The sequence below is a fragment of the Streptomyces sp. NPDC058671 genome (genome assembly GCF_042716475.1).
Taxonomy (GTDB): Bacteria; Actinomycetota; Actinomycetes; order Streptomycetales; family Streptomycetaceae; genus Streptomyces.
The window spans coordinates 1-115,343 of sequence record NZ_JBHXSA010000016.1 but is presented as its reverse complement, the minus strand read 5'-3'; the positions used below and the strand labels follow the sequence as shown (position 1 = coordinate 115,343).

The following is a 115,343-nucleotide window of genomic DNA, read 5'->3' as shown; positions in this document are numbered from 1 at the left end:
CGGCGACGTGGACATGGCAGCCGCACGTCAGCTGTTCCTTGGTGGTGAGGGCGAACTGCTCGGCCATCCACCGGTATCGGACGCCGAGGTGGCGGGAGGGCTCCACGGGGAGGGGGGAGGTCGCGAGGGCGGCGACGACCGCACCGGACTGCCGGGCGTACCGCAGCGCCTCCCCGCGCAGGCGGACGATCTCGTCCCGAAGTTCGTCCATGTCCTTCATGGGCCGGGTGGCGAACTCCAGCTGCTCCTGGTGCAGCTCCTTCTCGAAGCTCTCCCCCGCCTCGTCCCCGGTCCGGGCCACTGACGCGAGTACCGCCGACGAGACGGCGAAGGGCTCGCCCGTCTTCGCGTTGACGAGCATCAGCTCCTCCTCGACACCTACTGTGCGCATGAACGCTCCTGTACGAAAAAACGGGGACGTCCCGCCCCGCCGGCCGCCCCGGGTGGGGCCGGCAGCGGTTGCGAGACCGGGATGTCACGCGTATGCCCACTTCGGCGAGGGCGAAGCGTCCTGAGCGAAGAGGGCTCGGACCGGCCTCCCCGGCCGGGCCGAGTGGGTGCCACGGCCCGCTCGTGCTTCCCCGTGGTGTGGGGCGCCGACGGATATTCCCTGGTCCGGCGGCCGGCGGGCGGGCAGACTCGCCCCATGGCGGACATGGGGGCGTTTAGGGACGCGGTGGATCAGTGGGCGGCGGACGGGCCCGGCGAGCCCGCGCGTGATCTGGCGGTGCGGCTGGGGTTGCGGACGGCGGTGCTGGTCGAGGGGCCGAGTGATCTGGCGGCCGTCGAGGCGCTGGCCGCGCGGCGGGGCAGGGACCTCGCGGCCGAGGGGGTGGCCGTGGTGTCGATGGGCGGGGCGATGAGCGTGGGGCGTTATGCCGACCTGCTCGGGGCGTCCGGACTCGGTCTGCGCCTCACCGGACTGTGCGACGAGGCCGAGCAGCCCTACTACGACCGTGCCCTGCGGCGGGCCGGGGCGCTGTCCGCGGGGTTCCTCGTGTGCGCGGCGGACCTGGAGGACGAGCTGATCCGCTCACTGGGGACGGCGAGGGTCGAGGAGATCATCGAGGCGGAGGGCGACCTGCGCGCCTGGCAGACCTTCCTGCACCAGCCCGCGCAGCACGGCCGGCCCCGGCACCGGCAGCTGCGTCGTTTCCTCGGCACGAAGAAGGGCCGCAAGATCCGTTACGGCCTGCTCCTGGTGGAGTCCCTCACCCCCTCGCAGGTGCCGGCGCCGCTCGACGCGCTCTTCGCGCGTCTGTGATGCATGCCCGAGGGGTCCGTCCCGCACTCCCTTCCCTCCGATCCGACCAGTCGGTATGTTGCTCGCGACCGTCGCGCATCCCCGGAGGACGACATGCCCGAACCCGAGCCGGCCAGCATCCCCGCTCCCGTAACCCCGCCCCCGCCCCCGCCGGCGGTCGCGCCCCCGGTCGAGGGGCACTGCGACCCTCGCTTCAGCGCCGTGCGGGAGGCCTTCGAGGCGAACTTCCGCACCCGGGAGGAGCTCGGGGCCGCCGTGACCGTCCAGGTCCACGGCGAGACCGTGGTCGACCTGTGGGGAGGCTGGGCGGACTCCGCCCGTACGCGCCGCTGGGAACGCGACACCCTGGTCAACGTCTGGTCCACGACCAAGGGCGTGACCGCCCTCTGCGCCCACCTCCTCGCCGATCGCGGGCTGCTCGACCTGGACGCGCCGGTCGCCTCGTACTGGCCGGAGTTCGCCGCCGCGGGCAAGGAGAAGCTGCCCGTGCGCCATCTGCTCTCCCACCGCGCGGGCCTCGCGGGCCTGCGTGAGCCGCTCTCGCTCGCCGAGTTCTACGACTGGGAGCTGACGACCGCCCGGCTCGCGGCGACGGCGCCGTGGTGGGAGCCCGGCACCCGCTCCGGCTATCACGCCATGACGTACGGGTTCCTGGTGGGCGAGGTGATCAGGCGCGTCACGGGACGGCTTCCCGGCGCCTTCCTCCGTGACGAGATCACCGGGCCCCTCGGCATCGACTTCACCATCGGCCTCCCGGAGCGGGAGGCGGCCCGGGCGGCCGAGCTCGTGCACCCCCGCACCTCATCCTCGGGCGAGCAGGCCGCGGTCTTCCTGCAGCTGGAGCCCGCCGCGCGGGCCGCACTGGCCAACCCGCTCGTGGGCGCCGCTCAGGCCAACAGCCCCGAGTGGCGCGCCGCCGAGGTTCCGGCGGCCAACGGGCACGGAACGGCCCGCGCGGTCGCCCAGCTGTACGGGATCTTCGCCGGGCGCGGCCGGTACGGCGAGCACCGGATCCTGTCCGAGGCGGCGGCCGAACGGGCCCGCGAGGGGCAGGGGGCGGGACGGGACCTGGTCCTCGGCGCGGGCTTCGCCCACGACACGGAGTGCGCCCTCGGCCTCTGGCTCAGCGGCCCCAACGCCTCCTACGGCCCCAATCCGCGAGCTTTCGGCCATGACGGCTTCGGGGGCTCCTGCGGCCTCGCGGATCCGGAGTCGGGTGTCTCCCTGGGCTACGTGATGAACCGCATGGGGCCCCGGATCGCGGACGATCCCCGCAAGATGGCCCTCGTCGAGGCCGTCTACGCGGCACTCTGAGCCCGGCCGCGACGGAATCCGGACACTCGTTCGCCCGGACGGAGGGAACGATCGCGACATTCGCGGGCGGCCGCGCGCACCCTACGGGGCCCCATGGACGGCCCCTCGTCCGCGCGGCCGGACGCTCCGTGCGCCCTTCGGGCCGAGCGGAGGAGACGGCCGGAACTGTGCACCCGCTACGTCCGCCGCTCCCCCGACGGCCGGGCGGGTGACCCGGTCCGTCGGGTCCGGCCACAGCCGCCGGGCCGGACCCGACGGGGACCCTGCCCGGGGCCTGATCTGGCCAAACGGTACGACCTCCTCCGTTTCACCGATGCCGATCCGACGTCAAACCCGCCACAGAAAACGCTTACTGACATGTCGTCAGCAAATTTCGGCAAGCGTTTGCACCACCCCGCCCCCCCGCCGCATCCTCGGCCGCCGTTTCCGACGCGTCCGCCCGCGCCGGGGGCCCCGGCCGTGCGAACGCGCGTAGATCGGCCGAAAGGCGTTCTTGCCGCCAGAGCCGTCTGCTTCGAGGATTCCCCGTGTCGAGATTGACAGGTTCATGGCGGACAACGCCGTGGGCCGCCCTCTCGGCACCACGGGGTCGCCCACCCAGCGATTCCCCCCATCCCCCACCGGAGGATCCAGTGAACCTCAAGCGTCTGTCCCCCCTCGGCGCCGCCAAGGGCGCACGGCTGATCGCCGTGGCCTCCGCGCTGCTCGCCGCCTCGGCGCTTGCCGTCCCCAGCTCGTCCGCGGCCACGGCCGCGGACGGCCGGGCCACCGCCACCCAGCTCGCCGCCGCCGACCAGGCCGTGCGGGGAGCCGACGTCCCCGGCACCGCGTGGTACACCGACCAGGCGACCGGGAAGATCGTCGTCACCGCCGACTCGACCGTCTCCGCCGCCGAGATCGCCAAGATCAAGCAGGCGGCGGGCGACCGTGCCTCCTCCCTGGAGATCAAGCGGACGCCCGGCACGTTCACCAAGCTCATCGCGGGCGGCCAGGCCATCTACGCGGGCGGCGGGCGCTGCTCGCTCGGCTTCAACGTCCGCAGCGGCTCGACCTACTACGCCCTGACGGCAGGTCACTGCACCAACATCGGCAGCACCTGGTACACCAACTCCTCCAACACCACCGTGCTGGGCACCCGCGCCGGTTCCAGCTTCCCGAACAACGACTACGGCCTCATCCGCCACTCCAACGCCTCGGCGGCGGACGGCCGGGTCTACCTCTACAACGGGAGCTACCGCGACATCACGGGCGCGGGCAACGCCTCGGTGGGCCAGTCGGTGCAGCGCAGCGGCAGCACCACCGGTCTGCGCGGCGGGACCGTCACCGGTCTCAACGCGACCGTCAACTACGGCGGCGGCGACGTCGTCTACGGCATGATCCAGACCAACGTCTGCGCCGAGCCGGGTGACAGCGGCGGCGCGCTCTTCTCCGGCACCACCGCCCTCGGCCTCACCTCCGGCGGCAGCGGCAACTGCTCCAGCGGCGGCACCACGTTCTTCCAGCCGGTGACGGAGGCGCTCAGCGCGTACGGCGTGAGCGTCTTCTAGCCCGGACAGGAGCCGCGGAAGCACGAAGCTCCACGGACAGGCCGGCGGTCCCCTCGGGGTCCGCCGGCCCTGTCGTTCGCCCGGACGGGGCACGCGGAGTCATTCGACCGGCCAGGTGTGCGCCGGCACGTTCAGATGCATGTACTCGATGTACTGCCGGGTCATCCGCCGCAAGGCCTGGTGCCGGCCCACGTGGACGACGTCGTGCAGGTGGTGGAACATCTCGGACTGCCACACCGCGCCGTTGCGCCCGCTCACACACCGCTGCTCGATGATCCCCAGCAGCGGCTCGCGCCGGGCCGCGTCCATGCCCAGCCGTTCGAGGCCGCGGTCCGCCAGCGGCAGCAGGCGCCGCAGCACCAGCTCGGTGACCGGCACCTCGCCCATGCCGGGCCAGTACAGCTGCGCGTCGATGCCGTGCCGCGCCGCGGTGTGCAGGTTCTCCTCCGCCGCCGCGAACGACATCCGCGACCACACGGGCCGGTCCTCGTCGACCAGGGCGCGGACGAGGCCGTAGTAGAAGGCCCCGTTCGCCACCACGTCGGCCACGGTGGGGCCCGCGGGCAGCACCCTGTTCTCCACGCGCAGATGCGGTACGCCGTCCACGACGGCGTAGACCGGGCGGTTCCAGCGGTAGACCGTGCCGTTGTGGAGGGTGAGCTCGGCGAGGCCGGGGGTTCCGCCTCGGTCGAGGGTCTCTTCGGGGTCCTCGTCGTCGCACAGGGGAAGGAGCGCCGGGAAGTACCGCGCGTTCTCCTCGAAGAGGTCGAAGACGGAGGTGATCCACCGCTCCCCGAACCAGACGCGCGGTCGCACACCCTGCACCTTGATCTCGTCCGGCCGGGTGTCGGTGGCCTGTTCGAACAGCGGAATGCGCGTCTCGCGCCACAGCTCCCTGGCGAACAGGAACGGCGAGTTCGCGGCCAGGGCCACCTGCACCCCCGCGACGGCCTGTGCCGCGTTCCAGTGGTCGGCGAACTCGTCGGGCGCGACCTGCAGATGGAACTGGGTGCTGGTGCAGGCCGCCTCCGGCGTGATGGTCCGCGCGTAGGTCCGCAGCCGCTCCACCCCGTCCACCGCGATCAGGAGGTCCTCGCCCCGCGCGGCGAAGACCTGCTCGTTCAGCAGGTGGTAGCGCGGGTTCTCGGAGAGGGACTCCGGACCCACGTCCGCCAGTTCGAGCGTCGGCAGGATCCCGATCATGACGAGGTGCGCGCCGATCGCCGCGGCCTTCGCCTCGGCGTGGTTGAGAGCCTCGCGGATCTCCCGCTCCCAGGAGTCGGGGTCGCCGGCCGTGAGCCGCCGCGGCGCGATGTTGATCTCCAGGTTGAACCGCCCCAGTTCGGTCGCCCAGGACGGATCCGCGATCGCCGCCAACACGTCCGTGCTGCGCATGGCGGGCTCGGCGTCGGCGTCCACGAGGTTCAGTTCGATCTCCAGACCGACCTGGGGGCGCTCGACGTCGAACCGCGACTCCCGCAGCATCCGCGCGAACACGTCGAGGCAGGAACGCACCTTGTTCCGGAAGCGGCGGCGGTCGTCACGAGTGAACTCCGCCGCCGGGACGTCACGTCCCATCGGTCCCTCCCGAGTCTCGTCGGCGCGGACCCCCGCTCTCAGCGTCCCACTCCGAGGGCGGCCCAACCACCGAAGCCGGCGGCGCCGGGCCCGTATCTCCCCCCGTGGACGGCGTGACCTGCGGGTTCACCCGCGCGGTGGGTCGGCCCCCGTGTCCGCCCCGGCCCGTCCTCCGGCCCCCGCCGACACGGGGGCCGCTCCGGCGTAGGCTTCGCCCAGCACGAACACGACGGGGGTGGGCGTATGACGGCTGAGACGGCACCGAGGTGGGGATCGACCCTCGATTCGGTCATGGTGTACGCGCAGGGCGCGCTCTGCCACCGGCTGGCCCGGGGCAGCGTGCCACCGGACGGCCGGGTACGGGTCACGGGGCTTCCCCGCTCACTGGACCCCGGCTCGCTGCGCGCCCGGGTCCTGGGCTCGCCGGGGGTGCGGGTCACCGAGGCCCGGGTGGAGGTCCAGGCACTCGCCCACGACGAAGCCGCGCCCGACGGGCTGCGGCGCGAGGTCGAGCGGCTTCGTGAGGCGTACGCGGCGGCGGCGGGGCGCCGGGACCGGCAGCTCGGTCTGATCGCCGAGGTCGGAGGGCTGCGTCCGGTCCCGCCGGGCCGCAAGCGCGAGGATCCGCACCGCCGCACCCCGGTCGACGCGTGGCTGGAGCTCGCCGACTTCGTCGACGAGCGGCTGGCCGGACTGCACGCGCGTCTCGCCGAGCTCGAACAGGCGCTGCTCGACGCGGAGCACGAGCTCGACATCGCCGCCGACAGATACGAGCGCGCCTCCACGGACGCCCCGTCGGCGCACCTGGACACCACGGTCTCCGCGCTGCTGACCCTCGCGGGCCCCGCCGACGCCGAGGTGGAACTCGACCTCGAGTACGGCGTGCCGGGCGCCGTCTGGGTCCCGGCCTACCGTCTCACCCACCGTCAGGGCGACGACACCGGACGACTGGTGCTGCGTGCCTCGGTCGCCCAGCGCACGGGCGAGGACTGGACCGGAGTACGGGTCGCCCTGGCCACCGCCGACCTGCGCCGCCGCACCGACCTGCCGAGACTCCGCTCGGTCCGGATCGGACGACGCCAGTCCGCCCCCGCGCCCTCCGGCTGGCGCGAGCCCCCGGCGGGGCTCTCCGACCTCTTCTCCGGGTACGCCGCCGCCGGCCCGCGCCCCGAGTCGGGCGCCGCGGGCAGGGCTGTCGGGGGTGCCGCCGGCGCGCCCGTCGCCGGGGGCGTACCGGAGAGCGCCCGGTACGACGAGGTGCCGCCCCCGCCCTCGGTGGGATACGGCGAGCCCGTTCCGCCGCCCCCGCCGTCGGTGGGCTACGGCGGGCCGCCCCCGCCGGCACCCCAGGCGTTCGGCGCCCCGCCGCCCGCGCCGGGAGGCGCATACCACTCCGGTCCCACACGACCGGCCGGCCGCCCCCGTGCCGGTGGCCCGGCCTTCGCAGGAACGCCGGCCCCCGCCCTGGCCCCCGCGGCTCCGGGCGCTCCCGGCGCTGCGGCACCGCCTCCGCCGCCGGTGGCCGGACCGCCGCAGCCAAGCGGCACCGAACTCGACTACGCCGCCCTGGTCCTCAGCGGCCCCGACGAGCCGGGCGGCCGCCGGGGCCGGCTGTTCCCCGCGTCGCCCTTCGACGCCGTGACGGCCGAGTACCGTCGCCGCGCTGAGGCGGTGGCCGCGCTGCCGCTGCCCGGACACGCCGTGCGGCCCCGGGAGTCGGCGGGCTCGTTCGACCACCGCTTCGACGCAGCCGCCCGCGCCGACGTCCCCTCCGACGGGACCTGGCACACCGTCACCGTCGCCGAGATCCCGGTCGGGCTGCGCACCGAGTACCTGTGCGTGCCCTCCGTGGAGCCGACCGTGTACGCGACGCTCGTGCTCTCCAACGCCACCGACCAGGCGCTGCTCGCCGGGCCGGTGGAGGTCACCGTCGATGACGACTTCCTGCTGACCGCCGCGCTGCCCACGCTCGCCCCCGGTGGCGTCCGCCGGGTGGGGCTCGGACCCGCCGAGGGTGTGCGGGTCACCCGCCGTACGAACCTGCGCGAGTCGACCTCGGGGCTGCGGAACAACATCACCGTGCTCGACCACCACGTCCATGTCGAGCTGGCCAACCGGCTCGCGCGACCCGTCACCGTCGAGGTACGGGAGCGGGTGCCCGTCACCTCCGAACCGGACGTCCGCATCGAGGAGCGGGCCGGCTGGACGGCGCCCGCGGAGGGCGGGCCCGAGCATCACGCCCCCGGCACCCGCCTCTGGCGCGTGGACCTTCCCGCAGGTGGCACCACCGCCCTCGACGGCGGTTACGAGATCCGTATCCCGGCCGGCAAAGCCCTGGTCGGCGGCAACCGCAGGAGCTGAGACGCCCCCATGTCCACGGTCTCGAAGACGATCGCCGTCCCCGTCACCGCCGTCACCCTCCTGGAGGACCGGGCCCACGTCGAACGCGCCCTCGCACTCGACCTGGAGCCCGGGGTGCAGCGGCTGCGCCTCGGCCCGGTCAGCGCGCTGGCCGTCGACCGTACCCTCCATGCGGAGTTGCTCGCCGCCGACCCGGCCACCGTGCTCGACGTCCGCGTCGTCCGGGACTGGACGCCCCGGGGTCCCCGGCCGCCGGCCGACGACGAGTCCGCGCTGCGCCACCGCGCCCACGCCCTGGACGAGGAGCGGCTCGACCTCGAGCGGCGGCGCGAGCGGCTGCAGGCACGCCTGGACCTCCTCGGCCGCCTCGCCGCCGATGTGCTGCGGGAGATCGGCGAGGGCGCCGGTTCCGGGGAGACCGAGAGCCCTCGCTGGGCCCGCGAACTGGACCGGGTGGACGCCGAGCGTGACACCTGCGGCGAGCGGCTGCGTGCAGTGGCCGCCCGGCTGTCCGCGCTCGCCGCCGAACTCCGTGAGGTCCGACAGGCCGTGGAGATGACGGAGGAGGAGCCCGCGGAACTGGTCGCCCACATCGAGCTGACCGTGGACGCCCCGGTCGCCGGGCCGGTCGAACTGCGTCTGAGCCATCTCACGCCGTGCGCGCTGTGGCGGCCCGCCTACCGGGCCGTGCTCGACGGGGACGCGCTGACGCTCGAGACCGAGGCGGTGGTCTGGCAGCACACCGGCGAGGACTGGTCCGACGCCCGGCTGACGCTGTCGACGGCCCGTTCGGCGCTGGCGACCGATCCGCCCCGTCTTACGGAGGACCGGCTGGCGCTCAAGGACCGCACGGCCGCGGAGCGCCGCACGGTCGACGTCGAGCTGCGCGAGGAGGAGATCGGGGACCTGGGACCGGCTCCGGTGCTCGGCCTGCCGGGGGTCGACGACGGGGGCGAGGCGCGCGTGCTGCACTCCCCCGCGCCGGTGTCGGTGCCCTCGGACGGCCGTGCCCACCGGGTGCCGCTGTCCGCCTTCACCACGGCCGCGCGCCGCGAGTACTCCTGCTCGCCCGAGCTGTCGCCGCTGGTCACCGAGGTGGTGCGGTTCGACAACCTGTCCGGGCACGTGCTGCTCGCCGGGCCTGTGGACCTCGTCCGCGGCAGTGGCTTCAGCGGTCGCGGCGCGTTGGAGTTCACCACCCCCGGTGCCCCGGTCGAGCTGGCCTTCGGCAGCCGCGACGACCACCGGGTGGTGCGCGAGACCGAGGAGTCGCGCGACACCGCCGGAATCACCCAGCGGACCGTGGTGACCCGCACGGTCCGGCTGCACCTGTCGCGGTTCTCCGCGCCCGGGGAGCGCGGTGAGCGGGTGGTCGTCCTGCGGGAGCGCGTCCCGGTGTCCGAGGTCTCGGCCGTGGAGGTGCGCCTGCGCGAGGAGGCGTGCTCGCCCGCGCCCGACGCGGTCGACGCCGAGGGCATCGCCCGCTGGGACGTCGCCCTTCCGCCGGGCGGCCGCCGGACGGTCACCCTGGTCTACGAGCTGTCGGCGAGCGCCAAGGTCGCCGGGCTCTGAGCCCGCCCGGTCCCCCGCCCCGGGTGCGGGGCGGGGGACCGGGCGGGCGGGCGGGCGGTCCAGCGGTCTCACGGCCTCGGCGCGTGCCGGTTCTCCCCGGCCTCCGGAATTCGGCCGTCTGTTACGCGGTGGTGCCCTGCGTGTTCTCTCCGCGGGGCGGTGTGCGGTGCGCGACCATACGAACGCCACGTCGCAGTCTTGACCCGACGAAGCGGACGACGTCAAGCAGGCGGCCGGCAGACGGAAACACCGCGACAGGAAGAAGGACGGACGTGTCCGGCAGCGAAAGCGAGAACCCGGCAATCCCCTCCCCGGCCCCCGCGCCGACCCGCCCCAGGACGAATCGTGACTGGTGGCCGAATCAGCTGGACCTCCAGGTACTCCATCAGAATTCGCCCCAGTCCGATCCCATGGACGAGGACTTCGACTACGCGAGGGAATTCGCGACTCTGGACGTCGACGCCCTGAAGCGGGACGTGTTCGAGGTGATGACGGCCTCGCAGGACTGGTGGCCCGCCGACTACGGTCACTACGGGCCGCTCTTCATCCGGATGAGCTGGCACGCGGCGGGGACGTACCGCATCGAGGACGGCCGGGGCGGCGGCGGTGACGGCGCCCAGCGTTTCGCTCCGCTGAACAGCTGGCCGGACAACGCGAGCCTCGACAAGGCCCGCCGACTGCTCTGGCCCGTCAAGCAGAAATACGGCCGGAAGATCTCCTGGGCCGATCTGCTGGTCTTCGCCGGTAACTGCGCCATGGAATCCATGGGGTTCAAGACGTTCGGTTTCGGATTCGGCCGGGAGGACATCTGGGAGCCCGAGGAGGTTTTCTGGGGGCCGGAGGACACCTGGCTGGGAGATGAGCGGTACAGCGGTGACCGGGAACTCACCGGTCCTTTCGGCTCCGTGCAGATGGGGCTGATCTACGTCAATCCGGAAGGCCCCAACGGCAATCCGGATCCGATCGCGGCCGCCCGGGACATTCGCGAGACGTTCGGGCGCATGGCGATGAACGACGAGGAGACGGCCGCTCTCATCATCGGCGGCCACACGTTCGGCAAGTGCCACGGAGCGGTCGATCCGGAGTGCATCGGTCCGGAGCCGGAGGCCGCCCCCATCGAGCAGCAGGGCATCGGCTGGCGGAACACGTGCGGCAGCGGCATCGGCGGCGACGCGCTCACCAGCGGCCTCGAGGGCGCGTGGACCTCCGAGCCGACGAAGTGGGACAACGGCTACCTGGACAACCTGTTCCGCTACGACTGGGAGCTGACGAGGAGTCCGGCGGGCGCGAAGCAGTGGACGCCCACCGATCCCTCCGCCCGGAACACGGTGCCCGACGCCCATGATCCGGCGAAGCGGCACGCGCCCATGATGCTGACGACGGACCTCGCGCTGAAGCTGGATCCGGTCTACGGTCCGATCGCCAAGGGTTTCCACGAGAACCCGGACCGGCTGGCGGAGGCCTTCGCCAAGGCCTGGTACAAGCTGCTGCACCGCGACATGGGGCCCGTCTCGCGCTATCTCGGCCCGTGGGTCCCCGAGCCGCAGCTGTGGCAGGACCCGGTGCCCGCGGTCGACCACGCGCTCGTCACGGACGCGGACGTCGCCGACCTCAAGGGCAGGATCCTCACGTCGGTACCGACGCTCTCCCACCTGGTCACCACCGCGTGGGCGTCGGCGGCGAGCTTCCGCGGCACCGACAAGCGCGGCGGTGCCAACGGGGCACGGATCCGGCTCGCGCCGCAGCGGGACTGGGAGGTGAACGACCTCCCCGAGGTGGCCGGGACGGTGCAGGCCCTCGATCAGATCCGGCAGGAGTTCGACGCCTCCCGGTCGGACGGCGTACGGGTGTCGCTCGCCGATCTGATCGTGCTCGGCGGCTGCGCGGCCGTCGAGCAGGCCGCGCGGAACGCCGGGTACGACATCACCGTCCCCTTCTCCCCCGGGCGTACGGACGCCTCGCAGGAGCAGACCGACACCGAGACGTTCGCCGTGCTCGAACCGAAGGCGGACGGGTTCCGCAACTACCTCCCGGCGGGGGAGAAGCTGTCGCCGGAGACCCTGCTGCTCGACCGGGCCAACCTGCTCACCCTGACCGCTCCCGAGATGACGGTGCTGATCGGCGGCATGCGGGCCATGGACGCCGGGTTCCGGGGAGTCCGGCACGGGGTGTTCACCGACCGGCCCGGCGCGTTGACCACCGACTTCTTCGTGAACCTGCTGGACATGGGCACGGAGTGGAAGGCGTCGACCGAGACCGAGAACGTCTTCGAAGGCCGGGACCGTGCGACGGGTGCGGTCCGGTGGACCGCCACCGCCGTCGACCTCGTCTTCGGCTCGCACTCCCAGCTCCGGGCGATCGCGGAGGTCTACGCGTCCCAGGACGCGGGCGAGAAGTTCGTACGGGACTTCGTGGCGGCGTGGAACAAGGTGATGAACCTCGACCGGTTCGACCTGTCCTGACCCCGGCGCCGGGGCCGAGGAGCGGGTCCAGGGGTACGGGGGTGCCTGCGGGCGCTCCCGTACCGGCGCCCCGCCCTCCCCCTCAGGACGGCATGTCCGCCAGTGCCTCGTCCGTGTCCCCGTACACGCGGAAGACGGTCCGCGCTCCCGTGATCTCGAGCATGCGGGCCACGGGAGCGCGCAGGGCCGCGAGGTCCAGGCGCCCCCCGCCGCGCTGCATCCTCAACCGTGCCTTGAGCAGCAGGTTGAGCCCGGTCGAGTCGCAGAACCGCAGTCCTGAGCAGTCGACGACGAGGCGGTCGGGGCCGGTGTACTCCTCCAGGGCGGCGCGCAGGGGCGCGGCCGTCTCGTAGTCGAGCTCCCCGCGGACGGCGAGTACCACCGTCCCGGAGGGGCCGCGGGGCCGGACGAGGACGGCGACGGGCTCCACCCGCTCGTCGTCGGCGGCGCTGTGGGGCTTTCCGACGCGTTCCGTTCCGACCTCTGTCTCCGCACGGTTGTCACCCTGCATGGGATCGCCGGCCTCCTTCCCGTCGCTGGTGTCCCCTCGGTGCCGCGGGCCTCCCCGCCGGGGGCGGCGGCTGCGCGGCTACCCGGCCCGGATGCCTCGTACTCATGGAAGCGTGGTGCGCCTCACCTCTCCGGTGCTCCGGGGGTCGACGTCCTGCGCCTGGACCAACGGACCACCAGGCGCATCAGAGTGACCAGGGTCAGGACCCAGGCGGCGGCGAAGGCCCAGATCAGGAGGGGGGCCTCGGTGGCGACGGCCAGGACCAGCAGGGCCAGGGTCAGGGCGCCGAGGGCTCCGAGGGCGAGGACCGCCGGTCGTCCGCGCCCGGCGCCGACGGCGCGCGGGGGCCCCCGACGCTTGGTGTGCAGCCTGCGGGCGAGCGGCCGGTCCTGTTCTAGCTGCTGCTCGATCTCCGCCAGGATGCGTCGCTCCCGTTCCGAGAGCCGGGCCTCGTCCATCACAGGCACCTCCCGCCGTACGACCGGCGTCCTGATCTGCCGCTGCCCAGACGGGCCCGGCTCAACCCCGTGGGGTGGGATCCCGCCGAGGTACGTCCGTCACCGCCTGCCGGGGCCGGGCGGCAGCAGTTCCCGGTTGCTGATCCGGTTCAGGTCACCGTGGTCCCGGACGGCCACGAGCCGACGACCCGCGGCTCTTCGCGGACTGGCGGGGAGAGCGCGTGGTCGAGCCGGTTCGCCGAGGGGTCGCGGCGGCCGCCGTGGTCGAACGTCTCGGTGAGCACGGAGTGTTCGGCCGTCCGGTGACGCGGGGCGCCGTCGAGCGGGCGGTGCTGGGCTCCGGAGGAGCCGGACCGTGCCCGGACGCGTTCTCCCCGGCGTTCGGGGTAGCCGCATGTTCTCGCCCCGCGACGAGCAGCGGCGGCGCCAGTGAGGAGGAAGCTCCATGAACCTTGCCGAAGGCCGCACCGCGGACTCCCGCGTGGCCCCGGGTGATCCGATTCCCGCGCGGATCGCGGGCGTCGCGGCACGCGCCACGGGCGGTCCGCCGGAACAGGACCTTCCGCTGGACCACACGCAGGCCATCCTCGAAGTCACCAAGGAGATCGCCGGCGTCCTCAAGGCGTCGGACTGTCCGTTCGCCCTGGTCGGGAGCGTCGCGGCCTACGCCTACGGGATTCCGGTGCGGTTGCAGCACGACACGGACTTCGCCGTGCGGCGCGAGGACGCCGACACCGTCACCGCCCTGCTGCGCGAGCACGGCATCGAGATCGTCGACCCGCCGGAGGACTGGCTCGTCAAGGCCCGCAGGGGCGGGGAGCACATCGACCTGATCTTCTCCCTCGCGGGCCGTCCGGTGACGACCGAGCTGCTCGAACGGGCGTGGACGCTTCCCGTGGACTCGGTGCACATGCCGGTCATCGACCCGACCGACCTCATGGTGGGGCGCCTGGCCGCCCTGTCCGAGCACCACTGCGACTACGGCAAGCTCCTACCGGTCGCGCGGGGCGTGCGCGAGCGGGTCGACTGGGACCGCGTACGCGAGGAGACCGGGGACAGGCCGATGGCGGCCGCCTTCCTCTACCTCCTCGAGCTCCTCGACGTGATCCGGCCGAGCGCCGAAGCGGAGGGGACCGGGCCGGGCGAGTGAGCCCCCGGTCTGCGGGCAGTCGCCCAGCGCGTGGAAAGGAGGAGCCGTCATGCTTCTCATCGGCCTTCTGCTGCTCGTCGCCGCAGGCGTCTTCACCGGGCTGCTCATCGCGGACAACACCTCCGGGGGTCCGGAGTACGAGGCCACGGTCCTCGACCGTACCGTCGGCACGGTCGACACCCTGGGCGCCTTCCTCGCCGGCGTCGGTGTGACGCTGGTCTTCTGCCTCGCCCTGGCCATGATCTTCGCGGGCATGGCACGGCGACGGCGTGCGCGGGCCCGCGAGTCGCGTGCGGAATACCGCCGGGCGGGGGCCCCGCCCCGAGCGGACCGGGGTGCGCATGACCCGGACACGGACTACCGCAGGGCGCAGGCGCCGCGCGAGGACCGCGGTACGTACGACCCGGACTCCGACTACCGCCGGTCGGCTGCGCCCCCGCGCGACGACCACGGTACGTACGACCCGGACACGGACCACCGCCAGGCGGAGGCGCCGCCGCGCGAGGACCGTGGGGAGCCTTCGCCCCAGGCCCATGGCACCCGCCCGGGGCTGTGGGAGCGGATGACCGGCAAGGAGGACGAGAGGCCCCGGTGACGTCCACGCGGCCCTCGGGCCCGCGCCCCGGTCGGTGGTCGCGTGTTCTCGACCACCGACCGGGGCAAGCGGGGCTACCGCGTGGGGGTCAGGCCGTGTGGAGCGTCAGGCCGTAGCGGCCGAGGATCTCGTTGACGGGCTGGAACCAGGTCTCGCCGCCGGTGGAGCAGTTGCCCCAGCCTCCGGAGGTGACACCCTGGGCCTGGTCCCCGCTGATGAACGCACCGCCGGAGTCACCGCCCTCGGCGCACACGCTGGTCTTCGTCATCTGGTGCACCGCACCCTGGCTGTAGTTGACCGTCTGGTTCTTGGCCAGGACGGTGCCGCAGTGCCAGCGGGTCGTGGAGCCCGAGCGGCACACGGACGCCCCCACGGGCGCCTCGGCCGAGCCGCGGACGAGCCGGTCCGGGACCGTCCCCCAGCCGAGCACCACCGGGACCGTCCACCAGCCGCTGTGGATGCTCACGTACGCGTAGTCGTCGCCGGGGAACGAGGAGCCCTGGAACGTGCCCATCGCGGAGCCGTCCCAGCCGCGGACGGCCGCCCCGGCCCGGCCGCAGTGCCCGGCGGTGACGAAGCCGCCGTGCACGGAGAACCCGATGGAACAGCGGACGTTGCCGGTGTAGTAGGGGTCGCCGCCGACGGTTCCCGCGGCGTACGTACGGGGTGCGGCCGCCGTCTCGGCGACGGTGACCGGGCCGGTGGCGCGGGCCCCCTCGACGAAGGCGCGCACGGCGGGCAGGTCCCGGTCGGCGCGGACGACGGTGACGACGACACTGTTGGACCGCGGGTCGACGTGCCAGCCGGCGACCCCGGCCGGGGCGGCGCGGGTGTCGAGCCGGGCCTTGACCCGGTCGAGTGCGCCGGCGCTGTGCCGGACCAGCCGGGTGTCGGCGCCGAGCGCCCGGACCTGCGCCTCCTCGCCACGGTCGGTGAGGCCGACGACGAGCCGTCCGCTGCGTGCGTCGAACCAGGCGCCGCCGAACGATTCACCCGCCGCCCGTCGCGCTTCGGCCTCCACGCGCGCGGCGTCCCGTTCGGCCTTCAGCCGTTCGGCGGCCTGCTGGTCCGTGAGTCCGAGGTCGCGGCGCATGGCGTCGAGGAGTCCGGCCGAGGCGGTGGGCGTGGCGCCGGGGGGTTCCGCGCTCGCGGGGACGGTGTGGGCGGCGCCGAGTCCGACGGTGAGCATGAGGGCGGCGACGGTGGCGCGCAGGGTGGATGTACGTCTCACAGGAGCCTCCTGGTGGGGGAAAGAGGACGTTGAGAGCGCTCTCAGGCGGATACGGCGAGTACGTTAGCGGCCCACACTTGTCAGGTCCATACCATGGACAGATCCAGGGGACGGGAGGGCGATCCGCTGCGGCCCCCACGATGACCGTCCCGTACGACGTCCTCGTTCCCGGAGGGTCGGGCGGGGCGTCCGGGTGGCAGGCGACCATGTAGCGCCCGACGGAGAACCCGTCGAACTCGCCCTCCCAGTCGTCGGGGAAGAGCTGCACCTCGCCCTGGGCCCAGGCCTTGATCCGGCGGCTGACCTCGTCCACGCGTACCGGGTCCGGTTCCGCCACGGGGTGGAAGTAGAGCCCCGGGACGGGACGGCCCTCTGCCGGTGCCCGGGTGGCCGCGGGCTCCGGGGCCGCCGCGCGCGGGGCGAGCGACAGACCCGTCGTGCCGAGCCCGGTGGGGCCGTGCGGGATCCATGCCGGGCCGGGCCTGGGCGGGGCGGCGGCCCCGATGGGCGTGGCCGCCCGGCCGAGGACGTGCGCCCCGAAGTGGGCGGCGGCGGCGGCCAGACTCGACTGCAGAGGGGAAGACCCGGGTTCGGGCATCCGTGGCTCCTTGGTGAGGGTTGAGGTGTCCGGTCCCCGGGCACGGTCCGTCGCGGCCCGGGGGCCCGGGCCGCGACGAAGCGTGGGTGGGGGGCGTTCTAGTCGCGCCTACGGGCGATCTGGACGTTCTCCAGGACGCCGAGCGCGTTGGGCACGAGGATGGCGGCGGAGTAGTACGTGGTGACGAGGTACGACATGATCGCCTGCTCGCCGATGCCCATGAAGCGCACCGAGAGGCCCGGCTCGTACTCCTCCGGCAGTCCGGTCTGGCGCAGTCCGATGACACCCTGGTTGTCCTCGCCGAGGCGCATGGCGAGGATCGAGCTGGTGTTCTCCTTGCTGACGGGGATCTTGTCGCAGGGCAGGATCGGGACCCCGCGCCAGCCCAGGACCCGGTGCCCGTCGAGTTCGACGGTGTCCGGGTAGAGCCCGTGGGCGTTCCACTCGCGGCCGATCGCGGCGATGGTCCTCGGATGGGCGAGGAAGAGCCTGGTGCCGCGACGGCGGCAGAGGAGCTCGTCGAGGTCGTCCGGGGTGGGCGGGCCGGAGTGGGTCTGGATCCGCTGCTTGAAGTCGGCGTTGTGGAGCAGGCCGAACTCCCGGTTGTTGATCAGCTCGTGCTCTTGGCGCTCGCGCAACGCCTCGATGGTGAGCCTGAGCTGCTCCTCGGTCTGGTTCATCGGCCCGTTGTAGAGGTCGGCGACCCTCGTGTGGACCCGCAGCACGGTCTGCGCGACGGAGAGTTCGTACTCGCGCGGGTTGAGCTCGTAGTCGACGAAGGCGCCCGGCAGTTCGACCTCGCCGGTGTGACCGGACGACATGGCGATCTCGGCCTCGCCGTGACGGTTCTGCCGCTGGAGGGGCAGCGAGCTGAACTCCTCGATGTGGGCCTGGAGGGCCGGTGCGGAGGACAGTACGGAGGCGAACTCGGCACGGGAGAGGGTGAGGAGCGTGCCGGAGGTCTCGGCGGTGGCGGTGCAGTCCCAGCGGGCGTCGGCGTCCAGGAGGGCGCTCTCACCGAAGTGGTCGCCGTCGGCGAGGACGGCAACGGCCACTTCGTCACCGTACTTGCCGACGGAGGTCTGGTTGATCCGGCCGTGAGCGATCAGGTGGATCTGCTCGGCGGGGGCACCGCGCACGACCAGTACCTCGCCGGCGTCGAAGTCGCGCTGCTCGCACCGGCGGGCGAGCACGCTCAGCACCTCCTCGTCCTCGAAGCCGCGCAGCAGGGCGAGTTCGCCGAGTTCACGGGGGATCACCCGGACGTGGGCACCGTCCTGGACGAACTCGATGCGACCGTCGCCGACCGTGTAGCTCAGCCGACGGTTGACCCGGTAGGCGCCGCCCTTGGTCTCCACCCACGGAAGCATCCGCAGCAGCCAGCGGGAGCTGATCTCCTGCATCTGCGGGGCGGACTTGGTCGTGGTGGCGAGGTTCCGGGCGGCTGCGGTGCTGAGGCTGGACCGCTCGGGCGGGTCGAGCTGGGCATCCGGGCTGGTGTCGACGGTCATGGGGGCGGGCTCTCCTTCGGAGGGGGGTGACGGCCGGCGCACGCGCACGTCGGCCGGGAAGAGGAGAAAGGGGGAGGAAGAGGACGGGCTGGGGTGAACCTCCGGGAACCCGTCCAGATCCCGGGGAACAGTAACGGCCGGTGATCCCGGCACGCCCGGTCGGACGGAGGGCATTACCCCGAAACGGCGATCTTGCTCCGTGCGAGGTTTAAGCGGGCGAACGACCGTTTTCGCACGGGTCGGCCGAGAGCCCCTGGTGCGCGTGGCGGGGGGCGTCGAACTTTTCGCGCCGGGGCGCCTGTTCAGCCGGACCCAGGAGAGGCACGCAGGACACAATTGCGACAAATTACTCTTATCGAGCTTGTGGATCGAGAGGCAGGTCATGTCGAACCCCGATACGAGTACGGGCGCCCACACCGGTTCCCCGCCGACCGCCAAGCTGACGCTCGTCACGCTCACCGCGATGGTCGTCGGGTCCATGGTGGGAGCCGGCGTGTTCTCGCTGCCGCGGAGGTTCGCGCAGGAGACCGGTGTCGCGGGCGCGCTGATCGCCTGGGCCGTCGCCGGCTGCGGCATGCTGATGCTCGCGTTCGTCTTCCAGACGCTGGCCGTGCGCCGCCCGGACCTCGACGCCGGTGTCTACGCGTACGCGAAGGCCGGCTTCGGCGAGTACCTGGGCTTCTTCTCGGCCTTCGGCTACTGGGCGAGCGCCTGTGTCGGCAACGTGACGTACTGGGTGCTCATCATGTCGACGATCGGTGCGATCGCGCCGGCGCTCGGGGACGGTGACACCACCCTCGCCATCGTCCTGTCCTCGGCCGGACTGTGGGCGTTCTTCCTGCTCATCCGGCGAGGGGTGAAGGAAGCCGCGGCGATCAACCGGATCGTGACCGTGGCCAAGGTCGTGCCGATCATCGTCTTCGTCATCCTGGCCCTGTTCTTCTTCGAGCCGTCCGTCTTCGCCGACAACTTCGGCGGCGAGGACTACGCGGGCTCGCTGTTCAACCAGGTCCGCGGCACCATGCTCGCCACCGTCTTCGTCTTCCTCGGCGTCGAGGGCGCCAGCGTGTACTCACGGCACGCCAAGCGCCGCGAGGACGTGGGCCGTGCCACGATCCTGGGCTTCCTCAGCGTCTTCGCCGTCTTCGCCTCGGTGACCATCGTGTCGTACGGCATCCTGCCGATGAGCGAGATCGCCGAGCTGCGCCAGCCCTCCATGGCGGGCGTCCTGGAAGCCGCGGTCGGCACCTGGGGCCAGGTCTTCGTCAGTGTCGGCCTCATCGTCTCCGTCCTCGGCGCCTACCTCGCCTGGACCCTCATGGCCGCCGAGGTGCTGTTCGTGGCCGCCAAGGACGAGGACATGCCGCGCTTCCTGGGACGCTCCAGCGGCGACGACGTCCCCGTCCCCGCCCTGCTGATGACCACGGCCCTGAGCCAGGTCGTCCTGGTCGTCACCGCCTTCTCCGACGACGCCTTCAACTTCGCCCTCGACCTGACGAGCTCGCTCAGCCTGATTCCGTTCCTGCTGGCCGCCGCCTTCGCGGTGAAGATCGCCCTGCGGCCCGCCCAGGAGCAGGTGGCCGGCCGGAGCACCCGACGGGAGCTGGTCGTGGGCGTCCTCGCCACGGTGTACACGGCGTTCCTGCTGTACGCGGCCGGGCCCAAGTTCGTCCTGGTGTCCTTCATCATCTACGCGCCCGCGACCCTCCTGTTCGTCAAGGCCAGGCGCGAGCAGGGCAGACAGCTCTTCTCCGGGCGGGAGCCGGTGATCCTGGCCGTCTCCGTCGCCGGCGCCGTCCTGGGGGTCCTGGCCCTCGCGACCGGCTGGATCAGCCTCTGAGCCCACCGCCTCCTCCGACACGTCACCCGTCCCCCGTATCGAAAGGTCCCGCATGACCAGCAACGACGCTTCCTCCGGGCCCGCGCTCGGCGTGCACTCCGAGGTCGGACGGCTCCGCAAGGTCCTCGTCTGCTCGCCGGGGCTCCCCCACCGCCGGCTGACCCCGACCAACTCGGACGACCTGCTCTTCGACGACGTGATGTGGGTGGAGAACGCGCAGCGCGACCACGCCGACTTCGTCAACAAGCTGACCCAGCGGGGCGTGGAGGTCGTCGAGCTGCACAACCTGCTCACCGAGACCATGGCGATCCCCGAGGCGCGGACCTGGCTCCTCGACCGGAAGATCACCGCCAACGAGGTCGGACTCGGCCTCATCGACGACACCCGCGCCTTCCTCGACTCCCTCGCACCGCGCGATCTGGCCGAGTACCTCATCGGCGGCCTGTCGACGGCCGACCTTCCCGACGCGTTCCGGTCCGGGTACGTCTCCCTGGCCCGGGAGGCCACCGGGGCGCGCGAGTACCTGATGCCGCCGCTGCCGAACACGCTCTACACCCGGGACACCACCTGCTGGCTGTACGGCGGGGTGACGCTGAACCCGCTGTACTGGCCCGCACGGCACGGCGAGACCCTCCTCATGAAGGCGGTCTACTCCTTCCACCCCGACTACAGGGACGCCACCGTCTGGTGGGGCGACCCCGAGGAGGACTGGGGCCAGGCCACCTTCGAGGGCGGCGACATCATGCCCGTCGGCAACGGCGTCGTCCTCATGGGCATGAGCGAGCGCACCTCGCGCCAGGCCATCACCCAGGTCGCGGCCTCCCTGTTCAGGAACGGCGCCGCCGAGCACGTCATCGTCGCCGGGATGCCGAAGCTGCGCTCCGCGATGCATCTGGACACCGTCTTCACCTTCGCGGACCGCGACATCGTCACCCTCTACCCGAAGATCATGGACGCGGTCCACACCTTCTCGCTGCGCCCCGGCGACAAGGCACCCGGGGTCGACATCACCGACGAGGGCAGCACCCCCTTCGTGGACGTGGTCGCCAAGGGCCTCGGCCTGTCCGGGCTCCGGGTGATCGAGACCGGCGGCGACGTGTACGCCTCCGAGCGGCAGCAGTGGGACAGCGGCAACAACGCGGTCGCCCTCGAACCCGGCGTCGTCTTCACGTACGACCGGAACACCCAGACCAACACGCTGCTGCGGAAGGCGGGCGTCGAGGTCATCACCATCGTCGGCGCCGAGCTCGGCCGGGGGCGCGGCGGCGGTCACTGCATGACCTGCCCGCTCGTCCGCGACGCGGTCGCGTTCTGACGGTCGTCCCGTCCGGGGACACGGAGAACCGGCCGCCCCAGGGGGGTGGCCGGTTCTCCGGGTCGGCGCCGGGGGGCCGGGTCAGCCGTCGCTCGCGTCCGGTCCGGCCAGTTGTGCGGCGAGTTCCCGTTCGCTCTGTTCCGGCAGCGAGGTCTTGAGGACGGTTCCGCCGAACTCCTCCATGGCGGCGGCGAACGCGTCCTCGGTGATCCTCGACGCCATGATCACGACGGCGGCCGACCCGGGTTCGAGCAGCGACCTGACCTTCTCGCGGAACGCGTTGTCGACGCCCATCTGGTTCAGCTTGCCGATGATCCCTCCGACGGCGGCGCCCACGACGCCGATCCCCGGGGTGAGGATCAGCATGCCGAGGACCATGCCCCACAGGGCGCCGGCGGTGGCCGAGAGGGCTGTCCTGCCCTCTCTCTTGGCCGGGGTGTCCACATGGGTCTCGCCGTCCGCGTCCACGGAGACGACCGCGAGGCCCTTCAGCTCGACGACATCGCTGTCCTCGAGCTCCTGGACCGCGGCGAAGGCCCGGTTCGCGACGGCGCGATCGTCGTAACCGAGGACGATCAGTTCGGACATGGGACTCTCCTCCTGTGTCGGTACCGCTTCTGTCAGTACCGCTGTGCCTTGACGAGCTTCGGGGTCAGGACCGGCTCGGCGGGCTGCCGGCTGATGACCACCGGTTGCTCGCGGCCGCCGGGTTCGAGGTCCTCGACGCCGACGAACTGCGTCTCGACGACCTTGCCCGACGGGTCGAGGAAGTCGACCTGGACGGCGTAGGAGGCTTCCTCGTCCGTCTTGTTGGTGATGTTCAGGACGACGGCGAGACGACCACCGGTCTCGGACCGCGGCTTGCCCGTCATGCCGACGTCGCCCACGGCGTTGCCCCGGCCCTGCACGTCTTCGAGGGCGTCCTCGGCCTCCTGGCGCGAACGCTCGATCTCGGTCCCGATGGACGCCTTGCGCGACGCCTCACGCTCGGACGCCGAGGCCGCCGCGGAGGAGGCGGACGCGCGCGCCGACTCGACCGCCTCCGCCGCCTCCGAGGCGCCGGCGGACGGCGCCTCCCCCGAGAACCGGGCCGTGTCGGGGGCCGAGGGACGTTCGCTGAACGTGGGAGTGCCGGTGTCGTCGTTCCCGGTGTCGCAGGCGACCAGGCCGGTCGCGCCGAGGCCGGCGACGACGACGGCGACGGCCGCGCTCGCCGCGCGGGCGCGCACCGACCGGTCCGCCCGCGCCGTTGAGGGGTTCACAGGATGCGTCCTCTTCTCTGGTGGGGTCGTGCTCTGGAGGTGGGCCGGGGGCCGTGGGTCGCGGTCGTGCCGGTGGTCAGTAGCGGAGGACGCCGGCGATGCGGTCCATGTCGAGCAGGGTGTCGTCGCGTACGAACTGGACCTCGGCCCCGGTGTCGAGGGCCCGCTCGACGATCTCGTCGACCATGTCGTCCCGGGCCCCCTCCTCGGAGGGCTCGGCGGGCTCCAGATGGCCGCCGTCGTCCCGTACGACGGTCCGGTAGTGGTCCTCGACGGCGAGCAGGCGGACCCGGCCCTCCTTCACGGCCTGCCACACCTCGTCGATCCCGCCGGCGAACTCCCGCCGTCCCCGGGCGGCGTCGAGTTCGGCGACGACCGTGGCCGACGCGGCGGCCTCGCGGGCCGCGCGGGCGGGCTCGACGGCCTCCCGCACCGCCGTCGCGGGTCCCCGCGCCAGACCGCCGTGCTGGACGGGCGCGGTGCCCGGCTGGAGCGGTCCTGTCTCCTCGAAGAGCGCGAGGGCGGCGGGGTCACCGAGCACGTACAGCGGGCGCGGGCGGGAGGCGAGGACCGCGCGCAACGCCTGGTGCGCCTCGCGGAGGAACTGCCGGGTGGCCTCGTCGCGGAAGGTGCTGGGCACGTCACCGACCCGCTGCTCGCGTTCCACGTCCTGGACGTCGAGGTCGCGGGAGAACGGGAAGCCGTCTCCGGTGTGCTCGGTGACCCGCTCGGGGTCGCCGCTCCACAGCGAGACCCGGTCGGCCGCCACCGCGACCGTCCAGGAGGGCTGTTCGGCGGCCCGGGCCGCGACGAGGTTCCGGGTGAGGAAGGTGTCGGCGAGGACGACGCGCTCCGGGACCGTCCGGGCCACCGTCCACACGTGGTGCTCCCCCGGCGCGACGAAGATCACCAGTCCGTCCTCGGCGTGCGCGAGGTCGACCTCGGCCACCGCCCGCCGCAGCTGGTCCAGGACATCGGCACGCCGCTCCCGGGTCACCGCCGGATCGTCGTGGATGGCCTTCTCCGCCGTGGCCACGAGGTTGCGGAGGCGCACGGGGTCCTGGGCGTTCTCCGGTTCGCGGCGGTGGGTCGGCATCGCGAGGGACACGGCGGGGTACGGGCGGGGCTGTCGCAGTTTCGCGAGCAGGTCGCTGCTGAGCGCGGGGTCCATGGGGAAGCCTTCCTGGCGAATCCGGCGGTTCTGCGGGGACGGCCGGGCGGATACGACGGGGCGGATGCGGTCGTGGGGTGGTGGGGGGGGAGGGCGTGGGCTCTGCGGGCGGGGCGTGGGGGTGAGGGCGTGGGCTGCGGGCGGGACGTAGGGGTGAGGCGCGGGCTCTCCGGGCGGGGCGGGTGGGACGCGCGGGCGCTTCGGACGGGGTGTGCGGGCGGGGGCGGCTACTGCGGGCCGGCCAGCTGGTCGGCCAGTTCCTTCTCGTCCTGGTCGCTGAGCGAGGTCTTGAGGACGGTGCCGCCGTGCGGCTGCATGGCCACCGTGAACTTGTCGTCGGTGACCTTCGACGCCATGATCACGAGGGCGGCCGCACCGGGTGTGAGGAGGTCCCCGACCTGCCGGCGGAACCGGTCGTCGACTCCGGACTTGCTGAGCTTTCCGACGAGGCCGCCGAGGGCCGCTCCGGTGAGGAGTCCGAGCCCGGGCAGCAGGAAGAGAATGCCGAAGATCGCTCCCCACAGGGCGCCGGACGCGGCGGAGGCCCCCACGAGTCGGCTGGTGGTGTCGACGTGGGTCCTGCCGTCCGCGTCCACGGAGACCACCGCGAGACCGTTCAGGTGGACCACGTAGTCCCGTTGCAGGTCCTGCACCGTGGCGAACGCCCGCTCGGCCACTTGCGGGTCGTCGTATCCGATGACGATGAGCTCAGACATTCCCGCCTCCTGCCGCGGCGCTGTGCGCCGGACGTCCGCGTCGCCCTGCGGTGGAGAGGCCGGAGCGACCTCTCCAGGGGCCACAAGACGTCATTTTGTCCCGACATGTACCGCATCGCGACTCGTGCCCCACCTGGGCGGGTGACACCCGCGCGTCCAGGGGCTCACACGGCGCCCCGGCGCACTGTGTGACCGGTGTTACGGACCATGATCGACCCGGTTGACACGGGTGTAACGGGCATTGCGTACGGTCGGGGCTCGAACGGTTCCACAGAGAGGCGCCCCGGTGACCCCACAGGACTCGGCGGACCCCCGGGGCGGTACGGCCGAACAGGTGCGGACCGTCTGCTCGTACTGCGGTGTCGGGTGCGGCCTGCTCCTCGACATCGGCCGGGGACCCGACGGGCGCCGTACGGTCCTCAGGGCGACGGGCGACAAGGACCACCCGGCCAACCGGGGGCGGCTCTGCACCAAGGGCGCCACCACCGCCGACCTGCTCGCCGCACCGGGCCGTCTGACCACCGCGCTCGTGCGCGAGGAGCGGGGCGCCGCCCCCGTGCCCGCGGACACCGACCGCACCGTCACCGAGACCGCACGCCGGCTGCGCGCGATCGTCGACGAGCACGGTCCCGACGCGGTCGCGCTCTACGTCTCGGGGCAGATGAGCCTGGAGGCCCAGTACCTCGCCAACAAGCTGGCCAAGGGCTTCATCGGCACCAACCAGATCGAGTCCAACTCCCGGCTCTGCATGGCGAGCGCCGGTACCGGCTACAAGCTCTCCCTCGGCGCCGACGGCCCGCCCGGTTCCTACGACGACCTCGACAAGGCCGACGTCTTCCTCGTCATCGGCTCCAACATGGCCGACTGCCACCCCATCCTGTTCCTCCGCATGATGGAGCGGGTCAAGGCCGGGGCGAAGCTGATCGTCGTCGATCCCCGGCGCACCGCCACCGCCGACAAGGCCGACCTCTTCCTGCGGATCAGGCCGGGCACGGACCTCGCGCTCCTCAACGGCCTGCTGCACCTGCTGCACGAGAACGGGTACACCGACCCCGCCTTCGTCGCCGCGCACACCGAGGGCTGGGAGGCGATGCCGGCGTTCCTCGCCGACTACCCGCCGGCCGTGGTCGCCCGCATCACCGGCATACCCGAGGACGACATCCGTACCGCCGCCGAGTGGATCGGCACGGCGGGCGAATGGACCAGCTGCTGGACCATGGGCCTCAACCAGTCCACCCACGGCACCTGGAACACCAACGCCCTGGTCAACCTGCACCTGGCGACCGGCGCGATCTGCCGCCCCGGTTCGGGACCCTTCTCCCTGACCGGCCAGCCCAACGCCATGGGCGGGCGCGAGATGGGCTACATGGGCCCCGGCCTGCCGGGGCAGCGCTCGGTCCTGGTCGACGAGGACCGGGCGTTCACCGAGGAACTCTGGGACCTGCCGCCCGACACGATCCGCGCGGACGGCTCGGGGCGGGGCACCGTCGACCTCTTCCGGCGCATGGCCGACGGGGAGATCAAGGCGTGCTGGATCATCTGCACCAACCCGGTCGCCTCCGTCGGCAACCGGGCCACCGTCGTCGAGGGCCTGCGGACGGCCGAGCTCGTCATCACCCAGGACGCCTTCGCTGAGACCGAGACCAACGCGTACGCGGACGTCGTCCTGCCCGCCGCCCTCTGGACCGAGACCGAGGGCGTCCTCATCAACAGCGAGCGCGGTCTCACCCACACCAGACCGGCCGTCGACCCGCCGGGCGAGGCCCTCGCCGACTGGCGGATCATCGCCCGCGTCGCCTGCGAGATGGGGTACGAGAAGGCGTTCTCGTACGACAGCGCCGAGGAGATCTTCGAGGAGATCGCACGGGCGGGGAACCCGAAGACCGGGTACGACCTGAGCGGGGTCTCGTACGAGCGGCTGCGCGCCACCCCCGTCCAGTGGCCGGCCGCGCCCGGGGGGCCCGCCCGGAACCCCATCCGGTACGTGACCGGGGACGGCGCGGGACCCGTCTTCCCGACGGCGAGCGGCCGGGCCGTCTTCCACGCCCGGCCGCACATCGACCCGGCCGAGATGCCCGACGACGCGTATCCGTTCGTCCTGAACACCGGCCGTCTCCAGCACCAGTGGCACACCCTCACCAAGACCGGGAAGGTCGCCAGGCTCAACCGGCTCAACCCGGCGCCGTTCGTCGAGCTGCATCCCGAGGACGCCCTGCGGCTCGGCATCGCGGAGGGCGACCCCGTGGAGATCGCCTCGCGGCGCGGCAGGGCCGTGCTCCCGGCGGCGGTCACCGACCGGGTCGGTCCGGGCACCTGCTTCGCCCCCTTCCACTGGAACGACCTCTTCGGCGAGGACCTGTGCGTCAACGCCGTCACCCACGACGCCGTCGACCCCCTCTCCTTCCAGCCCGAGCTGAAGGTGTGCGCGGTGTCGCTGACGAAGGCGGCGGCTCCGGCGGCCCTGGTCCCGGCGGTCGCCTCGGACCCCGCGCGGTCGGCTCCGGTCGGGGTCACGGCCGTGGCCGGGCAGACCCTGATCCCGAGCGGCGGCCTGCCGGCCGGGCCGGCGGCCGCCTTCGGCCTCCAGCCGAGCCCGCCGCCCGCCCTGACCGCAGAGGAGCGGCAGTACCTCGTCGGCTTCCTGGCCGGGCTGGAGACGGGAGCGCCCGGGGTGCCCGTGCTGCCGGCCGGCGCTCCCTTCCGCGCGGATCACGCCCGCTGGGTGAACGGGGTCCTGGCGGGGCTCTACTCCCGCACTCCGCAGCCACCGGCCGCGGGCGGCGAGGACACGGCAGGCCGCGAGGTGCTCGTGCTGTGGGCCTCCCAGACCGGGAACGCCGAGGACTTCGCCGCCGCCACCACCGAGCGGCTGGTGTCCGCCGGCCATCGGGCGGCGCTCGCGGGCATGGACGAGACCGACCTCGGTGCGCTGCCGCCCGCCGCCGATCTCCTTCTGATCACCAGCACGTTCGGGGACGGGGACGCTCCGGACAACGGCGCCGGGTTCTGGGACGCGCTCGCCGCGCCCGACACCCCGCGCCTGGACGGGCGCCGCTATGCCGTGCTCGCGTTCGGGGACTCCTCGTACGGCGACTTCTGCGGGCACGGGCGGCGCCTCGACCTGCGGCTCGACGAGCTCGGGGGCGTACGCCTCGCGCCCCGTACCGACTGCGAACCCGACTACGAGCCGTCCGCCCTCGCGTGGCTCGACCAGGTCCTCGCGGGACTGTCCGAGGCGACGCCGGATCCTCAGGCCGTGGCGGCCTCCCCGGCTCCCGCTCCCGCCCCGGCACGCCGGTCCGGGCCGGCGACCACGAACGCCCGGCTCGTGGGGAACCGGCTCCTCAGCCTGCCGGGGGCCGGCAAGGAGGTCCGCAGGTTCACCTTCGACACGAGCGAGGCCGGGACGCCGCTCGGCTACGAGAGCGGCGACGCCCTCGGCGTGCAGCCCGTGAACTGTCCGGCGCTCGTGGCCGAATGGCTGGCCGCCACCGGGCTCGACGCCGACGTCCCCGTGGAGCTTCCCGGCGCGGGCCGCGTGCCCTTCGGTGAGGCACTGCACCGTCATCTCGACATCACCGGCGTCTCCCCCGCCCTCCTCGGCTTCGTCACCGAACGGACCGGCGACCGGGACCTGAAGAGGCTGCTGCGGCCCGACAACAAGGACGGGCTGGCCCAGTGGACCTGGGGCCGTCAGGCCGTGGACGTCCTGGCCGAGCACGCGGTCCGCGCCACCGCGCAGGAGTGGGCCGACGTCCTCGGCCGCCTCAGGCCCCGGCTGTACTCGATCTCCTCCAGTCCGCTCACCGACCCCCACCAGGTGTCGCTGACCGTCTCCGTCGTCCGTTACGAGAACCGTCACGGCCGTCCCCGCAAGGGCGTCTGCTCGCCGTTCCTCGCCGACGCCGAACCCGGCGCGGAGGTCCCGGTCTTCGTCCAGCGCGCTCCGCGTTTCCGGCCCCCGGCCGACCCCGCGACCCCGATGGTGATGGTGGGTCCCGGCACCGGCGTGGCGCCCTTCCTCGGCTTCCTCGACGAGCGCCGGTCGCTCGGCCACCGGGCTCCGAACTGGCTCTTCTTCGGCGAGCAGCACCGTGCCACCGACTTCTACTACGAGGAGGAGCTCACGGCCCTCCTCGCCGACGGCACCCTGGACCGGCTCGACACCGCCTTCTCCCGCGACCAGCGCGCCAAGGTCTACGTGCAGGACCGGATGCGGGAGCACGGACCGCAGCTGTGGTCCTGGCTCCAGTCCGGCGCGCACTTCTACGTGTGCGGTGACGCCGCCCGGATGGCGAAGGACGTCGACCGCGCCCTTCGCGACATCGCCGTCACCCATGGCGGGCTCGACGAGGAATCGGCGGGCGTGTACGTCAAACAGCTGGCCGCCGACAAGCGGTACGTCCGGGACGTGTACTGACTCGGGTGTGCGGGCGCCCGGGCGGAGCGGGTCACCCGCTTGCCGGTCACCGGGTTGACGCTAATGTCGATATATGGCCACATGCGTACCTTCGTCCCCCCGCTCCCGCGGCGGCGGTACGGGGGCGTACGGAAGGAGCCTGCCATGACCCGTACATTGCGTGGCGCGATAGCCCTGGCCGGAGCGACGGCCCTCTGCGCGGGGGCGGTCGCGACCAGCGGGGCGTCCCAGCCGGAGTCCGCGGCCCAGGGCGAGGTGAAGATCGGCCTGCTGCTGCCGGAGAGCAAGACCACGCGGTACGAGAAGTTCGACCGGCCGTACATCGAGGCCAAGATCAAGGAGCTGGCGCCCGACGCCCAGATCGACTACTACAACGCCGCCGAGAACGCCACCACCCAGCAGCAGCAGGTGAACACGGCACTCGCCAAGGGCGACAAGGTCCTCATCCTGGACGCGGTGGACGCGAAGTCGATCCAGTCCTCCGTGCAGAAGGCCCGTGACGCGGGCGTGAAGGTCATCGCGTACGACCGCCTCGCACAGGGCCCGGTCGACGCGTACGTCTCGTACGACAACCGCAAGGTGGGCGAACTCCAGGGCAAGGCGCTCCTCGACGCGCTCGGCGACAAGGCCGGGAGCGGCGAGATCGTGATGCACAACGGCTCGCCGACCGACCCGAACGCGGCGGAGTTCAAGGCCGGGGCGCACTCGGTCCTGGACGGCAAGGTGAAGATCGGCAAGGAGTACGACACGCCGAACTGGGACCCGAACAACGCCAACCAGCAGATGTCCGGCGCGATCAGCGCCCTGGGGAAGGACAAGATCGTCGGTGTCTACTCGGCCAACGACGGACTGGCCGCCGGCATCGCCACCGCCCTGAAGGCGGCGGGCATGAACGTGCCGCTGACCGGCCAGGACGCGCAGCTCGACGCGATCCAGCGGATCCTGCTCGGCACCCAGACGATCACGGTCGAGAAGCCGTACAAGCCGGAGGCCGACATCGCGGCCACCATGGCGGTCAACCTCGCCGAGGGCAAGCCGCTCCCGGCCGATCTGACGCCCACCACCGTCACGAGCGGCAGCGGTCAGAAGGTCCCGGCCAACCTGCTGACGCCGGTCGTGGTCGACAAGACCAACATCAAGGACACCGTCGTGAAGGACGGCCTGTACACGGTCCAGGAGATCTGCACCCCGACGTACGCCGCGGCCTGCAAGGAGGCCGGTCTCCAGTAGCCGCGTGGCCTTCCATCCCGATGGGGCGGAGCGGCCCGTGCGAGCGGGCGAGCGGAGGAGGCGGTTCCGTTGCCGGAGTCACCCGTGCTCACACTGCGAGGGGTCTCGAAACGGTTCGGCGCGGTGCAGGCGCTGAAGGATTTCGACCTGGACGTGCACCCCGGTGAGGTGGTCGCGCTCGTCGGCGACAACGGCGCCGGCAAGTCCACCGCCGTCAAGGCGATCGCCGGGGTGAACCCGCCCGACGAGGGCGTCATCACCTGGGAGGGCCGCCCGGTCTCCATCGGCCGGCCGCACGACGCCCAGAACCTGGGGATCGCCACCGTCTACCAGGACCTGGCGCTGTGCGACAACCTCGACGTGGTCGCCAATCTGTTCCTGGGCCGGGAGCTGCGCCGCTTCGGCATCCTCGACGAGGTCCGCATGGACCAGCGTGCGCGCGAACTGCTCGACACCCTGTCGATCCGCATCCCGAGCGTACGCATCCCCGTCGCGTCCCTGTCCGGTGGTCAGCGTCAGACGGTCGCGATCGCGCGCTCGCTGATCGGCGCGCCGAAGGTCGTCATCCTGGACGAGCCCACCGCCGCCCTGGGCGTGGAGCAGACCGCCGAGGTCCTCGACCTGGTCGAGCGGCTGCGCGAGCAGGGCCTCGGGACCATTCTGATCAGCCACAACATGGTGGACGTGATGGCGGTCGCCGACCGGATCGCCGTGATGCGCCTCGGCCGGAACAACGGCTTCTTCGACAAGCGCTCCACGTCCACCGAGGAGATCATCTCCGCGATCACGGGGGCCACCGACAGCGCCGTCACCCGCCGCCGGGCCCGTAAGCAGGAGGAGGAGCGATGAGCCGCGACCGAGGCCGCGCCGACCCTCCGGGCGGAGGTCCCGGTGCGGGCGACACCCAGGAACCGGCGCCCGGCGCCGTGCCGGCCGTCGACACGCGTCTCCTCGTCCGGGAGGAGGGCCTCAAGGGGTACGTGGGCGAGTTCCGGCGCAAGGTGCGCAGCGGTGAGCTGGGCTCGCTTCCCGTCGTCCTCGCCGTGATCATCATCTGGACGGTCTTCGGCAGCCTGAACAGCACGTTCCTCTCGGCCCAGAACCTTTCGGACCTCAGCCAGCAGATCGTCGGCACCGGCATGATCGCCGTCGGCATCGTCTTCGTCCTGCTGCTCGGCGAGATCGACCTCTCGGTCGGCTCGGTCAGCGGTCTGTGTGCCGCGATCTTCGCCGTGCTCAACGTCCTGAACGGCATGAACCAGTGGCTGGCGCTTCTGATCGCCGTGGCGGGCGGAGCGGTCGTCGGTCTCCTCCAGGGGTTCTTCTTCGCGAAGGTCGGCGTGCCGGCCTTCGTGGTCACCCTCGCGGGCAACCTCGCCTGGAACGGGCTGATGCTCCAGGTGCTCGGCACCAGCGGCACCGTCAACATCCCGAGCGAGAGCGTCGTCTCCCGGCTGTACTCGACGGTCTACCACAGCCCGGCCGCCGCGTACGTGACGGCCGCCGTCGGGGTCGGGCTGTTCCTGGCGGCCTCGCTCCTGGACGCCAGGCGCCGCCGGGCGGCCCGGGTGCCGTTCCGGCCGGTCGCCGAGATCGTGCTGCGTACGGCCGTCATCGCCGCGCTCGCCTTCACCACCGCGTACATCCTCAACCGCTACCAGGGCCTGCCCCTGGCGCTGCTGATCTTCCTGATCGTGCTGGTGCTCCTGGACTTCGTGCTGCGGCGCACCACCTACGGCCGGCGGATCTTCGCAGTGGGCGGCAACATCGAGGGCGCGCGCCGGGCCGGTATCAGCGTGCCGTTCGTGCGGATGTCCGTCTTCTCCATCGCCGGGACCATGGCGGCGATCGGCGGCATCTTCCTCGCGGGCCAGATCCAGTCCGCGAGCCAGACCTCCGGCGGCGGCAACCTCCTGATGAACGTCATCGCCGCCGCCGTCATCGGCGGCACGAGCCTCTTCGGCGGCCGCGGCTCGGTCTGGTCCGCCCTGCTCGGCGCGCTGGTGATCGGCTCCATCCAGTCCGGTATGAACATCATGGGCGTCAGCAACGCCGTCCAGTTCATGATCACGGGCTCGGTCCTGCTGGCGGCCGTGGTCGTCGACTCCCTGTCCCGCCGAAGCCAGAAGGCGGCGGGCCGGGCGTGACCCGGGGGGCCCTGGTCCGGCCCGCTCCGAACGAAAGGGCCTAGTCGGACGGGCCCGAGGTGCCGGGGCCGATGCGTAGTTCGAAGTCGCCGTCGTACTGCTCGTGGCCCGCGATCACGGCGAGTTCGACGACTTCGAGGCCCACCTCGCCCCGGACGATGAGCGGGTCCTCGCGCAGGTCCCGCATCAGCGCCAGGCACATGCCGATCATGACCAGGACGAACGGCGCCGCCACCAGGATCGTCAGGTTCTGCAGGCCTGCCAGCGCGTCGCCCTGGCCGTCGCCGATGAGGAGCATGATGGCCGCGACCGCTCCGGTCACCACGCCCCAGAACACGACGACGAGGCGGGCCGGCTCGAAGGCGCCGCGCTGGGAGAGCGTGCCCATGACGATCGAGGCGGCGTCCGCCCCCGAGACGAAGAAGATCCCGACGAGGATCATGACGAGGAGACTCATCGCGCCGGCGATCGGGAACTCCTGGAGCACGCCGAAGAGTTGCCCCTCGGGGGTGGTCTCCCCCGCGAGTTCGCCCTGCTCGCTGAGCTTCATCGCCGTGCCGCCGAAGACCGCGAACCACACCAGGCTGACGGTGCTCGGCACCAGGATGACCCCGCCGACGAACTGGCGGATGGTCCGGCCCCGGCTGATCCGCGCGATGAACATGCCGACGAACGGCGTCCAGGAGATCCACCAGGCCCAGTAGAAGACGGTCCAGCTGCCGAGCCAGTCGTGGATGTTCGCACCGCTGGTCGCCTCGGTGCGGCCCGCCAGCTGCGGCAGGTCGCCCACGTAGGCGGCGAGCGAGGTGGGCAGCAGGTCGAGCACGATGATGGTGGGGCCGGCCACGAACACGAACAGGGCGAGCACGGCGGCCAGCACCATGTTGGTGTTGGAGAGCCACTGGATGCCCTTCTCCACACCGGACACGGCGGACAGGACGAAGGCCGCGGTGAGCACCGCGATGATGGCGACGAGCAGTCCGGTGCCGGTCTTCTCCATCCAGCCCAGTTCCTGGAAGCCGCTGCCGATCTGGAGCGCGCCCAGGCCCAGCGAGGCCGCGGAGCCGAACAGGGTGGCGAAGATGGCCAGGATGTCGATGACCCGGCCGGGCCCGCCGTACGCCCGCCGCTCGCCCATCAGGGGGACGAAGACGGCGCTGATGGTCTGACGGCGGCGGCGCCGGAACGTGGAGTACGCGATGGCGAGTCCCACGACCGCGTAGATCGCCCACGGGTGGAGCGTCCAGTGGAAGAGCGTGGTGGCCATCGCGGTCTGCATCCGCTCGGCCGAGTCGGCGGGGTGGGTGCCGGGCGGCGGGGTGCCGTAGTGGGCGAGCGGCTCGCTCACGCCGTAGAACATGAGGCCGATACCCATACCCGCGCTGAACATCATGGCGATCCATGACACCGTGCGGAACTCCGGGCCCTCCCCCTCCTGGCCCAGCGTGATCCGCCCGTAGCGGCTGATGGCCAGCCAGAGCGCGAAGACGACGAAACCGGACGCGGCCAGCATGAACGCCCAGCCGCCGTTGGTGATCAACCCTTCGAGGAGGGAGCTCGACGTGCTCTGCAGACTGTCCGTGGCCGTGGCGCCCCAGACGACGAAGGCCACCGTGAGGACGGCGCTGACCCCGAACACGATCCAGTCGGTACGGGCGCGATGGTGGTGGTCGGGGCGGTGGGGCAGATTGGCCCTCACCGAAAGGCCGCTTCTTCCGCCCCGCTCGCCGTCGGCTCTGCGGCCGTCGGGCCTCTTCTCCTGCAAGGGATGACACCTTTCACGGCTCTACGACGGTTCGGAACTACGCGATCAAGACATGACATGACAGATATGCGGATGTCCTGCTAAGGCAGTACCACAGTCGAGGCCGGACTCCCGGGACCAACAGACCCCCACGGCGTCCCCGGTGACCGCTCGTCCTGCAGCGGATCGTCGACCGGCGGTACGCCCCGGGGGGCCCTGCCCGCGGAGCAGGGGACGCGCGAGGTGGCCGCCCACACGGCGTTCCCCGTGTGCGTCGTAGCCCTGCACCACGACGACGCGCACCCAGGGCCGTGCCCGCGTGGGCTTCCGTCTTCGCGGCCGCGGGCGCCCCGGCCCACTTCGTCCCCGTCCGCGGCGAGTGCCTGCCCCAGATCGTCGTGGACGTGCCTCGCCGGGACATGGTGGCGCACGGCGGTGTCGTCGTGGCCCGGGGGACGGGCAGTTCGTCGACTGGACGCCCGCCGAGCCGACGGCCGGTCGGACACCCGTGGAGGGTGCCCGACCGGCCGCCTTCACGGGCGCCCGACCGGGCCGTCTTCGCGTACGGGGCCTACAGGTACGGTCGCGTGATCAGCTCGAAGGCGTGACCGGCGGGATCCTTGAAGTAGACGCCCCGGCCGCCGTGTTCGGTGTTGGTCTCGCCGGGACGCTGCATCTGCGGGTCGGCCCAGTGCTCGATCCCCTGGTCGCGGAGCCGCCCGTACGCGCGGTCGAACAGCTCGTCGTCGACGAGGAACGCGTAGTGCTGCATCTGGATGTCGAACGGGGGCTCGGCGAACTGGATGAGCACGCCGTCGGCGAGCTGGACGTTGAGGAAGGGGCCCCAGGACGGCGCTTCGGGGAGTTCCAGCAACTCCCGGAAGAACGTCGCCGATTCGTGGCGGTCCTTGGCGGCGATGATGGTGTGGTTGAACGTGACTGCCATGTGGATGACCTCGCTGTTGATTCGACACGGAAACGGACTCGTCGCGCTCGCGCGCTGAGGAGGTCCACGTGCCGAACCGAGGGGGTGCTTGCGGCGCACCCTCCGAGCGGTCAGTCGTCCACCGGATGGCCCGTCTGTGTGTGGCGTCGAGTCGCCGGTCCGGTGTTCACGTCGGGCGACGCTACTTGATCACGACCGGGGTGGCAAGGCGTCAGGTACTCCCCGCTCCGCCTTCCGACGCTTGGACGCCGACCCTGCGCGAAGCCTTGCCACGCCTCAGAGGGCACCCTATTGTCCCGGGCAGAAAGCGCTTTCCATGCGTTCATGGGCGCCTCCCCCAAGGCTGCCGTGAACGGTTTCCCCCCGGGCCGAACGGCGTCCCACCCCCCAACGTTGACAGACCAGAAGGACGGCGAGCATGAGACGACCAGTCGCATTTCGACTTCACGCGGCAGCGGCAGCGATGGCCTTGGCGGCCGCCACCGGCGTGGTGCTGTCGATGCCTCAGGCGGCGGCCGCGACCGGCGGCGCCACCGGCTACGCGACGCAGAACGGCGGAACCACCGGCGGCGCGGGCGGACAGACGGTGCGGGCCACCACCGGCACCCAGATCCACGCGGCCCTGTGCGGCCGGGCCAGCAGCAGCACCCCGATCACCATCCAGGTCGAGGGAACCGTCAACCACGCCAACACGGCCAAGGTGTCGGGCACCAGCTGCAGCACGGCGGCCGGTGTCATCGAACTCAAGCAGATCAGCAACGTCACCATCGTCGGGGTCGGCGCGGGCGCCGTCTTCGACCAACTCGGCATCCACATACGCGAGTCCCGCAACATCATCATCCAGAACGTGACCGTCAGGAACGTGAAGAAGTCCGGCTCACCCATCTCCAACGGTGGTGACGCCATCGGCATGGAGAGCAACGTCCGCAACGTCTGGGTCGATCACGTCACCCTGGAGGCGTCGGGCGGTGAGTCCGAGGGCTACGACGGCCTCTTCGACATGAAGGACAACACCCAGTACGTGACCCTGTCGTACAGCGTCCTGCGCAACTCCGGTCGCGGCGGCCTCGTCGGATCCAGCGAGACGGAGCTCTCGAACGGCTTCATCACGTACCACCACAACCTGTACGAGAACATCGACTCGCGCGCGCCCCTGCTCCGCGGCGGCATCGCGCACATGTACGACAACCACTACCTGCGGATCAACGAGTCCGGCATCAACTCCCGGGCAGGCGCCCGCGCCAAGGTGGACAACAACTACTTCGAGGACTCCAAGGACGTCCTCGGCACCTTCTACACGGACGCCGCCGGATACTGGCAGGTCGGCGGCAACGTCTTCGACAACGTGACCTGGTCCGCCCGCGGCACCGACAACAACCCGGCCGGGCCGAACCCGCAGTCGAACACCACCGTCACCATCCCGTACGCCTTCACCCTCGACCCCGCCACCTGCGTGCCGGACGTCGTCAGCCGGACGGCGGGCGCCGGCAAGGGACTTCAGGTGTCTAACGGCAGCTGCTCGCCGCAGACGCCCACGCCCACCCCGACGGCGACGTCCACGACACCCACGCCCACGCCGACCGCCACCACTCCCGCTCCCACCACGCCCACCCCCGGGCCGACCCAGCCGGGCGGGACGAACCTCAGCATCGGCGCCGGCTCCGACGGTTCGAGCAAGGCGGACGGTACGAGCTACGGCAACGTGCGGGACGCCAACCTGAGTACGTACTGGTCGCCGGCCGGCACGACCGGCTCCGTGTCGATCAAGTGGGGCTCCGCCACCACCGTCTCCTCCCTCGCCATCCGTGAGGCGGCGGGCGCAACGGGCGCCGTCGGGTCCTGGCGGGTCCTGAACGGCGACACCGGAGCCGTTCTCAAGTCCGGCAGCGGGGCGGGCGTCATCACCATCCCCCGGACGGCGTTGACGAAGCTCACCTTCGAGATCGTCAGCTCGACCGGGACCCCCCGGATCGCCGAGTTCGAGACGTACGCCGGCTAGCCCCCACGCGTAGAGGTCCGGGTCCGGAGGCGTCCGGGCCCGGACCGGTCACTCCTGGGCGATGGGGAGTCGACACCTCCGTGACGACTTGTCGCCAACGGCACGGCCCGCCGCGTACGGGCCGTTCCCGATGGGCAGCATCCTCCGCATGCCGGGCCATACCCCCGCGAAAGGAGCGTGCCGTGCTGTCCGACTTCTTCGACCGGCTGTTGAGGCGTGGTGGCGCCGGTCCGGGCGGGCCCGCCCGGACACCGGGGACCCTCGTGCTCGACGCGGACTTCTCCTCCGCCGAGCAGTGGGTCGCCGGCCGGTCCTGGGCCTATCCCGGCGGCGGACCGACCAACCCGGGCGACAACAAGCTCGACCACCTCGTGGAGGACCCCTCGTACAGCAGGACGGGGGTCTTCCGGGCGACCCGGCGGTCCGACGGCAACTGGGACGCGGGGCTGCTCACGACCGAGGGCAGCTCCGAGGGTTTCCTGGTGCGGGCGGGCGACGTCCTGGAGGCGCGGGTGCGACTGCCGGTGGAGACCGGTGCCTGGCCGGCGATCTGGACCTGGCTCGACGGCGGGCAGGAGATCGACGTCTTCGAGTACCACCCCGACAACCCGGACCTGCTGGAGCTGTCGAACCGGATCCGGGGCCGCCACCTCTACTACCGGGACTCGGCCGTCCAGCCGGGGGCCTGGGTGGACCTCCGGGTCGAGCTGGGCGCGCGCAACGTGGTGTGGTGGGTCAACGGCGCGCGGGTGTTCGACGACCGGCGCGGGGTGGGGCGCTCCTGGCGGGCCCATCTGATCGTGAACCTGTCGGTGTGCGCGGGGCGGTACCACCCGGCGCCGGACGCCGGCACGTCGGAGATGTCGTACGAGGTGGCGGAGCTGCGCGTGTACCGGGGCTGATCCCTCGACGGGGGTCGGCGGCACTCGCCCTCCTTCGGGAACGCGTCGGCGGCCCCGCCTTCGATCAGGAACACGAGGGGGAGGCGGACCCCCGGGGAACGGACGTTGCGTAGGCTCCGACGGAGCGTTCCGCGCGCCCGCACCGGGCCGTCCGTACGACGAGGAGGACTCCCCCATGAACACCGCCGACGAGGGACGGCAGCAGCTCGACGTGGCCAGTGTGCTCAACGCGAAGAGCACACTGCTCCAGCTTCTCGCCCGCGCGGGGGTCTACACAGGCGACGCCGAGGAGCTGATCGGGCTCGTCGAGGCCGGTGCGCTCGCCCTGGCGCACTCCGAGCTCGGCGGCGACCGGTGGAGCGCGCCGGAGGAGAAGGGCGAGCTGTACGCGTCCGGCTGGGCCGACGGAGTCCGGGCGGTGACCGACGGGCTCGCGGCCGTCGCCGAGCAGGCCCTCGTCCGCGCCGTCACCTCCGGTCCCACGGCCTCGTCCGCCGACGAGCGCTCCCCCGTCGGGCGGGCGGAGATGGAGCGGGCGAAGGTGGCGGTCACACCGCTGTACCTGTCGTTCGCAGAGGTCTCCGACCTCGATCCCGAGGTGACCGAGCAGGTGCTCGGCGCGGTCCTCCGGACGATGAGCCCCCGGCAGCGGGCGGGGTATCCGGGGCGGCTGTCGGAGTTCGCCTCGGCGCACCACGGTCACCTGGAGCGGCTGTACGCGGAGTTCGGTCCCGGCAGCCCGATCGCGATCCACGGCCGCTACTCCCTCGTGCACTCCCCCACCAGTGTCGCCGTGCTTGAGCGTCTCGCCGTGACGCCGTCGGCCCTGCACGAGGAGTGGGACGCGGCCGAGCTTCCGCCCGCGTGGCTCGACGGCCTGACGACGGCGTGGGGATCTCCGGGCTGAGCGCACGGGAGCGCAACTCGCGTGGCGAACGAGGTGGTCACGCACTCTTCACTCCAAGGAAGCGCTGCGGCAACGCAGTTCAACCTCCGAGTCGCTTAGGTTAGGCTAAGTTAACTTCATGTACGCCGACTTGGGGTGCGCAGCGGAGGGGGAACGGCGATGAGGACGCTCGACGGACAGCGCGCTGCCGGTGCCGTGGAGGCCGTGGCAGCGGCGGGCGCCGCGACGGCCGCGGAACAGCCCTCGCGGGACGCCCCGTGGTCGGAGGAGGCGCGGGGCCGTACCGTCGTCGTCAAGTGCGGCGGCAGCACCCTGGCGGACGCCGCGCTCCGGCGCTCGTTCGCGCAGGACGTCGTCGAACTGTGGCAGGCGGGACTGCACCCGGTCGTGGTGCACGGGGGCGGCCCCCAGATCAGCGCGATGCTCGGCCGGCTCGCCCTCGAGGTCCGGTTCGAGGCGGGACTGCGGGTGACCACGCCCGAGGCCATGGACGTGGTCCGCATGGTGTTGACCGGGCAGGTGCAGCGGGAGCTCGTCGGCGCCATCAACGCCCATGGGCCGTTCGCCGTCGGCATGTCCGGCGAGGACGCGCACACGCTGACCGCCGTGCGCCGCCCGGCCTGGGTGGACGGCCGGCCCGTCGACATCGGTCTCGTCGGCGACATCGTGAGCGTGGCCCCGGACACGGTGCGGAACCTCGTCGCGGGGGGCCGAATCCCGGTCGTCTCCCCCGTCGCCCGAGGCACGGACGGGCAGGTCTACAACGTGAACGCCGATCTCGCGGCCTCGGCCATCGCCGTCGCCCTCGGCGCCGACCGGCTCGTGATGCTCACGGACGTCCCCGGGCTCTACGCGGACTGGCCGCGGAGCACCGAGGTGATCCCCCGTCTGCACGCCGGCGAACTGGCCGCCCTGCTCCCCGGCCTCGCGGGCGGGATGCTGCCCAAGATGGAGGGCTGCCTGCGGGCGGTCCGGTCAGGGGTCGGCCGGGTCCATGTCCTCGACGGGCGTACGTCCCACGCCGTCCTCCGAGGCGTCCTGACCGAGGAGAACCCCGGCACCACGGTGCTGCCCGACGAGGCGCCGGAGGACGAGCAGTCCCGCGGGTGACGTCCTCCCGGGCGGCCGGCCCGTGCTCCGTCCCCGCCCGGTCCGCAGGGCGTGGGCGACGGGTGGACGGGGCCCCCGCAGGGCGTCCGGCCGCAGCGGCCCCCATGGCGAGAAGGCGCGCGTTCGTCGGCCTGGTACGGAGCGCGGGTCGTCCGTTCCCGGTCTCCGTCGTCAGGGGGTCCTGGCCATCACCGTGGCAGCGGTGTCCTCCGCGTGGGGGGCCGTCACCGGGTCGAGGTCGGTCGGCGCGTAGCGCCGGGGGGCCGCAGGGACCATCAGCGGGGTCCCCGTCTCCGGGTCGTCGATGATGCGGCAGGGCAGGCCGAACACGTCCTCGACCAGCTCGGCGGTCATGACGGTCGACGGGTCGCCCTCGGCCGCGATCACTCCGCCGGGGCGCATCACGATCAGGTGCGTGGCGTAGCGACAGGCCTGGTTGAGGTCGTGCAGGACCGCCACGATCGTGTGACCCCGGCGGGCGTGGAGTTCGGCGCACAGGTCGAGGACCTCGACCTGGTGCGCGATGTCGAGGAACGTCGTCGGCTCGTCGAGCAGCAGGATCGAGGTCTGCTGGGCGAGGACCATGGACAGCCAGACGCGCTGGCGCTGGCCGCCTGACAGGTCGTCGACGGGCCGGTCGGCGAGTTCGAGGACGCCGGTCTGCCGCATCGCCTCGACCACGGCCGTCTCGTCGTCGGCCGACCACTGCTTCAGCAGGCCCTGGTGCGGATACCGGCCGCGGGCGACGAGGTCGCCGACGGTGATGCCGCCGGGGGCGGTCGAGGACTGCGGGAGCAGACCGAGCCGGCGGGCGACCTCGCGTGAGCGGTACGAGGCGATGGCCGCGCCGTCCAGGTAGACCTGCCCTGCCCTCGGCTTGAGCATCCGGGCGAGGGCGGTCAGCAGGGTGGACTTGCCGCAGGCGTTCGGTCCGATGATGACCGTGAAGGAGCGGTCGGGGATCTCGACGGCGAGGCCGGTCGCCACGGTCCGCTGGTCGTGGCAGAGGGTCAGGTTCTCGGCGCGCAGGCGGGAGACGGGACCGTTCGTTGCTGTCATGCGCGGCTCTTTCGCGACTCGGAGACCAGTAGCCAGATGAGGTAGAGCCCGCCGACGCAGCCGGTGGCCGTGCCGACCGGGAGGAGCGCGGGGGCGAAGAGGCGCTGCACCGCGAGGTCGCTCACGGCGAGCATGACCGCGCCCATGAGGGCGGAGGGCAGCAGGGCGGGCCCGGACGAGCGGACGAGTCCGCGGGCCACCTGGGGTGCGGCCAGGGCGATGAACCAGATGGGGCCGGTGACGGCGGTGGCGAACGCGGCCAGGGCGACGCTGATCACGAGCAGGACGGTGCGGGTGCGCGTCACGTCGACGCCGAGGGCCATGGCGGTGGTGTCGCCCATCTCGACCATGGAGAGGCGGCGGGAGAGGAAGAAGGCGAGGGGCAGCAGCACGGCGACGGCCAGGCCGATGGCGTGGGCGTGCGTCCAGAGCCGGTTCCCCAGGCTGCCGATCATCCAGGCCTGTGCCTCCAGTGCCTCCTGGAAGGTCGCGCGGGTGATCAGGTACGAGTTGACGGCGAGGAGCAGGGCGCTGACGCCGATGCCGACGACGACGAGCCGGAAGCCCTGGATGCCCCGGCCGAGCATGAGGAGGTGGACGGCGAGGGCCGTGGCGAGGCCGCCGATCAGCGCGCCGAGCGCGATCTGCGCCATGCTGCCGTGCACCACGACGATGACGAAGAGGGCGCCGACGGCGGATCCGTTGGTGAAGCCGACGATGTCGGGGCTGCCCAGCGGGTTGCCCGTGATGCTCTGCAGGATGGCCCCGCTCACCGCGAGGGCGGCGCCGACGCAGAGGGCGGTGACGAGGCGCGGCATACGCAGGGTGTTGACGACGAAGTCGGCGGCCCCCGATCCGTCTCCGGTCAGTGCCCGCACGACCTCCCCGACGGTCAGGTCGAAGTCGCCGGTGGCCAGGGTGACACCCGCGACGGCGACGAGCACGACGAGGAGGGCCGCGGTGACGGCGACGGTACGGCCCCGGACGAGCACGGAGACCCCGCCGCCCCGGGTGCGGACGACCCGGCCGCTGACGACACGGGGCCGGCCGACGGCGGATGCGGGCGTGGGTGCGGGTGCGAGCGCCGTTTCGGGCGGGGAGGCCTTCGCCTTCCGTACGGCAGTCACAGCATGACCAGCTTTCGGCGACGGCACAGGGCGATGAACAGGGGGGCGCCGACGAACGCGGTGACGATGCCGACCTGCACCTCGCCGGGCGCGCCGAGGACCCGGCCGACGATGTCGGAGCCGATGAGGAGGACGGGGGCGATCAGCATCGAGTACGCGAAGACCCAGCGCTGGTCGGGGCCGACGACGAACCGGGCGATGTGCGGTACGGCGAGGCCCACGAAGCCGATCGGTCCGGCGGCGGCGGTCGCGGCCCCGCACAGGAGCATCACGGCGACGGCGCCGAGGACGCGGGTCCGGCCGACGTCGACGCCGAGGGCCCGGCCCATCTGGTCGCCCATGGCCAGGGCGTTGAGCGACGGGGCGAGGACGAGGGCGATGACGAGGCCCACGCCGATGAACGGCAGGGACATCAGGACGATGTCCTGGTAGCGGCCCGCGAGGGAGCCGACGGTCCAGAAGCGGAACTGGTCGAAGGCCCTCGGATCGAGCAGCAGGACCGCCCAGTTGAAGGCGTACAGCACGGCGGTCACGGCGGCGCCCGCGACGACGAGCCGCTCGGGGGAGGCGAGCTTCCGGCCGGAGGAGCCGAGGAGGAAGACGCCGACGGACGCGGCGGCGGCGCCCGCCAGGGCGAACCAGACGTATCCGAGCGGGGCCGCGACGCCGAAGAAGGCGATGGCGACCACCACGCCGGCGGAGGCGCCCAGGTTGACGCCGAGCATGCCGGGGTCGGCGAGCGGGTTGCGCGTCAGGGCCTGCATCAGGGCACCGCCGAGGCCGAGGGCCGTGCCGACGAGGAGGCCGAGGATCGTCCGGGGGACGCGGTAGTCGTGGATGATCACCGAGGTCTCCGAACCGTCCGGGTTCCACAGGACGTTCCAGGTGGCGGTGAAGGGGATGCCCCGGGTGCCCACCCAGACGCTGAGGAGTCCCACCAGGACCAGGGCGGCGACGCCGAGGACCAGCCCCAAGCCCCGGAACGCCACACCGGCGCGGCCCGTGCGCGACGGCGCGGCCGGATCGGGGGCCTTCGCCGCGGGGTGCTCCTCGGCCGGTTGTCCCGACACCACCCGGGATTCGACGGACAACGACAACTCCCCCTGGCGGCGGTTCAGATGTACGACGAGAGACCCGCGGCGCGCGGGCCGACGGCTCGCGACTTAGGTGAGCCTAACCGAACCGTATTCCGTGGTCAACGTGCCGGACGGGACCCGGCCGACGCCCCCGCGAAGACACCGGCCGGTCCCCTGCGGACCGCACCCCCCGGCCCGCCGGTCAGAGTAGGCTTACCTAACCATTCGCTCACCTCCGTGAAGGAGTCACATGCCAACGGGCGGACCGACGGGGGGACTTGTCCTCCGCCAAGCGATCAGAGGACAACGCCGCCGGATCATCGCGGCATCTCTGCTCGGCATGACCCACCAGGGCTGTGAGGCCCTGGTGCCGGTGGTCATCGGCGCCACCATCGACACGGCGGTGGCGACCGGGTCCTCCGACGCGCTCCTGCGCCTGCTGCTGCTCCTCGCCGTGCTCTTCCTGGTCCTGTCGACCTGCTACCGCACCAGCGCCCGGATCACCGAGGGCAGCGGCGAACTCGCCGCGCACCGGCTCCGGCTCGACCTCGCCGCACGGGTGCTGCACCCCCGGGGCGGAGCCGACGCGAACCGGCTCCCCGGCGCGCTGACCAGCATCGCCACCAACGACGCCCGGCGCGTGGGCTCGGTGGCCACCGTCATCTCGTACGGCGTGTCCGCCGTCGCCGCCCTCGTGATCAGCGCCGTCGCCCTCCTCAGGATCTCCGTCCCGCTCGGCCTGCTCGTCCTGCTCGGCATCCCGCCGCTCCTCTGGCTCGGGCACCGCATCAGCCGGCCGCTCGAACGGCGCAGCGAGACCGAGCAGGAGCGCGCCGCCCACGCCTCGGGCGTCGCCGCCGACCTCGTCTCGGGACTGCGGGTCCTCAAGGGCATGGGCGCGGAGTCGGCGGCCGTCGCCCGCTACCGCACCACGAGCCAGGACTCGCTGTCCGCCGCGCTGCGGGCGGCCCGCAGCCGGGCCGGCCACGAGGGCGCGATCCTCGCCCTGACCGGTGTCTTCATCGCCGTGATCGCCGTGGTCGGCGCGTACCTCGCGATGGACGGCACCATCAGCGTCGGCGACCTGGTGGCCGCCGTGGGCCTCGCGCAGTTCCTCCTCGGCCCGTTCCAACTGCTCACCTACGTCAACGCCGAGCTCGCCCAGGGCCGGGCGTCGGCCCGACGGATCGCCGAGGTGCTCGCCTCGCCCGTGAGCGTCGAGGACGGCCACGACGTGCCCGATAACCCCGCCGCCGGACACCTCGCCCTGCGCGGGGTGACCCTCGGCGCGCTCCGGGGCGTGGACCTCGAACTCCCGGCCGGCAGTCTGACCGGAGTCGTCGCCCGTGACCCGGCCGCCGCCCACGACCTCCTCGTCTGTCTGGCCCGGGAGGCCGACCCCGCAGAGGGAGCGGTGGAACTCGACGGCACGCCCCTGACCTCGCTCGACCCCGACGCCCTGCGCCGGGTGGTCCTCGTCGCCCACCACGACGCCGATCTGTTCGAGAGCACCCTCCTCGACAACGTCCGGGCCGGGGCCGACGACGGCTCCCCGGCGGTCGAGCGTGCCCTCGGGGCCTCGGCCGCCGACGACGTCGCCCGGCTCCTCCCCGACGGCGGGGACACCCTCCTCGCCGAACGCGGACGGTCCCTCTCGGGCGGCCAACGCCAGCGCGTGGCGCTCGCGCGGGCGCTCGCCGCCGACCGGCCCGTACTCGTCCTGCACGATCCGACGACCGCCGTGGACACCGTGACCGAGTCACGGATCGCCGCGCGGCTGCGCGAGGTCCGCCGGGACCGCACCACGGTCCTGGTCACCACGAGCCCCGCGCTCCTGGCCGTCACCGACCGGGTGGTCGTCCTGGAGGACGGCGCCGTACGGGCCGCCGGCCACCACACCGAACTCCTCGCCGCCGACGCGACGTACCGAGCGGCGGTGCTGGCATGACACCCGCCGAAGAGACGAAGGCCGCGAGCCCCGCCCAGGTCGCCGAAGGACGTACGAGAGAGACGGAAGAGACCATGGGCGGAAGCCGCCGGGACCGTGTCCTCCTGCCGACCGCCACCGGCGCCGAGTCCCTCGCGGCGCTCCGCGCCATGCTGCGCGGCCACCGGCTCCTCGCGGCGGGCGCGATCACCGTCCTGGTCGTCGGAACGGCCGTCGGACTCCTGACCGCTCCCCTGCTCGGCCACATCGTCGACCTCGTGGTGGACCGGAAGGGCGCCCCCGCCCTGACACTTCCGCTGGTACTGCTCGTCGTCGTCGCGGTCGCGCGGGGCGCGGCCGCCGCCGTCGGCAGCACCCTCGTGGCCCGGCTCGGTGAGACCGTCCTCGCGTCCCTGCGCGAGCAGTTCATCGAGCGGGCGCTCAGACTGCCGCTCGACCGCGTCGAGGCGGCCGGCTCGGGCGACCTCGTCTCCCGGGTCACCAGCGACGTGTCCATGATCGGGAAGTCGGTGCGGCAGGCCCTGCCCGAGTTCAGCCGTTCCGCCCTGACGATCCTGCTGACGTTCGTCGGACTCGCCGTCCTCGACTGGCGGTTCCTGCTCGCGGCGCTGCTCGCGGCGCCGGTCCAGGCGCTGTCGGTGCGCTGGTACCTGCGCCGCGCCGCCCCCGTGTACGGCGAGCACCGGATCGCGACCGGCGCGTTGCAGCACCAGCTGCTCGACAGCGTCGGCGGGGTCCGCACCGTACGCGCGTTCCGGCTGAACGGCACCCACGCGGAGCTGCTGGAACGGCGGTCCGAGGCGGCGCGCGACCTGGGGCTGCGGGGCATCCACATCGTCACCGGGTTCTTCTCGCGGCTCAACCTCGCCGAGTTCATCGGGCTCGCCGCGATGCTCGCCACCGGGTTCGTCCTGGTCGACCGCGGCTCGGTCAGCATCGGTACGGCGACGGCCGCCGCACTGTACTTCCACAGCCTCTTCAACCCGATCAACGCGACCCTGTTCCTCCTGGACGACGCCCAGTCGGCGGGGGCGAGCTTCGCCCGGCTGGTCGGTGTGTCGGACCTCCCCGCGGAGCGGGCGCCCAGCGGGCACCACACCCTCGCGGACGGCTCGGTCGAGGTGTCCGCGCTCAGCCACGCGTACGGCTCGGGGGCGCCGGTGCTCCACGAGGTCGGCCTGCGGGTGCGCAGCGGGGAGCGGGTGGCGCTGGTGGGGGCGAGCGGGGCCGGCAAGACCACCCTGGCCAAGCTCGTGGCGGGTGTCCACACGCCCACCGGGGGCTCGATCAGGCTCGGTGGGGTCGACGCCGGGGAGCTGGGACCGGCCGGGGTCCGCCGGGCGGTGGCGCTCATCAGCCAGGAGGTGCACGTCTTCGCCGGCTCCCTCGCGGACGACCTGCGGCTCGCCCGGCCGGACGCCGACGACGAGGCGCTGCACGCGGCGCTCGACCGGGTCGGGGCCCTGGAGTGGGCACGGGCGCTGCCCGAGGGACTCGACACGGTCGTCGGGGAGGGCGGGCACCGGCTGACGGTGACCCAGGCGCAGCACCTCGCGCTCGCCCGGCTCGTCCTCGCGGACCCGCCCATCGCGATCCTGGACGAGGCCACCGCCGACGCGGGGAGCGCCGGCGCCCGGATCCTGGAGGAGGCGGCCGCGCGCGCCCTCGAAGGCCGTACGGGACTGCTCGTCGCTCACCGGCTGCCGCAGGCGGCGGCCGCCGACCGGGTGGTCGTCCTGGATCAGGGCCGTGTGGTGGAGACCGGCACCCACGAGGAGCTGGTGGCGGCGGGCGGCCGGTACGCCGACCTGTGGGCGGCCTGGTCCGACAGCCGCCGGGACCCCGGGGAGAAGGTGCCCCGCCCGGCTGCGGACGCGGACGTCCCGGTCTCGCCGGCCCGCTGAGGGAAGTCCCCCGCGTACGGGAAGGGGGCGGCACGACGTCAGGTCGTGCCGCCCCCTTCCGCTGTCCCGTGGACGGTGGGCGGGCCGGGCAGGTCAGTCCTGCAGGGCGATGAGGCTCGCCGGGCGCAGGTCGGTCCAGTGGGCCTCCACGTACGCGAGGCAGCCCTCGCGGGTGTCCTCGCCGAACACGGTCCGCCACCCGGCGGGGATCTCGGCGAAGGAGGGCCACAGCGAGTGCTGGTTCTCGTCGTTGACCAGAACCACGAAGCGGCCCTGGGGGTCCTCGAACGGGTTGGTGCTCATGCGTTCTCACTCCTCTTGTGTGTCGTGCCGAACAGCTGGGACAGGGGCCGTTCGGGGTCGGTCGTCACGGTACGCAGCAGGGTCCGGAGTTCCTCGGCGAGCCGACGGGCCTTCGCCGGGCCGAGCCGGTCCGTCGCGTGGACCAGCGCGCAGTGCACGGGTCCCTCACCACGGGGTTCGTGGAATCCGAGGGTCAGTTCCGCCCGTGTCGAACCGGTGGGTACGGCGTGGAGCGCGCCCATGCCGCCCTCCAGTCGGTCCAGGTCCGCCTGCTCGTGGTGGATCACCATGACCTGCGGGCCCTCGGGTGGCAACCCGGCCGCCAGGAGCACCTCGTCGAAGGGCACGTCCTGCCGGTCGAGGGCGCTGAGGGCGGTCTCCCGTACCCGGGTCAGAAGTTCCGCGAAGGTCGGATCGCCGGCGGTGTCGGTGCGCAGCAGGACCGTGTTGAGGAAGCAGCCGACGAGCTCGGTGAGCTGGTCGTCGTCGCGGCCGGCGACCATCGTGCCGATGGGCAGGTCGGTGCCTGCGCCGTGGGTGGTGAGCAGCGCCGCGAGGGCGGCGTGCAGCACCATGAACATGCTGGTGCCGGTGGTCCGCGCCAGCCGGTCGACGTCCGCGTGCAGCCGCTCGTCGAGGACGAACTCGACGACCCCGGCGGCGCGGCGGCCGTCCCGGGCGGCGGGGGTGGCCTCCGCCTCGCTCGGCAGGGCCAGTTCGCGCGGCGCGTCCTTCAGTGCGCTGCGCCAGTAGGCGAGTTGGCGGCCGCCCCGGCTCTCGGGGTCGGTGAGGTCGCCGAGGACCTCACGCGCCCAGCGGGCGTAGTCGGTGTACGTGACGGGGAGCGGTCGCCAGTCGGGCGCCCGGCCGTCCGCGCGTGCGCCGTACGCCGTGGTGAGGTCGCGGAACAGGGGGACCACCGACCACTCGTCGACCGCCAGGTAGTGCAGGGTGAGCAGGACCGCCTGGGCGCCGTCGGGGCCGGTGAGCAGCCGGGCCCTGAGGGGGGCCTCCGCCTCCAGGTCCGGGGCCTGGGCGGCGAGTTCGGCGAGGCGGGCGTCCAGGTCCGCGCAGTCCTCCACGGCCAGGGCCGGGGCCTCGACGGGCCTGCGGACCAGGTTTCCGTCCTGTGTGGCGAAGGCGGTTCGGAGCGGTTCGTGACGGGTGGTCACGTCGTCGAGGGCGGCGGCGAGCGCGTCCGCGTCGAGGCCGCCGGGCGAGCGCAGGACCAGGGCGTGGTCGAAGCCGGGGCTGCGCCGGTACGCCTGCCACTGCCGGCGCTGGACGGGGGCCGCGGGCAGGTCGGCGCCCTCGGCGGCCGGGCCGTCGGCGGCCCGCAGCGCCGGGCGTGCGGCGGCGGCTGTGTCCAGCTTGCCGGCGATGCCGGCGACGGTCAGCGCGTCGAAGACGTCGCGGATGCTCAGTTCGACGCCGAACTCGGCGCGGATCCGGCCGAGGAGCCGCATGGAGGCCATGGAGTGACCGCCGAGGGCGAAGAAGCTGTCGTGCGCGCCGACGCCGTCGAGCTTGAGGATCTCGCAGAACAGGGCGGCGATCCGCGCCTGGGTCTCCGTCGCGGGACGGGCGTCGCCGGTCATGGCGGACCAGTCGGGCGCGGGGAGCGCCTTGTGGTCGAGCTTGCCGTTCGGGGTGAGCGGCAGGGGGCCGTCGAGCGGGACGACGAGGGCGGGGACCATGTACTCGGGGAGCAGCGCGGCGACGTGGGCGCGCAGTTCCTGCGGGTCGAGCCCAGGATGCCCATCGGCACCCGCACCCGTTCCCGTGCCCGGCTCGGGGACGGCGTAGCCGACGAGGCGGACGATGTCGCCGTCCCGGTCCGGCAGGACGGCGGCCTGGGCGACCGACGGGTGCCCCGCGAGGGCCGCCTCGATCTCGCCCAGTTCGATGCGGAAGCCGCGGATCTTCACCTGGGTGTCGACCCGCCCGAGGAAGTCGAGGTTGCCGTCGGCGCGCCAGCGGGTGCGGTCGCCGGTGCGGTACATGCGGCTGCCGGGGGTGCCGTACGGGTCGGCGACGAACCGTTCCGCGCTGAGCCCGGCCTGCCCGAGGTAGCCGCGGGCGAGGCCGCGCCCGGCCACGTACAGCTCGCCGACGACACCGGGCGGGACGGGGCGCAGGTGTTCGTCGAGGACGTAGCAGCGGGTGTTGGGGTCGGGCCGGCCGATCGGCACCCGGCCGGTGGCGCGGCCGCCGTGTTCGCGGGCCGGCCAGAGGGTGGAGTTGACGGTCGCCTCGGTGAGTCCGTACGCGCAGATCAGGTTCGCCGTGGCGCCGAAGCGTTCGAAGAGGTCCGGCGGCACGGTCTCGGTGCCGACCAGGACGGTCGACCCCTCGGGCAGGCGGCAGTCGGCGGGCAGCGCCGACACCAGGGACGGCGGCAGGATCATGTGGGTGATCCGCTGGTCGGCCAGGAAGTCGGTGAGGGCGGGTCCCGCGACGCGGGCCTCGTCGGTGATGAGGACGAGCCGTCCGCCGTGGCAGAGGGCCATGGCGAGTTCGAACACGAAGACGTCGAAGCCGATGGACGCGAACTGGAGGACGCGGCTGTCGTGTTCCAGGCCCATCCGGTCGACGGCGGTCGCGACGAGGCTGGCGATGCCCTCGTGCGGCACGACGACGCCCTTGGGGCGGCCGGTCGAGCCGGAGGTGTAGATGACGTACGCGGCCTGGTCGAGCCCCGCGGGGCCGCCCGGCGGGGGCGTCCCCGGCAGGGCGTCGAGTGCGGCGGCGGTGTCGGGGGCGTCGAGGAGCAGCACCGGGACGCCGGGCACGTCCGGGATCTTGCCGGCGACGGGCTCGGTCCCGACGACGACGGCCGCGCCGGAGTTCCGGATCATGTAACTGAGGCGGTCGCCCGGATGGACGAGGTCGAGCGGCAGGAACGCGGCGCCCAGCTTCAGGGCGGCGAGGACCGTGGCGACCATGTCCACCGAGCGGGGTACGGCCACGCCCACGACGCTCTCGGCGCCGACGCCGTGCGCGGCGAGCAGCCGGGCGAGGCGGTCGGCGCGGTCGTCGAGCTGCGCGTACGTCACCGAGCGGGAGCGTTCGACGACGGCGACCGCGTCGGGGCGCTCGGCGACCCGGCGGGCGAAGAGCGCCGGCAGGGTCTCCTCGTCGACGTCACGGGGCGGCCCGTTGAAGCCTTCGAGGACGAGACGGTGCTCGTCGTCGGTGAGGATGCCCGCCCGGGACAGTGGCTGGTCGGGGGCGGCGACGAGGGCTTCGACGAGCCTGCGCAGACGGTCGCCGACGCGCTGGGCGGTCTCCCGGTCGAAGAGTTCGGTGGAGAACTCGATACGGCAGCCGAGCGAGTCGCCGGATCCGTCGGCCGTGGTGTGCTCGGTGAAGCTGAACACGAGGTCGAACTTGGCGGTGCCGATCCGGTGCGGCAGGAAGTCGGCCCGGAGTCCGGGAAGCCGCAGTGTGTCGTCCGTACGGGCGTGGTGGCCGACCATCACCTGGAAGAGCGGGTTCCGGGAGAGGGAGCGGGTCGGGTTGAGCTTCTCCACGACCGCCTCGAACGGCACGTCGGCGTGGGAGAAGGCGGCGAGGTCGGTCTCGCGGACCCGGGCGAGGAGGTCGGTGAAGCTGGGGTCGCCGCCGAGGTCGGTGCGGAGCACCAGGGTGTTGACGAAGAAGCCGACGAGGTCGTCGAGTGCCTCGTCGCCGCGTCCGGCGATGGGCGCGCCGAGGGGGATGTCGGTGCCCGCGCCGAGCCGGTGGAGGAGCGCCGCCACGGCCGCGTGCACCACCATGAACATACTGGCGCCGGTGTCCCGTGCGAGCCGCCTGAGGCCTTCGTGCAGCGGAGGGTCGAAGGTGATGTCGATCTCGGCGCCGGTGAACGCCGGGCGGGCGGGCCGGGGCCGGTCGGTGGGCAGGTCGAGTTCCTCGGGGGCGCCGGCCAGGGCCGTCCGCCAGTGCTCCAGCTGCCGGGCGGCGAGGCTGTCCGGGTCGGCGGGGTCGCCGAGGAGGCGCTGCTGCCAGAGGGCGTAGTCGGCGTACTGGACGGGCAGCGGCTCCCATGCGGGTGCGGCGCCGCCGAGGCGGGCCGTGTAGGCGGTGGTGAGGTCGCGCAGGAAGGGGCGGTCGGACCACTCGTCGGTGGTGATGTGGTGGAGCAGCAGCACGACGACGTGCTCGTCGGGCGCCACCTCCACGACGGTGGCGCGGATCGGGAGTTCGGCGGCGAGGTCGAAGGGCCGTCGGACGGCGGCGTCCACGATGCCGGGGACCTCGTCCTCGGTGGCGCGCAGGTGCTCCACGACGGGGGCGGCCGAGCCGGCGGGCAGGATCCGCTGGTAGGCCTGCCCGTCGCGTTCGGTGAACAGCGTGCGCAGTGCCTCGTGGCGGGCGGTCACGTCGGCGAGGGCGGCGCGCCAGGCCTCCCGGTCGAAGGAGCCGCGCACGCGCATGACCAGGGGGAAGTTGTACGCGGCCGAGGTGCACTCGATCTGCTGGATGACCCAGAGGCGCTGCTGGGCGTGGGAGAGCGGCAGTTCGTCGGGGCGCTCGACCCGGGCGAGCGCCGGGCGGGCGGCGCCGCGCGAGGCGGTCGCGCGCTCCACGAGTTCGGCGACGGTGGGCGCCTCGAACAGGTCGCGGATCGCCAGCTCGGCCTGGAGCGCGGTCCGGGCGCGGCTGACGAGCCGGGTGGCGAGCAGCGAGTGTCCGCCGAGGTCGAAGAAGTCGCTGTCGATGCCGACACCGCCCTCGGCCAGGCCCAGTACCTCGGCGAAGAGCCCGCAGAGGGTCTCCTCCTCCGGGGTGCGGGGGGCGCGGCCGGTGCCCGTGGCGGTGGGGTCGGGGGCGGGCAGGGCCTTGACGTCCAGCTTGCCGTTGACGGTCAGCGGCAGGGTCGGGACGGTGACCAGGGCGGACGGGACCATGTAGTCGGGGAGTCCGGCCTTGAGGTGCTCGCGCAGGCGCTGGACGAGGTCGGCGTCCGGCTCTCCGCCGGAGGTGCCGGCCTCCGGTACGACATAGCCGATCAGACGCTTGGTGCCCGCGGTCTCCTGGACGACGACGGCGGCGTGGGCGACCTCGGGGTGCGCGGACAGGGCCGTGGAGATCTCGCCGAGTTCGATGCGGTACCCGCGGATCTTGACCTGGTCGTCGGTGCGGCCGAGGAAGTCGAGCAGGCCGTCGGGGCGCTGTCGTACGAGGTCGCCGGTGCGGTACATGCGCTCGCCGGGCTCACCGTACGGGTCGGCCACGAAGCGCTCCGCGGTGAGCGCCGGCCGGTCGTGGTAGCCGCGGGCGAGACCGGTTCCGGCGATGTACAGCTCGCCGGGGCAGCCCGGGGGGACGGGCCTCAGCATGGCGTCGAGGACGTGGGCGCGGGTGTTGCGGATGGGCCTGCCGACGGTGGGCGTGGCGCTCTCGGTGGTGGAGCCGCCGAGGGTGTTGATCGTGTACTCGGTCGGGCCGTACAGGTTGTAGCCGTACGTGCCCTCGGTGTCGCGCAGCCGGGTCCAGACCGTGTCGGACACGGCTTCGCCGCCGAGCAGGACCAGGGCGGGACGGTGCTTCCCCGTGGACTCGTCCCGGTCCAGGAGGCCCTGCTCGATGAGCAGTTGGGCGTAGGTCGGCGTCACGTTGACCACGTCGACGCGGTGGGCGTCGCAGTAGGCGACCAGGGCCTCGGCGTCGCGGCGGAGCTCCTCGTCGCAGACGTGGACCTCGTGGCCCTCGACGAGCCAGAGCAGTTCCTCCCACGACATGTCGAAGGCGAAGGAGACGGTGTGCGCGATGCGGAGGCGTCGCCCGCCGGCGGAGGCGATGGCCGGGTCGAAGATCTCCTTCTGGTGGTTGAGCTGCATGTTCGTCAGTCCCCGGTAGGGGGTGACGACGCCCTTGGGGCGGCCGGTGGAGCCGGAGGTGTAGATGACGTACGCCGGGAACTCCAGGCGGTCCGGCACTCCGTGGGCGAACGCGGGCCGTTCGGCGTCGGTGATCCCGTCGCCGGACAACGCGGCCAGTTCCCCGGTCACGTCCGGGTCGTCGAGGAGGAGTTCGGGGGCGACGGGGCCGTCCGCGCGGCGCAGCGTGGGGGCGACGCCGGTCGTGGACACGAGGCAGAGCGGCCCCGTGTCCTCGGCCATGAGCCGCAGCCGGTCGGCGGGGTGGTCGAGATCGAGCGGCAGGTAGGCGGCGCCGGTGCGCAGGACGGCGAACAGCGCGGCGACCATGTCGATGGACCGGGGCAGCGCGAGCGCCACGACCTTCTCGGGGCCGGCGCCCCGGGCGAGAAGCAGCCGGGCGAGCCGGTTGACGTGCGCGTCGAGTTCGGCGTACGTGAGGGCGCGGTCGCCGAAGACGAGGGCGACGGCGTCGGGGGTACGGGCGACCTGGGCGGTGAGCATGTCGGCGACGGTCTCGTCCGGCACCGGCTCGCGGGTGGCGTCGCGGCCGGTGGCGAGGGCGGCCCGCTCGCCGGGGAGGAGCAGGTCGACGCCGACGGTCCGTACCGTCCCGGCGGCCGGTCCGGCGAGGGCCTCGCCGAGGCGGTCCAGGATCGTGGTGAACCGGGTGAGGAGGGTGGTGGCGGCCTCGGCGTCGAAGAGGTCGGGCCTGGCGGCCAGGGTGATCCGGAGCCGGGTGCCGGGCGTGACGATGAGGGTGAGGGGGAAGTGGGTGCCGTCCACGTTGGACACGCCGGTGATGCCGTGCCGCTCGCGGAGGGCGGCGGCCCGGTCCTCGCCGTCGGCCGAGCGGAGCACGAACAGGGTGTCGAAGAGCCTGCGGTGTCCGGACTCCTGCTGGAGCGTGCCGAGCCCCACGTACTCGTACGGCATGACGGCGGCGCGCTCGGACTGCATCCGGCGCAGCAGGTCGAGCAGGGGCTCGTCGGGGGCGAACGCGACCCGGGCGGGAATCGTGTTCAGGAACATGCCGATGATGCCGGCGACGTTCGGGACGTCCGCCGGGCGGCCCGCGACCGCCGTGCCGAAGGCGACGTCGCCGCGGCCAGTCGTCGCGGAGAGCACCAGGGCCCAGGCCGCGTTGAGGACGGTGTTCACGGTGAGACCGTGCCGGCGGGCGGCGGCCCGCAACCGGTCGCCGGCCTCCCGGGTGAGGTGGGCGTCGAAGTCCACCGGGATGACCGGGCCGGTGTCGCGCCCGGTCGGGGCGAGCAGCGTCGGCTCGTCGAAGCCCGCGAGCGCCCGGCGCCAGGCGTCGAGGGCGACGGTGGTGTCCTGCGCGTCCAGCCAGACGAGGTGGTCGCGGTACGACCCCGGCAGCGGCAGGCCCGTGGGGTCGCCGGCCCGCTCGTACAGGGTGAAGAGTTCCTCCAGGAACAGCCAGGCGGACCAGCCGTCCCAGAGGATGAGGTGGTGGGTGACGACGAGCCGGTCCCGGCCGTCACCGAGCCGGATGAGGAGCAGGCGGCAGAGCGGCGCGGCGGACAGGTCGAAGCGCTGCCTGCGGTCGGCGGCGAGCAGCTCCTCGGTGCGGGCCCGCTGTTCGTCGGCGGGGAGCGCGGAGAGGTCGGCCTCCACGAGGGGGATCTCGGCGCCGTCCACGATGAACTGGACGGGGCGGGGCAGGCCGTCGCTGGTGAAGCCGGCGCGCAGACCGGTGTTGCGGTCGAGGAGGGTCCGGCAGGCGGCCCGCAGCCGGTCGGTGTCGATCCGGCGGTCGAGGTCCAGGGTCTCCTGGGACTGGTAGACGTCGAGTGCGTCGCCGGCGTCGTAGGTGGCGTGGAAGTACATGCCCTCCTGGAGCGGGGAGAGCGGCCAGATGTCCGCGACGGGGAGGCCGGCGGCGGCGTGGACCCGCGCGGTCTCCTCGGGGGTGAGTTCCGGGGAGAGTTGCGGCCCGACCGGAAGGGCGGGTTCCGGGGTCGCGGGCGCGGGGGGCGCGGCGGCGGTCAGCTGGTCGAGCAGGGCCCGCAGGGCGGGGTCGACGGCGGCGCCGGACTGCTGCTGGAGCGCCAGGACGGCCTGGAGGGCGGCGGCGGCCTGCCCGGCGTCGGAGGCGGAGACGGTCACGCCGTCTGCGTGCACGGGTACCTCGGGTGTCTCGGACGAGTCGGGGGCCGGGGGTGCGTCGGCGCCCCCGTGGGCGGTCGCCGCGGCGGCGAGGGCGGCGGGGGTACGGCACGCGAACACGTCACGGGGGCTGAGCGTCAGCCCCTTCTCACGCGCGCGCGTGGCGACGGTGATCGAGCTGAGGCTGTCGCCGCCGAGCACGAAGAAGTCGTCGTCGACGCCCGTCCCCGGCACACCGAGGACGTCGTCGAAGATCGCGCACAGGGCACGCTCGCGCGCGTCGCGGGGTGCGCGTCCGCCGGTCCGGGGCGCGGCCTCGGGGGCGGGCAGGGCCTTCTGGTCGAGCTTGCCGCTGGGGGTCAGCGGCAGTTCGGCGAGGACGACGACGGCACTCGGCACCAGCGCGGCGGGCAGCGCTTCGGTGAGCGCGCCGTGCAGGGCCTCGGTGGTGGGGGCGGCGCCGGGAGCGGGGACGGCGTATCCGACGAGGGCGCCTTCACGGACGACGACGGCGGCGCGGCTCACACCGGGCAGCGCGGCGAGGGCCGTCTCGATCTCGCCCGGTTCGACGCGGTTGCCGCGGATCTTGACCTGCCGGTCGGTGCGGCCGAGGTACTCGACGGCGCCGTCCGCGCGGCGGCGCACCAGGTCGCCGGTGCGGTACATCCTCTCCCCCGGCGCGCCGAACGGATCGGCCACGAACCGCTCGGCGGTCAGTCCCGGCCGGTCGTGGTAGGCGCGGGCCAGCTGGACACCGGCGAGGTACAGCTCGCCCGGGACCCCGTCCGGTACGGGACGCAGGCACGGGTCCAGTACGTGCAGCCGGGTGTTCCACACGGGCCGGCCGATCGGAACGGCCGGCTCGCCACCGCCCTCGTACGCGAAGGACGTGACGTCGACGGCGGCCTCGGTGGGTCCGTACAGGTTGTGCAGCGGTACGGGCGTGCTGCGGGAGCGGGAGGTCAGCTCCCACCAGCGCCGGGCGTCGGCGCCGGTGAGTGCCTCGCCGCTGCAGAAGACCCTGCGGAGGCTCGCCGCCCAGTCGGGCCGGGGGCCGGGGGCGGTCTCCATGACCTGGACGAAGGCGGCCAGCATCGATGGGACGAAATGGGTGGTGGTGATGCGCCGGTCGGCCATCAGACGGGCCAGGTAGGCCGGGTCGCGGTGGCCGTCGGGGCGGGCGAGGACGACGGTCGCGCCCTCGGTCAGCGCCCAGAAGAACTCCCACACCGACACGTCGAAGCTGGACGGGGTCTTCTGGAGCACCCGGTCGTCGGCGGTCAGCCCGTAGGCGCTCTGCATCCAGGCGAGCCGGTTGACGACGGCCCGGTGGGTGACGGCGACGCCCTTGGGACGGCCGGTGGAGCCCGATGTGTAGATCAGGTACGCGGGGTGGTCGGGGCCCGCGGCCCGTACCGGGGTGCCGGGAGCGGAGGTGTCGTCCTCGTGTGCGTGCTCCTGCGCGTACTCCTCGGAGTGCTCCCGCGCGTGCACTTCCGCGTGCTCCTCCGCGCCGACGACGAGGGGCTCCAGGTCGGGTACGTCGGGCAGGCGGCCGGCGGCCCCGGTGGTCGTGACGACGAGCCGCGCGCCGGAGTCGGCCAGCATGAACGCCACCCGGTCGGCAGGGTAGTCGAGGTCGACGGGCAGGTAGGCGGCGCCCGCCTTGAGGACGCCGAGCAGCGCGACCATCAGCTCGGCCGAGCGCGGGACGGCGACGGCGACGTACTGTTCCGGGCCGGCGCCGCGCGCCCGGAGGCGTCGGGCCAGGGACTCCGCGCGGCGGTCGAGTTCGGCGTAGCTGAGGGTGGTGTCCTCGAAGACGACGGCGGGGGCGTGCGGGGTGCGGGCCGCCCACGCGGCGAAGAGCGAGGCGAGGGTCGCCTCCGGCACGGGGTGCGCGGTGGCGTTGAGCGCGGTGAGGTGCTCGCGTTCGCGGGTGGACAGCAGGTCGGTGCGGGCGACGGTGCGGTCGGGTTCGGCGACCAGGGTCCGCAGCAGGGCCGTGAACCGGTTGGCGAGGACGGCCACCGTCACCTGGTCCAGGCGGGCCGCGTCGTGCTTGAACCGGAGCAGGAGACCCGTGTCGGAGGGCTCGACGACGAGTGCGAGCGGGTAGTGCACGGCGTCGAGGACCTCGGCACCGATGACGAGGGGCTCGCCGGCGCCCTGACCGGCCGCGCGCTCCCCGGTGGGGTAGTTCTCGAAGACCACGAGGGTGTCGAAGAGGTCGCCGCCGCCCGCGAGCCGCTGGATCTCGGCGAGTCCGAGGTGCTGGTGGTCGAGGAGGGCGGAGTGCTCGTCCTGCACGCGGTGGAGGAGTGCGGTGAGCGTCTCCTCGGGGCGGAGGGTCACCCGGGCGGGGACGGTGTTGATGAACAGGCCCACGGCGGAGTCGAGTCCCGGGACCTCGGTCGTCCGCCCGGACACGGTGGTGCCGAAGACGATGTCCTGACCGCCGGTGAGACCGCCGAGCAGCAGACCCCACAGACCGTGGAAGACGCTGCTCAAGGTCAGTCCGTGGGTCCTGGCGTACGCGGTCAGCGCCTCGGTGAGGTCGTGGGGCAGCCGGGTGTCGACCCGCTCGGGTCGGACGGGGCCCTGCGGTTCGCCGTCCGGGATGGGGGGTGCGGGGAGCCGGGTGGACAGCGCGGGGAGTCGGGTGGGCGTCTCGAGTCCTTCGAGCGCCCGGCGCCAGGCCTCCCTGGCGGTGTCGCGGTCCCGGCCCGCCAGCCAGGAGAGGTACGGCCCCGGGTCCGTCGGCACGGGCAGTTCGACGCCCCGGTAGGCGGCGGTCAGTTCCCGCAGGAGGACGGAGACGGACCAGCCGTCGGCGACGATGTGGTGCAGGGTGAGCAGGAGCCGGTGACGCTGTCCGTCCTCGATGAAGGTGGCGCGCAGCAGCGGCGGCCGGTCGAGGTCGAACGTTTCGGCACGGTCGGCGCGGAGGATGTCCTCCAGGCCTGTCGCGGCGGTGTCCGCCTCCCGCCACGGAAGGTCGACGCGGTCGGCGAGCCGCTGGACGACGGCGCCGCCGGGCAGCTGGCGGAACGAGGCGCGCAGCAGCGGGTGCCGGTCCAGCAGCAGTTGGAGGGCGGCGCGGAGCCGGTCCGGTGCGACGGGGCCGGCCAGGTCGAGGAGTTCCTGCACGAGGTAGAGGTCCGCGGACCGGCCGTCGTACTCCGCGTGGAAGAAGAACCCCTCCTGGAGCGGGGAGACCGGCAGCGCGTCCCGGTCGAGGTGCACCTCCTGCGGTGCCGGGGCGGCGACGGACCGGCCTGCGGTCCTGGCGAGGGCCGCCACGGTCCGGCCCCGGAACACGTCACGCGGGGTGATCGCGAACCCGGCGTCGCGGGCCCGGTTGACGAGCTGGATGGCGACGATGCTGTCGCCGCCCAGCTCGAAGAAGCTGTCGTGGACGCCCACCGACGGCAGGCCGAGGACGTCGGCGAACAGTGCGGCGAGAACGGTCTCGGCGGGTGTGCTCGGGGTGCCTGTGCCGGTCATCGACGTCCAGCCGGGCTCGGGCAGCGCCTTGGCGTCGAGCTTGCCGTTGGGGGTCAGCGGCAGGGGGCCGTCGAGGACGACGACCGCCGAGGGCACCATGTGGTCGGGCAGCGCGTCCGTCACGCGCGCGCGTGCGGCGGCCACCACCGCGTGGGTGGAGGCGTCGGCCTCGATCGCCGTCACGGCCGGGGCCCCGGACGCTGTTCCGGCCTGAGCCGCGGTCCCGGTCCGGGCCTCCGCCCCGGTACGGGCCTCCGCCCCGGTACGGGCCTCCGCCCCGGTACGGGCCTCGGCCCCCGTCTCCGTCCCGCTCCGGGTCTCCCCCTCCGCCTCCGTCCCGGTCTCCGGGACCAGGTACGCGACGAGTCGCTTGACGCCCCGATGGTCCTCGCGGGCGAGGACGGCGGCCTGGGCGATGCCCGGACAGGCCATGAAGGCGCTCTCGATCTCGCCCGGCTCGACCCGGTGCCCACGGATCTTGATCTGGCCGTCGGCGCGCCCGAGGAACTCCAGGTTGCCGTCGGCGGCCCAGCGGACCCGGTCACCGGTGCGGTACATCCGGGTGCCGGGGGCGCCGTACGGATCGGCGACGAACCGTTCCGAGGTCAGCGCCTCGCGGCCCAGGTAGCCGCGCGCGAGGCCGCGCCCGGCGACGTACAGCTCGCCCTCCGTCCCCACGGGGACGGGCCGGAGCGCCGTGTCGAGCACGTACGCGCGGGTGTTGGGGTCGGGTCGGCCGATGGGCGCGGGGCCGGGCCGGTCGGGGTCCGCGATCCAGAGCGTGGAGTTGACGGTGGCCTCGGTGAGGCCGTAGGCGACGACGACGCGGAGCCGTCCGTCCCAGCGGGCGATCAGTTCGCTCGGGACGGCTTCGGTGCCGACGACGAGTACCGCGCCGTAAGGGAGTTCGCACTCCTGGGGCAGCGCGGAGACGAGCGACGGCGGCAGGATCATATGAGTGGCCCGGTGGCGGGCGACGTACTCGGTGAGCGCGGGACCCGCGACGCGGCGTTCGGCGGGGACGACGATGATCCGTCCGCCGACGCAGAGCGACATGACCAGGTCCCACACCGTCACGTCGAAGCCGACGGAGGCGAACTGCACGACCCGGCTCTCGGCGGTGATGCCGATCCGGTCGGTGGCGGTGGCGATGAGGCTGCCGACGCCGTCGTGCGGGACGACGACGCCCTTGGGGCGGCCGGTGGAGCCGGAGGTGTAGATGACGTACGCGGCCTGGTCGAGGGCGACCGGCGGCAGCGGCTCGGGGTCGGCCGGGGCGGCGAGGGCGTCCACGGTGGCCGGCGTGTCGAGCGGCAGCAGGGTCACGCCGGCGGCCTCCGGGAGCCCGTCGGCGAGTTCGCGCACGGTGACGACGGTGCGCGCCCCGGCGTCGGCCAGCATGTAGGCGATGCGGTCCTGGGGGTGGTCCGTGTCCAGGGGCAGGTAGGCGGCGCCTGCCTTCATCACGGCGAGCAGGGCGACGACGAGTTCCGGTGAGCGGGGCAGGGCCACGCCCACCACGTCCTCGGCTCCGACGCCCCGGGAGCGGAGCAGGCGGGCGAGCCGGTCGGCGGAGTCGTCGAGCGCGGCGTACGTGAGTTCCCGGTCCTCGCAGACGAGCGCGACGGCGTCGGGGGTGCGACGGACCTGCCGTTCGAAGGCGGCGGGCCAGGACAGCTCCGGCGCCTCGCGCGGAGCGGTGCCGAACCGGTCGAGCAGCAGGGACCGTTCTGCCTCTGAGGTGAGTTCGATGCGGCCCACGGGGCGGTCGAGGTCCTCGGTGAAGGTGTGCAGCAGAGTGAGGAAGCGGCGCTCGTGGTCCGCGAGCGCGGTCGCGTCGCAGACGTCGGCGTCCACGTCGAGGTGGAGGGTGACTCCCCGGCCCCCGGGGCCCTCGGCGAAGCTGAACGCCAGGTCGCTGACGGGTCCGAGCCACTCGGGGCGCAGTTCGGTCTCGTGGTCGTCGAAGCGCAGGTCGCCGGTGCGGGGCAGGATGTTGACGGTGGGGCCGACGAGTTCCGGCACGCCGTCGGGCAGGCCGAGTTCCCTGGCGAGTTCCTCGGCGCGGTAGCGGCCGTGCGCGACGGCGTCGGCGACGGCGTCGCGGACCTGCGCGACGAGGGCGGCGCCGGTGGTGCCGGGGCGGACGGTGAGGCGCAGCGGGACGATGTTGGACACCATGCCGGGGGTGTGCGCGGTGGCCTCGTCGTCGCGGGCGGCGACCGGCAGTCCGAGGACGAGGTCCTGTTCGCCGCGGGCGCGGTGCAGATGGGCGGCGACGGCGGCGACCAGGACGCGGGAGGGACGTACACCCGCGCGTCCGGCGGCGGCGTCCAGCCGCTGGAGGGTCTCCGGGGTCAGCTCGGTGGTGCGCCTGAGCCGGCGGGCCATGGGGGACGCGGCGCGCTCGACGAGCCGTACGGGCTCGGTGCGGCCGGCCATGCGCTCCAGCCACCAGGCGCGGTCGACGGCGTGCCGCTCGGAGGCGCGGTACGCGCGGTCGGCGGCGACGAGGCGGGCGAGGGAGGCGTGGGCCCGGACCGGGGAACCCGTGACCGCATCCAGCGCACGGGCCGGGCCGGACCCCTGCCCCACCGGCAGCTCCCCCGCCGGGCCGGACCCCTGCCCCACCGGCAGCTCCCCCGCCGTGCCGGACCCCTGCCCCACCGGCAGCTCCCCCGCCGTGCCGGACCCCTGCGCCACGGGTGGCGCACCGGCCGTACGGGGCCCTCCCGCCGTGTAGAGCTCGCCCGCGCGCCGGGTGATCAGGGCGGCGCCCCTGCCGTCCATCACGATGTGGTGGTAGCGCTGGCACCACAGGACCCGGTCGTCGGCGAGGCGCAGCAGGGCGTGGGCGAAGAGCGGGTCGTGGGCCAGGTCGACGGGCCGGTCGCGGTCGGCGGCGATCCACGCGGCGGCGGCCTCGTCGGGGTCCGCGACGGCGCGCAGGTCGACGACGGGGAGGTCGATCGGGACGGTACGCGGGGTCTGGCGCGGCCCGTCGTCGCCAAGGGTGACACGGACATGGAGGCACTCGGCCTCCTCCAGGGCGCGGCGGACGCCGGTGGTGAGGCGGTGGAGGTCGACGGGGCCGCGGAGGTGGAGCGCGAACACGATGTTGTAGGCGGAGCTGTCCGGTTCGATCTGCTGGGCCAGCCAGATGCCGGATTGCCCGCCGGTGACGGGGAGGCCGGAGGTGGACTTCCGGTCCGACTCGACGTCAAACATCGTACGAAGTGGCCTTTCCCTGGGGGTGCGTGGCGGAGGCGGCCCAGGAGACGGCGACGGCGTGGCGAGGTTCCACCACGCCGTCGGTCGGGTCAGCTCCTGGCTGGTGGCGCGTCAGCTGGTGGGCGGCGTCACTTGACGGCTGCCAGCAGCGGCTCGATCTCGTCGATGGCGTACGGGATCGACAGAACGGTGTTGAAGGAGAACGCGGCGCCGATGTCCGGGTCCTGGTACGGCACGAACAGGTCGCGCTTGTCCTGGTTGACCTTCAGCTTCTTGTAGAGCGGCTCGGCCTTGATGCGGTCGTTGGCCTCGGTGCTGGAGGTCACCCAGACGAGTCGGTCGACGTCGAGGACGTCGAGCTTCTCGGCGCTGAGTTCGGCGACGTTCCAGCCCGGCTTGGCCAGGGCGTCGATCTCCGGCTTGAGCCTGAAGCCGAGCTCGGAGAAGAAGATCGCCTTGGGGTCCGTCTTCGTGAACGCCGAGTACTTTCCGGCCTCGAAGCTGTCGGCGACGGCGAGGGTCTTGGAGGCGAACTCGGGGTGCTTGTCGCGGACGGCCTCGAAGCGGGCGTCGATGTCCGTGATCAGCTTGCCGGCCTCGGCGTCCTTGCCGAGCGCCTTGCCGATCTGACGGGTCATCAGCTGCCACGGAGCTCCGTAGTCGGGGTGCTCCTTGGGCTGGGCGACGACCTTGGTGAACTGGGAGAGCGTGTCGTACTGCTCCTTCTTCATCCCCGAGTACTGGGCGATGACGAGGTCGGGCTTGAGGGCCGCGATCTTCTCGATGTTGTACTCGTCGCGCTCGCCGACGATCTGGGGTTGGGTGGAACCCCACTTGTCCTTTGCCCAGGGCCACTTGCCGTACGGCGTCTCCTTGAACCAGTCGACCGCGCCCACGGGCTTCACGCCGAGCGCGAGCACCGCGTCCTGGTCGGAGAGGCCGAGGGTGACGATCGTCTTCGGCTCCTTGTCGATCGTCGTGGAGCCGTACTTGTGCGCGACCGTGACGGGGAACGCGGCGGGCTTGCCGCCCCCGTCGGCCGGTGCCGAGGTGGTGGCGGACGGCGACGCGGACTTCTCGGTCCCGCCGCCGCAGGCGGCGAGGGCGAGTGCCGCCACGGCGAGGACGGCCACACGGGGAGCGGATCTGGCGAACCGCGACAGAGCGGGACGTGCACCAGCGGACACGGACGTTCCTTTCGGGGATCTCACAGCGCGTGCCACGCCCGCCGGGTGCGAGGGTGCCGCCCGGCGGACAGTGGCTTTCATGCGTGGGGGGTGAAGCGGGGGTGGCGCTAGCGCGCCGTGCCGACGCCGTCGGCCATCGGCCGCACCTCTTCGACTGCGCCGGCGGGGCCGGCCTGGCCCCGGTCGAGGACCGAGGCCAAAATCTCGCCGACCCTGATCGCGGTGTTGGAGAGCAGGGACGACGTGATGCCGTGGGTGTGCTCCGTGCCGCCCTGGAGGTAGATGCCGCACCGCAGTTCGCGGTCGGTGGCGAGCCGGTAGTCGCGTTCGACGCGGACCCGGCCGTGCTCGTCGCGGTGGCAGCGGTCGGCGACCGGACCGAGCAGGCCGAGGGGTTCGGCGGGGTCGTATCCGGTGGCGTAGACGACGACGTCGGCGTCGAGCACGGTCTCCTCGCCGGTGACGAGCGAGGTGACGAAGGCACGGACCCTGTCCGGGCCGTCCTCGACGCCGGTGAGCCGGGAGATGTTGAGGAAGCGCAGCCGCTCGGTGCCGAGGACCTTCTCCTGGTACGCCTGGCGGTACAGGTCGTCGATGAGGTCGATGTCCACCACGGAGTAGTTCGTGTTGCCGTGATAGTCCATCAGCTTGCGCTTGACGGCGTCGGGAGCGGTGAAGTACTCGTCGACGGCGTCCGGGTCGAAGATCCGGTTGGCGAAGGCGCTGTCGTCGGCGGGGCTGTAGCCGTAGCGGGAGAAGACGGCGCAGATCTCGGCCTCGGGGAAACGCCGGTGCAGGTAGGCCACGTTCTCGGCGGCGCTCTGTCCGGCGCCGACGACGACGAACCGCTCGGGGGCCGCGCCCTCCAGACCCTCCACCTTGGCGAGGAGGTCGGAGTTGTGCCAGACGCGGTCGCTGCGCTCGACGCCCTCGGGCATGCGCGGTCGAAGTCCCGTACCGAGGACGAGGTTACGGGCGCGGTGGACGACCAGTTCGGAGCCGGAGCGGGCGGTCACGTCGAGGTACTCGACGACGCCGTCCCGCTCGACCGGTTCGACGGAGACGATCTCGTGGCCGTAGGAGACCATGTCGTCGACCTTGGACGCGGCCCACTCGAAGTAGTCGTGGAACTCGACGCGCAGCGGGAAGAGGTTCTTGTGGTTGACGAAGTCGATCAGCCGGTTCTTGCTCTGCAGGTAGCAGAGGAAGCTGTATTCGCTGGTCGGGTTGCGCAGTGTCACCAGGTCCTTGAGGAAGGACACCTGCATGGTCGCGTCGTCGATCAGCATGCCGCGGTGCCAGCCGAATCGGGGCTGGCGCTCGAAGAAGTGGGCGGTGACCGCCTCCTCCCTTCCGACGCGTGCGTTGTGCTCGCTGAGCGCTATCGCCATCGCCACATTGGACGGCCCGAAGCCGATGCCTATGAGGTCGTGGACCAGAGGTGCGTCACCAGGCGGAACCTGCGACATGTCACTCCCATCGTGCGGGAAAGAGGCTGAGGGGGACGGGCGTCGGGCGTGCCGGGCCGGCGGCACGCCGAGCGAACTTAGGTAAAGCTAACCTGATCTGACGATGCTGTCGACGGGTCAAAGCGGACATCGCGAAGTGAGATCTTTTCAATGACCGCATAAATCAAGCCAGTTGCACCCTTAGGTAAGCCTTGCTTTACTTCTGACGGTCAATCGCCTTTCCGAGGAGGAACCCGATGCGGGTCGTCATGTTCGGCTATCAGACCTGGGGCCATCGCACCCTCCGAGCGCTCCTGGACTCCGAACACGACGTGGTGCTCGTCGTGACCCACCCCAAGAGCGAGCACGCCTACGAGAAGATCTGGAGCGATTCCGTCGCCGACCTCGCAGCGGAGCACGGCGTCCCGGTCGTCATCCGCAACAGGCCCGACGACGAGGAGCTGTTCGCGCGGCTCAAGGAGGCCGACCCGGACATCATCGTCGCGAACAACTGGCGCACGTGGATCCCGCCGCACATCTACGCCCTGCCGCGCCACGGGACCCTGAACATCCACGACTCGCTGCTGCCCAAGTACGCCGGGTTCTCCCCGCTGATCTGGGCCCTCGTCAACGGCGAGCAGGAGGTCGGCGTCACGGCACACATGATGGACGAGGTGCTCGACGCCGGCGACATCGTCCAGCAGCGCGCGGTTCCCGTCGGACCGAAGGACACGGCGACCGACCTCTTCCACAAGACCGTCGACCTCATCGCCCCGGTCACGATCGCCGCGCTGGACCAGATCGCGGCCGGCCAGGCGGAGTTCACCCCGCAGGACCGGTCACAGGCCAGCTTCTTCCACAAGCGGGCCGAGGAGGACATCCGCATCGACTGGAACTGGCCGGCCGAGGTCCTGGAGCGGCTGGTCCGCGCCCAGTCCGCGCCCTACCCCAGCGCCTTCACCTTCCACCGGGGCAAGCGCCTCGAAGTCCTCTCCGCCGTGGTCTCCGAGGGCCGTTACGGCGGCACCCCCGGCCGGATCTTCTACCGCGAGGGCGAAGGGGTCGTCATCGTCGCCGGGGCCGACGCGCGCACGGGCCGCAACCACGGCCTGGCCGTCACCCGCGTCCGGACGGAGGACGGCCGCGAACTGCCCGCGACCGAGTACTTCACCTCCATGGGCGGCTACCTGACCGACCGCCCCTGACGACCGGGGTGAGTGAGGAGCAGCCGATGGACCGGCCGGTCGTCTCCGGTGCCGCGCACGACCTCTCGGGGGCGGCGTTCGCCGTCGTCGGCATCTCCAGCGTGCCGACGGACCGGACGAAGGTCTTCCGGCCCCTCGCCGACACCGAGCCGACGCCCGACCCGCACCCGGGGACGGTCCCGACCGCCCCCGCCCTCCCACCGCCCGCACGGACCACGACGTCACCCAGCGTCCTGGAACTGAACGCGTACCTGATGTACGCGGTCGGGCGGGCCGCGCGCCGGAGGCTGGCGGAGCGCCTGGAAGCGCGGGGGTTACGCCTGTGGCACCTCACCGTGATGACGCTGCTCGCCGATATCGGTCCGCAGATGAAGACGGTCCTCGCCACCCGGCTCGCCATGAACGCCAGCGACCTGGGGAAGGTCGTCAACGATCTGGCCCGGGACGGACAGGTGGACTGCGTCCGGGACCCCCAGGACCGGCGCCGGGTGGTCGTACGCCTCACCCCGGAGGGCCAGGAGTCCCTCCGGAGCCTCAGCGCGGACATCGCGTCCACGGACGACGAGATCCTGGCGCCCCTCGACACCGGGGAGCGCGAGCAACTGGCCAGTCTGCTGCGACGCGTCCACGCCCATCTGGAACCGGCGCCGGCCGGCCCGGCCCGCGAGCACCAGGGATCGTCGGCCTGATCGGGGCGGGCGGCCCGCGGTCGCCCGCCCCGCGATCCCACCGGGACCCCCTGGCACCCACCCTCGAACCGGAATAGGTTAGGCTCACCTAACAAGAGCCGCGATGGCCGCTGCCCCGCAGAGGGGTCGGCCCTCCGGGGCTCCGCACATCCCTGCCCGGAGACAAGGATCCACCATGCCTTCTGTGTTCACCCCCCTTCACCGTCGCGTCCTCGCGGCGGGCGCCGCCGCGGTCTCGCTCGGCCTCATGGTGACCGGGTGCGGCTCGGACGAGAAGAAAGACGCGGCGGCAGGGTCGGCGGACAAGGCCGCGGCGGGCGCCTTCCCCGTCACCATCAAGAGCGCCCTCGGCGAGGCCGTCATCAAGGACAGGCCGAAGCGCGTGGTGACCCTCGGGCAGGGCTCCGCGGAGACCGCCATCGCCCTCGGCAACGTCCCGGTCGGCATCGAGAGCTACCCCTGGGGCAGCGACAAGACCGGTTACCTGCCCTGGATCCACGACGCGGTGAAGAAGTCCGGCGCCACGCTGCCCAAGCAGTTCAACGGTGGCGAGGAGCTCGACATCGAGGCCATCACCGAGCTGGAGCCCGACGTCATCCTGGCCCCGTGGTCCGGCATCACGCAGAAGCAGTACGACATCCTGAAGGACATCGCGCCGACCGTCGCCTACCCCGACAAGGCGTGGAGCACGAACTGGGACCAGCAGATCGAGATCGTCGCCAAGGCGCTCGGTCAGCCCGAGAAGGCCGCGGAGCTGACGTCGAAGATCGACAAGCAGCTGGCCGACGCCGCCGCCACCCGCCCGAACTACAAGAACGTCACGTTCTCGTACATCTACAACACCGGCCCCGGCACCCTCGGCATCTTCAAGCCCGAGGAGCAGCGCGTGTCCATGGTGTCCAAGCTGGGCCTCAAGGTCGACCCGGTCGTGAACACCTTCAAGGAGACCGACGGCACCGACTCCGCCCTCATCGGCCTGGAGAACGCCAACAAGCTGTCCAAGAGCGACATCGCCTTCACCTTCTACATGGACGACAAGTCCCGCAAGGAGGTCGAGGCCCAGCCGCTGTACGCGGCGATCCCCGCCGTGAAGAAGGGCGCCCTCGTCTACAGCCACGACACGCCGTTCGTCACCGCCTCGTCGATGATCAACCCGCTGACGGTGCCGTACAGCATCGAGCGCTACCTCCCGATGATCGACAAGGCCGTCGCCAAGGCCGGGAAGTAACGACCGATCCACGTGACCACTCTCTCCCGGATCGGCCAGGGCCCCGCCGTCGTACGGCGGGGCCTTGCCCGGCATGTCATGGCCGTCACCCTGTGCCTGGTCCTGCTCGCCCTGGCGCTCCTCGCCAGCGTGATGTTCGGCAGCAGGCCGACGTCCGCGGGTGACGTCCTGCGGGTGATCACCGGTGACATCGACGGCTACACCCGTACCGTCGTCGAGAGCCGCTACCCGCGCACCGCTCTCGGCGTTCTCGCGGGGCTCTGCCTCGGTGTCGCCGGCACCCTCATGCAGGGCATCACCCGCAATCCGCTCGCCGAGCCGGGACTTCTCGGCATCAACGCGGGCGCGTCCGCGAGCATCGTCGCCGCGACCGCGTTCCTCGGCGCCGCCGGACAGCGGGAGACCATCTGGTGGGCGCTCCTCGGCGCCCTCGTGACCGGTGTCGTCGTCCATGTCGTCGGCACGGCGGGCGGTGGCGGCGGACCCGTCCGCCTGGTCCTCGCCGGCGCGGTGCTCTCCGCCGTCCTCGCCGCCTTCATCCAGGCCGTCGCCCTGTCCAACCCGCGGGTCTTCGACACCTACCGCTACTGGGTGGTGGGCGCCCTCGGCGGGCGCGGCTTCGACGCCTTCTGGGCGGTCCTGCCGTTCGCTGCGGCGGGCCTGCTCCTCGCCCTGCTGCTCGCGCCGGGACTCAACGCCATGGCGATGGGCGACGACAAGGCCGCCTCCCTCGGCATCAGTCCGGCCCGCGTCAAGGGGGCCGGACTCCTCGCCGCGACCCTGCTCGCCGCCGCCGCGACCGCCGCCGTCGGACCCATCGCCTTCGTCGGCCTGGCCGTCCCGCACGTGGTGCGGGTCCTCGTCGGCGCCGACTTCCGGGCCCAGATCCTGCTCACCTGCCTCGCGGGACCCACGCTGCTGCTCTTCGCCGACGTCATCGGCCGGATCCTGCTGCGCCCGCAGGAGCTGATGGTCGGAGTGGTCACCGCCTTCGTCGGTGCCCCCGCCCTGCTCTTCGCCGTCCGACGTATGAGGGGAGCGGTATGACGACCGCCGACCGGACCGCCGTCCAGGACCACCCCGGGACGGCGAAGCGGGGGCTCCGACCCCCCGGCCGCGGTGTGCTGCGGATCGGCCCCTGGGTCGCCGTCCCCGTGCGCCGCTCCTCCGTGATCGCGGCCGTGGTGACGCTGCTGCTGCTCTGCGGAGCGGCCGTCGCCACCCTGTCGATGGGCAGGCTCGGCATCGACCTGCCCGACCTGCCGTCGGCTCTCGCCGGCGAGGCCACCGGCAAGAACGCCTTCGTCCTCAACAGGCTGCGTGGTCCCCGGCTCACGGTGGCCATCGCCACCGGCGCGGCCTTCGGCCTGTCCGGGGCCCTGTTCCAGTCCGTCACCCGCAATCCGCTGGGCAGTCCCGACATCATCGGGCTCGGCGCCGGCGCCGGGGCGGGAGCCGCGGCCGCGGCCCTGTTCCTGCCCGACGTCATGCCGGTGGCCCTCGGGGCTCTGCTCGGGGCGGTCGTGGCGATGGCGGTCGTGTTCGTCGCCACCGGCACCGGTTTCCGCAGCCCGGGACGGCTCGTGGTGGCCGGAATCGGCGTGGCCGCGATGGCGACGGCGCTGACCCAGTACGTGGTGTACGCCGTGGAGCGCGACAAGGCCAGCGCGCTCACCGCCTACATCAACGGCAGCCTCTCCGCCCGCTCCTGGGACGACGCGACGACCATCTGGACGGTGCTGCTCGTCAGCCTGCCGTTCGCGGCGCTCCTGGCGCGGCCCCTGAGCGTCGGCGAGATGGGCGACGACCTCTCCACCGGCCTGGGCGCCCGCCCCGGCCGGACCGCGACCCTGGCGGTCGTGCTGTCGATCGTCCTCTCGGCGGGGGCGGTCAGCGTGGCCGGACCCATCGCGTTCGTCTCCCTGACCGCGCCGCAGATCGCCAAGCGCGTCACCCGCAGCGGCGGCCCGCACCTGGTCATGTCCACCCTGCTCGGAGCCCTGCTCCTCGTACTCGCCGACCTCACGTCGCAGCAGCTGCCGCTCTTCGACGACCTGCCGGTCGGTCTGTACACCATGGCCGTCGGGGGGGCGTACCTCGGGTATCTGCTGCTCCGCGAGTGGAAGCGCACCGTCTGACCGGGCAACCGGGGCCCGTCGGAAGCCCGTTGGAGGATCGAGGACCGCCCGGCTCCGTATACTGAACGCGCACGTTCCATCACGTTCCGCGTACGGAGGGTCCCCTGGTGGGTGGTCGTCCCCAGCTCGCCGACGACGTCCGGCAGTCCGGCGCTCCCACGGGTGCCGGTGTGCGGCCCCCCTGGCACGAACGGGCCAGGAGCGCCGTCCTCCAGAGCCGCTTCGACGCGGAGATCGTGGCCGAGGCCGAGAGCCTGGCACGGGCGGGCCGGCTCACGCGACCGGATCTGCGGATGCTCCTCCTCGTCACGGACGACCACCCGGCGTGGCTGCCGGCCCGTCGCCTCGCCGTCGAAGGCCTCGACGGCACGCCGGAGGTCCCGCAGCAGGTGCTCACGGCGCACGCGCAGATCGAGTCCTGGCCACCCCTGACGTACGACGAGGCGGCGGAGCACCTGGAGAACGGGCGTGTGCTGCACACGGCGGCGGTACGGATCGGGCCGGCCGACGCCCAGGTGACCGGCCCCCCGCGGAGCGCCCCGACGACGGCGGCGGCCCGCCGGGCCGCCGCCCACGCGCTGCTGCGCCGGCTCGCCGGGGTCGAGGGGCCGACGGAGAAGACCGGGGGCGGCCGGCTCCGCGCGCCGGGCATGCGCGCGGAGGTCTTCGAGTCGCTGCTGCACGCTCGGATCGCCACGGGGGAACCCGGCGAGGAGCTGGCGGCCGAGGTCGTCCGCCGCGCGGCTTCGGCCCGACTGCGGCACCGGGACGTGCAGCTCCTGCTGTTCGGCGCGCGAGGACCCGCCTGGCGGGAACCGCGCCTGTGCGCCCTGCGGGTCGCCGCCCGCATGCAGTCCGCGGCGGCCACGCTCCTGCGCCGGCACGCGGAGGAACGGGGGGCGGAGGCCCGGCACACTGTCGTCCCGTCCGACGGAGGCTTCTCCTGCCGCTGGAGCTGGGACGACGGCGAGGGCACCCGCCTGCCCGGCGACGGCCCTGCGGTCGACGGCACACGCCCGCCGGCCCTCGGCCCTGCGGTCGAGGGTGCCGAGCGCACGGCACGTGACCGTCGCCAGGCCGTGCACCTCGGGGCGGTCGCCCTCCTGGCCGCGTTGACGGGTCTGCCCGAGCCCGAGGAGGAGCGGGGCCCGGACGACGGCGGGGAGCGTCCGACGGCGCGGATCCAGCCCGTGCCGACGGGTCAGGACCCGGTGAAGTACCTGAACAAATACACCCAGTTGGAGCTGATCTCCAAGCCGGAGTCCACGTTCGCGGCCGCCCCCAGGACCGTCGCGTGCACCTACTCCTGCACGTTGGTGCGGACGGGCGAGAAGGTACGGGTCACCGCCCGTGCGAAGTCGAAGGCGGACGCCCGCCGCGCGGCGGCGTCGGCGCTGATGGCCGAGCTGGTCGCCGTCGACACCGCGCGCACTCCCCCGGCGGCCCCGTCGCACGTGCCGGGTGCCGTGCCCCTGCCGCGGCCCATGGCGGTGCCTCCGCCCCGGTCCCCGGACCCCGCGCCCGATCCGGCTTCCGTCCCCCCGCCGCGATCCGCCCCGTCCGGGCAACCCGCTGCCGCCGCACCGGTGGTCGGCGACGGCGGTGCAGGCGGTGAAGGCGACCGCCGCCCCTCCCCCGTCTCGCGGGTCCCGGTCGCCGATGTCGTCCGGGAGGCCCTCGCCGCCGGATGCGCCGTCACGTTCCTCCCCGACGCGGGCGACGGCGACGCGGCCGGGCTGCTGCTCCACCGGGCCGACGGGGCGCCGATGCCGGGCGCCGACCTACCGGAGCCGCTCTCCGTGACGCGCCGCCCGCTGCTCCTCGCCCCGGAGTCCGCGCCCGTGCCGGTCGTGGGGTGGCGGGTCCCGCTGGACCGGGCCGTTCCCGTACTGCTGCGGCGCGACCGGGCCACCGGGTGGCATCCGACGGCGAAGGGGTGGGAAGAGGCGGCCCGGCTCGGGCTGCGGGCCGTCGCCGCGGGGCACGTCCGCCCGGCGCTCTCCGTGGCCGGGGTGGACCGGTGGCGGACGGGGCCGCTTCCGGTCGCCACCGTCCGGGCCCTGGAGGAACTGTCCCTGCGTGCGGCTCCTCACCCCGTCGTGGCGACGGCGCCGGGTGCCCGGGACACCGTACCGGCGTTCCTCGACGCCCTCGCCGACACCCTGCTCCGGCCCCCGGCCGCGGTCCTCTTCGGTACCGGCCCGTTCCTCGCCCCGGCCGGCCGCCCGCTCCCCGAGGACGTGACCGAGCGGGTGCGGCCGTGGCTGGACATGGTCGAGGACCGGCTCGACCCGGGTCCGCCACCCGGACTCGTCGTGGAGTTCGCCGCACCGTCCGAGGCGGACGCCGTCGCCGGTCGCCTGACCGGCCGTCTCCTCGTGGCCGTCGACCCGTCCCGACCGGACCACGAGGTGCCCGCGACTTCCCTCGGACCTGGCCGGAGCGCCGCGGCGGGTGCGGAGCCGTACCACCTGCGTGAGCGGGTACGGCGGCGCCTGGAGCGCTCCGTCCGCCGCTGCGCGGTCCTGTCCGGCCTGTTCACCACGCCCGAACGCCTGGTGGCGGACGCGGCGGGGATCGGGCGGCTCCTGGAGGCCGAGACGGACCTGGCCGCCGAGGGTCTGGTGCTGCGCTGGCCGCCCGGACTCCGCGACCTGCTGTCCGCCCACACGGTCGTCGGCGCGGAGAGCGGCACCGGGACGGCGGGCGCCGCCCCGACCGGCACCCGCGAAGCCGTCGGCGGAGCCCCCCGGTTCAGTCTTCAGGCGCTGCTCGACTTCCGTTGGCGACTGGCGATCGGGGGGGACGTGCTGACCGAGGCCGAGATGGACGAGCTCGCCGAGGCGGCCCGACCCCTGGTCCGGGTGCGGGGCCGATGGGTGCTGCTCGATCCCCTCACGGTCGCGCGCGTCCGCCGTCGGGAGATCGGCCGCCTCGTGGGAATCGACGCGCTCACCGCCGCCCTCACCGGAACCGTGGACGTCGACGGCCGCACGGTGCCGTGCCGGGCGGGCGGGGACCTCGCCGGTGTCGTCGACGTGCTGCGCCGGGGAGAGCACGCGCCCCCGGTCCCCCCGCCCGCCGGCCTCGAAGCCGTACTCCGTGGCTACCAGGAACGGGCGCTGTCCTGGCTCTCTCACACCGGAGGGACCGGATTCGGCGCGGTCCTCGCCGACGACATGGGCCTCGGCAAGACCCTCACCGCCATCGCGTACACCCTCCACCGGTACGAGAGCGGGCATCGCGGCCCGGTCCTCGTGGTGTGTCCGTCGTCGCTGGTCACCAACTGGGAGCGGGAGTACCGCAGGTTCGCGCCGCGACTCGACGTCACCGTCTACCACGGCAGTCGGCGCAGCCTCGAAGCCGCGGGGGACCGGACCGTCGTCCTCACCACGTACGGTGTCCTGCGCCGTGACACCGAACTGGCCTCCCGCGACTGGGACCTGGTGATCGCGGACGAGGCCCAGCACGCCAAGAACCACACCTCCTCCACCGCCCGGCGTCTGCACGCGCTGACCTCGACCACGCGTCTCGCGCTGACGGGGACCCCGGTGGAGAACAACCTCTCCGAACTGTGGACCCTGCTCGACTGGGTCAACCCGGGCCTCTTCGGCACTCTCAGAGCCTTCCGGTCCCGGTACGCGGCCGCCGCCGAGCGCGACCCGGACGGACCGGCGGCGCGCGGGCTCGCCCGGCTGATCGCGCCGTTCCTGCTGCGCCGCAGGAAGACCGACCCCGGGGTCGCCCCCGAACTCCCCGCGAAGGTCGAGACCCGGCGGATCGTCGAACTCACCGCCGAGCAGGTCGCCCTGTACGAGGCCGTCGTCCGCGAGACGATGGAACAGCTCGCCCATTCCCCGTCCCTCGCGCGGTCCGGTCTGGTGTTCAGGCTGATCACCGCGCTGAAGCAGATCACCAACCACCCGGCCCACTACCGGGGCGAGGACCACCCCGGCCGGTCCCGCGCGGCGGAGTTCACGGCCCGGTCGGCCAAGCTGGAGGCGCTCGACGACCTCGTGGGGACGATCACCGGGCGCGGCGAGGCCGCGCTCGTCTTCACGAGTTACGTCACCATGGGACGGCTGCTCACCGAACACCTCACCCACCTGGGTCATCGCCCCCTGTTCCTCCACGGTGGCCTGGACACCCGGCAGCGGCAGGAGCTCGTCGACGGCTTCCAGGCGGGCCGCTCACCGCTGTTCGTGCTCTCGGTCAAGGCGGGTGGCACCGGCCTCACCCTGACCAGGGCGAGCCATGTCGTCCATTTCGACCGCAGCTGGAACGCGGCGGTCGAGGACCAGGCCTCCGATCGTGCGCACCGGATCGGGCAGCGGCGGTCCGTCACCGTGCACCGGCTCGTCACCCGCGGCACGATCGAGGACCGCATCGATCAACTGCTCACGCACAAGCGGGCGTTGCAGGACACGGTCCTCGGCGTCGGGGACACCGGCCTCGCCCGGCTCAGCGACCGTGAACTCGCCGACCTCGTCAGCCTGGGAGGCCCGGAATGACCCCTTCGACGGCGGGGCCGGTCCCCCACGGTGACACCCCCGGCATCGGTTCCGTACTGGACGGCCTCACCGATCCGCCCCCGCCACCGCTGCCCGACCTGGACGCCCTGCGGGCGCTCGTGGCCGACGCCGCCCACCGCGCGGCCGCGCTGCTGGAGACCCCGGGAGGCGTCGATGTCCTCGCGGGGGCGTTCGAGGACGTCGACGACGTCACCGCCGATCTCGCCCGGTTCGTCGCCCGCAGCGGAGACACCCATCTGGAGCCCGCCGCCGAGCGACTCGGCGTGTCACCGGGGCGGATGAAGCTCCTGGCCCTGGCGCACCGGTACGGAGGGCGGCCCGCCGTCGCCACGTTCCTCATGCCCCAGCCGGCGGAGCCCGACGTCCTCGGCGCGGCGGAGCACGCCGTCCAACCGCTCCGCCCCTCCCCCACAGCCCCGGTGGAACGTCATAACAACCACCTCACCGACGCGCCCGCCCGGGTCCAGCTGCGGTACGGTCCCGACGGCCTCTGGCACCCGTACGTCGAGCGCTACGGCATCTGGCAGCCGGCCGCGGCTCCGCACCCCGACCCCGCCGTGGCGTACCGCGCGGCCCGTACGGCGCTGCGGGCGCCGACCCGGAGGTAGCGGGCGCCACCGGGCCCCCGCCCCTCGGGGACCGGTGTCACCGGTCGCGCTCCCATGCCTCGGCGAACATCTCGTGGAGGGGCGCCGGCGGCAGCACCCGTTCGAACGGCGCCTCGATGTGCTGGGCCCACAACGGGCGCACCAGGTGGCTCGCCAGCTTCACGGTCTCCAGCGGCAGGTGCGGGGCCTTCAGCTCGGTCCACGCGCCGGGCAGGAACAGGGTCCGGCCGGCCCGTGCGCGCTTGGCCTCGATCACCGCGCCGGTGGTGAGGAGTTCCGCCCGGACCTCCGCGTGCCGCTTGGTCGTCCAGCCGTTCCACCGGCGCACGTTCCGCTCGGTGGGCGCCGCGAGCGTCGCCAACTGGAGGTACAGCGCGGCCGCGTCCGTGCCCACGCCCAGCTCCCGCGCGGCACGGGCGACCAGTTCCGGGCAGGAGTGGCGCGGATCCGCCTCGTACGCGCCGTCCGGTACGGCTCCCGAGGCGGCCCGGTGCCTCATCCGGTCGACGCCGCCGCCGGGAAGGAGCGCCGCGATCCTGTCGAGCTCCTCGGCGAGGCCGGTGATCCCGCGGACCCGCCGCCACGCCTCGGGGTCGGCGACCTCGGCGGGCCGTAGGAACGCGGCGCCGCCGGGGGCGCACACCACCAGCGGTCCGGAGTCGTACGCGGTGACGGACAGCGGCTCGTCCTCGTCCTTGCGGCGGTCCATCGCCACGGGAAGCGTCGCGGGCCCGAACCGCTCCGCGATCGGCGCGGTGGTGTCCTGGATGTGCCCGCCCAGCTCCAGGATCAGTTCCGGACGCGCCAGTTCGGCCCGCAGCCGGTCGTGCAGGTCGTTCGCCCCGGCCATCGCGGGATCGCCGACGGGCCGGTCGGTCCACGCCCACACCAGCGCGCTCGCGATCCGCCCCAGCGGGAGGCCCACGGGGGCGCGACGACGCACGTCGGTACCGGCCGGCGGCACGGCCCTGACATCCACCGCCGTGCCGTACGTCCGCGCCGCGAGCTCCCAGCCGGCGGCCGGCACCCTGGTGTCCTCGGCGGCCCCGTAGCCGCCCGCGAGTCGCCGGGCCCAGACCTCGGAGAGTCCCAGGCCGGCCTCCAGCGCGTCGGCCGCCTCGTCGTCCACGGCGGCCCGCACACCGATCAGCTCCCGCCACACCCCGGCCATCCGCTCCACAGCGGCCTCGACCCCGCCGGGCCGCCACAGCCCCGCCGGGTCGTCGGGCAGGGCCGCGGCCAGGACGGCCCTGCGCCCCGCGGCCCCGAGGCGCGCGCGCACCTCCTCGTAGGACTCGGCCGTCGACGCGGTCGCCTTGTACGGCGCCTTGCGGGCGAGGGCACGGTCCTCCTCCCTGCCGGGCCTGCCGACCAGACCGGCGACCACGAGCCGGGCCACCGCCCGGCGTACTCCTGTCAGTTCGGCGAAGCGCACGGCCGCCGACTCCGGGAGGGGAACGGGTCCATGGGCGTCGATCGCCGCGAGCAGGGCGCGCAGCCGGGCGGCGTCGTCCCGCTCCACGCGCACGAGCCGGGCCTCGGGGGCCGCAGCCGGGACGGGGTCGGCCTCCGTCTCCTTCGCGGCGGGCGCGACGAACCAGCGGGCCGCCCCGCCGCCCCGCACCCCTGCGGAGACCACGGCCGTCCCGCCCTCCCGCAGGGCGTCCAGGGCTTCGGCGTCGGACGTGCCGCCCACCCACCAGCGGCTGCCCTCGCGGGCGAACGGCTGGTCGGCCCAGGTGTCCAGGAGCGCGATCAGGGCGGCCCGCTCCGCGTCCGGGGTCGGTGCCACCGCCGCCCGCCAGGCGACGGCGTCGATCGCGCCGAGCAATTGCGACCAGTCGTGCGGCGGCGCGGGCGGGGAGAGGCGGCGCACCTCCTCCGCGATCGTCCCGGTGAGACAGGCGCCGTCGGCGACCAGGGCGGTCAGCGTCGCCGGCAGGACCACGTCCCGGGTCCGCCGCCAGGTGTCACGCCCGCCCTCGGCGACCAGCCCGAACAGGGCGGGCATCAGCTCCCTGTCCGGGGCGGTCCGGCGCGGCGGGGCGGGCGGCGCCTCGGCGAGCAGGGTGACCCGCCGGTGCAGGGCGCGCCGCCGCTCCTCCACCCGGGCCGCTCGGCAGGCCACCGCCACGACGGCCTCGCGGAGGACCGGGTCGGTGATCCCGGGCAGCTCCCGCGCGACGGCCGTGCGCAGCGCCTCCTGGTCGTCGCCGAGGGCGGCGGCCAGGAGCGCCTCGGCGGTCGGAAGTGCCACGGTCCGCAGCGCCCGGGAGCCGGCCTGGTCACGGGTCCGCAGCAGGTACCAGAAGGCCGGGGGCAGGGCCACGCCGTGGGACACGGTCACCCGCCGGTTCGGCCGGCCCGGGCGGTGCCGGGGCGACCGGTGCCCGTCCTGCTCCCACAGCAGGCTCCCGTCGGCGGTGTACGCGCGGACGCCCGTGTGTGTCTCCGCCTCGGCGAGGACCACGTCTTCCACGGCGCCCTCCGGCGGCGCCCACAGCCCCCACGGCTCCTGGCCCTGCCGGTCGATGTCGAAGCGGGCCGTACGCCCGTCGATGCTCTCGACCAGGAAGTGGTCGGGCGCGTTGTCCCGGTACCGGGTGCGGTACAGGATCCGGGTCCCGACCAGGCCGTTGCGGCTGCCCAGCGGGGAGTCGTCGAGGCTCTCGGGCAGCGGCGCCAGTTGCAGGGCCTCGCGGGCGAGGGACATGCCGGCCTCCGACGGTTCCGCCGCCGGGTCGGGATGGGGGGTGCGGCCGGGGAAGTCCGGCAGCGGCGTGGCTCCGCGGCGCTCGCCGGTGACCGGGTCCACGAGCTCCCACGGCCTCCGTCCGTAGACGGCGTTGGTCCAGATCCGGGAGCCGTCACCGAGCTGCAGCTCGTCCCGGTCGATCCCCTCCGTGTCGCCGGGGCGGGTCACCCGGCGGCCTCCGTGCCGGCCGCCGCCGTCGGCGGTCTCGAACTGGAAGCCGTAGGCCCCGTCCAGACTGCCGCCGAAGGGCACGAGGCCGCCCAGCTCGGTCGGGGTGAACGGCTCCTCCGGGCGGTCGGCCCAGGCGGCCCGGTCGCAGTGGTACGGGCTCTGCTGGGTGCTCCAGCTGACCAGGAAGGAGCCGCCCACGTAGTGGACGGCGAACATGGTCGCGTCCTCGGGCACCGTGAACCGGCAGGAACCGCGCACTCCGTCGGGGTCGACGGCGACGGCCCGCTCGCGCCCGAACACCGTCAGCACCGGCCAGGTACAGGTCACGCCCTCCACACCGGGCAGTCCGGCCGCACCGGGCTCCGCGTCCGCCGCGAACTCTCCGTACACCGCCTCCAGGGCCGGCCAGGCCAGTTCCTCCGGCAGTCCGGCCGTGAGCGAGCGGCGCAGCGCGCCCGCGGCGGAGGCGTCCGCGAGGGCGTCGACGACTCCGCCGAGCGCCGTCACCGTCGGCCGGTCGAGGAGGGTCTCCAGCTCGGCCACGGCCTCCTCGGCTCCCGCCATGCCGCCACCCCCGACGGTGTCGACGAGTTTGCCGACCCGGTTGGCCACCTCGTGTGCGATGCCCTCGTTGCCCGGGAGCAGCGTCACCGCGCTGCCGGGCTTGCGCCCGTGCGCCCTGAACCCGTCGGGCATCAGACGGGCGTGCACCGTTCCTTCGAGGCGAGCGCCGAACACCGGGTCGGCCGCGAGTGCGGCGAGGTCCCGCCGGGACCGCTCGCCCCAGAAACGCATCCGCGTCTCCGGACCGCGGTCCACGACCGTGACCCCGGCAGCGAGACAGGCGTCGAGGACGTCCGCGTCGAACCCCTGGTAGTGGTGCCGGGTGGTGTGCACGGTCACGGGCTGACCCGCCGCCCGCAGGCGCGGTCCGAGCCGGCCCACCAGGTCGAGGAACTCCGGCGGGAGCGGCTGCCGGCCGACTCCTCCGCCGGACTGCTTCGCGTACTGGTACATGTGGACGAAGTGCCCGACCCAGTGGTGCAGTCCGCCCTCCGGTACCACCCGTCCGGTCTCCATCGCCTTCGTCGCCCCGCAGCCGATCAGCACGCGCAGCCACGCCCCGCCGTCCGTGACGCCCTCGGGGAAGACCTCGACGAGCCCGGCCGTGACCTCGTCCGTCGGCGGATGGGCCGTCAGGACCGGCTCTGCGGCCGTGAGGAGCGCGTCCGGCACGGACTTCTTCCGGGTCGCCGAGACGATCGCGCCGACGACCCGCGCGACCTCGTCCTCGCCGTGCCCCGCGGCCTTGGCGGAGGCCCGCACCCGGCGCACGAGGTCCGCCGGCAGGTCCGCCTTCGAGCCCGCCCACGCGGTCAGGAACGCCCCCAGGGCCGCGTGCGCCTCCGCGGGCTCCAGGGTCTCGGCGAGGAACTTCTGGTGGGCACCGAACTCCTTGGCCGGCATGGCCCCGCCCCTGGCGAACAACAGCCCGTTGGCCCGGCGGTAGGCGGGGTCGACCGGGAGCCCGTGCTCGGCCTCCGCCGTCCGCGCCGCCACGTACGCCCGGCCGCCCGGCCTGCTCCCGTAACCGATCAGCCGGTGGCCCACGGTGTCCCAGAACCACGGCAGGTGCGCCGAGGGCAGCCGCCGTGCCCGCCGTGCCATGGCGTCGACGAACGCGCCGGGCTTGGACCAGGAACGGTTGAGCTCGGCCGTCATGTCCTGGACCAGGTCGCGCGCCGTCGCGGCCGCGTCCGGGTCGTGGGCGGCGACCCAGTCGGCGTACGTCGTCGAGGTGTGCGTACCGCCGACGGGCAACAGGGATTCGAGCGAGACGATCATGCTCCGGATCGTCGCACGCGCCAGTGACACCGTGTCCCGGGAGGTCGCGCTCGACTCCTCCGCCCCGGACTGTTGGGAGCGCTCTCAGAAGGGTGGGCGCTGCGGATATCCTGATCCACACGGACCGTCACGGTACCGCCCGGACCCGACAGCCCCACAGCCCCACTCGACGGCCCGACGACCACAGACCGCAGACCGCAGACCGCAGACCGCAGACCGCAGACCGCAGACCGCGCCACGCAGCCGAGGAGCGCCCGCCTTGCCCGAGCAGACCACGGGGCCCCGCCCCACGCTGGAAGCCGTCGCCGCTCGCGCCGGCGTGTCCCGCGCCACGGCCTCCCGGGTCGTCAACGGGGGTGCGGGCGTGCGGCCTCCGCTGGTCGAGAAGGTGCGCAGGGCCGTCGACGAGCTCGGCTACGTGCCGAACCACGCCGCTCGCACGCTGGTGACCAGGCGCAACGGCGCCGTGGCGGTGATCATCGCCGAACCCGAGTTCCGGATCTTCTCCGACCCGTTCTTCGAGCAGCAGGTGCGGGGCATCAGCCGGGAGCTGGCGGCTCACGACACCCAGCTGGTGCTGCTGTGGCTGGAGGGGCCGGGGGACCATGAGCGGATCGCCCGCTACCTGGGCGGCGGGCACGTCGACGGCGCACTGGCCTTCTCGGTGCACAACGACGACGCGTTGCCGGCCGTGATCGACCGGACCCGTATCCCGGTGGTCTTCGGCGGGCGGCCGGATCCGGGCACGCATCCTTCGGTGCCGTTCGTCGACTGCGACAACCGCGGCGGTGCCCGCGAGGCGGTACGGCACCTGGTGGGGCTCGGACGGCGGAACATCGCCCACATCTCCGGGCCGCACGACCAGACGTCCGCGCTCGACCGGCTGCACGGCTATCGGGACGTCCTGATCGACGCCGATCCCGCTCTGCTCTGCCGCGGCGACTTCACCGAGGAGAGCGGCGCCCGCGCCATGGCGGAGCTGCTCGACCGGAGGCCGGACGTCGACGGGGTGTTCGTCGCCAACGACCTGATGGCCTCGGGTGCGTTGCTGACGCTGCGGGAGCGTGGGGTGCGGGTGCCGGAGGACGTGGCGGTCGTCGGCTTCGACGACATGGACTCGGTGGTCCGCAGGACCGCCCCCGCCCTGACCACCGTGCACCAGGACATCGAGGGCATGGGCCGGCTCATGGCGAAGCTCCTGATGCGGCTGCTCGACGGGACCGGGTCCGCGATCCCGGAGTCCGTGATCACGCCGACGTCCCTGGTCCGCCGCGACTCGGCCTGACGCCGTGGTGGAGTGCCCGGGAGAGCGTGGGACGGCGGGCCCGGGTGTCACACCCGGGCCCGCCGCCGATTCCGCCGGTTCCTCGCAGCCGGGTCAGTCGTAGGGGATGACGACCACGGACCGGTCCGTGCCCGTCTGGAGCCGCGCGTCACCGTTCCCGATGGCGCTCCAGACCTCGAGGCGGACGGTCCCGCCGTTCAGGTTGCCGAGCGTCCCGGTGGCGGACTTGAGGCCGCGACCCTGGGCGTACTCCTCCCAGCCCGTGACCGGGTCGGTGGCGAAGTAGTGGTACGTCTCCGTCCGTTCGAAGGTGCCGTCACCGGTGAGGTCGTAGCTGATCCGGGCCTGCTGCCCGAGTCCGACGGACGTCCCGGCGTCGACCTGGAGGCGGAAGGCGGTGGAACCGCCCGCCTTGAGCGTGCCGTTGACGCCCTTGGCCACGTAGACGAGCGGCCGGTTCGGCGTCCCGTCGTGGTTGCCGCCCTGCGCCGAGGCGACGGTGTCGCTGCCCGCGGTGGCGCCGGTGGCCGTGGTGAGCGTGCCGCCGGTGCGGAGCTGGAAGGTGTTGCCGGTGCCCGGCCCCGGGTCGGGGTCGGGTCCGGGGCCGCCCGTCCCGGTGCCGGTGGCGGTGGAACGCGCGGGCACGGAAAGGGACTTGCCGTCGGAGAAGGTGACGGTGCGGGTGGTGGAGCCGTGGTTGTGGGCCACGTACGTGCGGGTCGTGCCCTTGGCGAAGACGGCCGAGGTGGGAATGGATCCGGTGACCGTCGCGTCGGGCGCGCCGAGGGTGTTGAGCGCGGTGAGCCAGTGGTAGGTGTGGGCCTTCGACTCGCCCGCCTCCGGGGCGTAACCGGCGTGGCCGGCGTCCCACTTGGCCTTGGCGGCGGCGGGGTCGGCGAAGGACTGGAACTCCCAGAGGATGTCGCGCCATTCGACGGCGGGTCCGCCGTTCTCGCGTTCCATCTCGGCGATGTTGCGCCGGATCGCGTCCTTGTGGCCGCCGAGGTGGAGTGAACCGCCGGTGACGGGGAGGACGTTGATGCCGTGGATCTCCTCGGGGTTGGCGGTCCACCAGGTGGAGTAGGCGGCGCCGCTGCCCCACACCATGCCGGCGGTGTCGTGCGTGAAGGAGCCGGGGAAGACCTGCTGGTCGGCGTCGAACCAGTACTGGGCGATGGCCTCGCCCTCGGTGGTCAGCAGGTAGGTGCCGAGATCACGGAGCTGGGTGTTGCCGGTGGCCGAGCCCCAGAGGACGAGGGCGGCGCTGAGGTTGGTCGACTCGGAGGACGACTCCTGGTTGTTTCCGGCGGCGAAGCCCTGGTGGCCGCTGGCCCAGCTGTGTCCGGCGTAGACGTCGAAGCCCCGGAGGAAGGGGTAGGCGCTGTCGGTGCGGCTGGGGTTGGCGGTGTCGCGGATCAGGGTCTTGACCATGGAGCCCCAGGCGGAGTCGGCCGCCCAGGCCGCGTCGTACTGGGCGACGATCGCGGCGGCGTACACGTAGTAGCCGTAGTGGAAGTGGTGGTCGTTGAGCTCGGTGTCGCTGCCGTAGGAGGCGGGGTAGCCGGTGAGGGTCTTCCAGGCCGCGTCATACGAGAACTCGTTCGCCCCTCCGGCCGTGAACCAGTCCTGGAGGCGGCCCTTGATCTGGCCGAGGAGCTTGTCGCGGAGCGCCGTCTCACCGATCTGGTCGGCGAGCGGCACCAGCTGGGCGAGCTTGCCGAGCGCCTTGCCGGTCCAGTAGGTGTCCGCGGCTCCGGAGAAGGGGTCGGCGGAGTTCGCGACCTCGTTCAGGTAGCCGCGCAGGCGGGCGGTGTCGGCGCCGGTGCCGCCCGGCAGTCCGGGCAGGGTCGCGGCGGCCTTCTGGGTGGTGGTGAAGGTGGCCGACTCCCGGACTTTCATGGTGCCGCGGGGCGAGACGTACGTGTACGGGGTGAGGGGGTCGGTGGTGTGCAGCCACTGGTGCCGGTAGAGCGCCTGGAGGGTGCCACGCTCGGTTCCCTCCTTCGCCTCGGTGGTCAGGGTGTAGGCGGCCCGTACGGTGCCCGCGTCGTAGCTCCAGCTCACGGTGGAGCCGGTGACGAAGCTGTAGGCGTACTTGCGGTACGTGGCGAGGGCGTCGGTGGAGGGCAGGACGGCGACGGAGAAGTAGTCCTTGCCGCCCAGGCCGGCGGTGATCGTGGAGCCGGAGACGTTCCAGTCGGTGCCGCCGGGCGCGAACAGGGCGTAGTGGTGGCCCGCGACGGTGATGCCGAGGACGTTGCCCTGGTCGGCGAAGACGGCGGGAGCGGCGGCGGTGGTGATCCTGGCGTCGCCGCCGGTGCCCTTGGCGTACACGAAGGGCATGCCGTGGCCGATGGTGGTCCGCAGCGTGCGGGCGCCGTCGGACCAGTAGGGGGTCACGGTCCAGTCGGACCAGGCGTCGGCCTTGGTGTCGGGCGAGTTGAGGCCGGTGAGGCCGAGGGTGAGGTCGCGCTTGTGGGCGAACTCGTACTGACGCCCCTCGCCGACGACGGCGGGGGTGGTCGGGTAGCCGATCTCGAGGCCGCCTGCGACGGCCTGGTACGTGAGCGGATGCCCGTACATCGGGGTGGAGTACGGGTTGTCCCCGTACCGCTGGTAGGCCAGGGAGGACCACCAGTCGTTGGTGGGGACCGGTTTGCCCTGGGCGGCGGGGGTGACCTTGGGGGTGACCGGTGCGCCGGTGTTGGTGGTGGGGCCGGAGGTTCCGGCGGGGCGGGTGTCGGAGTAGCTTCCGGCGCCCGTGGGGACGGGGGCCGCTGCCGCGGGGGCGGCGGCGGGGCCGAGTCCCAGGGCGGCGAGGGCGGAGACCAGGACCAGCGCTGCGGCCGGCTTTCTGCGGGGGGCTGGCATGAACGGCACCTCATGTCGTCAGAATGTCGTCAGAGAGCGCTCTCAGATCGCCGGAAACGTAGAACCGTCGAAACACGTGTGTCAAGAGGTTGAACACAGAGAGGAGTTGGCGTCTCTTCTCGTCCGTTACGCCTTCGAGCCTTGACGGATGGACCCCTCCCCAGGCACGCTCCCCCCGCACGCTTGAGAGCGCTCTCAGCGCCTCTCGCTCGTTCCGGAGCCAAGGGAGGCTTCCCATGCCCATCGCCCGAGCCGCCAGCACCACGAGGAGAGCCGTCGTACGCCTGGGGGCCGTCGCGCTCACCGGCGCCCTGCTCGCCGCCTGCGGAGGGACGTCGGACGGCACGTCGGCCGACGGCGCGGGGGGCGAGGTGACCCTCACCGTCGACCTCTTCGGCTCCTTCGGGTACAAGGAGGCCGGGCTGTACGCCGAGTACGAGAAGCTCCACCCGGGTGTCACCATCAAGCAGACGGACACCGAGGACGAGGCCGACTACTGGAAGTCCCTCCAGACCCGGCTCGCCGGCGGCGGCGGCCTCGCGGACGTCCAGGCCATCGAGGTCGGCCGGATCGCCTCCGTCACCCAGCAGCAGGCGGACCGCTTCGAGGACCTGCGGAAGTACGGCGCGGAGGCGCTCAAGGAGCAGTTCGCCCCGGCCAAGTGGGCCGCCGCGACCGGCAAGGGCGGCGAGATCCTCGGTCTCGGCACGGACGTCGGCCCCGAGGCCATGTGCTACCGCACCGACCTCTTCGCGAAGGCCGGACTCCCCACCGACCGCGAGGAACTCGCCGGGAAGTGGTCCACCTGGGACGGGTACCTGGCGCTCGGCAAGCAGTACAAGGCGAAGGCACCCGGCAAGAGCGCCTGGCTCGACAGCGTCGGCAGCCTCTACTCGATCATGATCGGGCAGGAGAAGGAGCGGTACTACGACGCGTCCGGGAAGCTGATCTGGGAGGACAACCCCGCCCTGCGCACCGCCTGGGACCACTCCGTCAAGGCGGCCCAGGACGGGCTGAGCGCCAAGCTCGACCAGTGGTCCCCGCAGTGGAACCAGGCGTTCTCGGCCGGCTCCTTCGCCACCATCCCGTGCCCCGCCTGGATGCTCGGCTACATCAAGGGCCAGGCCGGTGAGGCCGGCAAGGGCAAGTGGGACGTCGCCAAGCTCCCCGGCGGCGCGGGTAACTGGGGCGGCTCCTACCTGTCGGTGCCGAAGGCCGCGAAGCACAAGAAGGAGGCGTACGAGCTGGTGAAGTGGCTGACCGCGCCCGAGCAGCAGACCAGGCTCTTCGAGAAGCAGGGCAACTTCCCCTCCGCGACCGCCTCGATCGCGAAGGTCGCCGGTGCGAAGGACCCGTTCTTCTCGAACGCCCCGATCGGGCAGATCTTCGGCGAGGCGGCGAAGGCGGCCCCGGTCCAGGTGCTCGGCGTGCACGACCAGAACATCGCGCAGCAGATCACGAACGCGCTCAGCGAGGTCGAGCGGAAGGGGCTCTCGTCGGACAAGGCCTGGTCGAACGCGAAGAAGGGCGTCGAGAACACGATCGGCTGACCGCCGGGGCCGCCGCGCCCTTCCCGGGGGCGCGGCCCTGAGGACCTGACGGGCGGGGCGAGCCCTCTCCCGGGACCGCCTCCCCCGCGACCGCCTCGCAAGGGCCGACCCGCGAGGCCGGCCCTCTCCCGAGGCCCATCCCGCCCCGCGTGCCCGTCTCCGCTCCCGGCCCCCGCCCCGCGCGCCCGGCTCGCCCCGCGCCTCGTCACCTCCCCCGTACCCCTCCGAAGGGCCGCACCGTGACCCTCACCGCATCCGAGACCCCGGCGCCGTCGAGGCCGATCCCGCCGCCCGTGCGGCGTGGATCGGTCCGGCGGGCCTGGCGGACGTTCTCGCCGTACGCCTACCTCGCCCCGTTCTTCACCCTGTTCGCAGCCTTCGGCCTCTTCCCGCTGATCTACACGGCCTTCGTCTCGCTCTACCGGGTGGAGCTCCAGACGCCCGGCACGATGGAGTGGCGCGGCCTCGGCAACTACACCGCGCTCCTCGGCGACGAGTACTTCTGGACCGCGCTGCGCAACACCTTCACCATCGGTGTGCTCTCCACCGTGCCGCAGCTGGTGATGGCCCTCGGACTCGCGCACCTGCTGAACTACCGGATGCGCGGCCGCACCTTCCTGCGGACCGCGGTCCTCCTGCCGTACGCGACCTCGGTGGCCGCCGCCACCCTGGTCTTCGCCCAGCTCTTCGGGCGGGACTTCGGCCTGATCAACTACGCGCTCGGCCTGGTCGGCGTCGACCCCGTCGACTGGCAGAACGGCACGGTCGCCTCGCAGATCGCCGTGTCCACGGTCGTGATCTGGCGCTGGACGGGCTACAACGCGCTGATCTACCTGGCGGGGATGCAGTCCATCCCGAACGAGCTGTACGAGGCCGCCGCGATGGACGGGGCCTCGCGGTGGCGCCAGTTCTTCCACGTCACCCTGCCGGGGCTGCGGCCCACGATCCTGTTCACCGTCATCGTCTCGACGATCGGCGCGACCCAGCTGTTCGGGGAGCCGCTGCTGCTCGAAGGTTCGATCTCGGGCGGCATCTCGCACCAGTACCAGACGCTCGGCCTGTACATGTACGAGCAGGGCTGGGGCTTCTTCCATCTGGGCCGGGCCGCCGCCATCGCCTGGGTGATGTTCCTGCTCATCGTGGTGCTGGTCGGGGTCAACACCCTGATCGCGCGCCGCCGTTCCCGCAAGGAGGCCGGCCGATGACCGCGCCGATCGCCCCGGCACCGGCCCCCGCGCCGCAGGGCCCCTCCGACCCGCCGACCCGGCCCCCGGCCCCCGTACGCGCGCGCGTGCCCCGGCGTGGCGCCTCCCGGGCGGGCCGCACCCTGCACGCCGGTCCGCTCGCGTACGCGATCCTGATCGTCGCCGTGCTCTTCTCGGCCTTCCCGTTCTACTGGACGATCGTCGCCGCGAGCCGCTCCAACGCCGACCTGGCGAAGGTCCCGCCGTCGCTGCTTCCCGGACCGAACCTGATCCGCAACTTCGAAGCGGTCCTGGAGGAGGCCGACATCGGCAAGGCCCTCCTCAACTCCTTCATCGTCTCCGGTTCGATCACCCTCGGCACCGTCCTGTGCTGCACGCTCGCCGGGTTCGCCTTCGCCAAGCTCCGCTTCAGGGGCCGTGGGGCGCTCCTCGCGATCACCGTGGGCACCATGATGATCCCGCCGCAGCTGGGCGTGATCCCGCTGTTCATGCTGATCGCCGAACTCGGCTGGGTGAACCAGCTGCAGGCGGTGATCCTGCCCGGCCTGGTGTCCGCCTTCGGCGTGTTCTTCATGCGCCAGTACCTGATGCAGGCGCTGCCGGACGAACTGATCGAGGCCGCACGGGTCGACGGCGCCTCCACGGCCCGGATCTTCTGGTCGATCGTCGTGCCGATCGCGCGGCCCGGCATGGCCGTGCTCGGTCTGCTCACCTTCATGGCCGCGTGGAACGACTTCTTCTGGCCGGTCGTCGCCCTCACCTCCTCCGAGCCCACCGTCCAGGTCGCCCTGCGCCAGCTCGGCGGCGGATACGTCCACGACCAGTCCGTGATCATGGCGGGCACGCTGCTCGGCACCCTGCCGGTGCTGCTGGTCTTCGGCCTGCTCGGCCGGCAGATCGTCGGCGGGATCATGCAGGGCGCCGTGAAGGGCTGACCGGCGCGCCGCCCACCGCGTCCCCGACGAGCCGCCCACCGTATGTCCTCAGACGTCTCACCCCAGGGAGCCCACCCCATGACCGCGCTCGACGCCCGCACCGACACCACGACCGCCCTCCGCTTCCCCGAGACCTTCCGCTGGGGCACCGCCACGGCCGCCTACCAGATCGAGGGGGCCGCGGCGGAGGACGGCCGCACCCCGTCCATCTGGGACACCTTCAGCCGTACGCCCGGCAAGGTGCGCAACGGCGACACCGGTGACATCGCCGCCGACCACTACCACCGGGTCGACGAGGACATCGCGCTGATGCGGCGGCTCGGCGTGACCGACTACCGCTTCTCGGTCGCCTGGCCCCGGGTCCAGCCCACCGGGCGCGGCCCCGCCGTGCGCAAGGGCCTGGACTTCTACCGGCGCCTCACCGACCGGCTCCTGGAGGCCGGCATCCGGCCCGTGGCCACGCTCTACCACTGGGACCTGCCGCAGGAGCTGGAGGACGCGGGCGGCTGGCCGCACCGGGAGACCGCGTACCGGTTCGCGGAGTACGCGGGCCTCATGGCGGACGCCCTGGGCGACCGGGTGGCGACCTGGACGACGCTCAACGAACCCTGGTGCGCGGCCTTCCTCGGCTACGGCAACGGGGTGCACGCGCCCGGTCGCACCAGTGACCTGGCCGCGTTGCGCGCGGCGCACCACCTCAACCTGGCGCACGGGCTCGCGGCCCGCGCCCTGCGCGGGGCGCTGCCGGGCTCCTCGGAGGTGTCCCTGACCCTCAACCTCCATGCCGTACGGTCCCTGTCGGACGGTCCCGAGGACGTGGACGCGGCCCGCCGCATCGACGCCGTCGCCAACCGCGTCTTCCTCGACCCCGTCTTCCACGGGCGGCTGCCGGAGGACCTGGTCCGCGACACGGCGTCGGTCACGGACTGGTCCTTCGTACGGGACGGCGACCTGGCGACGGCGGCGGCGCCGCTCGACTCCCTGGGCATCAACTACTACTCCCCGTCCGTCGTCGCGGCGGGCACCTCCGAGTCGCCGTCGCCGTGGGCGGGCGCGGAGCGGCACGTCAGGTTCGAGCCGGCCCCCGGTCCGCGCACCGCGATGGACTGGCCGGTGGACGCCACCGGGCTGCACGAGCTCCTGATCCGGCTGCGGGACGAGCTGCCGGGCGTACCGCTGGTGATCACGGAGAACGGCGCCGCGTACGACGACTACGCCGACCCCTCGGGCCGGGTGAAGGACCCGGAGCGGGTGGCGTACCTCCACGCGCATCTGGCGGCGGTGCACCGCGCCCTCGCGGACGGCGCGGACGTGCGGGGGTACTTCCTGTGGTCGCTCCTGGACAACTTCGAGTGGGCGTACGGCTACAGCAAGCGGTTCGGCATCGTCCACGTGGACTTCGCGACCCAGCGCCGGACGTTGAAGGACAGCGCCCGCTGGTACGCGGAGGTCATCGCGCGGGGAGGTCTCGCGGAGTCCTGAACGGGGTCCGCGCGGCCTGCCCGGATTGCGGGCGACGGCGCAGGTCGCGAGGGGGGGGGCGGCCCCGTGACGGGAACCACCGGCGGGTTCCGGTCGTCCTCCTGTGCGAAGGGTGCCGGGGCGGGATGGATGACCGCCCGGGCGCCGGGGACGAGCAGGTGTGGAAGGCAAGGGGTATCGGGTGGCGGTCACGCTCGCGGAGGAGATCATGCTGCTGTCCCTGGACGACGAGTCCGGGGCGGCGAAGGAACGGCAGTCCGCCGCGTGGGCCGTGGCCGGCGGCATCCTGCTCGATCTCGTACTGGCCGGGCGCGTCTCGGTGGACGACGGGCGCCTGCGCGTGACGGACGCGGCGCCCACCGGTGTCCCCCTCCTCGACGAGCGGCTGCGGCAGCTCACCGCCTACTGCGGGAAGAAGAGCAGGGCCCCGAAGGTCACGGAGTGGCTGACGAAGGACCACGGCAGGGCGGTGAAGGCCACGGTCGAGAGCCTGCGCGAGCGAGGTCTGGTGCGGGAGGAGCAGCACCGGATGCTGGGCCTGTTCCCCGTCACCCGCTACCCGGAGGCGGACGGATCCGTCGAGCGCGAACTCAGGGCCAGGCTGGGAGCGGTGGTCCTCGAAGGCCCCACGCATCACGCCCGGACCACGGGTCTCCTCGCTCTGATCCACGGTGCCAAGCTGCACCGCCTCGCCTTCCCCGACGTGCCGCGCAAGGAGATCGCGCCGCGGCTGGAGGAGCTGACCGCCGGAGAGTGGGCGGCGGAGGGAGTGCGCCGGGCGATCCGGGACATGCAGGCCGCGATGGTGGCGGTCACGGCCGCCACGATCGTCACGGTCACCGGCTGACCGCTTCGCGGGCCGGGCTCCGGAGGCCGACGACGGCCGGAGCTCCTCTCCCGAGCAGCGGGGCGGTCTCCGCACGGCGCTCGCCGCCCACACGGCCGGTGCCGCCCAGGTGAAGGCCCCGACGACACCGGCGGCCTGCGGGCCGGCGACCCGGCCGACCTGGTCGTCCTGGTAGACCTGGCCGACTTGGCCGTCCGGGCCGCCCTGGCCCCCCTGGCCGACTTGGCCGTCCGGGCCGCCCTGGGCCGCGGCATCCTGACGGCGCCGCCGGAGGAGACCGCGGAGGCCGGGCTCGACGGCGACGCCGTTCTGTCGATCTTTCCGCATGCTGGGCGGCTGCTGTCCACCTGGTGGGCGGCGCGGTGGCGCATCTCGCCTCTGTCAGCACATCTTTGCAGGTCAGAGAGGTGAGTGCGGGCCTGTCAGGTGGCGCAATACTGCCGCAACACCATGGGGGGCGGGCCGCCGCTACGTTCCTTGCCATGCCCGCCGAACCCGCTCCCGCCGCCCGTCCCGTCGCCGCCGCCCGCCGTCGGCGGCTGCGTGCGGACCGGGCGCGGCAGCTCGCCGACCTGCTGCGCCACCAGATCCTGGCGGGCGGTTTCCCGGGCGGGGTGCTGCCGCTGGAGGACGTGATCGCGGCCGACCACAGGGCAAGCCGGAACACCGTCCGGCAGGCTCTGGACCTGTTGCGGGGCGAGCGGTTCGTCGAGCGGCAGCCGGGAGTCGGCACGGTGGTGGTGTGCGAGAAGTATCCGCACGGCCTCGACCGGCTCCAGGGGCTCGCGGAGACCCTGCGCGAGCACGGGCGGGTCACCAACGAGGTCAGGACCATGGGTCCGGTCTCCGCCCCCGGCCCGGTGGCTCACCGACTCGGACTCCCGGCGCACACGGACGTGCTGTGCGTGGAACGGCTGCGGCGGCTCGACGGGTTGCCGCTCTCCCTCGACCTGTCGTACCTCCCGATGGACGTCGGGGGTGAACTCCTCGGCTGCGACCTGGAGAACACCGATGTGTTCCGCCTCCTCGAAGAGCTGACCGGTGGTCCGCTCGGACACGCCGAGATCACCCTGGAGGCGGTCAACGCCGACGCGCACTCCGCCGCCGTCCTCCAGGCACCCCGCGGGGCCGCCGTCCTGATGCTGGAGCGGTTGACCTGTCTGCCCGACGGGCGCCCGGTGGACCTGGAGTTCATCCGGTTCCGCGGTGACCGCATCACGATGAGCGGCGTCCTGCGCCGCTCCCCCTGAAGCCTCGATCCCCCTCTTCCCCACCTTCCTGGAGACAGCCGTGCCCCTGGTCCCCCAGCGCACCGACGTGCCCGTGACCATCGACGAGTCGAAGTGCATCGACGGATGCACGCTCTGCGTCGACATGTGCCCGCTGGACTCCCTCGCGATCCGGCAGGAGGACGGCAAGGCGTACATGCACGTGGACGAGTGCTGGTACTGCGGTCCGTGCGCCGCCCGCTGCCCCACCGGCGCGGTCACCGTCAACATGCCCTATCTGCTCCGGTGAAAGGCCGAACTCCCATGTCCCGAGCACGACTTCCGCTGTTCCTCCCGCTGGCCCTGCTGCTGCCGCTCGCCACCGCGTGCGGCGACGGGTCCGGCGCCGGGGGGCCGTCGGACGGGAAGACGGTCACGGTGACCGTCGGCTACCAGTCGAAGACCATCAACACCGTCACCGCCGGAACCCTGCTGCGTTCCCTCGGCTACTTCGAGGAGGAGCTCGCGGCCCGGGGCCGGGAGGACGGCGTCACGTACCGGGTCGCCTGGCAGGACTACGCGACCGGGGCACCGATCACGGCGCAGATGACGGCGGGGAAGATCGACATCGGGTCGATGGGCGACTTCCCGCTGCTGATCAACGCGGCGCGGGGCAAGCAGCTCAAGGAGCCCACCCGGCTCGTCGCGGTGACAGGCTACAACCTGCGCGGCGGTCTCAACACCGTGGTCACCGCGCCCGGCTCGCCACTGCGGTCACTGGCGGACCTCAAGGGCCGCAAGGTGTCTACCAGTGTCGGCTCGGCCGCCGACGGCACGCTCGTACGGGCGCTGCGGCGCGCCGGAATCGACCCCGCCAAGGAGGTCCGCAAGCTCAACCAGCAGCCCAGCGTGGGGGCTTCGGCCCTGGCGGCGGGCAGTGTCGACGCCTTGTCCCAGTTCGTCGCCTGGCCCGGCCTCCTCGCCTACCAGGGCAAGGCCACGGCCCTGTACGACGGGGCCGAGCTGAATCTGGCGACCTTCCACGGGGTCACGGTCCGGCAGGGGTTCGCCGAGCGGCGGCCCGCCGTCCTCGACGCCTTCCTGCGCGCCCAGCGCCGCGCCACGGACCATCTGCGGACCCGGCCGGTCGCCGCGGCGGAGAGGGTGGCCGAGGAGACCGGACTGCCCGCCGAGGTGGTCCACCTCTACAACGGCGCGCAGGGCATCGCCACCTTCGATCCGGCGCTCCGCGCGGAGCTGATCGCCGCGCTCAAGGAGGACGTGCCGGTCCTGGAGGAGGCCGGTCTGGTGAAGGAGGTCGACGTGGACGCCTTCGTCGACGCGGCGCCGCTACGGCGGGCGGTGCCGGACCTCGCGTACCCGAAGGCGGCCGCCGCGAAGCCCGAACTGTGGCTGAAGGGTCAGACGTCGACCCGTACCTTCGACAGCCCCGCGCAGCTGCTCAAGGCCGTCAGGGGCGCCTCGGTGCGGGCCGCCTACGTGCCGGACGCGGTGACCGGGACGCCGTGGTTCGCGGACCGGGCCGTGTGGGTCGCGGACGGCTCGCGGTGGCTCGCCTTCATGACCCGGTCCGGGGCGGAACGGTACGTCGCCGGGCACGCCGGCTCCCGGACCGTGGCGTACGCGGACGCCGTGCGGCTCGCCTCATGAGTGCCGCCCGCCGCCTGGCCCGGATGGCGTCCCCGCTCGCGGCCCTCGGCCTCTGGCAACTGCTGACCTCGTTCGACGTGAACCTGTGGCTGCGGTTCGAGCAGTTCCCGACGGTCGTCGAGGTCGCCTCCGCCCTCGCCGACCGGGTCGGCACCGAGGCGTACTGGCAGGACCTCGGTCACAGCCTGCGGCGGATCGCGGTCGGCTTCCTCCTCGCCGCCGTCCTCGGTGTGGCGGCCGGGACGGCCGTCGCCCGGTCCCGGTGGGCCTCCGACCTCCTGGACCCGCTGGTGGAGGTGGTGCGCCCGATCCCCGCCATCGCCCTGGTGCCGGTCGCGATCCTGCTGCTGCCCACCAACGAGCAGGGCATCGTCTTCATCACCTGCGCGGCGGCCCTGTTCCCGGTGCTCGTGTCGACCCGGCACGCCGTGCGTGCCCTGGACCCGGTGTGGGAGGAGGCCGTCCTCACCCTCGGCGGGGGCCGGGCGCGCGTCCTGTTCTCGGTGGTGCTGCCGGGCGCCCTGCCGGGCGTCTTCGGCGGTCTCTCCGTGGGCATCGGCGTCGCGTGGATCTGTGTGATCTCGGCGGAGATGATCTCCGGCGAGTACGGGGTGGGTTACCGCACCTGGCAGGACTACACGGTCGTCGACTACCCGGGGGTCTTCGTCGGCATGGCCACCATCGGCGTCCTGGGCCGGCTCACGTCCACCGCCGTCGAGTCGCTCGGCCGGCGGGTCACCGCGTGGCTGCCGAGCCCGGTGGAGCGGGGCGCGCCCGGACCCACGCGCGCGGTGAGCCGCCCCACGGCTCCCCCGCCGGCCCCCTCCCCCGCCCCCGTACCCCTGCCAGAGAAGGAGCCGGTGCCATGAGGACCGTGAACCGTTCCACCGTGGCCGGAGGCGCGGCCGGAGACCCGTCCGCCGTGGCCGCGGATTCGTCCACCGTCGCCGCGGACCCAGCCGCCGTGACCGCGGAACCGCCCGGCGGGGTCGCGGACCCGTCCGCCGTGGCCGGGGATCCGGTCGTCGACGGGGCCGCCGGGCCCGCCGCCCCCACCGGCGCGGATCTGGGCCTGCACGGAGTGCGGCTGGGCCACCGTGGCGGGGCCGCCGTGCCGGGGCCCGTCGGACTGCGGATCGCGCCCGGCGAGCTGCTGACCGTCGTCGGGCCCTCCGGCTGCGGCAAGACCACCCTGCTGCGCACCCTCGCCGGGCTGCTGCCCCCGCTGGAGGGGCAGGTCACCCAGGACGGGGTGCCGGTTGGGGGTCCCGGCGCAGACCGGGCCGTGGTCTTCCAGCACGACGCCCTGCTGCCCTGGCGGTCGGTCCGTGCCAACGTGGAACTGCCGCTGGCGATCCGCCGGGTCCCCCGGGCGGAGCGGCGCCGCTCCGCCCGGGAGTGGCTGGACCGGGTCGGTCTCGGCGGGCACGCCCACAAGCTGCCGCACCAGCTGTCCGGAGGGCAGCGGCAGCGGGTGCAGCTGGCCCGCGCCCTCGCCGGGCGGCCGCGCGCGGTCCTGATGGACGAGCCGTTCGGCGCGCTCGACGCCCACACCCGGGCCGGGATGCAGGACCTCCTCGTGGAGATCCTGCGCGGCACCGGCGCGACCGTCGTCTTCGTCACGCACGACGTGGACGAGGCGCTCCATCTCGGCGACAGGATCGTCCTGTTCGCGTCCGGCGAGGTCCTGGACGTGCCGCACCCGCGCGCGCGGGAGGCCCGGGACGCGCCGGACACGGCCGCGCTGCGCCGCCGCGTCCTCGACTCCCTCTGACTGCCTCCCGGGAGTCCGCCGCCGGACACCCCGACACCGAACGTTCCGAAAGGTTCCCCCGTGGACACCCTCCTGACCGTGCCCGATCCCGCCGACGCGACCGAACTCTCCTGCGACGTGCTCGTCATCGGCGGCGGCACCGCCGGCACCATGGCCGCCCTGACCGCCGCCGAGCGCGGGGCGAGCGTCCTGCTCCTGGAGAAGGCGCACGTCAGGCACTCCGGCGCGCTGGCCATGGGCATGGACGGCGTCAACAACGCGGTCGTGCCGGGCCGCGCCGAACCGGACGACTACGTCGCCGAGATCACCCGCGCCAACGACGGTCTGGTGGACCAGTCGACGGTCCGGCAGACGGCGACCCGCGGCTTCGGCATGGTCCAGCGCCTGGAGTCGTACGGGGTGAAGTTCGAGAAGGACGAGCACGGGGAGTACGCGGTCCGCCAGGTCCACCGGTCCGGTTCGTACGTGCTGCCCATGCCCGAGGGCAAGGACGTGAAGAAGGTCCTGTACCGGCAGTTGCGCCGACGGGAGATGCGCGAGCGGATCCGGATCGAGAACCGGGTCATGCCGGTCCGGATCCTCACCCGTCCGGAGGACGGGCGGGCGGTCGGCGCGGCCGGCTTCCACACCCGTACCGGCGCCTTCGTCGTCGTCCGGGCGGGCGCGGTGATCCTGGCCACCGGCCCCTGCGGGCGGCTGGGCCTGCCCGCCTCCGGCTATCTGTACGGGACGTACGAGAACCCGACGAACGCGGGCGACGGCTACGCGATGGCCTACCACGCGGGAGCGGCGCTCACCGGCATCGAGTGCTTCCAGATCAACCCGCTGATCAAGGACTACAACGGCCCGGCCTGCGCGTACGTCGCCAATCCGTTCGGCGGCTACCAGGTGAACCGGCACGGCGAGCGGTTCGTGGAGTCGGACTACTGGTCGGGGCAGATGATGGCCGAGTTCGCGGCCGAGCTGGCCTCGGACCGGGCCCCGGTCTATCTCAAGCTGAGCCACCTCCCCGAGGAGACCGTCGGCGCCGTCGAGTCGATCCTGCACACGACGGAGCGGCCGACCAGGGGCACCTTCCACGAGGGCCGGGGACACGACTACCGGACCCATGACATCGAGATGCACATCTCCGAGATCGGCCTGTGCGGCGGGCATTCCGCCTCGGGGGTGCGGGTGGACTCCCACGCGCGGACGACGGTGCCCCGGCTGTACGCGGCCGGCGACCTGGCCTCCGTACCGCACAACTACATGATCGGCGCGTTCGTCTTCGGTGACCTCGCGGGTGAGGACGCGTCCCAGTACCGCGCGTACGAAGGGGAGTTGGACGCCGAGCAGATCCGGTCGGCCCATGAACTCGTCTACCGGCCGCTGCGGCACCCCGAGGGTCCGCCGCAGCAGCAGGTCGAGTACAAGCTGCGGCGGTTCGTGAACGACTACGTGGCACCGCCGAAGACGGGCGCGAAGCTCTCCCTGGCCGTCGAGGCCTTCACCCGGATGTCGGAGGAGATCGCCGGGATGGGGGCGCGCACGGCGCACGAGCTGATGCGGTGCGCGGAGGTGTCGTTCATCCGGGACTGCGCCGAGATGGCGGCGCGGGCGTCGCTCGCCCGGACGGAGTCGCGCTGGGGCCTCTACCACGAGCGGCTCGACCACCCGGAGCGGGACGACACGGGCTGGCTGCACCACCTCGATCTGCGCAAGTCGCACTCCGGGGCGATGGAGTTCACGGCGCGGCCGGTCGAGCCGTACGTGGTGCCGGTGCCGGAGTTCGCACCGCGGGGCGGGCCGGAGCGGCAGCTCGGGGAGGTGACGCTCGTGCCGGTGGCCACGGCCGGTCCCCGGGAGTCGGCACCCGCGGCGCGCCCGGGCACGGATCGGCCGGGTCCGGTCGACTCCCCGGCGGTCGCGGCGCCGCATCCCCGGCTGCTGCGGCTGCTGTCGCTGGTCGAGGAGTCCCCCGGTCTCGACGCGCTCGCCCCCTACCTGGACGACGCCGATCCCTCGGTACGGGCCGCCGCCGTCACCGCCGTCGGTGAGATCGCGCCCGCCGGCGCGGGCCCGGTGCTCGCGGAGCGGCTGCGGGACGAGGCGCCCCGGGTCAGGGCCGCCGCCTCGGCCGCGCTGCGGGAGCTGGTGGAGGTGCTGCCCGCCGAGCCGGTGCTCGGGAAGGGGCTGCGGGACGCGCTGGCCGTGCCGGACGCGACCGTACGGTCCGCCGCCCTCGACGTCCTGCGGGCGTTGCGGCTCGGGGACGCCTCCGTGTACGCGGGGGCGCTCGGGGACGAGGTCGTGGAGGTACGGGTCCAGGCGGTGCGGGGCCTGGTGTCGGTGGACGCGGTCGCGGAGCTGTCGGCGGCCGTGTCCGATCCGGCCCGGGAGGTACGGGTCGCGGTGGCTCGTGGTCTGGCGGCCGTGCGGAACCGGGCGCCGGGACCGCTCGGCCCGCTGCTCGACGACCCCGACCCGCTGGTGCGCGGCGCGGCCCTCGGGGCCCTGGCCGGCACCGGCTGCCCGCCCGGGTACGCGGCGAGGGCCGGGGTGGCGCTGAGCGATCCCGCCTGGCAGGTCAGGTCGGGCGCCGCGACCGCGCTCCGGGCCGCCTCCGCCGCGGTCGCGGTCCCCGCCCTCGCGGGGGCGCTCGCCGACCCGAACGCGGACGTGCGCAAGGCGGCCGTCCTCTCGCTCCTCGACCATCGCGACGACCCGTCGGCCCGCACCGCGCTGGCGGGGGCGGCCGACGACGCCGACGCGGACGTCCGCGCCTACGCGGCGCGCGCCGCGCGGTGACCCGGCGCGGGGTTCGTGTGTGCGTCCTCGCAGGTACGCGCGGTGCCCCCGGGCGTGTGATCTTCGGCGGCACCTGGGTGAACGCACGCATGCGCGGCGGTGGAACGGGGAAGGGGCGCACGGCGCACGCAGCGCGCAGGACGACGAGGAGGTGGTGCCGGTGTCGGGGCCGACGACCGGAGAGGAGGTGGGAGCACCGTGCTGGCTGAGTCTCAACGCACACGATCTGGACGCGGCGGAGCGCTTCTACGGGGCCGTGCTGGGATGGACGTTCCGGCGGGGGCACGGGGAGCGGGAGTACGCGGTCGGTGAGCTGGGCGAGGTGCCCGTGGCCGGGATCGCGGCCGTCGCCGCCGAGCTCTCCGTACCGGTGTCCTGGACGGCGTTCTTCGCCGTGGACGACGCCGACACGGCCGTGGCGCGGATCCGTGAGCGAGGCGGCACCGTCGGCGTGGGCCCGGTCGCCTATCCGCCCGAGGGGCGTGCGGCGCTGGCGACCGACCGCGAGGGAGCGGCGTTCGGCGTGTGGCAGGGGCGGACGGAGTCCCACTGGCACATCGGTGAGCACTCGGCACCCGCCTGGCTGGAGCTGCACACGCGGGACGCCTTCGACGCGGCCGTGTTCTACGGCGAGGTGCTCCGCTGGGCGGACGAGGAGGGGCCGGGCCGCTTCGAGGTGTCGTACGAGCAGGACAAGGTGGTGCTGCGGCGTGACGGCGAGGCCCTCGCCCGGCTGAACAGCGGTCCGGTCGAGTCGGGCTCGCCCCGGCCGCAGCTGCGGCCGCGCTGGTTGGTGCGGTTCCGGGTGCCGGACCCCGAGGCGGCCACGGCCGCGGTCCTCGCGCACGGCGGGACGGTGGTGCCGGGCGACGACTGGGGCGGGGTGCTCGGTCCCGAGGAGGCCGAGGCGCGCCGTGTGGTGGTGGTGCGGGACCCGGACGGGGCGCTCTTCACGCTGGAGGCGGCCGAGGACCTCAAGGTCTGAGCGTGGGCCGGTCCGGGCCCGGGTGCGTCTCCCCGAGCCCGCACCGGCCGACGCTCGGACGGTTGTCCGTCCGGTCTCCGGTCAGGCCGCCGCCCCGGAGGGGGTGCGCGGCACGGCGTCCGGTTCCCCGTCCGCCCGGTCGTCCGAGGGCGTGGCCGGGGCCCTGGTCGGGATCAGGGCGGCGACGACCGCGGCGAGCTGGCCGACCCCGCAGCCGATCAGCATGGCGACGCGGAAGCCGTTCTCGGACGGCAGGGCGCGGCCGCCCAGGGTCGGGGTCATCTGGGCGAGGACGACACCGATGGGTCGTCACCCTCATCCGCAACACCGGCGTCGGATTCGCTACGGCGCCCTGCCGGCCCTCATCATGGGCGCCGTCCCGCGAGGGAGAGCGTGACCTTGGAGCCGCGGGCGGCCGAGAAGCGACATCCTCCCGGCCGAGAAGCTGGGCGGCTCCATCGCCCTGATGAGCGCCTCCATGGGCGTCGGCGGCGCACTCGGCCTGCCGTTCGCCGCCGCCGTCGCCGAGAACGCCAGCTGGCGCGTGCTCTTCTGGGTCGCCGGACGACGGAGGAGGCGAGGGCGCAGACCACAGAGCCGGCGATCAGGGGGAGGACGGAGACGAGCAGGACCCGCCGTTTGCCGAGGGTGTCGCCGAGCCGGCCGGCCACGGGGGTGGCGACGGCGCCGGCGAGGAGGGTGGCGGTGATCACCCAGGAGGCGTCGGACGCGGTGGTGTCGAGGAGCTTGGGCAGGTCGCCGATGAGCGGCACCACCAGGGCCTGCATGAGTGCGGCCACGATGCCCGCGAGCGCGAGGACGCCCACGACGCCTCCGGGTCGGGCGTCGGGCTTGGAGCCGTCCACGCGTTCTCCCTAGGTCTTCACAGCCGGTCTGCGATCTTGTGCGTCATGCACATCCATGGCGCCATACACAAGTTATGCACCGTGCACATCAAGGTCCGGCAGGAGAGAATGACCCCATGGACAAGCCCGTGGACAAACCCCTTCGCCTGGTCGAGTTCGAGACCATGCTGCTCGGACGGCACTCCCACCTGTACGCACCGCGCTCACGGGCCTCCGGTGGCCACCTCGACCGGAGCGCGTACGTCGTGCTGAGCCGCATCCGCATGCACGGGCCGATGTCCATCGGGCAGCTCAGCGAGGCCTTCGGGCTCGACGCCTCCACGCTCAACCGGCAGACCGCGGCCATGCTGCGGGCCGGGGTCGTGGAGCGCATCCCCGATCCGGACGGCGGGATCGCCCGCAAGTTCCGCATCACCGAGGAGGGTGAGCGGCGCCTCGACGCCGACCGCGACGCGAACGTCGCGGGTCTCGACCGGGTCATGGAGCACTGGTCGTCCCAGGACGTGGCCCGCTTCGCGGCCTACCTCGAACGCTTCAACCGGGACATCGAGCGCCTGGAAGGGCGCCCCTGGCCGCGCCCCTGAGGCGCCCCTCTCCGCTCCGCATTCGCATCGTCAGAACTCTTTACGCGACGGGCGGGCGGCGATACGTTCCCGCCCGACGCAAGATGTTTCAGCAAGTTTCCGACAGCGTTTCCAGAGGGCTTCGACTCCCGTCCGGGGGCAGAGCTCTGCCCGGTGACGCGCGGTCCTGCCTGGAGATGCCGATGACCACCGCCCACGGGCCGATACGTCCGCGAAGACTGACCCCCACTCAGCGACGGCCGCCTCTGCGGCCGTTGTCCGCCCTGGCGGTCGCCGCCGGGTTCCTCGGCCTGCTGGCGGCGCCGCCCGGCGAGACCTCCCCCCGCACCGCACCGGCCGCGGCCGCCGCGGAGAACACCGCCACGGTCTTCTACTGGACCAAGACGAAGAACTGGGCCTCCTACCGCCTGCATTACGCCCCCGACGGCGGCTCCTGGACCACCGTCCCGGGCGTCGCCATGGAGGCCGCCTGTACGGACTGGGTCAAGAAGACCGTGCCCCTGGGCGCGGCCACCGGCCTCAAGGCCACCTTCACCGACGGCAGCGGCACCTGGGACAACAACGGCGGCAGGAACTACGCCCTGGGCACCGGCTCCCTCACCGTCAGGGACGGGGTCGTCGCCCACTCCGACCCCTGCGCGGGCACCACCCCCACGCCCGCCCCCTCCGCGAAGGCGACGGTGTACTACTCCACCGAGGCGCTCGGCTGGTCCACCGTCAACGTCCACCACCAGCCCGCGGGCGGCGCCTGGACGGCCGTGCCCGGCGCGGGCATGCAGGCGGCCTGCGCAGGCTGGTGGAAACGCGAGATCGACCTCGGGACGGCCGTCAGCCTCAAGGCCGCCTTCAACAACGGCAACGGCGTCTGGGACAACAACGGGGGCGCCGACTACACCCTCGGGACGGGCGCGAGCACCGTACGGAACAACGTGGTGACGCCGAACGCGACCGATCCGTGCGCCTCAGCGACCCCCGACACCCAGGCGCCGACCGCGCCCGGCCGGCCGGCCGCCGCCGCCGACGGCGTCTCCGTACTGCTCACCTGGGCTCCCGCCACCGACGACAGGGGCGTGACGAAGTACCAGATCACCCGGGTCGGCGGCAGTGGCGGCACGGTCGTGACCGACGTCGGTTCGACCGTGTTCTCCGACACGGGCCTCGCCGAACGGACCACGTACACCTACACGGTGAGGGCGGTGGACGCCGCGGGCAACGTCTCCGCCGCCTCGGCGCCCGCGTCCGCCACCACCGGGGACAGGCCGGCGAACCCGGGCACGGGCAAACCCCTCGGCACCGACCCGCGCAAGGACCCGATCTACTTCGTCCTCACCGCACGCTTCAACGACGGGGACCCGTGGAACAACCGGGGCGGCAGCCAGCACGCCAAGTCGGGCAACGCGGCCCACGACGACCCCATGTTCCGGGGCGACTTCAAGGGCCTCATCCAGAAGCTCGACTACGTCAAGGGCCTCGGGTTCTCGGCGATCTGGGTCACGCCCGTGGTCCTCAACCGGTCCGACTACGACCATCACGGCTACCACGGCTGGGACTTCTACCGGGTCGACCCCCGCCTGGAGTCGGCCGGTGCCTCCTACCAGGACCTGATCGACGCCGCCCACGCCAAGGGCATGAAGATCTACCAGGACGTCGTCTACAACCACTCCTCCCGCTGGGGCGCCAAGGGTCTGTTCACGCCCACCGTGTACGGCGTGCGGGACAGTCAGTGGAGCTGGTACTACGACGAGAGGCAGCCCGGTTTCGAGTACGACGGCCTGACGGTCGACGCGAAGTCCGGGAAGTCGTACTACAACGGCGACCTGTGGTCGACCGCCGAACCCACCGGCAACACCTGTCTCAACTGGGGGAAGCCGACCGGCGGCAGGAGCGCCGAGGGCTACACCGTCTACAACTGCCAGTGGCCGAGCCCGACGTCCGGGATGTTCCCCAAGTCGCTCTTCCACCAGTGCTGGATCGGCAACTGGGAGGGTGAGGACTCCCGTTCCTGCTGGCTGCACGAGGACCTGGCCGACTTCGACACCGAGAAGCCGGCCGTGCAGAACTACCTGATCGGCGCCTACAACAAGTACATCGACATGGGCGTCGACGGCTTCCGCGTCGACACGGCCGTACACATCCCGCGGACCACCTGGAACCGCCGCTTCCTGCCCGCGATCCAGGAGCGGGTGACGCAGCGCCACGGCACCGAGGCCGCGAGGAACTTCTTCGTCTTCGGCGAGGTCGCCGCCTTCGTCAACGACAAGTGGAACCGCGGCTCGGTGAACCACTCGGCGCAGTTCTTCACCTGGAAGGAGCGCAGGGAGTACGACGCCGACGACGCCAGGGCCGCGCTTGAGATGTACGACTACGAGCAGCAGCAGGGCACCGGCAGCCAGCCCACCTCCACCAACGCCTTCCTGGACGGGAACAGCTACCACACGCCCGACCGCAGCCGCTTCTCCGGCATGAACGTCATCGACATGCGCATGCACATGAACTTCGGCGACGCGTCCAACGCCTTCCACAACGGCAAGGACTCGGACGACAGTTACCACGACGCCACGTACAACGTCGTCTACGTCGACAGCCACGACTACGGCCCCAACAAGTCGAGCGAGCGGTACACGGGCGGCACCGACGCCTGGGCCGAGAACATGTCCCTGATGTGGACCTTCCGCGGCATCCCGACGCTGTACTACGGCTCCGAGATCGAGTTCCAGAAGGGGAGGAAGATCGACTGCGGGCCGTCCTGCCCGCTCGCCACGACCGGACGCGCGTACTTCGGGGGGCACGTCGCCGGCTCGGTCACGGCCTCCGACTTCTCCCAGGTCTCCTCGGCGTCCGGAGCCGTCGCCGACACCCTCCAGCAGCCCCTGGTGAAGCACGTCCAGCGGCTCAACCAGATCCGCCGCGCGATCCCCGCGCTCCAGACGGGCCAGTACTCCACCGAGGGCGTCGCGGGCGGCATGGCGTTCAAGCGCCGCTACACCAGCGGCTCGACGGACAGCTTCGCCCTCGTGACGATCTCGGGCGGCGCCACCTACACGGGCATCCCGAACGGCACCTACACCGATGCCGTCACCGGCGACGTGCGGACCGTCACCACCGGCACCCTCACGGTCGCCGCCCCCGGCAAGGGCAACCTGCGGGCGTACGTCCTGAACGGCCCCGGCAAGATCGGCGCCGCTGGTCCGTACCTGAAGTAGCCGGGCGAAAAGGGGCGGGGAGGCCGAAACCCTGCCCCTTCCGGCACCCTTCGGTCAACAGTGCGTAACACGAACAGGCTTCTCGGACAGAAGCCTTCCCTCCGCCGCACGAGTCTGGGATCTTGCGTCCACCCCACACATCACAGGGCCCGGCCGGCGCCACCCGCGCCACCGGGTCATCGGAGGACGCATTGTTTTCCCTCATATCCAGCCGGTCGAGAGCGTCGGCCATCGCCGTCGCCGCCCTCGGTACGACCGTGGCGCTCGCCGCCCCCGCCGGATTCGCCCAGGCAGCACCGTCGGACACCGCGCCCGTCGCGGCTCGTTCGGCGGGGGCGACGACGGCCACCACGTCCGCGGCGGCACCGGCGGCCTGGGCCGCGGGCACCCGCGCGTACCTGGTGATCACGGCGCCCGGCGCCACGTCGGCCGTCAGCGGCGCCGTCGCGAGCAGCGGCGGTTCGGTCTTCGCGACCTATGACGCGATCGGCGTGATCGTGGCGCACTCGGCGTCCGCGTCGTTCGCCTCGGCGATGCGCGCGGTCGGCGGCGTCCAGCAGGTCGGGGCGACCCGTACCTCCGACGTCCCCGCCGACGCGTACAACCCGGCGCTCCCCGCGAACCCGGCGCAGTCGACGACCACGCTGACGGAGTCGAACCGCTGGGACATGACCCAGATCAAGGCCGACCAGGCCTGGGCGGTCACCACCGGTTCGGCGTCGGTGAAGGTCGGTGTCCTCGACACCGGCGTGGACGACCGGCACCAGGACATCGCGCCCAACTTCAACGCCGCCGACTCGGCCTCCTGCGCCTACGGCAAGGCGGACACGCGCGCGGGTGCCTGGCGTGACGTCGGCACCCACGGCACGCACGTGGCGGGCACGATCGCCGCCGCCAAGAACGGCAAGGGCGTCATCGGCGTCGCGCCGGGCGTGAAGATCTCCTCCGTCCGCATCGCGGAGCCGACCAGCAGCCTGTTCTTCGCGGAGAACACGATCTGCGGCTTCATGTGGGCCGGTGACCACGGCTTCAAGGTCACCAACAACAGCTACTACACGGACCCGTGGCAGTTCAACTGCCCGGACAACGTGGACCAGGCCGCCATCATCGAGGGTGTCCGCCGGGCCCAGGAGTACGCCGAGGGCAGGGGTTCGCTCCAGGTGGCCGCCGCGGGCAACTCCAACTACGACCTGGCGAACAAGACGACCGACTCCGAGAGCCCCAACGACTCGACCCCGGTCACCCGCACGATCACCAACGCCTGCATCGACATCCCGACGGAGCTTCCCGGCGTCGTGACGGTCGCCGCGCAGGGCAACGGCGGCGCCAAGGCCTCGTACTCGAACTTCGGCAACGGCGTGATCGACATCGCCGCCCCCGGCGGCGACGGCGCCTCCGGTGTCTACTCGACGCTCCCCGGCGGCAAGTACGGCAACATGAACGGCACGTCGATGGCCTCCCCGCACGTGGCCGGCGTCGCGGCGCTGATCGCGAGCGTCAACCCGGCGTTCACCCCGGCGCAGATCCGCGACCAGCTGGGCGTCCAGGCCACGGACCGCGCGTGCCCCTCGGACACCCGCTGCAAGGGCACCACGCCCAAGAACGGCTTCTTCGGTGAGGGCGCGGTCGACGCCCTGAAGGCCGTCGGCGGCACGACCCCGCCGCCCGGCGCGTACTTCGAGAACCTGACCGACGTGACCATCGCCGACAACGCCACGGTCGAGAGCCCCATCACGGTCAGCGGCGTGACGGGCAACGCACCCGCCACGCTCAAGGTGGGCGTGGACATCAAGCACACCTACATCGGTGACGTGAAGGTCGATCTGGTGGCACCGGACGGTTCCGTGTACACGGTGCACAACCGGACCGGCAGCGGCACGGACAACATCGTCCAGACGTTCACGGTCAACGCCTCCACGGAGGTGGCGAACGGTGTCTGGAAGCTCCGCGTGAACGACAACGCGAGCCAGGACACGGGCACGATCGCCGCCTGGAACCTGACCTTCTGACCCGCAAGTCCCCCCCCTCACACGACCCTTTGACGGGGCCGGAGCCGACTGGGCTCCGGCCCCGTTCGCGTACGCCGGGAGAAAAAAGTCCGTACTGGGGGGTAGGCCTGCCCGCGCCCCTTGCTATACGTTCCGTCTAACAAGCTTGCTAGACGCGACGTCTAACAAGCTCCCGAGCCGATCGCGCGACCCGAGGAGCCGCACCATGGCAAGCAGCACCGTTCGCCCGGACCATCACGACGAGGACGTCGCCGCGCGGTTGCTCCGGTCGGCCGCCAAGCTGTCGTACGACCCCACCGTCGAGGTCGACTGGGACACCCCCCTCGACAAGGACTTCCACGGCCAGAGCCCCGAGTGGAACTCCCTCTACGGCACCGCGTACTGGAACGAGATGACCGAGGAGCAGCGCAAGGAGCTGACCCGGCAGGAGTCCGCGTCGGTCGCCAGCACCGGCATCTGGTTCGAGATGATCCTCCAGCAGATGGTGCTCCGCGACATCTACCGCATGGACCACACCGACCCCCGGTTCCAGTGGGCCCTGACCGAGATCGCCGACGAGTGCCGGCACTCCATCATGTTCGCCCGGGGCTCGCAGAAGCTCGGCGCGCCCCCGTACCGGCCCGGGCGGGCCGTCATGGAGCTCGGGCGCTTCATGAAGACCGTCGGCTTCGGCGAGGCCGCGTACGCCGGCATCCTCGTCGCCGAGGAGGTCCTCGACGTCATGCAGCGCGACTGGATGCGCGACGAGCGGGTCGTCCCCTTCGTCCGCACCATCAACAACATCCATGTCGTCGAGGAATCCCGGCACATGAAGTTCGCCCGGGACGAGACGCGCCGCCACCTCGCCCGCGCGAGCAGGCCGCGCCGTCACTTCCAGGCCCTCGTGGTCGCCGTCGCCGCGTACTACATCATCACCAGTCTGGTGAACCCCGAGGTGTACGTGCGGGCCGGCCTCGACCCCGAGCGCGCCCGCCGTGAGGCCGCCGCCAACGAGCACTACAAGGCGCAGCTGCGCGCCAGTTGCTCCGGACTCATGGAGTTCCTCTCCGACGTCGGGATGCTGACCAGGCCCGCGCTGTTCTTCTACCAGCGCGCCCACCTCGTCTGACCCCTCCGAGCCGAGCAGAGCAGAGCCGACGACATGACCTACGCGATCACCCAGACCTGCTGCAACGACGCCACCTGCGTCGCCGTCTGCCCGGTCAACTGCATCCATCCGGCGCCCGGGGAAGCCGACTTCGGGACGACGGAGATGCTGTACATCGACCCCGAGACCTGCATCGACTGCGGCGCCTGCGCCGACGCCTGCCCCGTCGACGCGATCTTCCCGGCGGACCGTCTCAGCGCCCGGCTGCGGGAGTACGAGGCGATCAACGCGGAGTACTACGCGGACCGCAGGCCCGCGCCCGCCGCGGCCTCGCCCACCTTCCACGCCTGGGGCGCCCCCTCGTTCCACCGCTCGCTGCCCGCCGACTTCGCTCCGCTGCGGATCGCGGTCGTCGGCACCGGACCCGCGGGCATGTACGCCGCCGAGGACCTGCTCCTGCACACCAACGCCGAGGTGACGCTGATCGACCGGCTGCCGGTGGCGGGCGGGCTTGTCCGGTACGGGGTGGCGCCGGACCATCCGGCGACCAAGGGCGCGGGCGAGACCCTCGCCCGCTTCCACGCCCACCCCCGGGTCCGGATGCGGCTCGGCGTGGAGGTCGGCAAGGACATCACCGCGGAGGAGGTCGCCGCGCACCACGACGCGGTGATCTACGCGGTGGGCGCGCCCTCCGACCGCCGGCTCGGCATCCCGGGCGAGGACCTGCCGGGCAGCGTCTCGGCGACCTCCGTCGTCTCCTGGTACAACGCGCATCCCGAGACGGGCGCGGACGCCGTGCGGCTCGCCGCCGAGCGGGTCGTCGTCGTCGGCAACGGCAACGTGGCCCTCGACGTCGCCCGCGTCCTCGTCACGGACCCGGCCGCCCTCGCCGGTACGGACATCGCCGATCACGCCCTCGCGGCCCTGCGCGCCCACCGGGTCCGCGAGGTGGTGCTGCTCGGCCGCCGGGGCCCCGAGCACGCGGCGTACACCACGTCCGAACTGCTCGCCCTTAAGCACCTGCCGGGGGTGGACCTGGTCGTCGACGCGCACGACCCGCGCGTCGGCGCGGCCGTCGACGCGGCCGGCTCCGGGGAGAAGGCCGCGCTGCTGCGGGGCGTGGCCCGGGAGACGGTGGACTGGACGCGGGCGCCCGCGCCCGACCGGCGCCGGATCGTGCTGCGCTTCCACTCCGCCCCCATCGAGGCGCTCGGCACCGACGGCGTACGGGCGGTCCGGGTGACCGAGGACGGATCGCCCTCGGGTACGGAGATCGGAGCGGGCCTCCTCGTCCGGGCGGTCGGCTACCGCGGTGTCCCGCTGGCGGGGCTGCCCTTCGACGAGGCGACCGGCACGGTGCCGCACGAGGCGGGGCGGGTGACGGGGCTGCCCGGCGGGTACGTCGTCGGCTGGATCAAGCGCGGGCCCTCCGGGGGCATCGGCGCCAACCGGGCCTGTGCGGAGGAGACGGTGGGAACCCTGCTCGCGGACGCGGTCGCCGGGGCGCTGCCGACGCCGAAGGGCACGGAGCGGGAGTTCCGCAGGCTGGCGCGGAGCCGCAGCCGTCACCTGGTCGACGCGCGCGGTCTCGCGGCCATCGACCGGACCGAACGGGCCAGGGGACAGGCCTCGGGTCGTCCCCGGGTCAAGCTGGCCACGGTGCCGGAGCTCGTCGCGGCGGCGCGGGGCGGACGCCGGCTGCCTAAGGTCTGAGGGGTTCCCGGCCCGGGACGGCGGGCCGGCGGGGTGGGACGGGGTACGGCGTCGTGGGACGTCAGACAGCGAGACCCAGGGCCTGACGGACCACGATCGCGTTCAGCCCGACCGCGAACGGCACGGTGTCCGTCAGCTCCAGGGCGAGCGCCCGCGCCTTCGGCAGTTCGATCGTCACGTCGACGCAGAAGGCCAGGGCGTACATGTGCTCCCCGGTCTCCTCGTCCTGGAGGGCGAAGAACAGGTCCCGGTAGAAGCGGGTCCGCTCCCCCGACTCCTCGTAGAAGGAGAGACCGGGCAGGCCCTCCTGCGCGGCGAGGCCGGTGAAGGCCTGGACGAGCTCCCGCTCGACGGTGGCCCAGAACCCGGCCTCCGCGCACTCCGCCGGGAGCGCCTGCCGGACGGCCTCCTTCAGGGAGAGCACCATGACGAGGACGGGGGCGTACTCCTGGAGCCCCCAGCCCCGCACCATCCGGACCACGGTGCTGTCCGGGACGGCCGCCGCGGCCTCCCGTATCGCCTCGAAGTCGAAGTTGACGGTCGCGGGCGCGATCGCCTCCTGGAACACCCGGTCGATGGACCGGGCCTGCGCGAGATGGTCCGGTCCCACCTCGACGACGGTCCTGAAACTGGCGGCCAAAGCTCCTCCTGTGTGGTCTCGATGATCAGGAGGGGTCAGTATGCCGAGCGTCCGCCGACCGCGGTGGGCGGCGTCCGCCGTACGGACGGGAGCCGCTCTCGGCGACCTCGATCAGGACACGCCCAGGTCCGGACAGGCCCACCGCCGTCACCCGATGAGTGGCAGCTGTGGTCAGGGCAGCGACAGAGCCGCCCTCCGACGGCGGATCAGGAGGCGGGGCGTCGCCCGGACGAGGGCGGCCGTGGTCAGGCCGATGGCGGCGCCGGCTGCGACGTCGGAGGGGTAGTGCGCACCGCTGTGGACCCTCTCGATCGCCACCAGCGTCATCGGTACGGCGCACGCGGCACCGGCCCACGGCCAGGAGGCCGCGACGGCCGCCGTGAACGCGACGGCGGCGGCCGTGTGCCCGGAGGGGAAGGAGGAGCTGTCGGGCCGGTCCTCGACGTCGTCGTGCGGGATCCACTCCTTCGGCGGCCGACGCCGCTCCACGAGCTGTTTCGCGACGCCGTTGGAGAGGAGTTCCGCCACCGCCATGGCCGTGATCCCGGCGGCTGCGGCTTTGCGGCCCCTCCAGCCGCCGCCGGCCGCCATGGTCACGGCGGCGGCCCACCACAGCTTCGTGTGCTCGGCCGCCTCCTCGACCGGCGGCAGCAACCGGCGGGCCCAGCCGGAGTCCCAGGAGGCCATCCGCCGGGTCAGCCGATGATCGCCATCGCGTAGCACCGTGAGGATTCCCATGCCACGACTCCTGCCCGACCGCAGCCGTTCCACGCCCTGCTCACTCCAGGCGGCGGCCTTCACCGCTCCGCTCACGGGTGTCACGGCGCCGGACACGGGGCTCCTCGCCCTCCGGGTGGCCGCCGGCGACCGCACGCCGACGGGTCGTCTCGGCGCTGTGCAGGGGAATCGGGCCTGGGGGGAATTCGTCCGAGTGCGCGCCTCGTCTGGCAGATGCCGTCGATCACCTTGAGCCTGAGTACGGTGCCCTGCGCCTGCAGGGACGCGTGTGTCTGGAAGGACTCTGATGTCTGAACGCAACACGGTCATGCGCAGTCTGCATGACATCGGCCTCGCGGCTTGGTTCGGTGGCTCCCTCATGGGCGCCGTCGGTTTGAACGGCGCGACGCGCAACGCCGTGCAGGAGCCGGTTCTCGCCTCGCGGATCGTCAGCGCCGGATGGGCCGCCTGGACGCCGGTCAACGCGGCCGCGATCGGGGCCCACCTGGTGGGCGGCGCAGGCCTGCTGGGCGCGAACAGCGCCCGTGTGGCCTACCAGAGCGGCGTCGGCGCCTCCACCATCGCCAAGACGGTCCTCACCGGCGCCGCGCTCGCCGCCACCGCCTACAGCCGGGTCCTGGGCAAGAAGATCGAGCTCGCCTCCTCCCCGGACTCCGAGGACCAGGAGGCGGCCGCCGGCCACCCCGTGGAGATGGAGCAGGCGCAGCGCCACCTCGCGGTGCTCCAGTGGGCCATTCCGGCGCTGACCGCCGGAATGCTGGTGCTCAATGCCCTGCACGGCGAGCAGCAGCGCCCCGAGCAGCAGAAGGCGGGGATGCTGCGCCGGGCCGCTTCGCCCCTGGCCACGTTCGGCGGAACGGGTATGGCCGCCGTACGCCGGGCCCGCCACCACGGCCCGACGACGGGGCACTGCTGAGTTCTCCAGCCAGGCCCGGGGAACCGTCGGCCCGACCCTCCGGCCCGTCCTGCGCCGCTGCGCGCTGCAAGCAGGCCGGTGACGCCCAGTCCGCTGTCCGCACCCGACATCATTCACGCAAGGAGAGACACCATGGCCAGAGCAACCACGACCAAGGTGACGCAGCCCGTCACGGACGACAGCATCAAGGTGCGCCAACTCAGCCACTACCAGTTCAGCTGGGTTGCGGGAGAACCCGCTGCCCGAGGCACCCTCACCCTGCAACTGGTACTCGACGAAGGGGCCTGGGAAGAGGTGCTGACCGTCGACACCGACGACGCCGACGTCCTGCAGGACCTCCTGCGCAGCACACCGACCGTGCACTACGACGTCAGCCGGCGCACTCTGATGTTCGGGGTCACCACCGTCGGCACCTGAACGGGCAACGCCGAGTTCGGCACGGCTGAGGGCGAGCCGCTCCCATCGGTTTCGGCAGGTCCTCGTCTCCCACGTGGTCCACGACGGCCCCGGCGCTGCTCGGCCGGGGCCGTCGCGACGGACCGCGATGTCCCCGAGAGGGCGCGGGCCGGAGCGGGACACGGTCCGAGTGCCACGAGCCCTCGACGGCCGCCCGGCCTGGCCGTCGAGCGTGACTGTCGGGCCGACTGCTGCCGCGCTGTGAGAGCGGCGGGTCTCCGACGTCTCGCGCACCGAGTCATACGGAGACGTCACGAAACCCGTCCTTGGGACGAGCCCCTTCGGCCCGCAGGGGTCCAGGACCCGACGGAGAGAACATGTCCCAGCTCACTGCCCGACGCGCCCTCGCCGCCGCAGCCACCGGCGCGGCCCTCGTCATGTCCGGCGCGACCGGCACCGCACATGCCGGCGCGAGCAACTTCTACGTCTCGCTCCAGACGCACAGCAACGTCCGCACGGCCGCCAACACGAGCAGCACCCTGGTCCTCAACACCGGTCCGACGGTGGACCGCTACTACATGGACGGTCTGTGCTACGTGCGCGGCCAGTACGTGCGGATCGGCGCGTACGGCACGGACGTCTGGTACCACGGGCACGTCGTCGACGGGCGCATGGCGGAGCCCACACGCCACCACGTGTACGTGTGGGGCGGCAATGTGAACGTCGGCACGGACCCGGCCGGCCGGCCCTGCTGACATAGCCCGACACGCCGGGGGCAGGCAGATGCGCCGGGCTCCCGGGCTGTCGGACCGTCACCGTGACGGGGCCCTGGTCCGACAGCCTCACCGGTCCACCACCCCGGCCGCAGCCGCACGCGACGGCGCCCGGCAGCACGAAGCCGGAAGGTGCCCGCCACGAGGAGAGTCACCCCACGTGACGACGTACTCCTAGGAGCGCTTGCGGGGCTTTCCGCCGGTGCGGCCCCGGCCGGAGCCGCCGGATTTGCGGGCCGCGGGCTTGCCCGTGGTACGGGAGCCGGAGCCCGGCTTCCCCGCCCTGGCCGGCTTGGCGGCCTTCCGCTCCTTCTGGTCCCTCGGCTGCTTCCGGCCCTTCTCGGCCTCGGCGCGGCGGCCCCGCGTGCTGTTCACCGTGCGGCCGCGCACGATGCCGATGAACTCCTCCACCAGGTCGGGGGCCTCGTCGGCGGCCGGCCAGGACAGGGCCACCCGCGACTGGGCGACCCCGGTCAGGGTCCGGTAGGTCAGGTCCTTGCGGTGGTGCAGCCGGGCGAGCGACTGGGGTACGGCCAGCACGCCGACGCCCGCCGCGACCAGCTCGACCGCGTCGGCCGTCGTCGCGGGGCGCTCCTCCGCCCGGCGACCCGGCGGCTGCTCCCAGCCCAGGGTGTCGTCCAGGGGGTGCAGGACGAGCTCGTCGGCGAGGTCGTCGGCCGAGACCTCCTCCGCCGCCGCGAGCAGATGGTCCTTGGGGACGACGACGACCGTCGTCTCCGTGTAGAGCGGGATCGCGCTGAGGTCGTCCCCGTCGACGGGCAGCCTGACCAGGCCCGCGTCCGCCTCGCCCTCCCGGAGCGCGCCGAAGGCCTCGGCGGGCGTCACGGCGAGAAGGGTCAGGGGCACGTCGGTCAGACGCTCGTTCCAGACCCGCACCCACTTCGAGGGCGTCACTCCGGGCACGTAGGCGAGCCGGAACGCGGGGGTGCCGGAGGGGGTGTCGGTGGGGGGGACCGCGGGGGAAACCGCCGGGGAGTCCGAGGGGGAAGCGTCCGAGCCTGTCACTCCGCCAGGTTACCGGTAGCTGCCGTGGTCGGAACTCGCCCGCACGCTCGATACCCTTGGCACCATGACGTCGCACCAGAACACCCAGACGATGAAGCCCGCCACCGCGGCGAAGAAGCTGGGTGTGTACCTCGAGGCCACCCCCGCAGAGTTCCAGGAGGGTGTCGTCTCGCGCACCGAGCTGAACGAGCTCCAGGCGAACCCGCCCGCCTGGCTCCAGGAGCTCCGGAAGAACGGCCCTCACCCCCGCCCGGTGGTCGCGCAGCGGCTCGGCATCTCCATCGCCGGTCTCGCGCGCGGCGGCATCACCGACCCGCTCACGACCGAGCAGATCGACGCGCTGCGGCAGGAGTCGCCCGAGTGGCTCCAGAAGGAGCGGGCCACCCAGGCGGAGGTCCGCAAGGAGACCGTCCGCATCAAGGAGCGCGACGCGGAGCGGGCCCGCCGCGACCAGGACGCCTGATCGTCCTCCCGCGCCGCGTCACGCCCTTGACGGGTGTGGCGCGGCGCCGGGCGCGGGAGTCATTCCCGCATGAGTGCTTCCCCTACGAGTGCCCACCCGGGTGACCTGGGCACCGCGTCCGAGCCACCGGTCGTCGTCGGCGTGGATGGTTCCGAGCACAGTCTGCGGGCCCTGGAGTGGGCCCTGAGCGCCGCGTCCGAGCTGGGGGCGCCGCTGGTCGTGGCGCACGTGCGTTCCGACGCCCTCCAGCTCGGGGCGGCCCGCATCGCCTCGCTCGGCCCGTCGCCCGAGCTGCCCGACACCGTCGTGACCGCCGTGCGGACCGCGGTCGAGGAGCGCGGGCACGTCCTTCCCGTGCGGTACGCGTCGCTCGACGGGTCCGTGACCGACGCCCTCACGGCGGCGGCGCGGGACGCGCGGCTCCTGGTGACCGGTTCCCGGGGGCGCGGCGGCTTCGCGAGTCTGCTGCTCGGTTCGACCAGCAGGACGCTGGCGGCGGCGGCGCCCTGTCCGCTCGTCGTCGTCCCGCACGAGGCCCGTGTGGCCGCCCCTGAGGACGGGGCGGAGGCGGGGCGGGTGCTGCTGGGCCTGCACACGGAGGAGACTCCGGACGAGGTGGTGGCCTTCGCCTTCGAGGCGGCTCATCACCGGGGCGTACCGCTTGAGGCGGTGACGGTCTTCCGGCTGCCTCCCCAGCCGGGCTCCCTGGTCGTCGCCCCCTCCCCCGCGCTCCAGGTCCCACCGCCGATGCCCTTCACGGACGACATGGAGGAGCAGCTCGTACGGGAGGCGAGGCGGGAGCAGGAGGAGCGGCTGCGGCCCTTCGCCGCGCGCCGGCCCGAGGTCGCTCTCGTCCCGGTGGCGGTGCCGGGGGACGCGGCGGGCCTGCTCGTGGAGGGTTCGCGGGACGCCGGGCTGCTGGTCGTGGGCCGGCACCACCGGCACCGCTTCGGGTCGCTGCTCGTCGGTTCCGTCGCCCACGCGGTCCTGCACCACGCGCACTGCCCGGTGGCGGTGGTCCCCCCGGCGGACGCGTGACGCTGTGGCGATGCGGGGAACGCTGCTGGTAGAAGAGGATCATGAACTCCGCAGACCGGGCCGCCGCCGCCCCGCGCAATGTCGAGCCGCCCCGCGCCCAGGCCTCTCTCGGGGCAGGGGTGGTGGTGACCGACGAGGCCGGCCGGGTGCTCCTGGGGCTGCACCGCTCCGGGGTGTGGGAGCTGCCGGGCGGCATGGTCGAGCCCGGCGAGTCCGTCGAGGACGCGGCGGTCCGCGAGCTGGCCGAGGAGACGACGCTCGTCGCGGCCGCCGCCGACGTGCGGGTGATCGGGCTGATCCTGGACTCCCTCACCTCCACGCGGCTGACCCGGATGACTGCCGCCACCGTGCTGCGCGCCTTCCGTGGCGTCGCCGCCGCGGCCGAGCCGGACAAGATCGAGCGCTGGGAGTGGACGGACCCGGAGCGTCTGCCGGAGGCGTTGTTCCTGCCGTCCGCCCAGGTGCTGCGGATGTGGCGTCCCGACCTTCCGCTGCCCGACGGGCCGTACCACCGCTATGCCATGGGCCGGCTGCCGGTGTCACCGAGCGGGCCGGGGCGAGCGTGACTAGCGTGGCTCGGAGGAACACGTCATCGACTGGGAAGTGAGAGTCACCGTCATGGCCGTACGACCTGAAGGCACGCCGGTCTGGACCGACGCGATGTTCACCGACGTCGAGGGTGCGAAGACGTTCTACGGCGACGTGCTCGGCTGGACCTTCGGCGAGTCCTCATCGGAATTCGGCAACTACACGCAGGCCTACAAGAACGGCAAGGCGGTCGCGGCCGTGGTTCCGCCGATGCCGGGGCAGGACGGGGAGCCGCAGTCGGCCTGGTGTCTGTACTTCGCCTCGCCCGACGTCTCCGCGACGGCGGAGAGGATCCGGAGCGCGGGCGGCACCGTCCTGATGGAGCCGATGCAGGTCGACGACTTCGGCTCGATGTGCCTCGCGCGGGAGCCGTCGGGTGCCGTGTTCGGCATCTGGCAGGGGGGTACGCACGAGGGCTTCGAGCTGGAGGGCGAGAGCGGCTCGTACGTGTGGTCCGAGGTCTTCACCCGGGAGCCGGGGAAGGCGGACGACTTCTTCTCCACGGTGTTCGGCTACCGCTCCAGGACGATGCGGGACGGCGACGCGGACTACCGGGTCTTCGACCTCGGCGCCGATCCGCTGCTCGGGCGGATGGTGATGCCGGAGGAGTTCCCGCCGGAGGTCCCCCCGTACATCCTGGTCTACTTCGCCGTGGACAACTGCGACAAGGCCGTCGAGGCGGCCGGGCGCCTCGGCGGGCGGAAGGTGTTGGGGCCGCTGGACAGCCCCTTCGGCCGTTACGCCGCGATCATGGACCCGCAGGGCGCCACGTTCGCGGTGATCGACGTCAGGACGACCGTCGGTGAGATGCCCGAGATGGTCTGACCGGTACGGGAAGCCGCCCCGGGACGCGGTCCCGGGGC

Annotated in this window: 78 protein-coding genes and 1 pseudogene (1 of these 79 running past the window's edge); 52 read left to right on the top strand and 27 right to left on the bottom strand. The window is 72.9% G+C overall.

Annotated features, from left to right (window positions below; all coding sequences use genetic code 11):
* On the bottom strand, positions 1-391 hold the 5' end (the start) of the coding sequence (locus ACFWV2_RS20965) for a glutamate--cysteine ligase (protein WP_384406484.1). The gene continues 707 nt to the left of window position 1, outside the view; the window shows 391 of its 1,098 coding nt (coding positions 1-391); it begins with the start codon at positions 389-391; the stop codon falls past the left edge of the window.
* A 255-nt stretch (positions 392-646) separates the two neighbouring features.
* Between ACFWV2_RS20965 and ACFWV2_RS20960 the strand changes: the two genes are divergently transcribed.
* The 3 genes from ACFWV2_RS20960 (at position 647) to ACFWV2_RS20950 (ending at position 4,125) form a co-directional block, all read left to right on the top strand.
* Entirely contained in the window at positions 647-1,264 is a 618-nt protein-coding gene (locus tag ACFWV2_RS20960) for a TOPRIM nucleotidyl transferase/hydrolase domain-containing protein (protein ID WP_384406483.1), read from the top strand.
* Positions 1,265-1,357: 93 nt separating this feature from the next.
* On the top strand, positions 1,358-2,578 hold the full coding sequence (locus tag ACFWV2_RS20955) for a serine hydrolase domain-containing protein (protein ID WP_384406482.1): 1,221 nt from the start codon (positions 1,358-1,360) through the stop codon (positions 2,576-2,578).
* 632 nt (positions 2,579-3,210) lie between these two features.
* On the top strand, positions 3,211-4,125 hold the full coding sequence (locus ACFWV2_RS20950; RefSeq protein WP_384406481.1) for a S1 family peptidase: 915 nt from the start codon (positions 3,211-3,213) through the stop codon (positions 4,123-4,125).
* 99 nt (positions 4,126-4,224) lie between these two features.
* On the opposite strand, the gene ACFWV2_RS20945 is transcribed toward ACFWV2_RS20950, so the two are convergent.
* The gene (locus ACFWV2_RS20945) at positions 4,225-5,703 is read right to left on the bottom strand and encodes a glutamate--cysteine ligase (protein WP_384406480.1); all 1,479 of its coding nucleotides are present in this window, start codon (positions 5,701-5,703) and stop codon (positions 4,225-4,227) included.
* A gap of 291 nt (positions 5,704-5,994) precedes the next feature.
* Between ACFWV2_RS20945 and ACFWV2_RS20940 the strand changes: the two genes are divergently transcribed.
* The 3 genes from ACFWV2_RS20940 to katG all read left to right on the top strand — a co-directional run bounded on the left by ACFWV2_RS20940 (position 5,995) and on the right by katG (position 12,098).
* Positions 5,995-8,064: a DUF4139 domain-containing protein gene (locus tag ACFWV2_RS20940; protein ID WP_384406479.1), complete on the top strand. Its 2,070-nt coding sequence runs from the start codon at positions 5,995-5,997 to the stop codon at positions 8,062-8,064.
* 9 nt (positions 8,065-8,073) lie between these two features.
* Positions 8,074-9,636 (top strand): mucoidy inhibitor MuiA family protein, encoded by a 1,563-nt coding sequence (locus tag ACFWV2_RS20935; protein WP_384406478.1) that lies wholly within the window; start codon positions 8,074-8,076, stop codon positions 9,634-9,636.
* A gap of 272 nt (positions 9,637-9,908) precedes the next feature.
* Positions 9,909-12,098: a catalase/peroxidase HPI gene (katG, locus tag ACFWV2_RS20930; RefSeq protein ID WP_384406477.1), complete on the top strand. Its 2,190-nt coding sequence runs from the start codon at positions 9,909-9,911 to the stop codon at positions 12,096-12,098.
* A gap of 82 nt (positions 12,099-12,180) precedes the next feature.
* Here katG and ACFWV2_RS20925 read toward each other — a convergent pair whose 3' ends face one another.
* The 3 genes from ACFWV2_RS20925 to ACFWV2_RS20915 all read right to left on the bottom strand — a co-directional run bounded on the left by ACFWV2_RS20925 (position 12,181) and on the right by ACFWV2_RS20915 (position 13,351).
* Positions 12,181-12,609, bottom strand: a complete 429-nt coding sequence (locus ACFWV2_RS20925) for an STAS domain-containing protein (protein ID WP_384406476.1) — start codon at positions 12,607-12,609, stop codon at positions 12,181-12,183.
* Positions 12,610-12,731: 122 nt separating this feature from the next.
* Entirely contained in the window at positions 12,732-13,067 is a 336-nt protein-coding gene (locus ACFWV2_RS20920) for a DUF3040 domain-containing protein (RefSeq protein WP_384406475.1), read from the bottom strand.
* 149 nt (positions 13,068-13,216) lie between these two features.
* Positions 13,217-13,351, bottom strand: coding sequence for a hypothetical protein (locus ACFWV2_RS20915; RefSeq protein WP_384406474.1), 135 nt, complete (start codon positions 13,349-13,351; stop codon positions 13,217-13,219).
* A gap of 161 nt (positions 13,352-13,512) precedes the next feature.
* Here ACFWV2_RS20915 and ACFWV2_RS20910 point away from each other — a divergent pair, with 161 nt between their 5' ends.
* Both ACFWV2_RS20910 and ACFWV2_RS20905 read left to right on the top strand, forming a co-directional pair.
* Positions 13,513-14,217, top strand: a complete 705-nt coding sequence (locus ACFWV2_RS20910) for a nucleotidyltransferase family protein (protein ID WP_384406473.1) — start codon at positions 13,513-13,515, stop codon at positions 14,215-14,217.
* A 49-nt stretch (positions 14,218-14,266) separates the two neighbouring features.
* On the top strand, positions 14,267-14,812 hold the full coding sequence (locus tag ACFWV2_RS20905; protein ID WP_384406472.1) for a hypothetical protein: 546 nt from the start codon (positions 14,267-14,269) through the stop codon (positions 14,810-14,812).
* An 88-nt stretch (positions 14,813-14,900) separates the two neighbouring features.
* Here ACFWV2_RS20905 and ACFWV2_RS20900 read toward each other — a convergent pair whose 3' ends face one another.
* Together ACFWV2_RS20900 and ACFWV2_RS20895 are read right to left on the bottom strand one after the other, a co-directional pair.
* Positions 14,901-16,043: a trypsin-like serine protease gene (locus tag ACFWV2_RS20900; RefSeq protein ID WP_384406471.1), complete on the bottom strand. Its 1,143-nt coding sequence runs from the start codon at positions 16,041-16,043 to the stop codon at positions 14,901-14,903.
* A 696-nt stretch (positions 16,044-16,739) separates the two neighbouring features.
* Positions 16,740-18,152 carry a family 2B encapsulin nanocompartment shell protein gene (locus ACFWV2_RS20895; protein WP_384406470.1) on the bottom strand — a complete coding sequence of 471 codons (1,413 nt, stop codon included), beginning with the start codon at positions 18,150-18,152 and terminating at the stop codon, positions 16,740-16,742.
* A gap of 382 nt (positions 18,153-18,534) precedes the next feature.
* Between ACFWV2_RS20895 and ACFWV2_RS20890 the strand changes: the two genes are divergently transcribed.
* On the top strand, positions 18,535-19,992 hold the full coding sequence (locus ACFWV2_RS20890; protein WP_384406469.1) for a basic amino acid/polyamine antiporter: 1,458 nt from the start codon (positions 18,535-18,537) through the stop codon (positions 19,990-19,992).
* 52 nt (positions 19,993-20,044) lie between these two features.
* Positions 20,045-21,307 carry an arginine deiminase gene (locus ACFWV2_RS20885; RefSeq protein ID WP_384406468.1) on the top strand — a complete coding sequence of 421 codons (1,263 nt, stop codon included), beginning with the start codon at positions 20,045-20,047 and terminating at the stop codon, positions 21,305-21,307.
* An 81-nt stretch (positions 21,308-21,388) separates the two neighbouring features.
* Here the strand turns inward: ACFWV2_RS20885 and ACFWV2_RS20880 are convergent, their stop codons facing one another.
* The 4 genes from ACFWV2_RS20880 to ACFWV2_RS20865 form a co-directional block, all read right to left on the bottom strand.
* Complete coding sequence (locus ACFWV2_RS20880; protein WP_384406467.1) at positions 21,389-21,895, bottom strand: DUF1269 domain-containing protein; 507 nt, start codon at positions 21,893-21,895, stop codon at positions 21,389-21,391.
* A gap of 32 nt (positions 21,896-21,927) precedes the next feature.
* Positions 21,928-22,569, bottom strand: coding sequence for a hypothetical protein (locus tag ACFWV2_RS20875; RefSeq protein ID WP_384406466.1), 642 nt, complete (start codon positions 22,567-22,569; stop codon positions 21,928-21,930).
* Between the two features lie 76 nt (positions 22,570-22,645).
* Positions 22,646-23,740 carry a chemotaxis protein gene (locus ACFWV2_RS20870; RefSeq protein ID WP_384406465.1) on the bottom strand — a complete coding sequence of 365 codons (1,095 nt, stop codon included), beginning with the start codon at positions 23,738-23,740 and terminating at the stop codon, positions 22,646-22,648.
* Between the two features lie 227 nt (positions 23,741-23,967).
* Positions 23,968-24,456: a DUF1269 domain-containing protein gene (locus ACFWV2_RS20865; RefSeq protein ID WP_384406464.1), complete on the bottom strand. Its 489-nt coding sequence runs from the start codon at positions 24,454-24,456 to the stop codon at positions 23,968-23,970.
* Positions 24,457-24,742: 286 nt separating this feature from the next.
* Here ACFWV2_RS20865 and ACFWV2_RS20860 point away from each other — a divergent pair, with 286 nt between their 5' ends.
* From ACFWV2_RS20860 to ACFWV2_RS20845, 4 genes are all read left to right on the top strand, one after another.
* Positions 24,743-28,876: a molybdopterin-dependent oxidoreductase gene (locus tag ACFWV2_RS20860; protein ID WP_384406463.1), complete on the top strand. Its 4,134-nt coding sequence runs from the start codon at positions 24,743-24,745 to the stop codon at positions 28,874-28,876.
* 144 nt (positions 28,877-29,020) lie between these two features.
* Positions 29,021-30,106, top strand: a complete 1,086-nt coding sequence (locus ACFWV2_RS20855) for a substrate-binding domain-containing protein (RefSeq protein ID WP_360790544.1) — start codon at positions 29,021-29,023, stop codon at positions 30,104-30,106.
* Between the two features lie 69 nt (positions 30,107-30,175).
* On the top strand, positions 30,176-30,955 hold the full coding sequence (locus ACFWV2_RS20850; protein WP_384406462.1) for an ATP-binding cassette domain-containing protein: 780 nt from the start codon (positions 30,176-30,178) through the stop codon (positions 30,953-30,955).
* The gene (locus ACFWV2_RS20845; protein WP_384406461.1) at positions 30,952-32,253 is read left to right on the top strand and encodes a sugar ABC transporter permease; all 1,302 of its coding nucleotides are present in this window, start codon (positions 30,952-30,954) and stop codon (positions 32,251-32,253) included. Before ACFWV2_RS20850 ends, ACFWV2_RS20845 begins: the two co-directional genes overlap by 4 nt.
* A gap of 40 nt (positions 32,254-32,293) precedes the next feature.
* On the opposite strand, the gene ACFWV2_RS20840 is transcribed toward ACFWV2_RS20845, so the two are convergent.
* Together ACFWV2_RS20840 and ACFWV2_RS20835 are read right to left on the bottom strand one after the other, a co-directional pair.
* Positions 32,294-33,952, bottom strand: a complete 1,659-nt coding sequence (locus ACFWV2_RS20840; protein ID WP_384406460.1) for a BCCT family transporter — start codon at positions 33,950-33,952, stop codon at positions 32,294-32,296.
* Positions 33,953-34,568: 616 nt separating this feature from the next.
* Entirely contained in the window at positions 34,569-34,943 is a 375-nt protein-coding gene (locus ACFWV2_RS20835; protein WP_384406459.1) for a VOC family protein, read from the bottom strand.
* 418 nt (positions 34,944-35,361) lie between these two features.
* Here ACFWV2_RS20835 and ACFWV2_RS20830 point away from each other — a divergent pair, with 418 nt between their 5' ends.
* The 4 genes from ACFWV2_RS20830 to argB all read left to right on the top strand — a co-directional run bounded on the left by ACFWV2_RS20830 (position 35,362) and on the right by argB (position 39,861).
* Positions 35,362-36,942, top strand: coding sequence for a polysaccharide lyase family 1 protein (locus ACFWV2_RS20830; RefSeq protein WP_384406458.1), 1,581 nt, complete (start codon positions 35,362-35,364; stop codon positions 36,940-36,942).
* Positions 36,943-37,148: 206 nt separating this feature from the next.
* Positions 37,149-37,844, top strand: coding sequence for a beta-glucanase (locus tag ACFWV2_RS20825; protein WP_384406584.1), 696 nt, complete (start codon positions 37,149-37,151; stop codon positions 37,842-37,844).
* A gap of 175 nt (positions 37,845-38,019) precedes the next feature.
* Positions 38,020-38,751: a hypothetical protein gene (locus tag ACFWV2_RS20820; RefSeq protein ID WP_384406457.1), complete on the top strand. Its 732-nt coding sequence runs from the start codon at positions 38,020-38,022 to the stop codon at positions 38,749-38,751.
* 159 nt (positions 38,752-38,910) lie between these two features.
* On the top strand, positions 38,911-39,861 hold the full coding sequence (argB, locus tag ACFWV2_RS20815; RefSeq protein WP_384406456.1) for an acetylglutamate kinase: 951 nt from the start codon (positions 38,911-38,913) through the stop codon (positions 39,859-39,861).
* A 171-nt stretch (positions 39,862-40,032) separates the two neighbouring features.
* Here argB and ACFWV2_RS20810 read toward each other — a convergent pair whose 3' ends face one another.
* Genes ACFWV2_RS20810 through ACFWV2_RS20800 form a run of 3 tightly spaced genes read right to left on the bottom strand, consistent with a single transcriptional unit; the run spans position 40,033 to position 43,144 of the window.
* Complete coding sequence (locus tag ACFWV2_RS20810; RefSeq protein WP_384406455.1) at positions 40,033-40,920, bottom strand: ABC transporter ATP-binding protein; 888 nt, start codon at positions 40,918-40,920, stop codon at positions 40,033-40,035.
* Positions 40,917-42,047 (bottom strand): FecCD family ABC transporter permease, encoded by a 1,131-nt coding sequence (locus ACFWV2_RS20805; RefSeq protein WP_384406454.1) that lies wholly within the window; start codon positions 42,045-42,047, stop codon positions 40,917-40,919. The genes ACFWV2_RS20810 and ACFWV2_RS20805 overlap by 4 nt, the downstream gene beginning before the upstream one ends.
* Positions 42,044-43,144, bottom strand: coding sequence for a FecCD family ABC transporter permease (locus ACFWV2_RS20800; RefSeq protein ID WP_384406453.1), 1,101 nt, complete (start codon positions 43,142-43,144; stop codon positions 42,044-42,046). The genes ACFWV2_RS20805 and ACFWV2_RS20800 overlap by 4 nt, the downstream gene beginning before the upstream one ends.
* A 229-nt stretch (positions 43,145-43,373) precedes the next feature.
* Here ACFWV2_RS20800 and ACFWV2_RS20795 point away from each other — a divergent pair, with 229 nt between their 5' ends.
* Positions 43,374-45,071 (top strand): ABC transporter ATP-binding protein, encoded by a 1,698-nt coding sequence (locus ACFWV2_RS20795; protein ID WP_384406452.1) that lies wholly within the window; start codon positions 43,374-43,376, stop codon positions 45,069-45,071.
* Complete coding sequence (locus ACFWV2_RS20790) at positions 45,068-46,975, top strand: ABC transporter ATP-binding protein (protein WP_384406451.1); 1,908 nt, start codon at positions 45,068-45,070, stop codon at positions 46,973-46,975. The genes ACFWV2_RS20795 and ACFWV2_RS20790 overlap by 4 nt, the downstream gene beginning before the upstream one ends.
* A 93-nt stretch (positions 46,976-47,068) precedes the next feature.
* On the opposite strand, the gene ACFWV2_RS20785 is transcribed toward ACFWV2_RS20790, so the two are convergent.
* From ACFWV2_RS20785 to ACFWV2_RS20770, 4 genes are all read right to left on the bottom strand, one after another.
* Positions 47,069-47,278: an MbtH family protein gene (locus ACFWV2_RS20785; RefSeq protein ID WP_360790509.1), complete on the bottom strand. Its 210-nt coding sequence runs from the start codon at positions 47,276-47,278 to the stop codon at positions 47,069-47,071.
* Positions 47,275-62,031 carry an amino acid adenylation domain-containing protein gene (locus ACFWV2_RS20780; RefSeq protein WP_384406450.1) on the bottom strand — a complete coding sequence of 4,919 codons (14,757 nt, stop codon included), beginning with the start codon at positions 62,029-62,031 and terminating at the stop codon, positions 47,275-47,277. Before ACFWV2_RS20780 ends, ACFWV2_RS20785 begins: the two co-directional genes overlap by 4 nt.
* A 131-nt stretch (positions 62,032-62,162) precedes the next feature.
* Positions 62,163-63,221, bottom strand: coding sequence for an iron-siderophore ABC transporter substrate-binding protein (locus ACFWV2_RS20775; RefSeq protein ID WP_384406449.1), 1,059 nt, complete (start codon positions 63,219-63,221; stop codon positions 62,163-62,165).
* A 107-nt stretch (positions 63,222-63,328) separates the two neighbouring features.
* On the bottom strand, positions 63,329-64,690 hold the full coding sequence (locus ACFWV2_RS20770; protein WP_384406448.1) for a lysine N(6)-hydroxylase/L-ornithine N(5)-oxygenase family protein: 1,362 nt from the start codon (positions 64,688-64,690) through the stop codon (positions 63,329-63,331).
* A 236-nt stretch (positions 64,691-64,926) separates the two neighbouring features.
* On the opposite strand from ACFWV2_RS20770, the gene ACFWV2_RS20765 reads away from it, so the two are divergent.
* The 7 genes from ACFWV2_RS20765 (at position 64,927) to ACFWV2_RS20735 (ending at position 75,069) form a co-directional block, all read left to right on the top strand.
* Positions 64,927-65,874, top strand: coding sequence for a methionyl-tRNA formyltransferase (locus tag ACFWV2_RS20765; protein WP_384406447.1), 948 nt, complete (start codon positions 64,927-64,929; stop codon positions 65,872-65,874).
* A gap of 26 nt (positions 65,875-65,900) precedes the next feature.
* Positions 65,901-66,563, top strand: a complete 663-nt coding sequence (locus ACFWV2_RS20760; RefSeq protein WP_384406446.1) for a MarR family transcriptional regulator — start codon at positions 65,901-65,903, stop codon at positions 66,561-66,563.
* Positions 66,564-66,738: 175 nt separating this feature from the next.
* The gene (locus tag ACFWV2_RS20755) at positions 66,739-67,791 is read left to right on the top strand and encodes an iron-siderophore ABC transporter substrate-binding protein (RefSeq protein WP_384406445.1); all 1,053 of its coding nucleotides are present in this window, start codon (positions 66,739-66,741) and stop codon (positions 67,789-67,791) included.
* Positions 67,792-67,803: 12 nt separating this feature from the next.
* On the top strand, positions 67,804-68,838 hold the full coding sequence (locus ACFWV2_RS20750; protein WP_384406444.1) for a FecCD family ABC transporter permease: 1,035 nt from the start codon (positions 67,804-67,806) through the stop codon (positions 68,836-68,838).
* Positions 68,835-69,929 carry a FecCD family ABC transporter permease gene (locus ACFWV2_RS20745; RefSeq protein ID WP_384406443.1) on the top strand — a complete coding sequence of 365 codons (1,095 nt, stop codon included), beginning with the start codon at positions 68,835-68,837 and terminating at the stop codon, positions 69,927-69,929. The genes ACFWV2_RS20750 and ACFWV2_RS20745 overlap by 4 nt, the downstream gene beginning before the upstream one ends.
* A 107-nt stretch (positions 69,930-70,036) precedes the next feature.
* Positions 70,037-74,440 carry an SNF2-related protein gene (locus ACFWV2_RS20740; RefSeq protein WP_384406442.1) on the top strand — a complete coding sequence of 1,468 codons (4,404 nt, stop codon included), beginning with the start codon at positions 70,037-70,039 and terminating at the stop codon, positions 74,438-74,440.
* Positions 74,437-75,069 (top strand): hypothetical protein, encoded by a 633-nt coding sequence (locus tag ACFWV2_RS20735; RefSeq protein ID WP_384406441.1) that lies wholly within the window; start codon positions 74,437-74,439, stop codon positions 75,067-75,069. Before ACFWV2_RS20740 ends, ACFWV2_RS20735 begins: the two co-directional genes overlap by 4 nt.
* A 37-nt stretch (positions 75,070-75,106) precedes the next feature.
* Here ACFWV2_RS20735 and ACFWV2_RS20730 read toward each other — a convergent pair whose 3' ends face one another.
* Complete coding sequence (locus ACFWV2_RS20730; RefSeq protein WP_384406440.1) at positions 75,107-79,840, bottom strand: hypothetical protein; 4,734 nt, start codon at positions 79,838-79,840, stop codon at positions 75,107-75,109.
* Between the two features lie 259 nt (positions 79,841-80,099).
* On the opposite strand from ACFWV2_RS20730, the gene ACFWV2_RS20725 reads away from it, so the two are divergent.
* Entirely contained in the window at positions 80,100-81,125 is a 1,026-nt protein-coding gene (locus ACFWV2_RS20725) for a LacI family DNA-binding transcriptional regulator (protein WP_384406439.1), read from the top strand.
* Positions 81,126-81,218: 93 nt separating this feature from the next.
* Here ACFWV2_RS20725 and ACFWV2_RS20720 read toward each other — a convergent pair whose 3' ends face one another.
* Positions 81,219-83,996, bottom strand: a complete 2,778-nt coding sequence (locus tag ACFWV2_RS20720; protein WP_384406438.1) for a glycosyl hydrolase — start codon at positions 83,994-83,996, stop codon at positions 81,219-81,221.
* 236 nt (positions 83,997-84,232) lie between these two features.
* On the opposite strand from ACFWV2_RS20720, the gene ACFWV2_RS20715 reads away from it, so the two are divergent.
* The 12 genes from ACFWV2_RS20715 (at position 84,233) to ACFWV2_RS20660 (ending at position 98,440) form a co-directional block, all read left to right on the top strand.
* Positions 84,233-85,546 (top strand): ABC transporter substrate-binding protein, encoded by a 1,314-nt coding sequence (locus ACFWV2_RS20715; RefSeq protein ID WP_384406437.1) that lies wholly within the window; start codon positions 84,233-84,235, stop codon positions 85,544-85,546.
* 239 nt (positions 85,547-85,785) lie between these two features.
* Complete coding sequence (locus tag ACFWV2_RS20710) at positions 85,786-86,751, top strand: carbohydrate ABC transporter permease (protein ID WP_384406436.1); 966 nt, start codon at positions 85,786-85,788, stop codon at positions 86,749-86,751.
* Complete coding sequence (locus tag ACFWV2_RS20705; protein ID WP_360790471.1) at positions 86,748-87,686, top strand: carbohydrate ABC transporter permease; 939 nt, start codon at positions 86,748-86,750, stop codon at positions 87,684-87,686. Before ACFWV2_RS20710 ends, ACFWV2_RS20705 begins: the two co-directional genes overlap by 4 nt.
* A gap of 78 nt (positions 87,687-87,764) precedes the next feature.
* On the top strand, positions 87,765-89,168 hold the full coding sequence (locus tag ACFWV2_RS20700; protein WP_384406435.1) for a GH1 family beta-glucosidase: 1,404 nt from the start codon (positions 87,765-87,767) through the stop codon (positions 89,166-89,168).
* Positions 89,169-89,349: 181 nt separating this feature from the next.
* A complete protein-coding gene (locus ACFWV2_RS20695) occupies positions 89,350-90,015 on the top strand; it encodes a GPP34 family phosphoprotein (RefSeq protein WP_384406434.1) in 666 nt (221 codons plus the stop codon).
* A gap of 482 nt (positions 90,016-90,497) precedes the next feature.
* Positions 90,498-91,265, top strand: a complete 768-nt coding sequence (locus ACFWV2_RS20690; RefSeq protein WP_384406433.1) for a GntR family transcriptional regulator — start codon at positions 90,498-90,500, stop codon at positions 91,263-91,265.
* Between the two features lie 40 nt (positions 91,266-91,305).
* Complete coding sequence (locus tag ACFWV2_RS20685) at positions 91,306-91,533, top strand: 4Fe-4S dicluster domain-containing protein (RefSeq protein WP_073813985.1); 228 nt, start codon at positions 91,306-91,308, stop codon at positions 91,531-91,533.
* A gap of 14 nt (positions 91,534-91,547) precedes the next feature.
* Positions 91,548-92,894, top strand: coding sequence for an ABC transporter substrate-binding protein (locus ACFWV2_RS20680; protein ID WP_384406432.1), 1,347 nt, complete (start codon positions 91,548-91,550; stop codon positions 92,892-92,894).
* Positions 92,891-93,763, top strand: a complete 873-nt coding sequence (locus ACFWV2_RS20675; RefSeq protein ID WP_384406431.1) for an ABC transporter permease — start codon at positions 92,891-92,893, stop codon at positions 93,761-93,763. The genes ACFWV2_RS20680 and ACFWV2_RS20675 overlap by 4 nt, the downstream gene beginning before the upstream one ends.
* The gene (locus ACFWV2_RS20670) at positions 93,760-94,668 is read left to right on the top strand and encodes an ABC transporter ATP-binding protein (RefSeq protein WP_384406430.1); all 909 of its coding nucleotides are present in this window, start codon (positions 93,760-93,762) and stop codon (positions 94,666-94,668) included. The genes ACFWV2_RS20675 and ACFWV2_RS20670 overlap by 4 nt, the downstream gene beginning before the upstream one ends.
* A gap of 60 nt (positions 94,669-94,728) precedes the next feature.
* Positions 94,729-97,455, top strand: coding sequence for a fumarate reductase/succinate dehydrogenase flavoprotein subunit (locus tag ACFWV2_RS20665; RefSeq protein WP_384406429.1), 2,727 nt, complete (start codon positions 94,729-94,731; stop codon positions 97,453-97,455).
* A 187-nt stretch (positions 97,456-97,642) separates the two neighbouring features.
* On the top strand, positions 97,643-98,440 hold the full coding sequence (locus ACFWV2_RS20660; protein ID WP_384406428.1) for a VOC family protein: 798 nt from the start codon (positions 97,643-97,645) through the stop codon (positions 98,438-98,440).
* 81 nt (positions 98,441-98,521) lie between these two features.
* Here the strand turns inward: ACFWV2_RS20660 and ACFWV2_RS20655 are convergent, their stop codons facing one another.
* Entirely contained in the window at positions 98,522-98,722 is a 201-nt protein-coding gene (locus tag ACFWV2_RS20655) for a hypothetical protein (protein ID WP_384406427.1), read from the bottom strand.
* Between the two features lie 281 nt (positions 98,723-99,003).
* Positions 99,004-99,306: pseudogene (locus ACFWV2_RS20650) on the bottom strand (MFS transporter); the annotation flags it as partial.
* Between the two features lie 116 nt (positions 99,307-99,422).
* Between ACFWV2_RS20650 and ACFWV2_RS20645 the strand changes: the two are divergent.
* From ACFWV2_RS20645 to ACFWV2_RS20625, 5 genes are all read left to right on the top strand, one after another.
* Positions 99,423-99,890, top strand: a complete 468-nt coding sequence (locus ACFWV2_RS20645) for a MarR family winged helix-turn-helix transcriptional regulator (protein ID WP_384406426.1) — start codon at positions 99,423-99,425, stop codon at positions 99,888-99,890.
* A 182-nt stretch (positions 99,891-100,072) separates the two neighbouring features.
* Complete coding sequence (locus ACFWV2_RS20640; protein ID WP_384406425.1) at positions 100,073-103,093, top strand: carbohydrate binding domain-containing protein; 3,021 nt, start codon at positions 100,073-100,075, stop codon at positions 103,091-103,093.
* Between the two features lie 191 nt (positions 103,094-103,284).
* On the top strand, positions 103,285-105,102 hold the full coding sequence (locus ACFWV2_RS20635) for a S8 family serine peptidase (RefSeq protein WP_384406424.1): 1,818 nt from the start codon (positions 103,285-103,287) through the stop codon (positions 105,100-105,102).
* 205 nt (positions 105,103-105,307) lie between these two features.
* Complete coding sequence (locus tag ACFWV2_RS20630) at positions 105,308-106,210, top strand: diiron oxygenase (protein WP_384406423.1); 903 nt, start codon at positions 105,308-105,310, stop codon at positions 106,208-106,210.
* A 33-nt stretch (positions 106,211-106,243) separates the two neighbouring features.
* Positions 106,244-107,902 (top strand): FAD-dependent oxidoreductase, encoded by a 1,659-nt coding sequence (locus ACFWV2_RS20625; RefSeq protein ID WP_384406422.1) that lies wholly within the window; start codon positions 106,244-106,246, stop codon positions 107,900-107,902.
* A 61-nt stretch (positions 107,903-107,963) separates the two neighbouring features.
* Here the strand turns inward: ACFWV2_RS20625 and ACFWV2_RS20620 are convergent, their stop codons facing one another.
* Positions 107,964-108,542: a Type-2Aa cytolytic delta-endotoxin gene (locus tag ACFWV2_RS20620; RefSeq protein ID WP_384406421.1), complete on the bottom strand. Its 579-nt coding sequence runs from the start codon at positions 108,540-108,542 to the stop codon at positions 107,964-107,966.
* A 171-nt stretch (positions 108,543-108,713) separates the two neighbouring features.
* A complete protein-coding gene (locus ACFWV2_RS20615; protein WP_384406420.1) occupies positions 108,714-109,280 on the bottom strand; it encodes a phosphatase PAP2 family protein in 567 nt (188 codons plus the stop codon).
* 286 nt (positions 109,281-109,566) lie between these two features.
* Here ACFWV2_RS20615 and ACFWV2_RS20610 point away from each other — a divergent pair, with 286 nt between their 5' ends.
* The 3 genes from ACFWV2_RS20610 to ACFWV2_RS20600 all read left to right on the top strand — a co-directional run bounded on the left by ACFWV2_RS20610 (position 109,567) and on the right by ACFWV2_RS20600 (position 111,347).
* On the top strand, positions 109,567-110,196 hold the full coding sequence (locus tag ACFWV2_RS20610; protein ID WP_384406419.1) for a hypothetical protein: 630 nt from the start codon (positions 109,567-109,569) through the stop codon (positions 110,194-110,196).
* Positions 110,197-110,328: 132 nt separating this feature from the next.
* The gene (locus tag ACFWV2_RS20605; RefSeq protein ID WP_384406418.1) at positions 110,329-110,613 is read left to right on the top strand and encodes a hypothetical protein; all 285 of its coding nucleotides are present in this window, start codon (positions 110,329-110,331) and stop codon (positions 110,611-110,613) included.
* A 356-nt stretch (positions 110,614-110,969) separates the two neighbouring features.
* Positions 110,970-111,347, top strand: a complete 378-nt coding sequence (locus ACFWV2_RS20600; protein WP_384406417.1) for a hypothetical protein — start codon at positions 110,970-110,972, stop codon at positions 111,345-111,347.
* A 192-nt stretch (positions 111,348-111,539) separates the two neighbouring features.
* Here ACFWV2_RS20600 and ACFWV2_RS20595 read toward each other — a convergent pair whose 3' ends face one another.
* A complete protein-coding gene (locus ACFWV2_RS20595; protein WP_384406416.1) occupies positions 111,540-112,391 on the bottom strand; it encodes a LysR family substrate-binding domain-containing protein in 852 nt (283 codons plus the stop codon).
* Between the two features lie 64 nt (positions 112,392-112,455).
* Between ACFWV2_RS20595 and ACFWV2_RS20590 the strand changes: the two genes are divergently transcribed.
* The 4 genes from ACFWV2_RS20590 to ACFWV2_RS20575 all read left to right on the top strand — a co-directional run bounded on the left by ACFWV2_RS20590 (position 112,456) and on the right by ACFWV2_RS20575 (position 115,305).
* The gene (locus ACFWV2_RS20590; RefSeq protein ID WP_360790428.1) at positions 112,456-112,854 is read left to right on the top strand and encodes a DUF5997 family protein; all 399 of its coding nucleotides are present in this window, start codon (positions 112,456-112,458) and stop codon (positions 112,852-112,854) included.
* 69 nt (positions 112,855-112,923) lie between these two features.
* Positions 112,924-113,892 carry a universal stress protein gene (locus ACFWV2_RS20585; protein ID WP_384406415.1) on the top strand — a complete coding sequence of 323 codons (969 nt, stop codon included), beginning with the start codon at positions 112,924-112,926 and terminating at the stop codon, positions 113,890-113,892.
* A 41-nt stretch (positions 113,893-113,933) separates the two neighbouring features.
* The gene (locus tag ACFWV2_RS20580) at positions 113,934-114,458 is read left to right on the top strand and encodes an NUDIX hydrolase (RefSeq protein ID WP_384406414.1); all 525 of its coding nucleotides are present in this window, start codon (positions 113,934-113,936) and stop codon (positions 114,456-114,458) included.
* Positions 114,459-114,510: 52 nt separating this feature from the next.
* Positions 114,511-115,305, top strand: coding sequence for a VOC family protein (locus ACFWV2_RS20575; RefSeq protein WP_384406413.1), 795 nt, complete (start codon positions 114,511-114,513; stop codon positions 115,303-115,305).
* The last annotated feature ends 38 nt before the right edge of the window (positions 115,306-115,343 follow it).

What these genes read in the sequence shown, in the direction of transcription:
- ACFWV2_RS20925 (WP_384406476.1), bottom strand. Translation starts at nt 12,609, where the DNA reads ATGCAGGGTGACAACCGTGCGGAGACAGAGGTCGGAACGGAACGCGTC.
- ACFWV2_RS20640 (WP_384406425.1), top strand. Translation starts at nt 100,073, where the DNA reads ATGACCACCGCCCACGGGCCGATACGTCCGCGAAGACTGACCCCCACT.
- ACFWV2_RS20705 (WP_360790471.1), top strand. Translation starts at nt 86,748, where the DNA reads ATGACCGCGCCGATCGCCCCGGCACCGGCCCCCGCGCCGCAGGGCCCC.
- ACFWV2_RS20780 (WP_384406450.1), bottom strand. Translation starts at nt 62,031, where the DNA reads ATGTTTGACGTCGAGTCGGACCGGAAGTCCACCTCCGGCCTCCCCGTC.
- ACFWV2_RS20945 (WP_384406480.1), bottom strand. Translation starts at nt 5,703, where the DNA reads ATGGGACGTGACGTCCCGGCGGCGGAGTTCACTCGTGACGACCGCCGC.
- ACFWV2_RS20940 (WP_384406479.1), top strand. Translation starts at nt 5,995, where the DNA reads ATGGTGTACGCGCAGGGCGCGCTCTGCCACCGGCTGGCCCGGGGCAGC.
- ACFWV2_RS20830 (WP_384406458.1), top strand. Translation starts at nt 35,362, where the DNA reads ATGAGACGACCAGTCGCATTTCGACTTCACGCGGCAGCGGCAGCGATG.
- ACFWV2_RS20580 (WP_384406414.1), top strand. Translation starts at nt 113,934, where the DNA reads ATGAACTCCGCAGACCGGGCCGCCGCCGCCCCGCGCAATGTCGAGCCG.
- ACFWV2_RS20910 (WP_384406473.1), top strand. Translation starts at nt 13,513, where the DNA reads ATGAACCTTGCCGAAGGCCGCACCGCGGACTCCCGCGTGGCCCCGGGT.
- ACFWV2_RS20845 (WP_384406461.1), top strand. Translation starts at nt 30,952, where the DNA reads ATGAGCCGCGACCGAGGCCGCGCCGACCCTCCGGGCGGAGGTCCCGGT.
- ACFWV2_RS20790 (WP_384406451.1), top strand. Translation starts at nt 45,068, where the DNA reads ATGACACCCGCCGAAGAGACGAAGGCCGCGAGCCCCGCCCAGGTCGCC.
- ACFWV2_RS20735 (WP_384406441.1), top strand. Translation starts at nt 74,437, where the DNA reads ATGACCCCTTCGACGGCGGGGCCGGTCCCCCACGGTGACACCCCCGGC.
- ACFWV2_RS20730 (WP_384406440.1), bottom strand. Translation starts at nt 79,840, where the DNA reads ATGATCGTCTCGCTCGAATCCCTGTTGCCCGTCGGCGGTACGCACACC.
- ACFWV2_RS20960 (WP_384406483.1), top strand. Translation starts at nt 647, where the DNA reads ATGGCGGACATGGGGGCGTTTAGGGACGCGGTGGATCAGTGGGCGGCG.
- ACFWV2_RS20810 (WP_384406455.1), bottom strand. Translation starts at nt 40,920, where the DNA reads ATGACAGCAACGAACGGTCCCGTCTCCCGCCTGCGCGCCGAGAACCTG.
- ACFWV2_RS20700 (WP_384406435.1), top strand. Translation starts at nt 87,765, where the DNA reads ATGACCGCGCTCGACGCCCGCACCGACACCACGACCGCCCTCCGCTTC.
- ACFWV2_RS20720 (WP_384406438.1), bottom strand. Translation starts at nt 83,996, where the DNA reads ATGCCAGCCCCCCGCAGAAAGCCGGCCGCAGCGCTGGTCCTGGTCTCC.
- ACFWV2_RS20955 (WP_384406482.1), top strand. Translation starts at nt 1,358, where the DNA reads ATGCCCGAACCCGAGCCGGCCAGCATCCCCGCTCCCGTAACCCCGCCC.
- ACFWV2_RS20905 (WP_384406472.1), top strand. Translation starts at nt 14,267, where the DNA reads ATGCTTCTCATCGGCCTTCTGCTGCTCGTCGCCGCAGGCGTCTTCACC.
- ACFWV2_RS20760 (WP_384406446.1), top strand. Translation starts at nt 65,901, where the DNA reads ATGGACCGGCCGGTCGTCTCCGGTGCCGCGCACGACCTCTCGGGGGCG.
- ACFWV2_RS20835 (WP_384406459.1), bottom strand. Translation starts at nt 34,943, where the DNA reads ATGGCAGTCACGTTCAACCACACCATCATCGCCGCCAAGGACCGCCAC.
- argB (WP_384406456.1), top strand. Translation starts at nt 38,911, where the DNA reads ATGAGGACGCTCGACGGACAGCGCGCTGCCGGTGCCGTGGAGGCCGTG.
- ACFWV2_RS20885 (WP_384406468.1), top strand. Translation starts at nt 20,045, where the DNA reads ATGACCAGCAACGACGCTTCCTCCGGGCCCGCGCTCGGCGTGCACTCC.
- ACFWV2_RS20895 (WP_384406470.1), bottom strand. Translation starts at nt 18,152, where the DNA reads ATGACCGTCGACACCAGCCCGGATGCCCAGCTCGACCCGCCCGAGCGG.
- ACFWV2_RS20670 (WP_384406430.1), top strand. Translation starts at nt 93,760, where the DNA reads ATGAGGACCGTGAACCGTTCCACCGTGGCCGGAGGCGCGGCCGGAGAC.
- ACFWV2_RS20690 (WP_384406433.1), top strand. Translation starts at nt 90,498, where the DNA reads ATGCCCGCCGAACCCGCTCCCGCCGCCCGTCCCGTCGCCGCCGCCCGC.
- ACFWV2_RS20600 (WP_384406417.1), top strand. Translation starts at nt 110,970, where the DNA reads ATGTCCCAGCTCACTGCCCGACGCGCCCTCGCCGCCGCAGCCACCGGC.
- ACFWV2_RS20615 (WP_384406420.1), bottom strand. Translation starts at nt 109,280, where the DNA reads ATGGGAATCCTCACGGTGCTACGCGATGGCGATCATCGGCTGACCCGG.
- ACFWV2_RS20820 (WP_384406457.1), top strand. Translation starts at nt 38,020, where the DNA reads ATGAACACCGCCGACGAGGGACGGCAGCAGCTCGACGTGGCCAGTGTG.
- ACFWV2_RS20630 (WP_384406423.1), top strand. Translation starts at nt 105,308, where the DNA reads ATGGCAAGCAGCACCGTTCGCCCGGACCATCACGACGAGGACGTCGCC.
- ACFWV2_RS20745 (WP_384406443.1), top strand. Translation starts at nt 68,835, where the DNA reads ATGACGACCGCCGACCGGACCGCCGTCCAGGACCACCCCGGGACGGCG.
- ACFWV2_RS20585 (WP_384406415.1), top strand. Translation starts at nt 112,924, where the DNA reads ATGAGTGCTTCCCCTACGAGTGCCCACCCGGGTGACCTGGGCACCGCG.
- ACFWV2_RS20795 (WP_384406452.1), top strand. Translation starts at nt 43,374, where the DNA reads ATGCCAACGGGCGGACCGACGGGGGGACTTGTCCTCCGCCAAGCGATC.
- ACFWV2_RS20610 (WP_384406419.1), top strand. Translation starts at nt 109,567, where the DNA reads ATGTCTGAACGCAACACGGTCATGCGCAGTCTGCATGACATCGGCCTC.
- ACFWV2_RS20765 (WP_384406447.1), top strand. Translation starts at nt 64,927, where the DNA reads ATGCGGGTCGTCATGTTCGGCTATCAGACCTGGGGCCATCGCACCCTC.
- ACFWV2_RS20655 (WP_384406427.1), bottom strand. Translation starts at nt 98,722, where the DNA reads ATGACCCCGACCCTGGGCGGCCGCGCCCTGCCGTCCGAGAACGGCTTC.
- ACFWV2_RS20890 (WP_384406469.1), top strand. Translation starts at nt 18,535, where the DNA reads ATGTCGAACCCCGATACGAGTACGGGCGCCCACACCGGTTCCCCGCCG.
- ACFWV2_RS20770 (WP_384406448.1), bottom strand. Translation starts at nt 64,690, where the DNA reads ATGTCGCAGGTTCCGCCTGGTGACGCACCTCTGGTCCACGACCTCATA.
- ACFWV2_RS20675 (WP_384406431.1), top strand. Translation starts at nt 92,891, where the DNA reads ATGAGTGCCGCCCGCCGCCTGGCCCGGATGGCGTCCCCGCTCGCGGCC.
- ACFWV2_RS20715 (WP_384406437.1), top strand. Translation starts at nt 84,233, where the DNA reads ATGCCCATCGCCCGAGCCGCCAGCACCACGAGGAGAGCCGTCGTACGC.
- ACFWV2_RS20935 (WP_384406478.1), top strand. Translation starts at nt 8,074, where the DNA reads ATGTCCACGGTCTCGAAGACGATCGCCGTCCCCGTCACCGCCGTCACC.
- ACFWV2_RS20920 (WP_384406475.1), bottom strand. Translation starts at nt 13,067, where the DNA reads ATGGACGAGGCCCGGCTCTCGGAACGGGAGCGACGCATCCTGGCGGAG.
- ACFWV2_RS20575 (WP_384406413.1), top strand. Translation starts at nt 114,511, where the DNA reads ATGGCCGTACGACCTGAAGGCACGCCGGTCTGGACCGACGCGATGTTC.
- ACFWV2_RS20855 (WP_360790544.1), top strand. Translation starts at nt 29,021, where the DNA reads ATGACCCGTACATTGCGTGGCGCGATAGCCCTGGCCGGAGCGACGGCC.
- ACFWV2_RS20870 (WP_384406465.1), bottom strand. Translation starts at nt 23,740, where the DNA reads ATGGACCCCGCGCTCAGCAGCGACCTGCTCGCGAAACTGCGACAGCCC.
- ACFWV2_RS20625 (WP_384406422.1), top strand. Translation starts at nt 106,244, where the DNA reads ATGACCTACGCGATCACCCAGACCTGCTGCAACGACGCCACCTGCGTC.
- ACFWV2_RS20645 (WP_384406426.1), top strand. Translation starts at nt 99,423, where the DNA reads ATGGACAAGCCCGTGGACAAACCCCTTCGCCTGGTCGAGTTCGAGACC.
- ACFWV2_RS20590 (WP_360790428.1), top strand. Translation starts at nt 112,456, where the DNA reads ATGACGTCGCACCAGAACACCCAGACGATGAAGCCCGCCACCGCGGCG.
- ACFWV2_RS20605 (WP_384406418.1), top strand. Translation starts at nt 110,329, where the DNA reads ATGGCCAGAGCAACCACGACCAAGGTGACGCAGCCCGTCACGGACGAC.
- ACFWV2_RS20680 (WP_384406432.1), top strand. Translation starts at nt 91,548, where the DNA reads ATGTCCCGAGCACGACTTCCGCTGTTCCTCCCGCTGGCCCTGCTGCTG.
- ACFWV2_RS20865 (WP_384406464.1), bottom strand. Translation starts at nt 24,456, where the DNA reads ATGTCTGAGCTCATCGTCATCGGATACGACGACCCGCAAGTGGCCGAG.
- ACFWV2_RS20755 (WP_384406445.1), top strand. Translation starts at nt 66,739, where the DNA reads ATGCCTTCTGTGTTCACCCCCCTTCACCGTCGCGTCCTCGCGGCGGGC.
- ACFWV2_RS20880 (WP_384406467.1), bottom strand. Translation starts at nt 21,895, where the DNA reads ATGTCCGAACTGATCGTCCTCGGTTACGACGATCGCGCCGTCGCGAAC.
- ACFWV2_RS20785 (WP_360790509.1), bottom strand. Translation starts at nt 47,278, where the DNA reads ATGAGCACCAACCCGTTCGAGGACCCCCAGGGCCGCTTCGTGGTTCTG.